The sequence below is a fragment of the Bradyrhizobium sp. LjRoot220 genome, assembly GCF_964252915.1.
Taxonomy (GTDB): domain Bacteria; phylum Pseudomonadota; class Alphaproteobacteria; order Rhizobiales; family Xanthobacteraceae; genus Bradyrhizobium.
This window is the reverse complement of record NZ_CAXUPS020000001.1, coordinates 747,006-862,348: the sequence shown is the minus strand read 5'-3', so window position 1 is coordinate 862,348 and position 115,343 is coordinate 747,006. Positions and strand designations below refer to the sequence as shown.

Sequence of the window (115,343 nt, the reverse complement as noted above, 5' to 3'; positions counted from 1 at the left end):
ATCTTGCCATGTTGTCGAGTAGATCCTCGCGCATTCGTACAAGCGCGCTCGTCGCGCCTGGTGCGGCGTTCAAACGCCTGAACAATTCCTGCCGTTTTGGCTCCGCAGCGTCATGAAGCTCCATTGCGGCCTTTTGGTCGACATTGCGCACAAAGATGTCGGCAGCCGCTCGAACCCGTTCAAGATCCGGTCCAAACTTTTCCGCAAGGAACGTTAGGAACGACAGGCGCTCCGCCAGCGACCCTCGCGTGTATGAATCGAGCAACGCTTGGGCCAACGCGACACCTGAAGCTTCCCCGCGCCGGGATATCAGCATCTCGGCCAACACTTCCGGTCTGCGCTCGGACGCGCCACGCGGGCGCCTCATCAACTTGAGCCCTCGCTCCGAGACGGTGCGCATCAGATCGGCGAAGAACTGCGAGGTTTGTACGCTTGCCGAAATCATCGTCCTTCCTCATGCCGCAGGAATTCGACCGCGCCTTGCGAACAATTCGGCTTCTAACGAAATTTGACTCATTCCGCAATACAAAATGTATTGCGCAAAGCGTAATGATGATTTAGATCGTGCTTGGACGGCTCGAGGGTCCGTTTTGACCCTGCGTTTCGCCTACAAAGTCAGCCTTCATAGGTCGGCGATGGCCGGCGGGACCTGAGACGTTTCCTCCCGAAACTTGCCGGGATCTCCAACGAGATCTCGGCCTTTTCGCTGAGGTGTGGGCGCTAACACACGACGGGTTTTGGCGTTGCGAGAAATCGTGCTTACCGCCGTACCCGTTCTAGCGGTCTACGCACGACGTCCTCTGAATTCCCGCTGCCGGGCTCGGGCTGAATTGGCGGTGAGACGTGTAATTGCTGCCGAAACAGATCGGGCATACATTCTGCCGGAACCGGTTTGCTAAAGAAGAATCCTTGGATTTCGTCGCAAGCGTGATCTCGCAAGAACGCCTCTTGTTCAGTCGTTTCTACCCCTTCCGCAACGACCGTCATTCCCAAAGCCTTCCCCATGCTAATTATCGCTTGCGCGATCGCCTGGTCTTCGGAGCCCCTTGGAATATCCCGCACAAAGGAACGATCTATTTTGATCGTGTCGATAGGAAACTGCTTCATGAGAGACATCGAAGAATAGCCGGTACCGAAATCATCGATCGCGATACGAATTCCTCGACTTTGAACTTCGTCAAGGAGTTTGACCGCCCGCGGCACGTTCTGCATCACCATGCTTTCGGTGACCTCGAGCTGCAGGAGAGTCGCTGGCATGCCGCTGGATGCGAGCGCATGGTCGATATCCCTCAGCAGGTGCTCATCGGAAAACTGTCGCGGTGAGAGATTTACCGCCATTGACACCGTTTGCAGCCCTGCGCCCTGCCACGCCATGTTTTGTGCACAGGCCTGCTCCAGGACCCATCTACCGATCGGTACGATCAGGCCGGTCTCCTCCGCGAGGGGAATAAATTGCGTCGGCTGCAGCATGCCCAAATCGGGGTGATTCCAGCGCAACAGCGCCTCCACTCCGGTAATCTGGGCCGTCGCCAGATCCACCTTTGGCTGATACTGCAACGAGAACTCGTTACGCTCCAGGGCGTGGCGCAGATTGGTTTCCAGCAGCAGGCGCTCTATCGACTGCGTCTTGATATCCTTCGTAAAGAACCGGAAATCGCTCTTGCCGCCTTCCTTGGCGAGGTACATCGCCATGTCTGCGTGTTTCGTCAACGTCTCGGCATCAGTACCATCAGCCGGAAAGATCGAAATGCCGACGCTCGCGGTTGTGTGGCATTCGTGCCCAGACAGTTGCATGGGCTGGCCGAGAGTTGACAACAAATCGCGAGCGAAGCGTTCGACTTCCTGGCGATCGCTCTGCTCCAGGATAATCATGAACTCATCGCCACCCAGCCGCGCTACAACATCGCTTGCGCGCAGGCTTTGACGCAATCTTTTGGCTATTTCGATCAACAAAGCATCGCCGGCCTCGTGACCCAATGAATCGTTGATAATTTTGAACCTATCGAGGTCGATAAACATCACCGCAAAATGCTGCTGGTACCGTTTGGCGGTCTCGATTGAGTGCTGCAGGAGCTGATTGAACATCGCTCGGTTGGGCAAATTCGTTAGCGCATCATGCGTTGCGAGATACTCGATCCTCTGGTCAGATTTCATTTTCTCTTCTGCGCGGGCAAAGTTATCGAGAGCGAACGAGACGTTATCGGCCAGACGTTTCAGCAGCTCTACGAATTCCGGATTGAACGTGTCTTTGTCGACGGAATGAAATATAAGCACGCCGATGGGTTTGCCGGCGCCCAGCAAAGGTAATGCCGCGGCCGATCTAACGCCCCAGGTCCGGGCTGCATCGTGCCAATGGCTGGTTCGCGCGTCGCTTTGGAAATCGTTACTAATACAGGCTTGTCCCGAGCGTAACGCCATCGCAGCCAAGCTGAACGCTCCGGGACCTCCGGTATTGAGCGCCACTGGAATATTGCGGATTTCGGCATTGGGGCCAGCGGCGGCAACCGTGCGGAGAAATTCACTCCCCTCCTCTACAAGGCTGATCATCGTTGAAGTGAACTTGGCGCCGTTCGCGGCTGCTTCGCAGACGAGCCTGAAAAGCTCCTCGCGTGACGTTGCCCGCATTATTGCTTCGTTGGTCGCACTCAGCGCCGCGAACATGCGTGATAAGCGGTCCTTCTGCTCGTCGGAGCGGGCTTTCTCGTCAGCGCGATCGAAGTTCGCCAAAGCGAATGAGACGTTCTCGGCAAGCCGTTGTAGCAATCTGACAAAGTCGGGCGAGAACGCATTTAATTCGACCGAGTTGAAAAGCAGCACTCCAACCGCTCGATCACCACTAAGCAACGGCAGCGATGTCGACGATCTCACGCCCATGCGACGGGCAATTGGTTGCCATGGTTTGGTACGCTCATCGGCCATGTAATCGTTGCTAATGCATGGCTGGCGCGTACGAAACGCCGACGCCGTTAAGCCCCTTCCTAGAGGCCCCGAATCAAGAGTGGTATATTCCAGTCCTCTCATTTCGTGCGAGCTAGGCCCGGACGCGGCAACGACTTTAACAGACTCACCTCCGGGCTCGGCCAGCGCTATGGTCGTCGAGTTGAACTTTGCACCATGGACGGCCGCCTCGCAGACCATCTCAAATAGTTGCTGCCGTGACTTGGCCCGCATGATGGCTTCGTTTGTTGCGCTGAGCGCCGCGAACATGCGGGTTAAGCGCTCTTCGGCGGTGTTCATCTTCTACCTCGGGCGTCGGCGACCCCTTCAGTGAGTACCCAGGCAACCTAAGTTGCCGTTATGAATCGTGGTAAATGTTGCTTGAATCTCCATGGAGCAACCAGGTTTGGGGATCACCTGCTGAGTCAGTTCCGTAAAACTACTGGAGTGCCAAGTGCGCGGTGAATGCACCGCGAGCGCCCACCCGCTTTTTTGCCAGGGGTCAGCTAGAACGCATCGAAAGACCTTTGAGCACTCCAAAGGCGACAACGCCGCATAGGTTAAGCGGTTTTGGCCGAATTCATCAACGCAAAACGAAACGGCAAGACCATCCGCGCCAGACCGCCCCGGGGGCGCGAACGTTGTCGACCTCATGGACGCGCCGCAAACCGACGCACGGGCCCAGAACCAGTGGCGTCCAATGATGAGGTGCTTCGTGGACGGGAATGTTGCAGTTCGAACTTATTCTGGCTGGTGCCACCTAAGTATTCTTGCCACGCCACTGGGCGACACGTGATCTGAAGACGCCTAACAGCAATGACCAGATACCTATTGGCTTGATTGATGGTTCGTTGATGACCTCGCCTTTGAGCGTTGACTCAAGATTCGAGACGAAGATCGAAGCAAGGCGCTGGATCACGTCTTGAACGAGGCCCGCGCGATTGAATTGGGCGAGGCGTCCGCTAAGGCGCCACGAGAGATTCACCCGGATCAAGCTTCCGGCCCCCTCTCCCGAAAGGACGCGCCATTCCACTTCACCCTCGGCGGTCGATCCGGAGCCGGCGTCTCGACCGCCGCCGCTCAGGCGGCCAACCCGGTTCTCGGCATCGAGCACTACATTGCCATCCCCATTGAAGGCAATTTTCATTGGCCCAAGAGCGACATTCATCCGACCCCGAACGCGGTCATCCTCGAGTTCGGTGATCTCGGCTCCCGGCAAACAGGCAGCGACCTGACGGATATCGGAGAGGCGATCCCAGACGATTTCAGGCGGAAAGCCGACAGCGAGGCGCTGTTCGATCGACGACCACCCTTTGCGCGGTCCCGCCCCTGACGGCGCTGCGGAAACTGCCGAGTGGTTCGCTGGTACGGGTGCTCTCGTGGAGGCATCGACCGGTCGAACAACGACGCCTTCGATCGCTACGATGGGAGCCCGAAGGTCATGCGCGACCCTTCCTCTGCTGACCTCCTCGATCGCGTCCACTATTCCGACATAGCCTGTACAGCGGCATAGATTACCCGACAGCTCTTCACGGATCCGCGCGGCGCCGGTCTCTCCAAGCCTGAGAATGATATCGCGTGCCGTGACCAACATTCCGGGTGTGCAAAAGCCGCATTGCAGCGCGTGATGGCGCGAAAACGCGTCGCGCAGCTGCTCCATCAACGCATCGTCATCGAACCCTTCGATGGTCGTGACGGAACAGCCGTCAGAGTCGCCTGCATAGCTGATGCAGGAGCGCTGAGGTTTCCCGTCAACGACGACGGTGCAGGCACCGCAAACGCCCTGCTCGCACCCCAGGTGAGTGCCAGTCAGGTTGAGTTCTTCGCGCAGCAAATCACACAGTTGCGTGCGCGGCTCGACCGTTGCTGTCACGGGCCGCCCGTTGACGGTTAAACTGATACTAAGCATCGACATTTCAGGCGGCTTCCGCGAGCAATAACTGCTGCAAGCTGCGATGTACGGCGACGGCGAGCTGCTGTCTGTGGCTGGACGCAAGGTGTGGAAGGGCTTCTTCGATTTCCTCGCGTGCATCGCGAGCCGCATACTCAGGGCCCCGGCTGGCTAACGTTTCTGCGCTGCGCGTGAGCAACACCGGACGACCTTCGGTCGAGCCGGCAAGAATTCGGAACAACCCGATTTGGGGATCCTGGATGGCCACTCCAATGGCTTTGGCAAATTCGCCCGTCTTGCGACATACCTTGTAGTAACCCCACCGCGCAGCCACCGACAGGCGCGGCAATTCGACCGCAGCCAGAAGCTCCGTGGTGCCGAGTTCGGAAGTGAACGCGCCAACCAGAAACTGCTCGGCCGGTACACGACGCTCACCGGCCTGTCCGTGAATAACGATCGTGGCATCGATGGCAGCCATGGTTGAGACCCAGTCGGCCGCAGGATCGGCGTGCGCCAGGCTACCTCCGACCGTACCGCGGTTTCTTACCGCCCGATATGCGATGCCACGCGCCACATATCTCAAGAGCCCGCGTGAAAAATCTTCGATCGCGCCGTCTTCGAGCTCCGCATGGGTAAGCGTCGCGCCGATCGAGCATGATCTGGAATCAGCTCGCACGGCTCGCAGTTCAGGGATATGGCGGATGTCGACCAATGTACCGGGACGAGCCAGCCGCAGGTTCAGCATCGGTCCGAGCGATTGACCGCCGGCAAAGATTTTGGCGTTTGCGGCTTCATCCGAAAGCAAGGCGACCGCTTCCGGCAGGCTCCGGGGCCGCACATATTCAAGCGGAGCCGGTTTCATGCGGCGTCGTCCAATTTTGGCCTCACCGCAGCGATGGCGCTGAGGATTCGCTCGGGAGAAGCCGGGATCTGGCTAATCGTGGCACCTAAAGGTGTCATGGCGTCATTGATGGCATTTACCAGCGCTGCTGACGGCGCTATGGCTCCGCCTTCGCCGACGCCCTTGAGGCCGTGTGCGGAATAAGGCGATGGCGTTTCCATGTGCATGATGCGGAAACGCGGCAGTTCGGTCGGTCCCGGCAAGAGATAATCAAGCAACGTCGACGCCAGCGGCTGTCCATTGTCATCGTAGGGACTTTCCTCGAAAAGCGCCGTTCCGACGCCCTGTGCCGCTCCGCCGATGGTCTGTCCGTCGACAATCATCGGGTTGACCATCGTTCCGCAGTCTTCGCAGATGGCATAATCGAGGATTTCGACAAGCCCTGTCTCGGCATCAACGGCGATGTAGGCGGCGTGACTGGCGTAAGAAAATACGCCGGTGTCGACCAGGGGCTTGTAGGCGCCGGTGGCTTCGAGCCCTCCCCTGTCGACGTTGTCGGGAAGCTGGTCCGGCCGCATGTACCAGGCCCTGCCGACGTCCTCATAGGAAACGCTGGCTTCGCCGGCGAATATGCCTCCATCGCGGAAGCCGACGTCTTCGGCACTGACCTGCAGGAGATGCGCGGCAATGCTTTTGATACGTCCGGCGACGATCTCCGCCGCAACCGACACCGCGCCCCCGCTCATCACGATACCGCGGGACGCATAGGCGCCCGTCGAGAAAGGCGTATTGGCGGTATCTCCCAGCGTGACGCGAATGTTTTTCAAGGGAACGCGGGTCTGTTCATGGGCGATCTGAGCGAGGGTGGTTTCCAACCCCTGGCCGATGGTGTGGATGCCGGCTTTGACCTCGAGCGCGCCGTCCGGCGTCAGCTTGACATGGGCCTGATCGAAGCCTGGAACGAGCGGCAGGCCCCACTGCGCAAATACCTTGGTTCCGTGTGCCGATTGCTCGGTATAGGTCGCAAAGCCCACGCCCAGGTATCGCCCCTTCGCGTCGCGTCGGGGCTCTTTGCGGATACGGTCGAAGTCGATCATCCGCTTCACTTCGAGCAGCGAGGCAGGATAGTCGCCGCTGTCATAGAACTTCCTGGTGATGTTGGTGTAAGGCATCGCGGACGCCGCAACGAGGTTCTCGAGACGAACCTCCCAGGCTTCCCGGCCGACCGCCTTCGCGATCGCGTCGATCGTCAGCTCGATCGCGAAACACACCCCCGGACGTGCGACGCCCCGATAAGGCGCAAACGGCGGCTTGTTGGTTGCCACGGAGAACGTACTACAGCGATAGGCTTGAAGATCGTATGGACCAGGCAGGTTACCTCCAGCCTGAGCCGCTTCCAGGCAGGCCGAGAAAGGCCATACGGAATATGCGCCGCAATCAATCGCGATGTCGGCGTCAAGACCAAGAAGTCTGCCGCGTTTGTCGGCATAGGCCTTGATCTTGTATTCGTGTTGGCGCGCATTCGCCCCGGCCGTGAGATGCTCTCGCCGGTCTTCGATCCAGCGAAACGCTCCCTTTTTCTTGTAAGCGAGCCACGCGACCGCAACCTCTTCGGGCATCAGCAAGCACTTGTAGCCGAAACCTCCGCCGACGTCGGGAGGATCCACCCGAATAACGGCCTGCGGAATGCCCAGACATTCAGCCAGCCCGATACGGATCAAATGGGGCACCTGGGTTGAGGTGTGCACGATCAACTGCCCGGCGCGATGGTCCCACCACGCGACGAGGCCCTTGCCTTCCATGGGGTGCATCACTTGACGCGCGGTCGAAAGCTCCAACTCGACGACAAGAGGAGCACTCGCGATGACTTCGTCCATTCCCTGATCGAACGAAGTGCGCAGAAACAAATTGTCCGCCCACTCCTTGTGCAACGGAGTGACCCCCGGCACACGGCCCGCCGCGCAAGTCACGATCGGGTCGAGTTCCTCATACTGGACCTCCACGAGTTCGCAGAGATCTTCCGCGGCAGCGCGATTAGCTGCCACGCACATGGCGATGGCCTCGCCGACGAAGCGAACGCGGTCTGTGGCGAGCGCTGGATAGGCGGAGACCTTGTAGCCGGGGATCGAAGATCGCGTCGTGATCGGCGAAACGCCATCCATATCGTCGTTGAAGAAAACGCAGCCCTCGAATCCGGCCGGCTTCTGACGGTCGCGAATGATCGCATGCGCAACCGGACTTCGGAGGAACGAAACCTCCAGCATTCCGGGTATCCGGATGTCTCCGACAAACCGACCGCGACCACGGAGATGTCGCGCATCTTCCTTGCGGAGAACGCGAGCACCGATGCCCTCACCAGGGCCGGCATTGACCATAACGGACCCTCCCCACTAGCGGCGGCTTGCCTAAAGCGAAACCTTGTTCGCTTCAGGCGCGCCAAACAGTCGCGGCGACGATCGCCGAGAAGGAGAATGCAAGCAAGGCCGCACTTCGCAGTGCCTCCCCCTGCGAACCAGACTTTCCTACCACTTACTCCCGCCGAAGCGGAATGCATCGAGGCGAAATTCCGCGACCTGGAACCACTGGTTGGAATTATTCATGAACTCCTTCCAGTGCTCGTAGACACGCTTGAAATCCGCGCTCTTGGTGGAGAGTTCGTTGAAGGTTTCAACCGATGCCTTGTAACAGGCCTCGATCACAGGCTGCGGAAAGGCGCGCAATTTCGTGCCGCCGGCGATCAGCCGCTTCAGTGCGGCCGGGTTCTTCTGATCGTATTTGGCAAGCATGAGCAGATTCTGCTCATTCGCCGCCGTCTCGTAGGCGTCCTTGTAAAGCTGCGGCAATTCCTTCCATGCCGGGGCGTTAACGAGGCTCGTGATCATCGCACTGCCCTCCCACCAACCCGGCGTATAGTAATAAGGCGCAACCTTGTGGAATCCGAGCTTTTCGTCGTCATGCGGGCCGATCCATTCGGCCGCATCGATCGTGCCGCGCTCGAGCGATGCATAGATATCGCCGGCCGGGATTTGCGTTGGAGCGCTGCCGAGCCGCTGCAACACCACACCGCCAAGGCCGCCGATGCGGATGCGAAGGCCCTTCATGTCTTCCAGCGTATTGATTTCCTTGCGGTACCAGCCGCCCATCTGAACGCCGACATTGCCGCAAGGGAAATTCACCAAATCCTGCTTGGCGAAAATTTCGCGCATCAGCTCCATGCCGCCCCCGTAATAGAGCCAGGAGGCCTGTTGGCGGGCATTTGCCCCAAAGGCCACCCCCGAATCGAAGGCGTAGACCGGGTCCTTGCCGAAATAGAACGATGACAGCGTGTGACCGCATTGGACGGTCTTGTTCGAGACCGCGTCGAACACCTGCACGGCGGGCACAAGCTCGCCGGCGGCAAAGCATTGAATCTCAAACTTGCCTTCGGTGAGCTGTCCAACGCGTTTGCACATCTCATCGGCCGAGCCGTAGATGGTATCGAGGCTTTTCGGCCAGCTCGTCGCCATGCGCCAACGCACCTTGTCGGGCGATTGGGCGATGGCTGGTGCGGCCATCGCGGTCATTGCCAGTCCTGCGGTCGCTGTTTTCAGGAATCTTCGTCGCTGCATCTGAAATCCCCTCCTCAAGTTGCGTACAAGCATCCCTCGATCCAAATTTATGATGGTATACTGATCATTATTTTTTGAACTGTCAAACGGACTCCAGCTCGGAAAGCGGGCTCGGAGACGGATTTCAGAGACCAACGGTCCGATCTGACGCGCACCGCGCCGGTGTGCGGCACAGCAATTATGCAGCGCGCCGCACTTTTGGGCGCCGCAGCGTCAGTGTCCCTGACGTTCGGTGCTGTGGTGCCATGGCATCGCTACGCGCTCGACGGCGGCAACGGCCTCGATCAGCGCCACGCCGACGACGGCAAGGATCATGATCGCGGCGAACACACGTGTCGTGTCGAACATGCCCTGCGCACTGAGGATGACGTAGCCAAGCCCGCGTTGCGACGACACGAATTCGCCGACGATGGCACCTACCAAAGCGAGCGACATCGCAACCTTGAGGCCGGCAAACAAATGCGGCATCGCGCAGAACAGCTTCACCCGCAACAACACCTTGAGGCGCGACCCGCGCATGGTCCGGGCAAGATCGACGATGTCCGGCGGGACCGAGCGTAGTCCCAGCGCGGTATCGATCACCACCGCGAACACCGCGATGAGGAAGGCAATCGCAATCTTGGGGGTGTCACCAACGCCGAACCAGATGATGAAAAGCGGCGCCAGCGCAACCTTCGGCACGCTGTTCAGGGCGACGAACAGCGGGAACAGCAGGCGTTCGAGCAGTTTCGACTCCACGATCACAATGGCGAAGAGAACGCCGAACACGACGGCCGCCGCGAAGCCTGCGAGGGTGATCCCGAGGGTATAGGCGGTCTGTTCCGCAAACCACGCCGGCGAGGCTATGATCTCGCCAAATACCGCGATCGGACCCGGCAGCAGCACCGGACGAATGGAAAGTACCCGGCAGGCGACTTCCCATACGGCAAGAAAAGCCAGCGCGCCTGCAATTGGAACGAAGCCGCGGTAAAGGGCATTTCGAACGGTGGCGGGCAGATCATTCATGAATCAGCCCCATCTGCTCGAACAGCCCGCGAATATGGCGCGCATAGCCACCGAATTCCTTGCTTTCGCGCACCGCAAGCCGCCGCTCTCGCGGCAGATCGATAGAAATATCCTCCACCACGCGTCCAGGCCGCGGACTGAACACGACGACCCTCGTCGAAAGGAAAACGGCCTCGGAAATGCTGTGCGTGACAAAGACGACGGTCATGTTCCTTTGCTGCGTCAGACGGTGCAGATCGACATTGAGTTGATCGCGGGTCAGCGCGTCGAGCGCACCGAACGGCTCGTCCATCAGCAGCAGCCGCGGATCGAGCAGCAGCGAACGGCACAGCGCAACACGTTGCCGCATTCCGCCCGACAACGCACGCGGATAGCTGTGCATGAAAGCGCTGAGACCGGCCATGGCCAGCAGTTCGCGGGCGCGCGGCTCGTAATCGCGCTTGCGCTTGCCGCCGAAGTCAGCCGGCAGCAGCACGTTTTCAAGCACGTCGAACCAATCGAGCAGCGCATCGCGCTGAAACGCCATGCCGAGACGATCGGGCGGGCCGGCAATCGGCCGACCATCGATCAGCAGGCGGCCGCTGGTCGCCGTTTCGATGCCCGCTAAGCAGCGCAGGAACGTACTTTTGCCGCAGCCGCTGGGGCCGAGCAGGCTGACGAACTCGCCCTCATTGATGCTGAGGGAGACGTCGTCCAGTGCAGTGACGCCCTTGCCGCCGTTGCCGAATTGCTTGGTGACATCGGATGCAAGGATCATGGAGCGGGCGGCTCAGAACTTGCCGGCGGCAATACTGGCGACGATGTCCTTGTCGATAAGATCGTTGGTGAACACGTCTTCCGGCTGGACCTTCTGCTCCAGAAGCCCGCCATCGGTCAGGACCTGCAGTGCGGTTTGCCAGTCCGACCCGGCCATCATTCCAAAGGGCTGTTTCTCGGTCGCCTGCGTTTTGGAAAAGGCCCGTATGCTTTCGATCTGCTTGCGCAGTACATCGGGGTCGAGCTTGGCCTGCGGACGCGCGGCAATGATGGCCTTTACGCCCTCGTCGACATGGTCGTTGAGGATATAGGCCCAGCAACCGGATACCACGCTGGCAAAGCGGCGAAGCGCATCTGCCTTGGCCTGGATGGTTTTTTCCGTGGCAAAAAGCCCGAAGCTCGGGAACTGCAGACCGTAATCGGCAAAATTCAGGCTTGTCGACGGACGCTTGCTGGAGACCACCGGCAGGAAGAACGGCACCGAGGAAAACGCGCCATCAGCTCCCCCGGAGATATATGTTCCGGCCTTGGCTGCGGCGCTGACATTGAGCAGTTCGACGTCGTTGCGGGTCAGCTTGCCGGCGGCGAGAAAGCGATCGACGAAGGGCGCTTCCAGCGAGCCTGCGGTGAAGGCGATCTTCTTGCCCTTGAGGTCCGCCGGACTGCGAATGCCGCTGTCGACCGGCACCAGCAATCCGATGTCGTTTCTCTGAACGAAGCCGGCGAACGCCTTCAGGGTTAGCCCCTTCGAGCGCGCAATGACCATCGGCGCAAGCGAGGCGTGGCCGATGTCGTATTCGCCGTTGCCGACGATCTGCACCGTCGAGACCGAGCCGTTGCCATCGTCAATCGTGACATCGAGGCCGTATTTCTTGAACAGCTCCTTCTGCGCCGCAAAGTGCATCGGCGCCTGATTGCCCCATGGGGTCCAGTCCAGGCGAACCTTCAAGGTGTCCGCGGCATAGACCGGAAAGCCGCTCAAACAGCCGGCGAGCATTGCAAATGCAAGATAAATCCAACGACGTGCGGACATCATCATCCCTCCTCAATCGAGAAGCGCATTGAAACCGGCACCTGTACGGTAACACGACAATTTAGAATTCGACAAGATATGATGTTGTACTGATGATTTTTGTTTCCGGCCCGGGCGGTGTTGCGCTATGACGCCTGGCCGGTCAGGGCAGGAAACGGTGGATGACTCGCTTGCGTCCGGTACGTTCAACTAGAAACGGTTGCAAACTACACGCACAGGGAGTCGAATTGACTCGATCCGACCCGGACGGTCCTCTTGCTAGCCGGGTGCACGACAGGAATATTTATGGCAATCAATGCAAAATCGCGCGCGGCCAAGCCGCTACCGGCGAATGCTCCGATCGAGCTTCCCGTGCCCAAGGGCAAGCCTCAGCGCTATTCGGTCGCGGGCGCCTTGATGTCGGAGATGCCTTTGTGGGCGCGCCCAGGCTACCTGCTGCGGCGATTGCACCAGATTCATTATGCACTGTTCTTCGAGGAGTGCGCGGAATTCGACATCACGCCGGTCCAGTACGGGCTTTTGACCACGCTCTCGACCAATCCCGACCTCGATCAAAACTCGATCGCGCGCGAACTCGGCATCGATCGCACCAATGTTGCCGATGTGATCAACCGGTTGAGCCGTCGCGGATTGATCGAGCGGCGGCGCGGCAAAGTCGACAAGCGAACCATGCTGGCGCGCCTGACACCTGCAGGAAAGCGCGTCACCAAGGACATGTATCTTGCGATGCAGCGCGCGCAGGAGCGCCTGCTCGAGCCGCTTCTGCCCGCCGAACGGCACGCCTTTATCTCCACCTTGATCCGGCTCATCGACGGAAACAACCACCTCGGCCGCACCATCTTCAGTCCGAAAGAGGCCTAAACTTCCGTCAGAAAGCGTCGGCTTGTGTGTTCGGCTGCGTATCCGTGAAGGCCGGCAGCTTCATGCAGTTTTCGAAGATGCCGGTGAGTTTCGCGTAGTGGCCTAGTTCGCAGCCGAAGCGCCTGGCGTTGAAGATCTGAGGCACCAGGCAAACATCCGCCATGGTAACGGCGTTTCCCAGCGCGAACTGCCCGGATCGGCCCTGCTGAAGCACGAAATCCTCGAGACCGCCGAGTCCCTCCGCGATCCAGTGCCGGTACCACTCATTGGTTGCGTCCTCGCCGGCGCCGAACTGGCTCTGCAGTCGCTTGAGCACGCGGACATTGTTGAGGGGATGAATGTCGCAGCCGATGATCTGCGAAAAAGCCCGCACATAGGCTCGCGCCTGTGGATCCTTCGGTATCAGCGCAGGCTCCGGATAGACTTCGTCGAGATACTCGATGATGGCGAGCGACTGGATCAGCGGCCGCTCGTCCTCGACCAGCATTGGCACCAGTCCCTGCGGATTGAGGTCGCGGTAAGCGGCCTCGTGGTGCTGCATTTTTGGCAGGCTGACGTAGTGCGGCTCGTAGGCGAGCCGCTTGCAGGCCAGGGCTATGCGCATCCGGTACGAGGTCGAAGACCGGAAGAACGTATAGAGTTGCCGCGACATCGGACGATCTCACCGGGCCGCTTTTTGCAGGATCTCGTCCGGGGTCGACGATACGACTTCGACGTATTTGGGAATGAATTTGCCGCCCTCGATGTACTTGATGAATTCCGGCTTGATCTCGTTCGCCAGGATCTTGCGGATCTTGGCGTGTTCCTCGATGTCGGACCATTCGGCAATCAGAAAGAAACGCTGCGGATCTTCGACGTCGCGGCAAAGCACGCCGTCCTTGACCTGCGCGGATGACTTATGCATCGGGTTTCCGTCGGAATAGTCGAACTCCTCGAATAGCCGGACGAACTCGGCTTCGTGGCCGGCCTGCACCCGGAAATCGTAAATGTGCAGGTAGTTTCCCTTGTTCGCAAGCGGTGCTTGAGTCATGGCGCACTCCTCGTGATTTGCCTTTTTGGAATTTATGATGGTATACTGACTAAGTCGTCGAGGCAACATCCGGGTCCGGCTATTGATGCTCAGGCATATCGCCTCGGACCAACTATGATGTACGCTGAGGAATGATCTCGGGATAAGTCCATGGCCTGGTTGCATGCGGCATCCTTGAATTCGATCCGGGATGGTGCCGTCGTCGGCGTCAACGTCGGTGGAACCCCGGTCGCGCTCTATCATCTGCGCGGCGAGATCTACGCCACCCACGGCATCTGTACCCATGCGCTGGCGCTGCTGTCGGAAGGTTGGGTGGAAGACGGCAAGATCGAATGTCCGCTTCACCAGGGCCAGTTCGATATCCGCACCGGCAAGGCGCTGTGCGCGCCGCTGACCACGGATTTGCGGACCTATGCGGTCAAGCTCAAGGGCGGCGACATTTTTGTCGACCTCGACGGGCACGGCGCGCATCCGGCCGCCCCGCCGGAGATGGCGGATCGCGCCATCCCCACCAATGATGCCGCCGCGACGATGTCCACCGCCGTCATTGTCGGTGCCGGGCAAACGGCGGCAGCCGCCATTCGCGCGCTGCGTGGCGCAGGATTTAACGGCGCGATCGATCTGGTCGGGGATGAGCCGCATTTGCCCTACGAACGCCCGCCTTTGTCGAAGGATATGTTGCTCGGTCGCGGCAATTTGGATGCCTGCACGCGATTGAGCAAGCTCAATGCGGACGCTTTGGGTGTGCGGCTGCACCTCGGCCAGCAGGCCGTCGCCATCGACCCCGCCCGGAAACAGGTCGTGCTCGCGCAAGGCAGAACGCTGCCCTATGACGTATTGCTGATCGCAACCGGCGGTCGCGCGCTTCGCCTCGGCATCCCCGGCTCGGATCGGCCCGGCGTCCTTCATCTGCGCACTATCGAGGACGCCGCTGCGATCGATCGCGCGCTGGGATCCGCGACCCATGTGGCCATCATCGGCGGCGGCTTTATCGGCCTGGAACTGGCCTCGGCGGCAATTACCCGAAACGTGGCCGTCACGGTGCTGGAACGCGAGCCGGAAATCATGATGCGCCTGTTGCCGGCGCCGCTCGGCCGCACCTTCCGTCGCCTCGCCGAGGCGCATGGCGTCGAGGTTCGCCGCCATGCCGACATCCAAGAAATCACGCAGCGCGGCAGTAAACTCGGCGTCGTCACCGAGCGCGACACGATCGAGGTTGACGCCGTGCTGGTCGGCATCGGCCTCGAGCCGGCCCTCGATCTAGCCGCGACGGCCGGTTGCGCCGTCGCTGGCGGCATCGAGGTGGACGCTGAAGGCCACACCAGCGTTCCCGGCATTTGGGCGGCGGGCGACTGCGCCCTGCATCACGCCACGCGTGACGGGCGACGTAGGCGATTGGAGAGTTGGCACAATGCCGAGGAGCAAGGTGCCGCCGCCGGACGTTCAATGGCCGGCGCGACGCCCGCCGCGACTGTCAAGAAGCCCTGGTTCTGGACCGACCAATTCGGCCTCAACATCCAGATGATCGGGAGCATCCGCGCCGAAGACACGGTAATTCGCCAAGGCGATATCGAAGCCGCCGCCGGCGCCGTCTATCGCACGATCGATCGGGAAACCGGCCGCCTCACCGGCGTTATTGCTTTTTCGGCGCCCGATGTGATCCGCCAGGCCCGTCACGAACTCGAGGCGGCCACGCCGTTTGCTCTCGAAGATGTCTCCGCCGTCATGCTTGCCGACGACGGGAGCGACACAAACACCTCACCCTCGGAGATCTCTGCCATGAACATTCACTCTCCCCTGGCATTGACCAAGCGTTATCTGTGGCCGCAGGAAGGACTGACGCGCATTCCCGACTGGGTCTATACCGATGAGACCATCTATCAGCACGAGGTCGAAAAGATCTTCCACGGCCGCACCTGGAACTACGTGGCGCTCGAATGCGAGATCCCCAATCCAGGCGACTATATCCGTTCCCATGTCGGCCCAACGCCTGTGGTGGTCGCGCGAGCCGACGACGGCTCCATCAATGTCTTCGAGAATCGCTGCGCCCATCGCGCCGCGGAATTTTGCCGTGAACTGAGCGGCAACGCCAAGGAGTTTGTCTGCCCTTATCATCAATGGACCTACGACCTGAAAGGCAATCTTGCCGGCGTGCCCTTCCGTCGCGGCGTCAATGGCAAGGGTGGCATGCCGGCCGATTTCAGGACCGCCGATCACGGCCTGCGCAAGCTGAGCGTGACGTCGCATCGCGGCGTCGTGTTCGCCTCCTATTGCGAAACGATGGAATCGTTCGAGGATTATCTGGGGCCCGAAGTACTGCGCGAGTTCGACGCGACCTTCGACGGCCGCAAGCTCACGCTGCTGGGCTATTACCGCCATTCGCTGCCCGGCAACTGGAAGCTTTATCACGAGAACCTCAAGGACCCCTATCACGCGACGCTGTTGCATACGTTCCTGGTGACGTTTGGGCTTCTGGTCGCGGGAAATCGCTCGTTGATGCTCGCAGATCCGAGCGGGCGACACGGCGTGATGGCATCCGCCAAATCGGACGGCAAGGCGCTGGCGAACGACACCAAGAAGGAAATGCGCGCCTATCGCGAGGGCATGACGCTGGAAGAACCCCGCTTCATGGACTTCATCGACGAGTTCGACAGCCCCTGGTCGGTGACCATGTCGACGATCTGGCCAAGTCTCATCGTGCAGCGCGAAATGAATACGCTCGGCGTCCGTCAAATCGTGCCGACAGGCCCGCACGAGTTCATCATGAAATGGACCATGTTCGGCTTCGAGGGGGACACCGAAGAAATGACGCGCCATCGCCTGCGTCAGGGCAATCTGATGGGACCCGCCGGCTTTCTCGGGCTGGAGGACAACGAGGCCATCAAATTCGTGCAGGATGGCATGCGAAACGTCCCGAACGGCGAGCATTTGGTGAAACTCGATCCCGACGTCGAGGCCGGAACTGCAGACAGCTTGATCTCCGAAGCGGCGATCCGCGCCATGTACAAGCATTGGCGCCAGGAAATGGGGCTCTGACATGCCGACCAGCGTGATAACCCGGCCGCCAGCTTCCATGTCGGACAACGATGCCCGTCTGGCTGACCTGCTGCTCCACCACGAGATCTCGACTTTCAACAACAAGTACGCCGCGGCGCTCGACGAGTTGCGCTTGACCGATTGGACGGAGATGTTCACCGACGACGCGATGTACGTGATCCTGTCGCGCGAGAACTTTGACCGCAAGCTGCCGGTCGGCCTGATCTATTGCGAAAACAAGGGAATGATTCGAGACCGCGCCTTTGCCCTGAAAGAGACGGCCATGTTCGCGCCGCGCTATTTGCGTCACATCATCGCCAACCAGGCGATATTGTCCGAAGCACCTGATGGCACCATCACGGCACGGGCAAACTATGTCGTACTCCAGGTCTTGTACGATCGGCCCGATGCGACGCTGCATCAGGTCGGCGTCTACTACGACAGGTTTCGCCGCGTCGACGGCGTACTGAAACTCGCCGAGCGCCGCTGCGTCTACGACAATCTGCTGGTCGACAACGCGCTTTGCCTGCCCATCTGACCCGCTCTGCCATCCGCAACCCGAGGAGCGTTCGGCTTGGAGACAACAGCCTATCTTTCGGCCATTGAGCTGGCGAAACGCATTCGTTCGCGCCAGCTTTCGGCCGTCGAGCTGACCGAAACGCTACTCGCGCGAATCGAAGCCAGCCAGCCGTCGCTCAACGCGTTCATCACCGTCTGCCGCGATGGAGCATTAGCTGCCGCCCAGAAGGCCGACGCCGCACTCGCAGCAGGCGAGGACGTGGGGCCGCTGCACGGCGTGCCTGTTTCGGTCAAGGATATCATCAACACTGCCGGCATCCGCACGACATGGGGATCCAGCACCATGGCGGACAATGTGCCGAACGCCGATGCCATCGCGGTGCAACGTCTCAAACAGGCTGGCGCCATTATCATCGGCAAGACGACGACATCCGAATTTGCGCACAAGCTTATGACGGATGCTCCGCTATTCGGAATCACACGCAACCCGTGGGATCTGCGATACACGCCTGGCGGATCGAGCGGCGGCTCCGCGGTCGCGGTCGCTGCCGGGTTAAGCCCGCTCTCGCTGGCAACCGATGCCGGGGCCAGCACGCGGCTGCCGGCCGCCTGTACCGGCATCGTCGGCCTGAAGCCGACGCTCGGCCTGATCCCGCATAGCCAGGTGCCCGACGGCTTCAACAACTTCATTCACCTTGGACTGATGGCCCGCACGGTCGCCGACACGGCGTTGATGCTGGACGTCCTTTCCGGTGCCGACAGCAGTGACCCGCATTCTCTTGGCGTCGCCCGCACACAAGCGCTCGCGGCCGTTTCCGATATGCATTCCGGGTCACTGAGGGGCCTTCGCGTGGCCTGGCGTCCGCTGGTCGGAAATACGATGCTTGACAATGAGGTCCGTCACGCCTGCGAAGAAGCCGTCGACGGCTTTCGCGCGTTCGGATGCCACGTCGATGTGGTCGATACGCCGGTCGAGAACGCCGAACCGGCCTGGCGCGTACTTCAGCAGTCGAACTGGGCGGCGCGTTTCTTCGATCGAATTGAAGAATTAGCACCGCTGCTCGATCCGAGCTTCGTCGATGGAATTCGCGCAGGTGGCGCGTATAGCGGCCAACAAATCACGCGCGCGACGTATAAACGTACAGAACATTTTCGGACCGTGCAGAGCTGGTTCAACAGCTATGATCTTGTGCTGACCCCAACGATGAGCCGGCCGCCGCTTGCTGCGGATCACGCCGCGCTCGAACCAATTACCATCAGCGGCCTGAATGCCGGCGATATGCGCCAAAGCTGGGTACCCTATCTCAATCTCTTCGATTTAACTGGGCATCCCGCCATCAGCGTTCCATGCGGCTGGACCAGCGAAGACCTCCCGGTCGGCCTGCAAATCGTCGGCCCTTGGTACGGAGACGCCGCAGTGCTTCAGGCCGCGGCCGCGTTCGAACAAGCACGTCCGTGGGTCCACAGGATGCCAACCCATGTGCCGGAGTCAGTTCACTGACATCGTTAGTGCATTGCCAGCATGGAACGTCCGCCCTGACCGCTGACACCGCAGCGCGTTCAGTTCAGCCTGCTGACGCTGGTTGTCGCTGGATTTTATTCGATCTCTCGGTGCACACATCGTGCACACGCCGACTTCTAACTATTTGAAAAACTTGAACTCTCGCTCCAGTCCACGATCGGGGCGACGGAAAATCTCCATCGTAAGTCGTTCATTTCGTTGATCTATGCTGTCTCAACCCAATCCCAAACGGATTGGATCCGAGTGGGAACCTAGCCCGAACGAGTTCTGGTATATTTTGCCTCTTTCCGGAATCATATCCCCCAGTTGGAAGAAGGCCAAATCTGAGTTGTTTTCCGAAAATTAGAGCTTTGTCGCTGAAGCCGTTCAATGAGTATAACTCCGCGGTTCGCGCACCGCCAGCGGCGGTCTTGCTGCCTGGGTCGTAGGTTCAAATCGCGGAACATCGCGGGCTCATTCGCGCACTCACGCACCAACGGGCCGTTCCTGCGGCAACGGAGATTTGTTTTCAACGGCCAGCGGTCTGCCCTTTGCTAGTTCCTGACCTCCGTTGAGCGACGACGCTGCTGCGAAACGCGCAAGCCGAACTTTCGAGTCAGCGCCTTGACGTCGAAGTTTTTGGAGCCACCGCGCACCAGTTGGCGCATGCCGAAACCCCTAAGCGTGTTGAGGAACATTTCGACGTCGGGATCGCCGGCCTTTCTGCCGAAATAATCCGCGATAAGCTCGTCGAACTTCGTGATGTGCCTGTCGACGAGCTTTCGCAAATTCGGGTCCTGTTCGGCCTCAATGATAAGACCGAGAAAAAAACGCATGCGCCGGCGATCGGAGGTCAATGTATCCAACGCGTGACCGATATCATTGCGGGTGGGCTTCTCCGGGTTACCGGGCCGACGCGACGCTTGATCAAGATGGCCCTGCAGCAACGCGACAACAAGATCGATCTTCCTTGGATAGTAATAAGTCAGATGGGACTGGCGAATGCCTGCTGCCTGAGCAACCTTCGGTTGTGTCAGTTTCTTGATGCCGGATTCCTGCATGATTTGCAGGGCAGCACCGAGGATCTTGTCCCGGATCGAAGCATCTTTAGTCACGCAAATTCCTCTCCGAGCCCCAATCCAGCGGCGCAGTTGACGCACCGTATCAGCGTGGTGGGGCCTCAAACAAGAGAGATTGACGCATAGTTTGGCCGTGAACTGCTGCCTTGAGCAAACTTGACGGCCAAATCTTGGTTGGTATACTTACCAAAGACTGGATGATGAGGTAGGTACGGAAATGGAAATTGGTGCTTCCACATCCTTTGGCGGCTTATGCGGGGAGCAACGGGATGGCGTGAACCGCTTTCTGGGTGTTCCCTACGCCGAACCGCCCATCGGCAAAAACAGGCTTCGTTCGCCCCAACCGCTGCGGCCGTGGAACGGAACGAGGTCGGCAACGCGGCTCGCTCCAGCAGCCCCGCAGCGCCTCGTGGGCATGCAGACTTGGCTTAACGATCCCGTGGGTTCGTTTGACGAGGATTGTCTTTATCTCAATATCTGGACACCGGCAGACACTTCCGGCAGTCCGGTTTTGGTCTGGTTTCATGGCGGGGCAACACGAAGCGGTCATGGCGGTGCAGCCGCACTTAACGGCGAGTATCTTGCACGACGTCACGGCCTCATGGTCGTTACCGTCAACTATCGCCTTGGCGCGCTGGGTGGATTAGCGCACCGGAAGCTCATCGATGATACGACGGGGACCTGCACCAACTGGGGCATGCAGGACAAGATCGCGTCGCTGCGCTGGGTGAAGGCGTGCGCTTCGGCATTCGGCGGCGATTCGGACAACATGACGATCGCCGGCCAATCGTCTGGCGGTACGAACGCGATCCTGATCGCGCAGAATCCGGATTATCGCGACCTGTTTTCACGAGTGATCGCGCAGAGTCCACCGCTCTTTCAGTCTCCGATGTTTGCGGAATTCGAAGACGCCGCCGAGTACACCGAAGCAGTCGCAGAGAAGCTGGGTTGCTCGGTTGAAGGACTGCGCGATCTGGACGGCCGGGTGCTGGTCGAGCATGAGATCGAATTCTTGTTGAATTCCGATTTCAGCCGCCGTTTCGGCCGGCCGCGCACAGCTCCGATCCGCGAAGGCAGGTTAGTGCGGAACTGGCCCTATACCGGTCATCTGGCCGACGTGCCGCTATTGATTGGATCGACCCGCGGAGAAGCGAGATTTTGGTACGACCTAAAATTACCGGACGGGAAACTCCTGACTTCAATGACCGCGCCGGCGACGACCGAGCAGTTGAGCATCGAAATCTCGCGTCTCATCAAGCTCTATTATCCATTTCCCAATGCGCCCACGGCCGATGCCGTCATTACTGTCTACAACAATTCGACGCCTACGGAGGCTAGTCCGCAGGAGCTCTGGTTCGAGATCTACACCGACCTCGTGTTCAGGGCGCCGATCATCCACTACGCGACGCGGCACGCAAACCGCAGCCAGCCGACATTTCTGTACGAATTCTCGTGGCCGCTCGCCGCTCCGGCGGAGGGCTCGCCGCACGCAGTAGACGTGCCGTTCGTGTTCGGAACGACGTCTCATCCTCATCTCGCAAGAAAGCTCGGACATGGCCCGGAAGCTACCGCCCTTTGCGAACAGGTTATGGACATGTGGGCGAGCTTCATCAAGACGGGATCACCTATAAGCGCCGGCACCGTTTGGCGTCCATTCACCGACGAGGAGCGTGGAATTATGACATTCGGCGAAGAACGGCATCTTGGGCGATACCGGCCAATGGGCCGTCAGAAGCAGTTGCAGATCTGGCCTGCATTCGGATCGGCAACGTCGTCATCAACTTGAACAATCCGATCAGGAGGCTCACATGATGCGCTCGCATATGATTGTACTCTTCGCCACTCTGTTGTTGGGCGGGCCAGTGATCGCCGCTGACGACTTCCCGAACCGACCGATCAAAATCATCATTCCGTTCGCGCCGGGCGGCACCGCGGAACCGCTCGCGCGATTGTTGGCCGACGTCATTCAGAAGAAGACCGGCGCGCTTATCGTCATCGAGTCTCGTCCGGGTGCCGGCGGCAATATCGGCGGCGCCGAGGTCGCGCAATCGGAAAAGGACGGATACACACTGTTGCTCGGCGCCAACAATAATTTCGTGGTCAATCAATTCCTGTTCGCCAAGGCGTCTGTCAAACCCGAGCTGCATTTCAAGCTGATCACGATCCTGGCCGATCAATTCCAGGTGGTCTATGTCAACGCGGCTTTCCCACCAAAGACATTCACTGAATTGCTGGACTACGTCAAAGCGCGCCCCGGGGAAGTCAATTTCGCGTCGCCAGGCGTGGGCTCGGCCCCGCATTTGTCGGGGGAGCTTGTATCCGAACTTTACGGGCTAAAGATGGTTCATGTGCCATACCGGGGCGGCGCCCCTGCGATCACGGCGTTGTTGGCGGGCGATGTCCAGCTCTATTTGGCGTCGCTGTCGGTCGGCAAGGGTCAGATCGATTCCGGCAAGCTCCGGGGTTTGGCTGTTACTTCGCCGGCACGCATGAAATCGTTGCCTGAGGTTCCGACTACAAGGGAGGCTGGCGCGCCGCAATACGCTGTCAGCAATTGGTGGGCTCTGGCGGCGCCGAAGGGTGTTCCCGACAAGAACATCGAGTGGATCCGCCGCGAGTTCACGCAGGCTCTTCAGGATCCCACCGTAAAAACGAAGCTGGAAGACCTCGGGTTCATCATCATTGGCAGCACGTCGGCGGAGTTCGAGGACCGGGTGCGCCAGGAGTCGATCGTCTACCAACGCCTGATCGAACAGCGCAAACTTGTCGTAGAGTAGAAGCTGGTTCGGACTCGTTGCTAAGGAGGCACCGATGCGGCGACCGACGTCGACACCAGGATTTGCAGGCGTAACGCAGCGTTCAGCATGCGGGAACGGATCGTTTGGTCCGCTATTTTTTGATGTCGGCCTGGACCAGGACGCGATGGTTTTCTGGCTCTAGCATTTCCTGCAGCGCCTTGAGGGCCGCGAGTCCGCATTGGGTGTCCTGTTCCCCATTGCCACCGCTCAAACCAACGCCTCCCACGACCTCGTCATTCACAACAATGGGAAATCCGCCGACGAACGCCGCGAACCTGCCCTCAAAGCTCCATTGAATACCGAACGCTTCATTGCCCGGCAGCGCAGGCCCATCCGGCGATTGATTGAACAAATGCGTGGAGCGCTTGTGCCCCGCTGCCGTGAACGCCTTGTTCCAGGCGATTTGGGGTCCGGTCACACGCGCCGCGTCCATGCGCTCGAGCGCGAGCGGATATCCTCCCTCGTCGACAACGCAGATCGTCTCCAGCACGCCGATTTCTTCGGACTTGCGAATGGCGGCAGCGACCATATGACGGGCTTCCTTGAGTTCCAGCTTGAACGAACTTCTCATCGGCATTTCCTGAAATCCAGCGAGGGACGAATATCTGCACGAAGCCGGGGAGCGCGCGATGGCCCCCCTTGCCTCAGCAGCCGCGATAGACGGTCTTGGTCTGCGTGTAGAATTCGAGGCCCGTCCTTCCGGACTCGCGAAACGTGGATGTGCTCGATTGCTTCAGGCCGCCAAAGGGTGCATTGATCAGATTGCCCGTGGTCGTTCTGTTGATCTTCACGGTACCCGACTGGATGTCCTGCGCGAAATCATTGATGTAGCGAGGGTTGCTGGTCACGATCGCAGCCGACAACCCGTATTCGGTGTCGTTGGCCTTGGATATCGCATCGGCATAGCCGCTCACCTCGATGATGGCGATGACCGGCCCGAAAATCTCCTCACGCGCAATTCGCATTTCCTGCGTGACGTCCGCGAAGATTGCCGGAGAGACGTAGTAGCCGCGATCGTAAATTCCTCCGGAAAGATGTTCGCCGCCGCACAGGAGCGTGGCTTCGCGCTTTCCGTATTCGATATAGCGCTTGACGGTTTCGAGCTGTTTCGCGGTCGCCAGCGGACCCATATCCATTCCGCTCGTTAGTCCGGCGCCAATCTTGAGCGCCTTTACTTTCGTCACCAGCTTCGCCGTGAATTCGGCTTTTATCGAAGCCATCACAAGGACACGACTGGTGCCGGTGCAGGCCTGGCCGGCGAGCGACAGGCCGCCCTTGATCGCAAGATCGACCGCCTTGTCGAGATCCGCGTCTTCCATGACGATCAAAGGGTTCTTGCCGCCGAGTTCCATCTGTGTACGCGTGGTAAAAGCCACCGAGCGATGAATATGCTCACCCGCAGCCGTGGACCCGGTAAACGACACCGCTCGAATAACCGCCGGCTCCGTGATCGCCGCCCCGACATCGGCCGCGCTACCGGTGATGAAGTTGAGGACGCCCTTGGGAAGACCCGCTTCGACAAGAGCTTCCGCGAGCCGGTATCCACTGAGCGGCGCATCCGACGACGGTTTGAAAACCACGGTATTTCCAGTGATCAGCGCCGGGGCAATCTTTCTCGCGGGGATTGAAACCGGGAAATTCCAGGGCGTGATTATTGACACCACACCCAGAGGCTCGCGTTGGGTGTAGACAGTCATATCGGGATCGTCGTTCGGAAACGTTTCGCCCGTCAGTGATTGCCCTTCGACAGCATAGAAGCGGAGCGTCTGTGCTGAGCGCAGGAATTCATCCTTGCTCAAATTGAGGGACTTGCCCTGTTCCCTGGTCAATTCCTCGGCGAAACGTGAGGCATGATCTTCGAGATATTCAGCAGCATGATGAAGGATTCTTGCCCGCGCTGAGATCGGGGTTCGCTTCCACGTCTCGAACGCCGCCGACGCCGCCCGCACAGCCTCATGAGCGTCTTCCGCCGACGATGCCTGAAACCGGCCGACGACGTCAGAGGTGTCGGCCGGATTGATGTTGTCGAAGCACGCGCCCGTCTTGCTCTCGATCCATTCGCCGTTGACGAGATTCTTGAATTCTCCGTTCCGCTGACCGGCGGAAACGGGAGAGCGTGGCGGCTGTGCCCTTGGATGGGTGTGCACCATTGTCATTCGTTCTAACTCCAGATCAGGATTATGAAAATTCACCGTTATGTGTGTAATTGTATACTGTGTTTGAGCACTGAACGAGAATCGTTCTCGGTAATTTGTAGGTATTTTCCTCGTTCTGGGACCATTGACAACTTAATTTTTTACATACAGTATACAATTCGGATTCACAAGCGATGAAAGCAGCTCCCCATGGTCAAGTTGATGAATCATGTAGAATTCCGCACCGCTCTTGAGAATGCGATCAAGGGCAAAAGCGCCAACAAGGCTCCCTTCAGCATCGCCTGGGCAAGCGGCAAGCTCGGCCGTGCTCACCTGGCGCGCTGGGCGGAAAATCATTACCACTATGTCGGGCCGTTCGCGGATTACCTGGGTTACATCTATGCCCGGATGCCGCATCGCTATTTGGAAGCGAAGGATTTCCTGCTCGCCAACATGTACGAGGAGGAGATCGGTGGCGATCGTCATACCGATCTGCTTGTCCGCTTCGCTAAAGCCTGCGGCACCACCGAGGAGCGGGTCAAGGACCCCGAGAACATGTCGGCGACGACACGCGGCCTGCAAAGCTGGTGCTATGCGGTGTCCATGCGCGAAGATCCCATCGTTGCCGTTGCTGGATTGGTCGTGGGTCTCGAGTCGCAGGTCCCCTCGATCTATCGCAAGCAAACCCCGACGCTTCGCGAAAAATACAAATTCACCGACGAGGAAGTCGAGTTCTTTGACCTGCATATCGTTTCCGACGAAATCCACGGCGAGCGCGGTTATCAGATCGTGCTCGAGCACGCCGATACAGTCGAACTTCAGCAGCGGTGCTTGAAGATCTGCGAAATCGGCGCGCAGATGCGGCTTCTTTACACGACGGCGCTCTATCACGATTACGTCGCCGCAGAGATCCCGCTCGCCGAACTCGATCTCGTCGAAAACACAATGCCGCGGTCCGAGAGTGAATTGCTGCAGGCATGATCGCCAAGTACGGACACGCAATATGCCAACGGTTGTTTTTCACTGGAACGGGCACACCTATCGCGATGAAGTGAAGGAAAACACCAATCTCGTCGTAAGAGCCGGCATCCGGCAATTCCCTTATCCCAACTTTCGTTACGGTTGCGGCATGGGCAAGTGCGGCAAATGTGCCAGCCTGATCATAAACGGCGGCGAACATCTTCCTCCGCCCAACTGGAAAGAAAAGAAGCAACTGGGCGTCAGGATTGAACAGGGTTATCGCCTGGCATGCCAGCTTTGGCTGACGCATGACATCGAGTTGTCACAAGAGGCAGCGCCGTTGCCTGCAATTCCGAGCACGGAGAACGATGCCTGAACCGACGCCTGCTTTCCAGGCTCGCCAGGACGAGCCGTCGCGTTGCGATACAGTTAATGACGATCGAGGGACAGTCTATGTACGTGATTCTGACGAGCAAGCCGGGACAATTCCGAACCGAGGTCGTCGACGGCCTGCGGCCTCTGGAAAGCTACGACTACCTGTTCTACGGAGCCAAGATAGCAAATTTCGTAATCGCGGAACTGCTCAATGACACCAAGGTCAAAGTGGTTGACGAAACATGGTCACCGCCGATCGTGAATAACATTCCTTCGAAATTGTTTGAACAATTTGAGACGGCCGAGGACGCGTTCAGCGAACTCCGGCAACTGACAACCTTTGGAACGATGGATACCGCTTTGCGGAAGTGCTGAGGAGCGAAGCATCGCGGACACATTGAGCGGAGCGGCTATGATCGAGGTTACATTCGTGACCAATAACAACAAGACGGTCACCGCTCCGGAACACAGCAATCTGCTCCGCGTCTCCTTGCGTGAACAAGGGGGAATACCATTCAAGTGCGGCGGCGGTCTATGCGGCACATGCAAGTGCAAAATCGAAAAGGGCCTGGAAAATACCGATGCCATCAAGGCAAAGGAGCGAAAGCATCTTACCGATGCTCAATTCAAGGACGGCTATCGGATGGCATGTCAGACGTTTCTCAATGGAAATGTCAGCGTGAGCTGGGAGCCGCGAAATCCTGCTAACCTCAAATCGAGGCCGGACAGCAATCTCGCAACTTCATAAACATTTTTTGCCCCTGGCAGACGATGACTTACACACTGCGGACTGGATAGAATATATCGTCATTGACGGGCAGATTCGGCATAGGGTTCGGTCACTCATTCGCAACTTCGCGTCTGTGGGACTATCGGAAGGATGCTATGGTGCTCAGACAGGGAACAAAGGGTCGGCTCGGCGACGATGACGCTCCGCTGCATGGCCAGGTCATTGCAGAACTTCGCGAAGCGATTCTAACCCGCCGCCTGAAACCTGGCGAACGTCTTGTCGAAGGCCGGCTAGCCGACAAGATGGGGGTTTCCCGGAATCCAATCCGGGAGGCCATTCGCGCGCTCGCGTCCGAAGGACTGATCGAGGTGACCGCGCGCCGCGGTGCATCGGTGGTCGTGATATCGGATCGGGAGGCCCGCGAAACCATAGAGGTCCGCGCCCTTTTGGAGGGACAGAATGCGAGACTTGCCGCCCGCCGACAGGATACCGAAACCATCAAGCGGATCAAGGTGGTTCTGAAAAAGGGCGCTCACGCCGTTTCTTCCGGGCAGTTTGACCGGCTACTAGATCTCAATCAGGAGTTTCACCAGGAGCTCGCCACAGCAGGACAGAACGCGGTGCTCGGAGACCTGCTGAAGCGATTGCGCGAACGAACCGCGATGCTCTTTTCACCGACCGACCCCGTGCGCCAGGCACGCACCTGGCAGGAACACGCGGCAATCCTGGAAGCAATCATTCGTGGCGACGAGCGCGCCGCTGCAACATTGGCAGCCGAACACGTTATCCGCGCGGGAACAGATTTCCTCGTAGAACTCGTTACAGTGGAAGAATCGATCGCGAGCGTGAAAGTTCGGACGCCAAGCAAACGGCGGCAGTGAACACCAATGCTGGCGAGATCGTCCGCCGAGGCTCCCTAACAAGCCCCGGCAGCGTTTCGATCTGTCGGAGTATCCCGAGCCTTCGGATAGCCGCTCAGTCGCCGGCATTGTCCGACATCATGGCGCTGTCAGGCTGCCCTGATGCTGGCCACGAAGCGATCCCACCTCTCCATGAAGCGCCTCCAACTACCTCGCGGGCGACGACCCCGAACTTTGGATATTTTTTGCGCGAACGCTCCCATCATCGCATGTGACGGCGCATAGGAAGACCGCTGAATTCCATAATGGCTCATTCCGCGAATTTGAACCCTCGGCAATTGATTTGTGCAAATGCGCGGCTTACCGAAAGATCACACCCCTTCCGACACATCGGCCAGCGACTGACACCACATCGATCAGGTCAGCCTGCTGATGCTGGCTGAAGTTAGATTTTCTTTGATCTCCCGGTGCACACATCGTGCACACGCCGCCTTCTAACTATTTGAAAAACCTAATCTCTCGCTCCAATCCATCATGGGAAGTTTGAGCTAGGTCCAGCCAGCGAGAGCCAGTTAGATCAAGTTTCACACATCTCAGCGGCCGCTTTGCGCGAGGAGTCGCCATTCCCGGTATGATTGCTGTTGATCCGTCTCAAGACCGCGGAAAAGAGGCCCGGTTCACGGCCATGCCGTTCGCCGACCCTACTTTCGTGCGTGCGAACCTCCGCCAGCCGGGTTTTCACCCGGGGCCAATGCGGGCGGATAAACCCGCATCAGCTCCGAAGCAGCTTTCGTTGTTCCGCCGCGGCTTCGGCGCAGCAGGTGGCGGTGTAGAAACTCGATCTCATCGGCGACCACGGCCTCATGGGCCGGCCCATCGTAGATGTCGAAATGGTCGACGCCCGGATAGCGGCGGTGAGCGTACGGAGTGTCACTGCTTTCGACCCCGTGATGCGAACGTCCTTTGGCGTCCACGTCCGTCGGTCGCGAAAGCGCGCGGAGGTGGTTGTGGCGATAGCCGTCGCCGTTCGTCCGTATTCAAGGGCGGGCCAGTGACCGGTGCATACGGCGGAGGCCGGCTAAGCCGGGAGTAAGGTGGCAACGATCAGCGCTGCAGCATACAACCCTAAACCGAACGAAACGTGAGTTGCGAGGCTTCGGAAACGCGAGATGTTCGGCTGCGGTGTCTTCCTCGCCGCGATTCCAAGGCCCATTCCCGGCTGCAGGATAAGAAATGGCGCCGCGACAGTCGCGATGCCGACGAAAAGAGCCGGACCAGGCGTTGGATTGCGCGCCCAATCGATGCCCCAGATCGCGAGCAGCAGTGCGGTGAAGATGACGCCGATCGCATAATGTGCAAACCAGCCAAGCGCAGCTTCTCCTCGTATAGCTGGCGCGGCTGCAATGCTTTCGTGCGAGAACCGGCCGAGCCAAGCATGGCCGATCCAACGACCGACGAATGCGTAGTTCAGCGGCTGCACCCCTAGAAGGCGCTTCAGGAGCGCGGCCCACAAATCCATGAAGAGGGTGGCGCCGACTCCGATCAGAAGCGCAGCCATGACGAACACCAGGTCGATACTCACTATCTATCTCCGTTTATCTCTCGCGCTCGATGGAAGGTCCCGATGCGGGAAGCGAACGTGGGCGCAGTCACATCACGCTGTTTCGGCGCCGCCCGATCGTAACCAGCAATGTCGCCACGACGGCCGCACCGTAGAATGCTGCCGCCGTTCCGAACGCCCTTGCATAGCCCTCGACGATGTCTGCGCTGGTAGCCGCCACTGCCATCAGAAGCGCAAATCCCACGGTCGGACCGAGCTCCATCGCCGTGTTCATCGCGCCGCCCGCGAGGCCCATCTGTTCCTGCGGCACATTTGCGGTCGCCAATACAGCGGCGCCCGAGAAGATCAGCGCGATGCCGATCGCAAGCAGGCACTGTGCGGGTAGAAGAATCGTGAGATATGCAGTCCTCGGCTCCAAAATGGTGAGCCAAGCGAGACCGATGCCTGCGACCAAGAATCCCGTGACCGTCGTAGCTTCCGCTCCAAACTTCCCCACGGCCGGCGCTGCGAGAAAATTGGTCCCGATCAGCGCAAGGCCAAAGGGCAGGAACGACGCCGCTGTCTCGAAGGGTGTCCAACCGCGTATCTGTTGAAGATAGGTGAGAAGCACGAATTCGATCAGTAGCGATGCAGCCGCAGCGAGGAACATTCCGGAAAGGCCCACGATGCGCAGGGCATTGAGCAGGAAAGCGGGCGGGAGAAGGGGATCGTGCGCCCTGCGCTCCACGATCATGAACAGGACCACCAGCGCGATTCCCGCGGTCAGCGGCCCGGCCACGAGCTGCGAACTCCATCTCGCGTCGTGGCTGGCGATCAACCCGAAACTCGCCAACACAATCCCGCCGGTGGCAAGCATGGCTCCGAGGGGATCGAGTCTTGGGCGCGCTGCCGTCTCAAGCGGGCGACCAGCGGGCAGCAGGCCAACACTTGCGCCGAGCCCGAGCGCAGACACTGCGATCGGAACCGTAAACATCCAGCGCCAACTAAGAAAGCCCGCGGCCATGCCGGACGAGATGAAGCCCAACACGGCACCCAGTACGGACACTCCGCCCCAGATCGCCATGGCGCGAGCGAAGTCCGTCATGTCAGGGAACAGGGCGCGGACCAAACCGAGCGCGGCTGGAGCGATGATCGCGCCCCCAACGCCCTGGAGAAAGCGCATGGCGATTAGGGCGTTGTAGCTGGGAGTCAACGCAGCCACCACCGATGCAGCGCCGAACACCGTTAGGCCGACCACGAACATGCGCCGCGCACCGTAGCGGTCAGTCAGCCGACCGCCGAAGAGCAGGAGGCCGCTGAAAGGCAGGCCGTAAGCGACCTGCAGCAGCAAGACCTGGGCAGCGGAGAGTGCAAACTCCTCTGCGATTGTCGGCAGGGGGATCATGATCAGCGCGATTGTGAAGATCAGCGTCGATTGGACGATGGCGAGTATCGCAAAGGCCGCCCAGCCATTCGTGGCCCGTACGACAGCGGTGAATGCGGTTGCTTTTTGGTTGGACACAGCGTTCTCCCAAACAGGACCAAGTCCCGGCTAACGGTCCGACGCGACCCCGCTGCAGCGATCATCGCGCCTTGCTTTGGCCGGCGATGAGCGCGATACTGCCAGTTCAAGTGAACTTGAGGTCAAGCATGAAATTGATTGATATCGCCGAGGTTGCGCGGAGGTCTGGCGTTCCCGCTTCGACTCTGCGGTTTTATGACGAGAAGGGGCTGATCCAATCAGTCGGACGGCACGGGATCCGCCGGTTGTTCGACCTCGGTGTGCTTGAGAGGCTGTCTCTGATCGCGCTTGGAAGGAACGCAGGTTTCTCGCTTGAGGAGATCGGCACCATGTTTGGGCCGGACGGCCGTCCTCGGATTGATCGCACGAAACTGGCTGCCAAGGCGACTGAACTCGATCTAACGATCCGGAAGCTCATCGCCCTCCGGGACGGGCTGCTCCATACGGCTGAGTGCCCAGCCCGAAGCCACATGGAATGTCCGACGTTCCAGCGGATGCTCCGCATTGCAAGTGCTGACCAAACTCGGAGGCGCCGAGATCAGATACGCTCGCCAGGGAGGACCATTGCGGTAAGCCGGCGGGCCCGAAAGGTGATCGCCAATTGATCTCATTAGGCCTCAGGGCGCCCCCTTCGATACTCCAAGGACCGGTGAGGTAACGCCACCCCAACGGCGGCACATCAGATGCGGTCTTGCCGGTTATCCTCGCGGGCAGCGGGCTCATGCAGGCATGCGAAATGCGGAGGCGTAGGCGGGGTCGCCCGCGCCGGTGAGGATGCGCCGCGCCATATCGTGACCGATGGCGGGGCCATGCTTGAAGGCATGGCCACTGTCGCCGCCGATTAGCCAGACCTTCTCTAACTCCGGATGCCGGTCGATGATGAAGTCATTGCTCTTGGTGTAAGCGACCTGACAGACGCGGGCGTTCAGCAGCGGTTGATCGCCGAGCGCCGGGAAGCGGCGGCGCAGAAAGGCACGGGCCCGTTCCACCATATAGTCGTTCGGGCGTCGATCATCGCTGTCCGGATCGATGGAATTGGTATCCGGGAATGGCGCGATCTTGAACCCGCCTCCCTCGAAATCAGGAAAACCATAAAAGTTGTCGCCCAGCGCGTCCCATGCGGGAAACTGGGGATAGGAAAAACGCGCGTCGCCCGGAGGCGTCCCGAAATAGAAGACATCCCGCCTTTCGACGCGGACATGGCGACCGATGACATCGGGAAAAAGCTTGGCCATCCATGCCCCGCAGGCATAGACCGCAAAGTCGCCACTAAGTTTTTCGCCCGATGCAAGCGCAACCGTGACACTGCTGCCTGCCTGCACCGGCTTCAATGCTTGTCCCAAAACCACTTGGCCGCCGGTGTCGCGGAATGCTTGCGCCACCCGCCTTGTCAGCCGCTCCGCAAACAGCGTGCTTGCGCCGGTGCCACCCGATGTGATCAAGCCGATGTCGATTCCATCGAAGTTGATTTGCGGCCAGCGGCGGCGGAGGTCTCGCGCGGAAAGGCGCTCCACGCCCGCAATGCCCACGATGGATAGCGTTCGCTCCAACTGGTCAATCTCCGGCGCTCTATCTGCCTTGGAAAACGTTATCTCCCCCGTGGGAAGCATCAACGTTTCGCCCCAACGCTTCTGCCAATCCATGATCCTGGCATATGCGTCGAGCGCCATTCGCGCGTAAAGCGGGTTCTCATAGCTAGTCCGGATCAACCTGCTCTGGTCGGAAGATGCGGCCCGAAGATTACCGGGACCGTAGGCATCGATCAGCGTGACATCCGCCCCGCCCTCGGCGAGCGCCAGCGCCGTCCATCCCCCCATCGCGCCAGCGCCGACGACAATGATCTTCAATTCTGAGCCGGTTCGTGGCGCTACGGACTTCTGGGCGGCTCGTGCTCCCGATGCGAGAATTCCGGCCGCCCCCAATGCGGCGCCTGCTGCTATGAGCAACTCCCGGCGTTCCAGCGACCTGCCCGGCATTTTCTCGTTCGACATATTGTTCATGCTCGCTACACCATTGCTTGCTATCGACGGTCAAACCGAATCGGCACGGAGATGCTGACGAAGTTGCCACCTTGGCCAGATGGCGGCGCGGGTACGGGGCTGGCACGTCGCAACAACGCGACGGCTTCACGATCGAGCACAGAATCGCCAGAGGAGTGCACCAGGCGCACTGACTGCACCCGGCCCGAAGGATCGATGGTGAAAGCGATCGAGGCAACGCCCTGACTTCCACCGGCCGGGAATTGCTTATAGCGGTTGAGATGAGCCATCAGAGAGCTTTGCCAGCTTGCCAATGACGCTGAGGGGACCTGTGCTGCACTCGCGGTCGGCGATGCGATGCGGTTGGCGCGCTCTGCTTGCACAGTCGGCGCGCTTGTCTGGGGCGATGCAGGCTGTTTGGGTGTCGTTTTCTTGCGCTCTTCCTTCTTGGGTTTTGGCGGTGGCGGCGCGAGCACCGCTTCCGCCTTTGGTGATTCCGGCAGCCTGGGGACTTCGACCTGCGGCTGAGGTGCAGGAACAGGCGGCTGCTCCTCGACGGGCGCGGGCATTTTTTCAATGGGAGGTTCGGGCTTCTCGTCCTCCGGCAATTTCTCTGGGGTATCAGGCACGGGGTCCGGCTGCGCCTCGGTCACCTGCGGCCCGGGAGCGATCTCTTGCGGTACTGCATCGGGAGCCACGGCGCGCGGCGCCAGTTCGATCATCACGGCCGGCGGCGGACCGTCGGACGAGGCTTGGGTCGGCATTGAACGCAACGCCAGCCAAGCGGCTATGCCATGCGCAGCCACGACAAGCGATACGGCAAGAGCCCAGCGCAACGCGGAGAGAGCGGTGATCTTGCGGTCAGGCCTGGCATCGGGGTCACGCCAATCGATCACGGCTGCGTCGGACTCCCGGTCGGCGGCAGCGAGGCTGGGCCTGAGCCGAAAGGCGTCGCCTGCCCGATGTCTTCCAGCCCGACCAGCGCAATCTTGAGATAACCTGCCTGCCGGAGCAGGTTCATGACGTTCATAAGGTCGCGATAGGCGACGACGCCATCTGCGCGCAGGAAGATGCGCTGCTCGCGGTCACTCCCGGTCTGTTGATCCAGCGTAGTCCGCAGTGCGCTCCGTGGCACGTCTTCGTTACCGAGCGCCAATGTCAGATCCGGCTTCACTGTCAGGAACACTGGTTTATCGGGGCGTGGCTGCTGTTGTGCATAGGAGACGGGAAGGTCCACCGCGACGTCGACCGTGGAGAGCGGCGCCGCCACCATGAAGATGATGAGCAGGACCAACATCACGTCGATGAACGGCGTGACGTTGATATCGCTGACCTCGGCAAGGTCGCCGTCCTGCGAAGCCTTGAGCGTCACCGCCATGAACTCTACTCCGCCGAACGAAGGGATGCCCGCAGCCGGCGGTCAATGCTCTGCTCGTCGGCACCGCGAGACACCGCATGAGACGTCGAAGACTGATTGGCAGCGTCGGCCTTCTCGCTTCGCTCCAGGTCCCGCGATAGATGTTGGAGAATCTCGCCGGAAGCATCTGAAAGAAGCGCGCGGTAACCGGTGATCGCGCGGGCGAACACATTGTAGATAATGACGGCGGGAATCGCAGCCACGAGGCCGGTCGCGGTCGCAAGCAAGGCCTCGGCAATGCCGGGCGCAACGACCGCCAAGTTCGTGGTCTTGCTCTGGCTGATGCCGATAAACGAGTTCATGATGCCCCAGACTGTCCCGAACAGGCCGACGAAGGGTGCCGTAGCTCCGATCGTGGCGAGAAGACCGGTACCGCGCGCCATATTGCGTCCGGCGCTCGCCTCGATCCGCGACAGTGCGATCGCGAGACGCTCCTTCACGCCTTCGGCCGTGAGTCCGGGCGAGCGCTTCAGTTCGCGAGCCGCCGCGTGCACCAAATCCGCGACAGGACCGGTTCGTGTCCAGCCCGCAGCGATCTCGCGGGTCGCATCGGCCAGGCTGTCCGCACGTTGAAGCTTGCGTGTCGCACTTCGCGCCTTGCGCTTGGCGCCGGCGAGCTCGAGAGCCTTGGCAAGCCACACGGTCCAGGTCACGAACGATGCGAATGCCAGACCCACCATCACCGCCTTTACGATGATGTCGGCCTGCATGAACATGCCCCAGGGAGAGAGATCATGCGGCAATGTGGCGGGCGCGCCCATGCTTTGCACTAGCCCTGCGGCCGGTTCAACGGTCGGTTCAGCGGGGGGCGGTTGGTTTGGAATTGTCACCGCGGATGGAGGCGCTGCAGGTTCAGCCGGAGCGGCGGCCGTCGGCGGAGACGCCGTAACGGGTGATTGCTTTGGCAACTCTTGGGCGCGAGCATTGAACGAGATGTTTGCAAACGCAATGACGATTGCACACAGAATGCACACAACTCGCGCTCGGAATCCTGCAGAGGTGGTCCATGCAAACCGCATCATTGTCACGCTTCTTTCTCTGGAATTGGTCAGAATCTAGCGCGCGCTGAAATCTCGAACGTTCGGGGCTCCGCGATATAGGCTTGGGTTGGCCCAGACCACGTGGCGTAGAGTGCATCGGTGAGATTGCGGATTCGCGCAGCGAATTCGACATTCTTATTGTGCTTATAGACTGCGCTGACATCCACCGTCGTGTAGGCTGGCAGCTTTTGCGTGTTGGCGTTGTTGATGAATACAGAGTCAACGTGCCGCAACCACGCACCGAATTCCCACGACTCAAAGGGTGAGTAGCGCAGGCCGAGGTTGACGACATATTTTGGAACGAATTGCGGGACGTTTCCGGCGTAGGAGACGGGCGGATTGCCCTCAGTATAGTCATCGAGGCGTGCGCGTACGAACGCTGCGTTGGCATCGAACTTCCATTGCTCATTGATCCGATAGGCAAGTGTTGCTTCGAGACCTTTCGACGACTGCTGGCCGACGTGAATGCGATTGTTCGGATTGGCCGGATCGGGCACGAACAGGTTTTTCTTGATGATATGGTAGGCGGCGAGTGTGAACTCGCCGCGTCCGAAAATATCCTGCTTGAGGCCGACCTCCGTCTGCCGTGCCTTCGTCAGGCCGAGATCCGTTTGTTGTGGCGTCAGAAAATACAGCGAGTCACCTCCTTCGGACGCTGAGGAGTATGATCCATAGATGGTCGTAAGCGGCGTGATATCGTAAAGCAGCGCGCCCCGATAGGAGGGTTCGCGATAGGTTTGCTGCCGCCGGATTCCGCCCTGGTCGAGGTAGAGCCAATCGCCCTCGAAATGGTCAAACCGGCCGCCCCCCAACACCTTCAATTGCTTGGTCAGCGATAGCTGGTCCTCGACGAAGATCGCCCAACTATCGAGAGAGACATCGCGAGCGAGCGTGCGAAGGATTGATGTGCCTGCAGAGAACGGAACCGCCGGTGGGTTGAAGGCATCGACTACCTGCGATCCTGGAAAGCCGTTCCGTGCGCTTTTCCAACTGACCGTCGACGCCTCGGCGCCGATGACAAACCGGTTGGCAAAGCCTGCGATGTCGCCGATATGCCGGGCCTGGATGCGATCACCTAAAACGCCGTGATCATGGTCGAGGTCACCGAACCATTTGCGGGTCACCGTCGGTGGATTGCTTCCGGCATTGTAGGCAAAATTCTCGACATTGTGCCAATGGCGATACGCACTGTATCGATAGGCAATGTTTCGGATCTCCCACTCTTTCGTCGGATTCCAGACCAGGTTCGCCCGCAGCCAATCGCTGTCCGAGCCGAGGCGGGCGTCGGTCAGGTTGTTGTAGTTGATGTTGCGGAGGAACCCCGCGAGCTGCCCGTTCACGAACGGTGTGCCCCAGTAGGCGTTCTTGATATCGTCGATCTGCTTTTCGGCCGACAATGTTAGCGTCAGGTCCTGTCCGAACGGGATCAAGATCGAGCCGTTGTATTGCTCGAGTTGGCTTCTGGTGTGCTTTACGCTGCTGCCGAAATTATTGACGGTGGCATCGAACCGGACCGCCGCTTTATTGTCGAGAACAGGGCCGCCCACGCCGGCATGCACGCGGTGGGAATTGAAGCTCGAGAAGGCGTATTCGGCATCGGCCTTCGGGACCCAGGTCGGATAGCGCGGAACGAGATTGATGATAGCCCCGACCGAGCCATCGCCGTAGAGCACCGACGCAGGCCCACGCAGGAATTCAATTCGCTCGAGATTGCCGAGGTCGGTGTAGCGCGCCGCTGTCGAATTGTGCGGCAGGGCGACGCCATCGTAGAGCACATTCACGCTGTTGTTGATGAAGCCGCGCACCGACACGGTACTGGTGATGTTCGGTATCGCGCCTGCCGTAAAGCCGGTGGACTGCTCAATGGCTTCCCGAAGCACGCGGCTGCCGCGTTCGCGCAGCGCTTCCTGCGTCAGGATTTCGACGCTGGCAGGCGTTTCCCTGACGCTCAGCCCGAGCCGCGAGGATGTCGCTGCGGCGGCATTGAGCGGAACCGTCCGGGTGTCGTTCTCAGACGGCGGCCGTGGTGTTTGATCGCCGTCGACCGACGTGGCCGGCGCCGCCCGGGTTGTGGCTGGTGCCGCCCGGGTTGTGGCTGGTGCCGCCCGGGTTGTGGCCTGCTGTGTCGTCGCCGGTTTCTTGGCGCGCGGCGGCCGCTTACTTTGCACGATGATCGGCGGCAGCGACACCGTCCCAGGAGCCACCGCTTCTGACGTCGGCGTTACGGTGCTTTGATCTTGCTGCCTTGTGCCTTCCGCCTGACCGCGGGCGTCGGTGCCGGCAAAGGCGATGCAAAGACCGACAGTGATACTCCAACTCGACAGTAGCAACGAACGTACACGCAACATGCACCCCCAAAGTGAAGTTGGCGACCTCAGCCCCCGCTCAGACCGCGGACGACGTTTTCAGTCGCCAGAAACCGATGCCCGCAACGACGAGAACCAAGGCAAGAATCTGGATTGCTCTCACCGACAGATCCGACAATTGTCGGCGCAGCGTTTCTTCCTGCCATGTCCAGGTTGGCATGGCCGCGAAGTCCGCCTCCGTCATCGCCTTGCTTTCCAGAATCCTGGGCTCGAAGAACTGCTTCCACGTCGCGTGAAAGGTCGCGACCTGCCGCTGGAAGTGCAGGTAGCGTTGCGAGCCGTTGCCGGCGAGCGCCGCCAAGCCTTCGTGGACGATAATCGCCGGTGAGATGACGCCCCAGCGATCGACCAGCGATTGCTGGCCTTCCAACTGCGCATCAAAGCGATCGAGCAGCTTCTGGATGTCCGCCTCGACATCGCGTTGGAGCATGAAGGCAGCCTTGGGGCGGGACTGCACTTCGAAGCGGCCGTCCTTAGGCAGCAGCAAGTCGGGCTTGTCCGAATAGCGATAGTCGGCGCTGAACAGCTTCTGGTAACGCCGCAGCCCGTCGACAGTGATCAAGCGCGTTTGCGTCGCAAGTTCCGTTCGCGACGGCGCAGGACTGGCGACGGACACGGCGAGGTTCAGCAACACCGGCACGATCAAGACCAGCACCACCCAGCTTCCGACCAGCACGAGGGCGTTGGCGGCCGACGATCGGCTGAAGGCGTTGGCGATGACCGCCACGGCAAACCAGAACAGGCCGTAGGCGCAGACGAGCACGGCCCATGCGGCGAGTTGCACCAGCGAAACCGCGTCGCGGGTTTCCGGTCGAAAAATGAGTAACGCGGCAACCGGGATCAGGATCGCGCAGGTGAGGATGGTGCTGGCGCGGATCGAGACCTTTGCCAGCACCAGCTTAGTCAGCGTGAGCGGCTGCGACAGCAGCATCCGCAAGGTGCCCTGCTCGCGCTCCGCCGAGAGCAGGTTGTAGCTCATCGCAAAGATGAAGAGCGGCAGCAGGTAGACGATCACGAACGCGACGTCAAACCGGCCGCTCAGCAGGTTCCATGGATTCTCGATCTCGCTGTCGTACATGAAGTTCACGCGACTGCGATACGTGACCTGGTAGTAGTTCGGGATCATGTCCGACTGGCCGAACGCCATCGGCGCCAGCGCGCTGGTCGGGACATAGGCAAAGCGCCCGCCAAGGCCGCCGCCGACGTTGGCGGGGTCCGCCGCATTCGAAAACGGAGCCGGCGTCTCGGTGCCGGCGTTGATCCGCTGTAGCTGATCGATATTCCTGGCGTTGCGTTCGTTCTGCTTGGTCAGGATCGATGCAACGGCAGCGTCGCGCGCCCGGTTCTCCACGATGCCATTGGTGATTGCGTATCCGATCAGAAGCGCGAACAGCGTCAGAACGAGCGGCAGGGTCCGATCCGCGATCAGGACGCGCGCTTCGTGCGCGAAGACGAGCCAGAAGGTACGTGCTTTCATCAGAGCGTCAACCTGCGGGGAACGAACAGAAGGGCGAGAGCGACGGCCGCGGCCAGCAGGGCGGAGAGGATCGCGAAGCCGGACCAGTGGTGGCGCAGCACGACGGCGAGCGACGGCGTCTGGTAGTCAAACGGCGGGACTTTCGCCCACAGCTCCTTGTTCGCCTCGTAGGCGAAATGCCGATCGCCGAGGGGATCGGCATGGTCGATCAGGTCATGGCTCATGATGTCCTGCACGACCCGGCGCTGGCGTTCGGCCGCAACCGAGAAGTCGCGATGCTGGACGAAATCGGTGCCGGACACGCCCATCGACAACGAACGTACGGCCAGCACCGGGATCAGAAGGCCCGCCCACTCCTGCATCCGCTGCTGCTTCTCGAAGGTGTCCCACAGCGCACCGAAGTGACGATCGAGCACGCCATATCCGACGTGGTCGTTGACCTGGAGTGCCACGCCCCATTTGCTCAAGGGCAGGTCAGGGCCCCATCCGGTGCTGACACCGAACTGCTCGCGCCACGCCTTGTCGTGCTCGCTCTTGAGATCGGTCGACAAGTCCGACGCGAACTCGGTGCGCGACGGGCTCGGGTAGACATGGCGGGAGAGGTCGGACATCACGCGCGGCGCCAGCAGCACGCCGGCGATCCACAGCGCTAGCAGCGAGATTAGCGCGACGCGCGATGATGACGCCCGCGCCGAGACCGCCAGGACGACGAAGACCGCAATGGCGAGATAGACCGCATAGGCCAGCCCGAGCATGAGGAAGCGCAGCGCCGAATCGAGCAGGCGGCCGGGCTCGCTTTCGATCACCACCGCAGCCGCCGCTACGACGACGCCGGGAACAAGCAGCACGCCGATGCCCATCGCGAGCGCCAGCGCCTTGCCCCACAGCAGCGCCCGCGACGAGACGCCAAGACTCATGAGTTGCCGCAAGGTACCGAGCTCGCGCTCGCCCGCGAATGCGTTGAACCCGAAGACGATGATCAGGAGCGGCGCCAATATCTGTACGAGCCATGCAGCCGAGAAAGTGCCGAACCGCTGCAGCCCCGTCGCATCCTGGGCCGGCCGGAACTTCACTTCGCTCTGGCGGTGCGCCTGCAGCCAGATCGTCGACCCGACATAGGGGCCGATACCCGGATCGATGATCGACAACGGTGGTTCCGGCTTGAAGACGTGCATCCCCTGATGCGCGGCATCGTGGGGATGGCGCTCGTCCTGCTTCAGCCAGTCTTCATAGTCGAGGTGCTGGGCAGCATGCCTCTCGGCATGCAGATGGCTCTGGCGCTGCCATCCGACGCCGAGGGCGGTCACGATCAAAAGCAACATGATCCCGCCGGCCCATAGCAACCGGCCGTCTCGCACGAACTCGGTGAACTCCCGCTGGGCGATGAGACGGATCATGTCAGGCGGCCATGTGCTGCAGGTACAGCGTTTCGAGATCGGTGTGCGACAGGTCCTGGCTGCTCAAATCCGCGACCAGCCTGCCCTGCTTCATGATTCCGATACGGGTGCCGGTCCGCTTGGCATGGAACAGATCATGGGTCGTTGTGAGCACGGCGACGCCACGATCACGGGCCTTGGCCAGGAGCTGCGAGAACTCGCTCGCCGCCTTCGGATCGAGGCCCGAAGTTGGTTCGTCCAGCAGCAAAGCCTTGGCGTTCTTGGCCAGCGCAATTGCGATCCCGACCTTCTGGCGCATGCCTTTCGAATAGGTCGATACGCGCCCGTCGGCCGCCGCTTCGGGCAAGCCGGCTTCGGTCAGCAGCGCCAACAATTGTTCGCGCGAATGTCGCTCGCCTGTCGCGAGCGCGGCAAAATATTTTAGGTTCTCGATGCCCGAGAGGACGCCGTAGAGCATCACCTGTTCGGGAATGTACGCGATGTCCCGTTTGGTCGCGAGCGGATCATCGGCGACCTTGCGACCGTTGATGCGGACTTCGCCCGATGTCGGCTCGATGAAATCAAGGAAGACGTTGATGAGGGTCGTCTTACCCGCGCCATTAGCTCCGAGGAGACAATAGATATCTCCCGGACTGACGCGCAGCGTGACGCCATCGAGCGCACGGTTTCCGCCGAAATCTTTGCTGACGTTCAACACCTCGAGCATGTTTTTTGCACTTTCGAATAAGCGCCGGTCAGCTTGCTCGAATTGCACTCCGTGACGGACACGATGGTGTCCGCGCCGGGATGCTGCTCGAAGCGCTGCTGCTGGGATTGGAACGACGGGGGCTGATGCTGGCTTCGACCGGGGCGGGGATCGGCCGGGCCGGTCGGGCTTGCTGGCGATGCAGAACTTGCTGGGGCCGGACGGCGGCCGCGCGGGCTCGTGACGTGATGGTCTCTGGCAGTACGGCGTCGCCGATGGGCTCGGACGGTTCGCTCCGTCCGTGGGTGGTGCCGATAATCAGGACCATCGCAGCGCTCGACAGCAGCCACAACCGCCAGCAAATTCCCGCGTTTGGGCGCTTCAGGCGGCGCACCCAGCCTCAATTCCACAGCATGCTCCAACCAAGCACCGGCACCGGTCTTCTCCGTACGCATCGCGAGAATCAGCCCCTATCGATCTCTAAGCCGTCCGCTGCTATGTAATGTTATAACGTTACATGTTTAGTGTTAGAAACAGCGACCTGTCAACCGCGCACCAGTGTTCTTGGGCGAATTCCCATAGGCGTACGCGGAGCAGCGCTACCTCAAGTCTATGAGTCGCTTTGCTTTTCCGCGCTCTGGCGAAGGCCCCGATCCGTCGCCATGAACCGGTCGATCATCGGCGCAACGATTTTGGCCGGATCGGGAGCGGACTGTCCGCTCTCCCGCCCGATGGCTTCTGCGTAAGCAACCAGGTTGCGGTGAACGGCGGCCGGCAACTCGATCGTGAGCTTGACCGGCTTGTCGTCCTCGATCGTTGCGAGCTTGAGCTTGCTCATTTACCTGCCTCCTGCTGGCCGTAAGGCGCCATCACAAGATCGCGGTTGACGATCACGCGCACCGGGAAGCCCTGGCGGATGGTGCGCGTGGGTTGGATGTTGAGCTGGCGAGTTGCTGGCCGGTGTTGTTGATCGAGTCCTGCGAGCCGCGACGCAGCGCGCGGACAAGATCGCTCTCCTCGCGGTCGGAACCGACATCCGCACCGACGCTGAGCAAGGTGGAGAGCGCCGCGGCCTTGATCGGATCTCACCAGTGATAATCGACCTCGTCCTCGAGCCCGAAGCCGCGCGCGTCGGCGCCCTGCTGGCGCTCCAGCACGATCGACTTGCCGTCGGGCAGCATGATGCGATTCCAGACGAGCAACACGCGCTTCTGTCCAAATGAGATTTGGCTGTCGTACTGGCCTATGAGACGCGAGCCCTGCGGAATCAGCAGGAAATTGCCGGTCGGCGTATCGTAAACGTGTTCCGTGATTTACGCGGTGACAGAAGAAGGCCGTCACGAGGATCTTGTCGGGCGCGGGGGTGCTTTTGCGCGGTTCCTGGCGACGGCCGAGGCGGAGGTCGCCTGAGTTGTTGACGCGAAAGGTCGCGCATGAAGTTGGCGGCTCCCCAAGGCTAGTGGATCGAATCGGACGCTTGGTACCCGCCCGAGACCGTCCTCACAGATCGGGGAAGAGCGGGGCGGCCCTGCCCGTTTGCAGACGTTCGGAAGGTCGCTGGAGGGTGGCGAGCCGAAGTTTAACACGAACGCCCGGAACATCCGCTTTGTCGACATTTGCGACGTTGGCCCAACCGACACCTACGACCCTTTGCGGACCTGAGACGCGGCGTCGGCTCGGTGGTGATGACTGCATCTAAGCTTGTTCCTGAGTGGCATTCAGCCAGCCAATCTTCTGAAGAATGCGCCCTGCAAGTTCCGCCGGCCCTTTGCCGTCAGTCGGTAGAACGACCATGCCTTCGGCGTCTTCGCTCGCCATGCGCCTTGCTTGCCGAAGTGAGCGCTGCATCTGCTCGTCCGCACTGGAACCTATCTCGCGCTGCGCAAGACGAGCCAATAGTGTGGGCTCACTAGCCAACATGCGAACCGCCGTGATCCGCGCCTCGGGTATGGCAGCAAGTATCCACCGCTTATCGAAATCCAAGTGCATCATGACTCCCGACATGATCAGACGTGTGTGCCCCAAGGCCCTGTATGTTGACCAGATCGCAGCCAAGTTGATGCTGCTGACGTCAGTCGTGCCGGGCTGAATTCTATCGAGCTCTTCAACACTGGGACGCGGAAATACCCTGTCGAGCTCATCGGTCTCGATAACCGCGTGAGTAACTTGAGCGGCGGCGAGTTGCGCGCTCACTTCCCAACTCAGCGTGGATTTGCCTATGCCGGCTGGCCCGGTAATCAGCAACAGTTGCATGCTATCGTCATCTTAATTCGGTGCCGAGACGGCTCGGTGCACTAGCCGGATTTGCAAGTCCAGCACTTTGTGAAGGTCCGCTTCCCACGCAGCTATCTTTGTCTTGACGGAAACGCGAGTCTTACCGGCCATGATGTCCTTCAAGACCTTGTTGACGTCGGCCTTGACGAGATCCTTGACCCTCCGCGTGCCGATGAGCGGAGTAATGTGGCGATGGATGCGGCCTGTATCGGTGACGATCGTCGTCGGTTTCTTCGGGCGACCACCTTTTCCAAGTATGAGGCCCGCTTTCAGGTCGTTGAGGTAGAGGTCGCACACTCCTTGACCGTGATCGCCTTATGATCGAGTTGGCGTTCCTCGGCAGGATTGTCTCCTTGGGCGACCCTGCCCAACTGGATCTTCGCCTCTTTCCTTGAGCTCTGGCGTCCAGACACGATGCAATCCGATGGTGTAACGGCGCGAGCGGCCAGCGGATCGATACTGAATGACGTAGCTGCACTTGCCGGAGGCGAATAACCGTATTGGCATCGGTGCTATATCGGTCGCCTACATGGCGGACCGAAACCCCCAGTTCGACAGGCAGCCAGCCCGGGGTGGCGAAGCGATAAGACGCTCCACCGTTCACCACGACCGCGGGTATATTCGGCGGCGTGTTGCCGGAGAAAGATCCGCCGGTGAACTCGTAGTCGGCATAGCGCGCATGGACATAGGCGATGTTACCCCAGAGCTTGAGCTCCGGAATTGGCCGTGCCGCCGCGGCGAACTCCCCGCCGCCGGCCTTGTGAAATCGAGGTGATAGAATTCAATTTGAGAATCCTCAAAGATCGCACCTAGCTCCTCAAGGGCGCTGCGAACTGCATCCATCGCGTCGTAGAGATTTTCTGGGGCAGAATCTACCTCCACCCCCGATGCAGGATCCACGGTTCGTTAATATGCCAGTGAAGAGATGCAATCGCGCAATCTGCGAACCTGTCATCATTACTGCTCCGGCGGTAACAAGTCCAAGGTCGAGCTTAAGCAAGCCCAGCACGCAGAGGGCAAGCGAAGCCACACCAACGAACATCAGCCCAACGTTGATCCGCGCTAATCGGGTTGGCAGGTTCCCGGCCGGCCGCCTGCATCCTTAGAGCCCTCGAGTGGAGGCTGGAACGCATTGGAGAGCGCGCGGCTCAAGTGGCGGACGACACGGAGCGGTAGGCCATCACACCATTAGCCGCTGCGGCCCGCATGGCGCTGGCGATGATCAAAACAGGTGATCGGGAGATCATTGCAACGCCGAATTGCCGAGTCGCCAGCGACATGCTCTATTCCAGTTCCTTTGACTGTGGTTCAACCAATGAGGCCATGTGATGATAAGAGCATCCTGCCATTGCGGAGCCGTCGAACTCGAGATCGACGAAACCCCAACGGAGATCACGGAATGTAATTGCTCCATCTGTCACCGGTATGGCGTGCTTTGGGCGTACTATGAACTGCGGCAGGTCCGAATCAGCGGTCCATCAACCGATATCTACATGTGGGATGATCGCTCGATCATGTTTCATCGGTGCTCTGTCTGTGGTTGCGTATCACACTGGTCGCCGATCGATCCCCAGCGAAACCGAATGGGGGTTAACGCGCGGCTGATGAAACCCGCGATCCTCAAGCAAGCGAAGCTGCGCCATCTAGATGGCGCGGTGTCGGAGCGATATCTGGACTGATCGACTGGAACGAGAATTCAATTTTCTCAATGTGTTGGAAGGCGACGTATGCACGATGTGTGCACCGTGAGGTCAAAGAAAAGCCAGCGACAACCAACGCAGGTAGCGGTGAACACGTTTCGGTGTCGCGAAGCGACGTCATCGAGACCGAGGCTCCGTCTTCCGATGATCGCTCGGCTATCTGACGCAGTAGCAATCAACCTTGTACGCGACGCATCGTATCGTCATCGAATGACAGAAGCGGAAGCCGGGATGGGTGTTGAGGCCAAGAGAGAATCGGTCGGCAATTCACGACGTCTTCTGAACTCTCGCTGCAGAACTCGGGCTGAGTTGGCGGCGAGACGTGCAATTGCTGCCGAAAGAGGTCGGGCATACGTTCTGCCGGGACCGGTTTGCTAAAGAAGAACCCTTGCATTTCGTCACAAGCGTGATCTCGCAAGAACGCCTCCTGTTCGGTCGTCTCCACGCCCTCCGCTACGACCGTCATCCCCAGGGCCTTCCCCATGCTGATGATCGCCTGCGCGATCGCCTGGTCTTCGGAATCCCTTGGGATATCCCGAACAAAGGAACGGTCTATCTTAATCGTATCGATCGGAAACTGCTTCATAAGAGACATCGAAGAATAGCCGGTGCCGAAATCGTCGAAGGCGATACGAATTCCTCGACAGCCCTGGCGGCTTCGCTTGCCACCACCGTCTATCTCCTTAGCGATCGTTGGTTGCGCGAACGCAGGCTGAGGGTGAGCTAGTCTAGTGACGCCCCGTATTTTGGTAGACCATCGGGCTGAACAGTTTTGAAACGATGTGACCATTTCATATTGCTTCAAGACAATTTCGACGACGCACTTGTAGCGGGGGTGTGGAGGACCGCTTCGAGCCTTTGTTCGACCGTCGGAGATTTCTGGAAGCACCTGTGGCGGTCGGCGCTTCCTCGCGGTAGGGACGCGTGCTGCAGCTCCATGCTGCGGTGCGAGCGCCATGACCTCGTTCCTTCCTCAGACCAGATCACTACGTCGATCATCGCGGGCACGCCGGCCCGGGCAGCCGTTGAGGTTCAGGACCAGTGGAAGGGCGGTTGACGACGGAGAGGCAGGTCAACGCAGTCTCCATCATGACGCGCAATCAAATGCTGGTAAGAGCATTCGAACTTTTCGGTCTCGGCCGCAGATGGCAGGGCATAATGACCGCCGAGATGCGATCTGATGTCGGGCGGGACCGCACTCCAGTCTGGTGTGAAGCACAGAATGATGACGTCACGATCGTCGAATGCCCGGTTCGGTGATGCGCCGTGCAGCACGCGATAATCCAGGACAACGGCGTCACCAGGCGCTACCGCGACCATCTGCGAGTCCGGATGATCCGACACGGCTGGATGATCGGACGACAAACCGAAGCATTCCTCGGGAAGCGGGAGGGCGGCGTGAAGGGCGGTTTGTCGTAGATGGCTGCCGGGGATGACGCGCAGCGCGCCGTTGTCGCGTCCGACATGCGTAAGATAGCAGAGTAGCGCGACCTGCGTCGATTGCGGTGAATAGGAGACTGGGTGATCCCAACACCACCAGTCTTGGTGCCACGGAACCGCCAGGCTTCCGCCTCGCATTGTCGAGATGTAGGCGGAAATCCATTTCAGTTCGCCCCCGTGCAGGGCCGCCTGAAGATCCGACATCGCGGTTCTATTTCCTAGAATTGTTGCGACAATCGGATTGGACCAACGCAAACTCACAAGGTCGTTCCCGGGCCTGATCGCGCAGCCTTGGGCCGGATTTTTCTTCGTCTCTTCAACGAGTCTGCGCAGCTGGGCGACGTCGGACCCGGCCAGCCAGCCGCGAAGCGTCACATAGCCGTCGATAGGCAGGACAGGTCGTTTGCCGGCCAAGGGAGGCGAATTGTCCATCATCGTTCGTTCCAACTAGCCGTAGAAGGACGCATTTGAATCTCCAGTGCTTTCAAAATATCTGTAGCGCGGGCCCTAAGCATAGTCGATGCTGTATCTACGTTCGTGATCGATAGTTGCCGTATGGCAGATTACCCCGGGATATCTCACCACCTCGTGGTAACACATTTGAAATCCGACGGGCGCGCGAACGACCTTTTGAAACATGGCCGGATAGCGGAGGCGATAAGAGTCGTCGACGCCTGCAGGATCAGAAGGTCCGTCACGTCCTTGGCGACATTTCCGGCATCGCCAATTGCTGGTCCGCGTAGTTCAACGTCGCCTTCATGACGACCAGATAGGAATTTCTGATCATCTTCGGGTTACTTTGCGCCGAAAGGTGCTAGTGGGCGCTATCGTGGCGCATCCAATGCAATCTGAGGCATGGGCGCGTCCCTCCGCAATCGGTCATATCAATACTGCCCAGTACGATCTCGGTCGCGCGCCATTGGATCTCATCGCCAACCCTTGCTGAAAGGTTGCGGCCTAACGTCGGCTTCGCGCGGGGCCAATAGCGGTCGTTCCACAATCGCTCTTTCCGTAAATTGAGCCACTGCACGAGCCGCTTCGACAATCGCCGGCTTACCAATAGGTCGCGCCCTGTCTCGCAACCCATCTGCTGACGCCGAGCACTCGGTTCGCTGTGCTTACATAGCTTGTCGCTAGATTTTCTTTGATCTCTCGGTGCACACATCGTGCACACGCCGCCTTCTAACCGTTTGATAAAATTTAACTCTCGCTCCAATCCATCATGGGCGCGACGGAGAAGCGGTGGTCTAACATATTGTTTCATTCAACTTAACTATCTCTGTCGGTTCAATCGACTTTGGTTCGACGGACAATCCGAAGCGTTAGACCTAAAGCATTTTCCTTTCTTTTCAACGGCTTGATCGCACACTCGATTATTTTCGCTTATTTCGACTATGTCCGGTACTGCACGGCAGTACCAAAATGCCCGTGCAGTACCGCGCCTCGGCGGAATGCTTTGACCGCGCTCAACTACGCCAGATCGTCGAATTTGAAATCGGAATGGGAGGAATGGCACTGCCGTGATGCAGACGCTTGATCGGTTAGCGGTGCGCTCGAAACCTATGCGGACTCGTTCGGCGTAACCGCCCATTAGAAAACAGATCGCGCGTACCCAAAACCTTGTAGCCTATCGCCTGATAGCCAACACGGCGCTTCGCAGCCATGCGGGCCAGGACCGGCACACTCACGTCGACATAATCATATATGATCACCTCTCGCTTAGCGTCGTTGAGACGATGCAACCAGCCGGCATACTGAGCGAGGGTGCCTTTCCAGGCAATCGGCATGGGGTGTCGAGACGAGAATCATCGAAACCCTCGCCGAGGTAACGTCCGGTCGCGATAATGACGCGTTCCTCGGCTTGAGGTATAGCTGCAAGTCGCGTGGCGATGTCGCGGCGCTGCTTCTCGCTTTGCCGACCGCGCAATACTACGACATGCCTTGCGAAACGCTCGAGACGCTTCGCGATGATCTCCAAATGGGCGGTACGCTCGGTTATCACGACGGGTGAACGGCCCGCTTTCAGCGCGCTCAAGACGTCTTCAAATATGAGATCATTGCGGGCTTCATCGGCAATCATTTCCCTGAAAACATCCTGGATGGAAGGGACAGAACTGTCCAATGTCGCTTGAAGTTGGAAGCTGGTATCCCTGATCTGCACCACGTGATCGAATGGGCGCTTGGCTGCCTCGGATCGTGCATCTACGCGATGGCGGACCGGACCACATTGCATGACGATGATCGGGTGATGTCCGTCTTTTCGCGTAACCGTTGCTGACAGCCCGAGGATGTAGCGGGCCTTGCTGCGGCGCGCGACCAGTTCGAAGCTTACAGCCGACAGATGGTGACATTCGTCCACGACGAGATGTCCATAATTTCCGACAATATCATCGACCTCTCCCTTGCGAACGAGGCTCTGAATCAGGGCCACGTCATCCTGGCCTTTCGGTTTGCGGCGGCCGCCGCCGATCATGCCGATCGCGTCACGCGGCATACTTGAGAACGCTATGAGCCTCTCGATTCATTGATCCATCAGCTGACGGCGGTGAACAAGGACCAATGTATTCCGTCCGCGTTCGGCCATCATCCGGATGGCTACGATCGTTTTGCCGAACGCCGTCGTTGCCGCGAGTACGCCGGTATCATGCGGCAAAAGAGCTGCGATCGCGGTTTCCTGATCGGAGCGTAATGCGCCATCGAAGACAAGTGGGATCGCCGCACCGGAAAAGCGGCGATCTTCGATCGTTACTGCAATTCCGAGTGACGCAAGTAGATCGAGAGCGGCGTCGAAGCACCCGCGAGGTAGTGCAATGTGATGGCTGGTCAACTCCGCACAAGAGATGATCCGAGGATCGGCGCATTGCTTGTGCGGCATAAAATTCGGAATTCTGGAATGCAGCCAGGCGAATGAGGCGTGCGATCAACGACGGTGGCAGCGCGTGACGCGGGAGGTAGATTTGGTCCGCCTGTACGAGTGTGATTGCACTTGGCAATGGCTCGCGGATTGCTGGCGGCGTCTGTCGCCGCGACGGCGGGGCAAGCCGCGGTTCTTCGTCTTCGTCGACGAGAGGAATACGCACGCCGAGAATTTTTCCAGGTGCACTCGCTTCCTCGACTAGATGTTCCACCTTCGCACGCGGCATAAGTCCAATCGTAGACAGGAAGGCCCACTGATCCGGATACGGCGAACAAGATTCGTCGATGAAACTCGCTGTTGCCAGAACTTCGCGCGAGCCCTTGAAGAGGCAAGGCAATCAGGTTGCCGAAGCCACCCGCTGGCATCAAATCCTGACTCGGAAAAAACCGATCGTAGGATCCGAATCCGATATCGGGGACGCGTTCCATCGTGTCGGTAATCAGGAGGGCTCCGGCGCGCCAATACCGCTGGAATCGGCTCAGCAAAGAAAATCCAGGCGTGCGCACCGTTTCCGGATCGGGACCGCTCAATCGCGGCAGGTATTGCATGACGCTCGCAAGAGTCTCCAAAAGCAAAAGCATCTCTTCGCCATTCCCCTTCGTCGAAATCCGCTGCCAGAAATGAACAGGTATTGTCGGCAAGCATCGGATAGACGCCCATTACGAACGGAGCACCGTTCACGTCGGTCCCGCGCAGATGGCGTTCGATTAGCGCCTCATCGATCCCAGGCTGCCATTCATTTGCACAGGCTGGTGCGTAGCCGCTCCTCCCCGTCGTGCGATTCTCCCAACGGATAGGGAAGACATCTGAGCGGCCGCGGAAAAGCCGGCGAAAAAGAGCAATCTTCTTTTCGATTGGCGAGTTCCGGTCCGTGGGATCGTTAGCTCTTCCCGAAGGAACTACTACCTTGACAGCCGCAGTCCTTGCATCATGCGCCGATCGCAACGCGTCGATCTCGGCTACGATCTCCCCGCGCTCGCGCTCCAGCGCGGTAAGCCGGGCCACGAGTTCAGAAATTCTGGCATCCATTTCCGTCATCGAGAAGATTGGCATGCATCAGAACAACAATCCTGAATGTAGCGATTCAAGTCACAGATCGCTATTCGCGCAACCGCGGAAAAGAGTTGCCAGCCTATACAAAATTTTGTATACTAAATTCGATGGTCGAATCTAAGCCCGTTGAATTCCGAGGCAGTGCGCTCGACGATTTGCGTGCATTTCCGGCAGCGGCCCGGCGTGAGGCGGGATATCAGCTCGACCAAGTCCAGCGTGGGCGCGAGCCGGACGACTGGAAGCCCATGAATGCAGTTGGCCGAGGAGTGCGGGAAATTCGGATTCGAGATGCCGCGGGAGCATTCAGGGTGCTGTATGTGGCGAAATTCGACGACGCCGTCTATGTGCTGCATTGTTTCCAAAAGAAGACGCAGAAAACAAGCAAAGCGGATCTGAGCCTAGCCACGCAGCGTTACCGGGATTTGCTAAAGGAGCTGGATCAATGAGCAAGAAGCGCTTCGCTAATGTGTGGGATGCAATTGAGGATACACCTGCGCAGGCTGAGAACATGAAGCTCCGTTCGGCGTTGATAATGGCTTTGAAGGATCATATCGCCCGGACTGGGCTAAGCCAGTCCGAAGCCGCCAAGCTGCTTGGTGTTACCCAGCCGCGTATCTCTGATCTCATGCGCGGCAAGATCGAATTGTTTGGCCTCGATACCTTGGTCAATATGATCGGAGCAGCCGGCCTGCATGTTGAAATGCGCATCTCGGACGCAGCCTAATCCAAAGCCGGCTCGCCGATGGCGTAGTACAGCATTTGGTACTGCACGGCTGAGCGCGATCCCGTTAAGTGTTGATCGCGCTTCGCTTTTCCCGCTCAGTCCGTTCAATCCATCATGGGCGCGATGGAGAAGCGGTGGTCTAAGTCATTCATCTCATTAATCTTTTATGCCTCAAGCCGATCCTATAAGGGATTGGGCCGACTGGCAAATTAGCCCGAGCGATCCTGTTTAGGCCGGCTTTTTAGGATCATATCGGCGTCCATTGGAAGCCAAATCATCGCGTCTGCATTCTCAATGCACACATGGTGCACACCAAAGCCCGAGTGCACACGACCTTCACTCAACCGCATTCCGATTCGCCCATCGAAGATTTTCGTTGGAAACACCCCGCTTCACACTTCATATCACAACGTGATCCAGGCGATGAAACGCCGAGAATGACTCACATTCAACCGAAATATAAATCGACTTCGGCAATGAAGTCCGCGTTGATCAAACGTACCGACGATTGGTCATACGCGGTGCAACGTGGGCGTAATTCGGGAAACATCTCAACAAAACGTGAGGGACTTGATGAAATTGGATCACGCCGCTTCACCGATCCGAAGCGCTTCAGATTAAACCTGCGTCCGGCGCAAGCACCTTCATGATTTGCTTTCCTTACCGAGACCGGACTTCAGCGAAAAGGCCGCATAGACGGTCGTACGACTAAAGCTGTCCTGACGCTTTGAAGAACCTGTCTCTCCCTGTTGCACGCCAAGCGATTCTGATCGCAGCTTCCGCTACCTCGTCATGCATCGATGACGAGATCGGAAAGCGGGACGGCCTGGCATGTCAAGCAATGCCCCTCATCCAACTCCGAGCAATCGACGAGATGGCGAACCTCGCCAGTCTTTATCTGCACGGCGCAGCTCTCGCACTGTCCGACACGGCAGCCGCTCGGAATCGCTATGCCGGCGCTTTCCGCTGCCGCAAGAATGCTGGCAAGCGGCGCTTGTGGCGACCATGTCAATGTGCGGCGGGAGCGGGCGAAATGGATCTGGCGCGACATCAGGCCATCGAGCGCGGGCGGCGCGGGCGAGCGAAAGCGCTCCTTGAAAATCTCGAAGACCGGTACGCCCCGCGCCCGCAGAGCCACGCCAACTTCCTCCATCATCGCATCCGACGCGCACATGTAGATGCGCGCACGCTTGCGCAGCAATTCTGCGTCGATGTCCGACACGGTAAACCGGCCCAGCCGATCAAAACGGTCGCCGCTCCGTGGGCGGCTCAGATGCGTGACGAGCGTCAGGTTCGGCAGCCTCTGCCGCAACGCTTCAAGCCGATGGTGGAACGGCCGGCTTTCGTCATCCCGGCAGGCGTAATGCAGCGTGACGCGCGGTTCGTCGGCGCCACCCTCGAGCGTTTCGAGATAGGACAGGAACGGTGTGATGCCGATGCCACCGGCAATCAGGACGACCGGAAACTCGTTGCGCAACGGCAGCACGAAGCCACCCTTCGGTGACTGCAATTCGACGGTGTCGCCCGGCCCGAGATCGTGCCTGACCGCCGTTGACACCTGCCCGCCTTCGATGTGCCTGACGCCGATGCGATAGGCATCGGGTGTTGGGATTGCGGCTCCGGTGAGCGAATACGAGCGGATCGCCCCGCCGATCCGGACGCCGACATATTGGCCTGGCCGGAATGCCGGAAGTGACCCACCGTCGACCGGCCTTAGTGTCAGCCCCACCACATCGGCGCATTCCTCGCGGCGCTCCGCGACCACGAAGGATCGCCAGCCTTGCCAGGTGGTGCTCTCGTCACGTTCGACATCGCCGGCAAAGGAGCGCAGCGCCAGCGATCCGCTGAGGGGATCGCGCCCGCGTTCCGAGACGATGGCGTTGAAGCTGGCGCCGACGGGCCGGGTCTCGTCCGGCAGATAGCCCGGCAGGCCGAGATCCGGCGCAGGCTGCCACCACCCATAATCGCTCGCCACCACATCCTGCGCGAGCGCATCGTTGAAGCTCGCGCGCATCCGGATCGTGCCGATGCGGCTACGCACCAACATCCAGTCGCCCTCCAGGATACTCTTGCGGCGGGCGAGTTCGGGATGGATCTCGGCGGTCGGCTCCGCGCGCTTGCGGCGCAGTGTGTTGATGCCGCGATGCTGGCTGTGGCAGAAATAGCCGCTATTGGCAGAAAACAGCGTCAGCGGAAACGCATCACTGCGTGGCTCGGCCGGCTCGACGAAACGCGGCACCGCTGGATAACCATGGCGATGCAGCAATTCCGAATAGAGTTCGGCCTTGCCGGTCTGCGTGGCGAAGCCGGTCGTCTGGTATTTGCGATTGCCATGCTTGAGCGGCACGCGAATGCCTTCGGGCTTCGCCCGCAGCGCCTGGAGATCGAGGCCGAGCGGGGCGAGCAGATGCTCAAATCCCTTCTCGATATCGCCCTCAAAGAACAGTTCGCCCATGCCGAGCCGTTTGGCGAGCTGGAATACGATCCACATATCGGAACGGGCCTCGCCCTGACGCGGAATCATTTGCGGGCGCAGCTGCACCAGTTCCTGCGCCTCGGGCGAGATCTCGAAGCCAAGGCGCAGTGCCTCGTGCTCCCAGGGGCTCGACACCGGCAGCACGATATCGGCCATCTCGGCGGTGGGGTTCAGGAACAGATCGCAATGGACCTGGAAGTCGAGCGCCTTCAGCGCTTCGCGTCCGCGCTCCGGCGCCGGATGCGAGACCAGTAAATTGGAGCCGAACGCGAACAGCGCCCGCACGCGATAGGGTTTTCCGGTCAGCGCCGCGTCGTAGAAATCGCTGGAGGTGATCCAGCCGTCGGCCGGCGGTCCGAGTGGGCGATCCGACAGCCCGAGCGTCCGCGCGCGCGTCTCCGCCGGGATCATCGCCATCGAATGCAGCGACGGCACCGGAAGGCTCGGCATCCTGACATTGCCGCCCGGAGCATCGAAATGGCCGGTCAATGCATAGAGCGTGGCGACCGCGCGTTCGGTCTGCGAGGCATTGCTGTGCTGTCCGAGCCCGGTCCAGCCGTGATAGCAGATTGATGATGCCTTCGAGATCTCGGCCGCGAGTTCCTCAACTTGCGCCCCGGGGATGCCGGTGATGCGCTCGACGGTCGCGGGATCGTAAGGTTCGGCAGCCGCGACATAGTGATCGAAACCGGTGCGGCAGGCGATCGGGCCTGCGGCGCCGACGACCTCGAAGATTCCTTCGAGCGCGGCTGTCGCGAGCCCGCCCCCGGCCGGCACTGCCTTGCCCGCGATCGCGTCCCACACCAGAAAACCGTCGCCTTCAAGCCCGATATCGGCAGCGCGCAGGAAGCACCCGTCGCTGTCGCGGATCAGGAAGGCAGCGTTGGTCCAGTGCCGCACGAAGTCGGTGTCATAGGCGCGGTTGACGATGAGCCAGCGCGCGACGCCGAGCGCCAGCGCCGCATCGGTGCCGGGGCGGATCCGCAGCCAGATGTCAGCGTCGCGTGCCGAGCCGGTCCGGCGCGGATCGATCACGGCGAGTCTGGCGCCCCTCGCCCGCGCAGCGCTGATCGCCTCCGCCTGGGCAAGCCATACATTGGCGGGGTTGTGGCCCCAGAGCAGGATGAGTTCGGAATTCCGATAGTCTGCCGTCGGCAGCGCACAGCCAAAGGTGAAGGCGTGGGCGTGGTCCTTGTGCCAATTGCAGATCTCGGTGGAGAAGCAGTTGTTCGGGCTGCCGAAGCCGCGGATGAAGCGCTGGATCCAGTCCAGGCTGTCGGATGTCGAGGACGACGAGCCGGAAGTCACCGCGAAGGCGACCGATTCCGGTCCGGTCTCCTCACGGTAGCGCCCCAGCCGATCGGCGATCTCGGTCAGCGCCTCTTCCCAGGATATCGGAACGAAGCCCGGATCGGCAGCGCCCTTCGGCGCGGTGCGTCGCAATGGCGTCTTCAGGCGGCGGGCCGAATGCGCAATCTCCGGCGCGGCCCGGCCTTTTGGGCAGATCGCCTTGCCGGTTGGGTGGGCCGGGTTCGGCCGCACCGCGACGAGCCTGTCATTCTCGACGACGTTGATCGTGCCGCAGCGGGAGCGGCAGAGCGTGCAGAAGCCAGGTTTTTCCTGCGTCGACATTGTCAGGCCTCGTTGCCGTACGCCCTCACTCGGGAGACCGCGCGCGTGAGTTCGGATTGGCCTCGTTCACCAGCAGGCTCGCGGCCGCAAGATCCTCGATCGCCGCGCCCACCGACTTGAACAGGGTGATGTCGTCACGGTCAAGGCGGCCCGGCCTGGCGCCCCTTGTCAGTTCATGGAGATCGCCGCAGATGCTGTCGGCGCTCCAGTTTCCGGCGGCAATGGCTTGCAGCAGGTCTCCCGCTTCGGCGAGCGCGCCAGGATAGGTATCGACGAAGACCCGGCTGCGCGAAATAGCCGCGTCGTCGCTTTCGCGCATCTGCGGCGTAAAAGCGCCGACCAGATCGAGATGGGTTCCCGGTCGCAACCATGCGCCTTTGACCAGTGGCTCGGTCGAGGTCGTGGCGCAGCTCACGATGTCGGCCTGCGGCAAGGCCAGGTCAAGGTCGGTCACCGGAACTGCGTTCGCGCCCTGCCGGACAAGCGTGTCAGCCAGAGCCCGCGCGCGCTCCGGATTGCGTCCCCAGACCAGCACCTTCTCGATCGGACGCACGGCGCGGTGAGCGGCGGCGAGATGACGCGCGACATGGCCGGTTCCAACGACAAGCAGCGTGCGGCTGTCGGCACGCGACAGATAGCCGGAGGCGAGTGCCGACGCGGCGGCCGTGCGGCGGTTGGTCAGCGCCTCGCCATCGATCATCGCGCGCGGCTGGCCGGTCGCACCGTCGAGCAGGAAGTAAAGCGACGACACCGCACCGAGACCGCGCACGGCATTCTGTGGAAACACCGTGACGAGCTTGACGCCGAGGGCTTCGCCGCGGATCCAAGCCGGCATCGTCAGGAGACGCGCCGGCGCTCCATCGACGCCGACCTCGTAGGCCTGTCGCAACGGCATCGGCTCGCCGTCGCGCTTGAAAGCCTCGCGCAATGCCTCGATCAGTTCGGGATAGCCAAGCGCGGCATGGACTTCGGCAGCGGAGTAGCTGCGCAGCATCGGTACTATTCCTGTTCTACAAACTCATGAGAGTGCGGTGATGCCCGTGCATATCCAGATGACCTCGGCATCTTCCTTGCTCAACGATACGATCGCGTGGCCCATCTTGCTGTCGAAATAGGTGCTGTCACCGACCTTGAGCGTGACGGGAGCGTAGAATTCCGTGAAGACCTGGACGGTGCCGGACAAAACGCACAGGAATTCCTCGCCGTCGTGACGCACCCAGCCGGGAAATTCGTCGAGGCGGCGCGCCCTGATCCGCGCCTTGAACGGCAGGATATGCTTTTGCGAGAGATCGGTCGCCAACACCTCGTATTCATAGGTACCGGTGCGGTGCGGCTTGCCCTCGCCGTTGCGCGTGACACTGCGGCGGCCGAACGGCGCGTTCTGACGGCGCTGATCGAACAGTTCGACGATGTCGAGATCGGCACCGCGCGTGATCTTCTGCAGCACGTCGTAGGTCGGCGACATCTGGCCGTTCTCGATCTTGGACAGGGTCGAGCGCGCGACCCCGGTGCGCTCGCTCACCTCTTTCAGCGTCCAGCCCTTATCGATCCGCACGCGCTTCAACCTGTGACCGAGGCCGTCGCCTCCCTCGGCCGGCACGGCGTCGGCCGAGAAGCGGGCCGGCACGACTTCCGCTGCCGCAGCCTCCCTCGGCGACGATCGCGTCGCAGCCTTCTTCATCGCGTTTCTCTCCCTTTTATCGCGGAGTTACGGTCCCGGCGGCGGGCAGCGCCGGGACCTTGCCTCACTTCTTGACGTGCTGGCATTCACTCTGGGCGAGAGACTGGAAGGCCTGCTCGCCGGGAACGGTTGCCAGGATATTATAGTAGTCCCATGGCTGCTTCGATTCGGAAGGTTTCTTGACCTGGACGAGCAGCATGTTGTGGACCATGCGGCCGTCCTCGCGCACCTTGCCGTCCTTGGCGAAGAAGTCGTTGACCGGCAGTTCGCGCATCTTGGCAGCCACGGCCTTGGCCTCATCGGTACCCGCGGCCTGGATAGCCTTGAGATAGTGCGTGATCGAGGAATAGACACCGGCATGCACTGACGTCGGCATCGCCTTGCGGGTCGCGAAGAAACGCTTGGCGAAGGCACGCGTCTCGTCGTTCTGGTCCCAGTAGAACCCCTCGACAAACGAGATGCCCTGCGCGGTCGGCAGGCCGAGGGAGTTGACGTCCGTAATGAACACGACCGGCGCGGCGATGCTCTGGCCGCCTGCGATGATGCCGAACTCATTGGCCTGCTTGATCGCCGTCGTCATATCCTTGCCGGCGGTGGCGAGCAGGATGACCTTCGCCTTCGATGCCTGCGCCGGCAGCAGGAAAGGCGAGAGATCGGCCGCGCCGAAGGGATGGCGGATGGAGCCCAGGACCTTGCCGCCATTGGCCTTGATCGCCTCGCTCGCGATCTTCTCGAGCGAATGTCCGAAGGCGAAGTCCGCGGTAATGATGTAGTAGGTGTCGTTGCCCTTGTCGATCAGCGCCTTCAGCGGTCCGACCGCGTTCGAATAATTGTCGTAGACCCAGTGAAAGCCGGTAGGCGAGCACTGCTTGCCAGTCAGGTCCGTCGTGGCCGGCGACGCGAACAGCGCCACGCGGTTGGTCTCGCGCGTCAATTGCTGGATCGCGAGCGCGATGGCGCTGTTGGTGACATCAGAGATCGCATCCACCTTCTCGTTCTCGATCCAGCGCCGGGCGATGCCGACGCCGACGTCGGCCTTCTGAAGGTGGTCGGCTCCGATGATCTCGATCGGCTTGCCGAGCACCTTGCCGCCGAAATCCGCTGCCGCCATTTGCGCCGCCAGCAGCGAGCCTGGCCCGTTCAGATCGGAATACTGGCCGGACATGTCGGTCAACACACCGATCTTGACGACATCGTCGCTGACCTGGGCCGTGGCCTGGCCGGCGACCACGAGCGAGCCGAGGCAGAGCGCGGCCGCGACCCGGCGGAGAAGTTTGGAAGGCATCTGTTGCATGGTCTATCCCCCTGTTGTCAGCCCGCTCTTCCGAGCAGGATCTGGTTCATACCTGTTCCACTTCCCCGGATGGCGAAGTATTCGTTCGAGACGTCCTGGCTCGCTCCTGCGGCGCGACCGTCACGTTGCGAAGCACCGCTGGTGTCGTCACGGGCGCTCGGCGCGGGCGGTGCCAGAACTCGATCAGTTCGCCGACGATGCCGCGCCGGAAGGCGAGCACGCAGACGACGAAGATCAGGCCGTGAATGACGGTGACCCATTGTCCGAAGGCCGCCAGATAGTTCTGCATGGCGACGACGATGAAGGCGCCGACGAGCGGGCCGTAGAGCGTGCCGACGCCGCCGAGAAACGTCATCAGCAGCACCTCGCCCGACATCGACCAGTGGACGTCGGTCAGGCTGGCGATCTGGCTGACGATTGCCTTGGTCGAACCCGCGAGCCCCGCGAGCGCAGCCGAGAGCGTGAAGGCCACGAGCTTGTAGCGGCCGGTATCAAAGCCGAGCGACTGCGCGCGTGCGTCGTGATCGCTGATCGCCTTCAACACGCGTCCGAACGGCGAGCCGACCAGGCGCATGATCAGGAAGAAGCCGCCCAGGAATATCGCCAGCACGAACGTGTAGAGGTTAGCGGGCCGCGACAGGTCGATCAGGCCGAAAAGCATGCCACGCGGAACCGCCTGCAGCCCGTCCTCGCCACCGGTAAACGGCGCCTGCAGTGCAACGAAATAGATCATCTGCGCAAAGGCCAGCGTCACCATGGCGAAGTAGATGCCGCTGCGGCGGATGGCGAGCCAGCCCGAGACAAAGCCAAGTATCGCCGCTGTTGCGGTTCCGGCCAGAATGGCGAGTTCAGGGGGCAGCCCCCAGATCTTCGCGGCATGGCCGCAGACATAGCCGGCTGAACCCAGGAACATGGCATGGCCGAACGAGACCAGCCGGCCGTAGCCGGCGATCAGGTTGAAGGCGCAGGCGAACAGGGCGAAGATCATCGCCTTCATCATGAAGCCGGGATAAATGACGATCGGCGCGGCTGCGAGGCAGGCGGCGACCGTCAGGAAGATCATGCTTTGCGTACGCGCCGAAGGCGAAGGCGCCGACAGGCTGGAGTGCGGCTGCCCCTGCGCGGCCTCGGGCTTCGATCCGAACAGGCCCGCCGGGCGGATCAGCAGCACCACCGCCATCACCGCGAAGACAACCGTTGTCGAGGCTTCCGGATAGAAGGCCTTGGTCAGGCCCTCGATGATGCCGACAAGGAAGCCGGTCAGGATCGAGCCCATGATCGAACCCATGCCGCCGATCACCACCACCGCGAAGACGACGATCAACAGATCCGCGCCCATCGCCGGGCTGACCTGGTAGATCGGCGCGGCCAGAACGCCCGCCAGCGCGGCAAGCGCGACGCCGGCGCCGTAGGTCAGCGTGATCATGCGCGGGACGCGGATACCGAAGGCCTGAACCAGCATCGGGTTTTCGGTCGCGGCGCGCAGATAGGCGCCGAGCCTGGTCCGCTCGACAACGTACCAGGTGCCGAGGCAGACCACGATCGAGGCTGCGATCACCCAGGCCCGGTAGTTCGGCAGGAACATGAAGCCGAGATGGCGGCCCCCCATCAGTGCCTGCGGAATCGAATAGGGCTGGCCCGAAGAGCCGAACCAGTCGCTGAACATCCCCTGCACCATCAGCGAGAGGCCGAAGGTGAGCAGCATGCCGTAGAGATGATCGAGCTTGTAAAGGCGTCGCAGCAGCAGCATCTCGATCACGATGCCGATCGCGCCGACGGCGAGCGGCGCCAGGATCAGCGCCCACCAGTAGCCGATACCGAGATAGTTGAGCAGAAACCACGCGCCCATCGCGCCCATCATGTACTGCGCCCCATGGGCGAAATTCACGATGTTCATCATGCCGAAGATCACCGCGAGACCGAGGCTCAACATGGCGTAGAAGGCGCCATTGATCAGCCCGAGCAGGAGCTGGCCATAGAGGACCGCCGAAGGGACGCCAAGGATCGTGGTCATGATGCCCCTTTCGGTCAAAGTCCGAGATAATTTTTGAGCGAGCCGAGCCTGCCTTCGAACGCAGCGCCCGGAATTTCCTCGACGACGCGGCCGAGTTCGACGATGTAGTGCCGGTCGGCGAGGCCGGCGGCGAAGCCGACATTCTGCTCGACCAAGAGGATGGTGAAGCCGAGCGCCTTCAGTTCGGTGATGGTCCGGCCGATCTGGCGGATGATGACGGGAGCCAGGCCCTCGGTCGGCTCATCGAGCAACAGGATGCGCGCGCCGGTATGCAGGATGCGTCCGAGCGCCAGCATCTGCTGCTCGCCGCCGGAGAGCTTGGTTCCCTGGCTGTCGAGGCGTTCCTTCAGGTTCGGAAACAGCTCCAGGATCTGCGCGACCGTCATGCCGCCGGCGGCCACCTTCGGCGGCAGCAGCAGGTTTTCGCGTACGCTGAGGCTCGCAAAGATGCCGCGCTCCTCCGGGCAGAAAGCAATGCCCTTACGCGCGATATCATAGGGCGCGGCAGCGATGATCTCACGGCCGTTGAGCGCGATCGAACCCGAGCGCTTGTCGAGCAGGCCCATGATCGCCTTCAGCGTCGTGGTCTTGCCGGCGCCATTGCGGCCGAGCAGCGTCACCACCTCCCCGGAGCGGACGTCGAAATCCATTCCATGCAAGACCTTGGACTCGCCGTACCAGGCTTGAAGGTTGCCGACTTGGAGATTGCCGACCGCGAGAGTTTCATGCATGCGCCTGCCCCGTATAGGCAGCCATCACGTCGGCGCGCGACGAGACCTCCGCATAGCTTCCTTCCGCCAGCACTTCGCCACGCACCATCACGGTGATGGTGTCGGCGAGCTCGGCCACCACATTCATGTTGTGCTCGACCAGCAACACCGTGCGGCCCCGGCCGGCCTCGCGGATTAATTGCGTTACGCGCCCGATATCTTCGTGGCCGAGCCCCGCCATCGGCTCGTCGAGCAGCAGCACCTTGGGTTCAAGCGCGAGCGTCGTCGCCAGTTCGAGCACGCGCTTGCGGCCATAGGAAAGGCTGCCGGCCATCGTCTCGGCATATTCCGACAGGTCAAAGCGCGCGAGCAGCGCGTCCGCGCGATCCAGCACGGCGCGATGACGTGAAATCCGGCCGAGCAGATTCCAGGCGAGGCCGCTCTCGGGCAGCAAGGCCAGTTCGATGTTCTCGCGCACGGTCAGTCCGGCGAACACCGCGGAAATCTGGAACGAACGCACCACGCTGCGCTTGGCCATTGCCGGCATGCTGAGGCGGGTGACGTCATGGCCATCGTGCAGGATGGTGCCGGCCGACGGCGGAAGATATTTCGTCAGAAGGTTGAATAGGGTGGTCTTGCCGGCCCCGTTGGGGCCGATGATGGCGTGCATGCTGTTACGGACAAGCCGGAAGTTGACGCCATTGACGGCGAAGAAGCCGCCGAACTCACGGCTGAGACCGCGGGTCTCCAGAGCGTAAACGGCGCCATCTGTCATGCCTTTGCCCTGCTCACTTCTGGATCCTGGATTGGAAAATCAGGCCTGCATCAGACGGCGGCCCATTCTTGAGCAAAAGTTTCCTATCATCAACTAATTTCCTATATGGTCTTTTTGTCGTATTTTTGAAATCCTGTGACATTGGATCTACGGCCGCGCCTGGATCAGATGAAGGAGTTGCGCCCCGACCTCGTAATAGGCCGCTTTGGCGCTGCGGAAGCTGGGCGTCGTCGGCGCCGAGACCGGAAGCGGCAAATCTTTCTCGTCGAGTTGACCGAGCGCGAGGAGCGCCAGCAGACGTCCGAAGGTCGTGCCGGGCGCAATGCCGCGCCCGTTGTAGCCGCTGAAACCGACCACGTTTTCAGCGAGCTTGTGGAATCGCGGCAGATGGTCGTCGGTCATTCCGATCAGGCCGTACCATTCGGCTTCAAATCTGACGTCGCCGATTTGCGGGAACAACTTCTTGAGCGCCCGCTCTGCCCAGGATCGGTGCACCGCCGCACCGGTGCCCCGGAGCGCGCCGCAGCTTCCGAACACCAGGCGGCCAGCGCGGTCAAAGCGAAACGAACTCAACACCTCGTTGGTGTCCCAGGCGCCCTGCCGTTCGGGAAGAATGGACGCGCGGATGTTGTCCGACAGCGGCTGGGTGGCGAAGTTGAAATAGGGCAGATGGATTTGCTCCGTCTTGACCTCGGACCAGGGGCCCGTCGCATAGGCATCAGTGGCCACAATCACGCGATCGGCGATGACGTGACCACCAGCGGTTTGCAGCTTCCATGTGCCGCCAATTCGCTCGCCTGAGATGACCGCGCTGCGGGTGAATATCTTCGCGCCGGCGTTCAGGGCGCTGCGGGCAAGACCTCGCGCATAGGCCAGCGGCTGGATCGTGCCCGCGCGGCGATCCCACAGCGATCCAGCGTAAGCCGACGAACCGACCTTCGCCTCGGTTTCCCTCGCGTTCAATAACTCTACCGGCGCACCGCGGCGGCTCCACTGCGCGGCGCGCTGCTCGAGTTCCTTCAGTCCCTTGGGTCCGACGGCGCAATGCAGCGTGCCGGCACGCTCGACCTCGCATTCGATGCGAAGACGTTCGATCAGATCGAACACCAGTTTCGGGGCGTCGCCCAGCAGTGCGAGCAGGCGCTCGCCGTAATCGTTCCCGAGCAGGTCGGGAAGCACATCCGGCATCACCCACATGCCGGCATTGACCAGGCCGACGTTCCGGCCGGCCCCGCCAAAACCGATCTCCACCGCTTCAAGCAACGCGACGTCGGCCCCTGCTTCTGCGAGATGGAGCGCCGCCGAGAGGCCGGTATATCCGCCGCCGATGATGGCGGTATCGACCTTGACCGATCCACGCAGCCCGGCGGTTTCAGGCGGCGGCGGTGCAGTCAATTCCCACAGACCGTGCGATCTGGCGTTGTCTAGCATCGTCTCCGACGTCCTTGTCTGTTGCCGCCCGCCAGGTCGCGTTTGCCGAGGCGCGTTGACGGGTTCATTCCAATTCGGCAAGTTGAATGCCTACCGCTGAAGGGATGCCGAAGACCTGACGGCGATGCCAGGCCGAAATCTAGCGTTGCCGGCAGCGGCGGACCAAGCGATGTTTGGTCAAGACCTTATTCGGCTGGAGAATGATGTGCAGGGCCCCCGCCGCTTTTTGCCTTCGCTGCCTCTGCTGTCCGCCTTTGAAGCGGCGGCGCGGACCGGAAGCATTACGGCCGCGGCCAAAGAGCTGTCGCTGACGCAAGGCGCGGTGAGCCGTCAGGTCAAGGCGCTTGAAGAGCAGCTCGAGGTCGAGCTGTTTCATCGCGAGCGGCAGACCATCCGCCTGACCGTGGGTGGCGACGCCTATGCCCGAGAGATACGCGACGCGCTGCGCAAGATCAGCACCGCCTCGCTCAACCTGCGCGCCAATCCGTTCGGCGGCACGCTGACGCTCGCCATCCTGCCGACCTTCGGCACCCGGTGGCTGGCGCCGCGGCTTCCCAAATTCCTCGCGGGCAACCCCGGCATCACCATCAACCTGGTCACGCGGTTATCGAATTTCGACTTCAGGCTGGAGCCCGTCGACGCCGCGATCCATTTCGGGCGTCCGGAATGGCAAGGGGGTGAACTGGCGTTGCTGCGGCCGGAGACCGTGATCCCCGCCTGCAGCGCCGAGCTGCGAGAGCGCTATGGTTTCAAGCGCGCAAGCGACCTGCGGAAGGCCCCGTTGCTGCATCTGACGACGCGGCCAGACGCGTGGGAACAATGGCTGACACTGCACGGCGTGGACGCCCATGCCGTCCATGGCATGTTGCTGGACCAGTTCGCCACCGCATCGCAGGCGGCGATTTCCGGGCTCGGCATCGCCCTGCTTCCCGAATTTCTCATCGAGGAGGAACTGAGCACCGGCAAGCTGGTGCGCGCCCTCGATCTGCCGATGAAAAGCGCCGAGGCCTACTATCTGGTGTGGCCGAGCGATCGGGCGTCACATCCGCCACTTGTTGCCTTCCGGGAATGGCTTCTTTCGGAAACGGCACCAGACCGCTGAAGGGTCGTACCTGAACGCGGTCGGGTTTGCGAGATTGCCCTCAACGCCCGGCCATTTTGGCCTTGGTCATCTGTCATTCATCATTGGAATGACTTGTTGAACTTCTATCGTTTGAAAAAGCCGGATTATTGTCCTTTCTACGGGGGGCATTGCCTTCAAGGCGCCGTCCCTGACGAAGAGCGATCCTGACGTTTCAAGGCCAGTCGCTGACAGCAGTCCTTCTGAAATCAACTCGAGCCTCGGAAAGAGTTTCTCATGTCAGACAATCAATCCGGCAAAGCCAAAATCATCTCGCTCAAGGCGGAGGTCGACGCGCTTCTGGTTGAGCTCGGTGTCGAACCCGTCAGCTACACCGGTGGCACGCTGGTCGCGAAAACGCCGATCACCGGCGAAACCGTGGCGCATGTCAGGGAGCACGACGCCGCCGGCGCGATCGCGGCCATCGAAAGGGCTCATGCGGCTTTCCTCCAATGGCGTCTTGTCCCCGCTCCGAAGCGCGGCGAACTGGTGCGGCTGCTTGGTGAAGAGCTGCGTACCAACAAGCGCGCGCTCGGCCGGCTGGTTTCCATCGAGGCCGGCAAGATCGAGTCCGAAGGTCTCGGCGAAGTCCAGGAGATGATCGATATTTGCGACTACGCCGTGGGGCTTTCCCGGCAGCTCTACGGCTTAACGATCGCGACCGAGCGCCACGAGCACCGGATGGCGGAGACCTGGCATCCGCTCGGCGTCACCGGCATCATCTCGGCGTTCAATTTTCCGGTCGCGGTATGGTCATGGAATGCCGCGCTGGCACTGGTCTGCGGCAACAGCATCGTCTGGAAGCCGTCGGAAAAGACGCCCCTCACCGCCCTGGCGACCGAGGCGCTGTTCGGACGCGCCCTCAGGCGTTTCAAGGCCGAAGGCGGTGCAGCACCCGACGGGCTATCCGCTGTGCTGGTCGGAGGACGCGAGATCGGCGAGGCCCTCGTCAACAACGCCAGGGTTCCCCTGGTCTCGGCAACCGGTTCGACCGCGATGGGGCGCGCCGTCGCTCCGAAGCTCGCGCAGCGCTTCGCCCGCGCGATTCTGGAACTCGGCGGCAACAACGCAGCGATCGTTACGCCGACCGCCGATCTCGACCTGACGCTGCGCGGCGTTGCCTTTGCCGCCATGGGCACGGCAGGCCAGCGCTGCACCACGCTGCGCCGCCTCTTCGTTCACGACAGCGTCTATGAAAGCTTCGTGCCGCGCCTGAAGAAGGTCTATCAGTCCGTCTCCGTCGGCAATCCCCTCACCGGCAATCTGGTCGGCCCGCTCATTGACAGCCTCGCTTACGAATCGATGCAGCGCGCCCTCGGCGAAGCCAAGGCCGCCGGTGCCGCCATTGTCGGCGGAGAGCGCGTCGCCATCGCAGGGGCCGACGAGGCATTCTACGTCCGGCCGGCATTGATCGAGATCGACGGGCAGACCGCAACGGTCGAGCGCGAGACTTTTGCGCCGATCCTCTATGTCATCAAATACAGCGACTTCGATGCCGTGATCGCATTGCATAATACGGTCCCACAAGGACTGTCGTCCTCGATCTTCACCAACGATTTGCGCGAGGCTGAAGCCTTCCTGTCGGCGCGCGGCTCCGATTGCGGGATCGCCAATGTCAACATCGGCCCTTCGGGCGCCGAGATCGGCGGCGCCTTCGGCGGCGAGAAGGAAACCGGCGGCGGGCGTGAATCCGGCTCGGATGCCTGGAAGGCCTACATGCGGCGCGCCACCAACACGATCAATTATGGCCGCACGCTGCCGCTCGCCCAAGGCGTCAGGTTCGACCTGGATTGAATGGATATCGCCGTGAACGCGCCGCTGCAGACATCATCGCATTTCCGGTCGGCCTCCCGGCTTTCCTCGATCGGGGTGTCGGAGATCCTCAAGATCACCGGCCTCGCCACGGATCTGAAGCGCGAGGGCAAGGATATCATCATCCTCGGCACCGGGGAGCCTGACTTCGACACGCCCGCTCACATCAAGGACGCGGCTGCGCGTGCCATGCACGCAGGCGCGACCAAGTACACCGCACTCGATGGAACGCCCGAACTCAAATCCGCAATCCGCGCCAAGTTCCGGCGCGACAACGGTCTTGAATTCGCGCAGGACGAGATCACGGTTTCAAGCGGTGCGAAGCAGGTGCTCTACAATGCGATGATGGCCAGCCTCGATCCGGGCGACGAGGTCATCATCCCGATGCCATTTTGGGTAAGCTACGCCGACATCGTTCTCATTGCAGGCGGCAAGCCGGTTCTGGTGCCGTGTTCGGAAGCCAACGGCTTCCGGCTCACCGCTGGCGACCTCGAAGCGGCGATCACGCCACGCACGCGCTGGGTGATATTGAATTCACCATCGAATCCTACCGGAGCGGCCTATTCCGAAGCTGACTATCGGCCGCTGCTCGACGTGCTATCGCGACACCAGCATGTCTGGCTGATCGTCGACGACATCTACGAGCACATCGTCTACGACGATTTCCGCTTTGTCACACCGGCCGCGATCGAACCGCGGCTTCGCAACCGCATCCTGACGGTCAACGGTGTTTCCAAGGCCTATGCGATGACCGGCTGGCGCATTGGCTACGCCGGCGGGCCCCGCGCGATGATCCGCGCCATGGCCGTCGTCCAGAGCCAATCGACGTCCTGCCCGTCGTCGATCAGCCAGGCCGCGGCTGTCGAGGCCCTCGACGGTCCGCAGGAGATCGTGCGCGACCACTGCCGGTCGTTTCAAGCGCGCCGCGATCTCGTCGTTTCCGCGTTGAACGGGATCGAGGGCATCAGCTGCCGCGTGCCCGAAGGCGCGTTCTACACCTTCGCCAGTTGCGCAGGCCTGATCGGCAAGAAGGCTCCTGACGGCGACATCGTCGCGAGCGATACGGCCTTCGCGGAGTATCTGCTCCATTCCGTCGGCGTCGCGGTCGTCCCCGGCTCTGCATTTGGCCTCGCGCCGTATTTCCGGATCTCCTACGCAACGTCGGCTGCGGAACTTTTTGAGGCCTGCCAGCGCATCGCGGCGGCGTCCGCACGACTACGCTAGGACAACGCACCGACGCCGGGGTGCCCGGCGGCGCCATGCGGCATCATGCTGTCGCGACAGTTCACGGGCCTGCTCGCCAGCACTGCTCCGACAATGGGCAACCTCTCCGGACAGACCGGGAGGCTGTTGTCGATCGCGGCCTCCATCCTTCGGTTGCCTTGATCGAAATTGAGCAGGCACGGCCTAAAATATCGGCTTCCCCTTCCATTGGACTTGACGTCATCCTGCCGTCTTCGCCAAGCTGACGTCGATGACGGCAGCGGGAGTGCAGTATGCAGTGCGGCCATCAGCGGTTGAGATGACGATACCGATCTCGCTCGCCGCCACATCGGCACGATGGATGGTCCACACCAGGAGAGACGATAAGACCCCAGCAATCGACCGCAGTGACGGAGCGCAGGGATGCAGACCACTTTCGCGACCAACGACATTTCCGCCCAGCATCGCCGCCAGTTCTGGCAGAAGGTCGTCTCCGACATCTACTACTCGCTGGATCTTCGTTTTCTCGGAGGTCATGACTTCCACGGCAGGTTGGGCGCTTGGTCGCTCGGGCCCGTTTCGATCTCCCGCAACGTCTGCGACGGCCTGCTTTACAAGCGGCACGAACGCCACCTCGTGAATGAACGCGAGGAATGCTTCCTGATCACCGTGCCGGAGCTCGCCGAAATCCGCTTCGAGCAGGACGGCAAGGACATCCGTTGCCGACCGGGCGCCTTCCTGATCGAGCGCAGCCATTTGCCCTACGAGTTCAGCCACCACGATCCCGCCGCGCTCTGGGTGTTGAAAATCCCAAGCGCCGTGCTGCGCGGACGGATCTCCCGCCCCGAACGCCTCGCAACCTTGCAATTCGACGCCAGCCGCAGCGTCGGCGCGCTCTTCGTCGATACGCTCCGTCTCTCCGGCGAGCGCATCGAGGAAATGGACGAGACTGCACGAACCATGATGGGCAAGCATCTCATCGATTTGCTGGCGATGGCCGTCGAATCCGACGAACGCGTGCTGGCGGGGCACTCGTCCACGATCCGCAATGCGCATCTTCATCGCTGCGAGCACTTTATCCGGACCCACCTCGACGACATGCGGCTGACGCCGCAGACGGTGGCGGATGGTTGCGGCATTTCGCTCAGATATCTCCACCAGATCTTCGAAGGCGAAGGCGTCACCGTGAGCACCTATATCCGCGCCCAGCGCCTGCTGATGTGCGATGCCATGCTGCGCGATCCGCACTGTCGTAAGAGCATCGCCGAAATTGCCTATCATTGGGGCTTCGGCGACCAGGCGCAGTTTAGCCGCAACTACCGTGGGCGGTTTGGCTGCACGCCGAGTGAAGCGCGGGCGGTGTCGCGCGCAGCCAACCCGTGACGCAATGACGGCTCTTGTCGTCCTCCTGATCCGACCGTTGATCACTTCTCGGGCAGGCTAGACACCGAACCGGCGCGACACGGCCGAGCCGGTCGTGCTCTCTGGCACAAATCTTCCTGCGCTCAGCGTCAAGAGCGCCGCCGACGGCCTGCCTATAATCCTCGCGACATTATTCGAAATCCGCCGGTCGAACGCGCCGTCTGCGGCCAGCTGGATCATCGATCCGGCGAGCCTGAACCGTCGTTCCAAACTCGCCCGGCACGCGTTGGAAAGGAAGCCGTATCGTGCAAAATCTACGCGTGGCCGTCGACGTCGGCGGCACCTTTACCGACATCTGCATCATGGACGAGGCCACCGGTCTCATCCGCATCGAGAAAACGTCCACGACCCAGGATCCCATTGAGGGGATCATGGGCGGTGTCTCCAAGGCCGGCATCGATCTGTCCAAGGTGGCGCTGTTCTCGCACGGTACCACGGTTGCGACCAACGCACTGATCACACGCCGCCTTCCGCGCACGGCCGTGGTGACGACCGACGGCTTCCGCGACGTCATCGAGATCCGGCGCGCCAACAAGGAAGACCTTTGGGACACCTACAAGGACGTCGTCAAACCCTACGTGCCACGACGCGACCGACTGACCGTACCCGAACGCGTCGATGCGGCCGGCAAGGTGATCCAGCCGCTCGACACTGACGCCGCGCGCCAGGTCGCGCGCACTCTAAAGCGCCGGGGCGTGGCCGCGATCGCGGTCTGCTTCATGAATGCCTACCTGAATGGCGAGAATGAGCGCGCGATGCGCGACATCCTGCTGGCGGAGATGCCGGACACTCCAGTGTCGATCTCCTCGCAGGTGCTTCCGGAAATCTTCGAGCACGAGCGATTCTCGACAACGGTCGTCAACGCCGTCGTCAGCCCGGTCGTCGTCAGTTACACGAGCCGCCTCGGCGAGCGCCTTGCCGATGAAGGCTACAGCCGCGATCTCCTGCTGCTGCACACCGGCGGCGGCGTCATGACGCCGGCAAGCGTCAAGGATTTCGCCGCGCGCCTCGCAGGTTCCGGCATCGCCGCCGGCGCCATTGCCAGCCGCTACATTGCGGGCCTTTGCGGCTTTCCCAATTCAATCGGCCTCGACATGGGCGGTACCTCGACCGACGTTTCGCTTGCCTATGAGGGGCAGTCACGCATCACCAAGGACTGGTACATCGAATACGGCTACCCGATCCGCTTTGCGTCCATCGAGGTGCTCACCATCGGCGCGGGCGGAGGATCGCTCGCCTGGAGCGATTCGGCCGGCTCCCTGCGCAACGGCCCGCAATCGGCCGGCGCCCATCCAGGCCCGGCCTGTTACGGCAATGGCAATGCGCAACCGACCAATACCGACGCCAATGTGACAATGGGTCGGCTCGGCACCAGTCTGGCCGGCGGCAAGGTGATGCTCGATCCCGAACTTGCGCGCAAGGCCGTCGAGGACGGCGTCGCAAAGCCGTTCGGTTTCGGCCTGCACGAGGCCGCGGACGCGATCCTGAAAGTCGCTAACGCCAACATGTCGGATGCGGTACGGCTGATCTCGATCAGCCGTGGCTACGATCCGCGCGACTTCGCGCTGGTCGCCTTTGGCGGCGCCGGCGCCTTGCATGGCGTCGACGTCGCCCGCGAACTCGCGATCCCTGTCGTGATCGTGCCGCCCAATCCCGGCGTGACCTCGGCGCTCGGATGTCTCCTGGTCGACATGCAGCACGACTTCTCGCAAAGCTGTATGGTCGGCGCCGACGAGGCCGATGCCGCCGACATCGAGGCGCAGTTCGTCGCGCTGGAGAAGGAAGCACTGGCGCGGCTGACGCACGAAGGCGTCGCTCAGCAGGACATCGTGCTGCAGAGGTCGATCGATATGATGTATCGCGGCCAGTGGCGGTCGCTCGCCGTCAGCGCGCCGCGCCCGATCGGCGCGATCGCCGACCTCGTCAAGAGCTTCCACGACGAGCATCGGCGCGAATACAATTACCGCCGCGACGATTCTCCCGTCAGCTTCTTCCGTCTCAACCTGAAGGCTGTCGGCATCGTTCCCAAGGCCGAGTTCGCCGTGCACAAGCCCACCGGAACAATCCCGGAGCCGATCGACCGGCGCCGGGTGTGGTTCGATGGCAACGGGCTCGACACGCCGGTGTTCCAGCGCGACGACCTGCCCTGCGGCTTCAGCTTCCAAGGTCCCGCGATCATCGAACAAGTCGACGCGACCACCGTGGTGCCGCCCGGTGCCAGCGCCGAAGTCGACAAATACCTCAACATCATCATCCGCGTGAAGGAGTGAGCTGATGGCCGGCAATCTCGCGCTAGACCCCGTAACCTTCGAAGTCCTGAAGAACTCCTTCATCACCAGCGTCGACCAGATGGGCGAACAGGTGCTGCGGACCTGCTATTCCTTCGTCATCTACAACCGCGATTTCTCGAGCGCTCTGCACGATGCCAAGGGTGAATGTGCAGCCCAGGGCAATCAGGACATCGCCGTCCATGTCGGAACCCTGCACTTCACCTGCCAGGATGTCATGCGCCACTTCGAGGGCGATATGCATGAAGGTGACGTCTTTGCGATCAACGACCCTTATGCAGGCGGCACGCACTTTTCCGACGTACGCCTGATTCGGCCGATCTTTGCCGACGGCAAGATCATCGCCTTCAGCCAGTCGAACGGACATTGGTCCGATGTCGGCGGCAGCGTGCCCGGGTCGTTCGACGTCGCCGCCCGCGAGATGTTCCGCGAGGGGCTGCGCATCACCCCGATACGCCTGTTTGACAAGGCTGGTCTGCGCAGGGACGTCGCGCACTTGATCGCCTCGAACACGCGCGATCCGGCTTCGATCATTGGCGACATCCAGGCGCAGGCCCAGGCGACGCAGGTCTGCGAGCGCGAAATCCTTCGCCTCGTCAACAAATACGGTCGCGACACCGTCGAGACGGGACTTGCCGCGGTCCAGGACTATGTCGAGCGCTCGGCGCGCCAGCGCATCGCCGCGCTCCCGGACGGTGAATGGGAGACAGTCGACTTCATCGATCGCGATCCCGCCGGCGGCGAAGGGATGATTCCGATCCGAATCAAGATGACGATCAAGGGCGACCGCGCGATCTATGATTTCACCGGCAGCCATCCGACCATTGGCTCGATTTACAATTCGGCCTTCGGCGCCACCTTCTCGGCCGTCGCGGCGGGCATGAAGACCTTCTTTCCCGACCTGCCCCTCAACTCCGGCTTCTACCGCTGCTTCGACATCATCGCGCCCGAGGGCTCGATCGTCGATGCCAAATGGCCGATCGCAGTCACCGGCTTCCTGATGCCGTTCGAGAAGATCATGAACTCGATCTACGAGATGTGGTCGAAGCTGATGCCGGAGCGCGCGCTGGCCTGCGCCTTCAACCTCGAATACCTGCTCACCGGCGGTCTCGACGCCCGCAGCTCCGACAAGCCGATCTTCATGTTCTACGACTGGCTGCCGGGGGGCTGGGGCGGACGCAACGGCAAGGACGGCAGCAACGTCACGACCGCCTGCTTCGGCACCGGTCTGATGTCGCAGCCTGTCGAGGGCCAGGAGCGCGCCAATCCGATCCTGACCACCAAGTGCGAAATCCTCACCGACTCGCCCGGGCCTGGCAAATGGCGCGGCGGTGCAGGGATGGTGAAGACCTCGCGGATGTTGCAGGCGGAGAAGACGGTGATCTCCTATATCTGCGACCGCGAGCGCGCCGTGGTCTGGGGTATTGAAGGCGGCCTGCCCTCGATGCCGCATGGCCTGACCTTGCATCGCGCAGGGGCCGCCGCCGAAGAACGGCTGGGCTCGATCTTCTCCGACGTGCCGATCGGCGAAGGCGACGTGTTCTCGCGCCCCACAGCCGGTGGCGGCGGGTTCGGCGATCCGCTTTTGCGCGACCCGCGTCTCGTGGTCGAGGACATCAAGGACGACTACGTCTCGGTCGAACGCGCCGCCAAGGACTACGGCGTGGTGGTGCAGACCATCGACGCCGAGCTCTGCGAATTTGAGATCGACAGGGCCGCGACCGATGCACTCCGCGTCAAGATCAGGGCCGAGCGCGTCGCCAAGGCGCGGCTCGACCCGGAAGTGGTGGCGCAAAATTATCGCAGCGGCGCGATCGATACGCTCGACGTGATCCGCCAGCACGCCGTGATTCTCGACTGGGGCACCGGCACTCTCCTTCCTGAATCCACGCGTCAGTTCCGCGAGGTATTCGAGCGACGATCGGTCGCGATGTGGGCCGCGGACTAATCCCCGTCGGCAACCGCGTCGCCCACGGGCGGCGCGGCGCGCGCATGCAAAACGAGGATCCGAACTCGTCGGCCCTCGCCTTTCATTCGAACCATGAGGATAGAGCTATGATCAGTACGACGCGCCTTCCCGTCAACCGGCTTCGGCCGGTCCGCTCCACGCTCTGCGTCGCCGCGGGCCTCGCACTTGCGGCGACCTCGCCCGCCGCCGCCGAGACACCCTGGTTTCCGATGAAGGTCTACGACGCCTCGTCCGGCACACCGAAGCCGGCGGAGTACACACCGCTGCCGAAAGCCGAGAAGCCCTACAGGCTTTGCGTCCTGTTCCCGCATATGAAGGACAGCTTCTGGGTGGCGGTCGCCTACGGCATCGTCAAGCAGGCCGAGACGATGAACGTCAACATGACCCTCTACGAGGCCGGTGGCTACGAGAACCTGCCGAAGCAGCTCTCGCAATTCGACGATTGCATGGCCAGCGGCGCCGACGCGATCATTGTCGGCGCCATCTCCGGTGCGGGCCTCAGCAAGAAATTCGAGGAAGCCAAAGCCAAGGGCGTGCCGGTGGTCGGTGTCGCAAATCCGATACCGCCCAACGCCCTGCCCGCCGCGATCTATGTCGACTTCGTCGCGATGGGCGGGGTGACCGGCGAAGGCCTGCTGGCGCAGGCCAAGCCCGACGCCAAGCTCAACATCGTGACCTTCCCGGGTCCCGCCGGCTCGGGCTGGGCGGAATCCTTCAACGAAGGTTTCAAGAAGGCGGTGGCGAAGAATCCGAACGCCAAGGTCCTTGCCGAGAAGTTCGGCGACTCCGGCGTTGCGGTCCAACTCCAGTTGATCCAGGACGCGCTGCAGGCCTATCCGGGCATGAACGTGGTCTGGGGCACCGCACCCACCGCTGAAGCCGCGATCGGCGCGGTTGCGGAAGCCGGCCGCAGCGACATGAAGATCATGTCCTCCTACGAGAACCAGGCCATGCTCGATGCACTGAACCGTGGCGACATCCTCGCCTTTGCGACCCAGTACCCGGTCGGCGAAGGCGCCGTCTCGGTCGATCAGGCCGTCCGTCTGATCGAGAAGAAACCCGTAATGAGCTTGGCCCAGCCGCTGGCCTCGGCAGTCGACAAGACCACCGTGCCAAAGCTGCAGATGGGCCTCGTGCTGGCGCCCGGAAGCTGGAAGCCGGTCTACTCGGTCAAGGCCAAGTAGATCAACGCCTCAAGTGAGCCCCGGCAACACGCCGGCGGGAGAAGACAAGTGCTCCCGCCTGCTTGCCGGCCGCCTGCGGAGATGGGGATGGATGTCGAGATCGACTTGAAGCAGACCGGGCCCCTGCTCGCATTGCGGGGGATCTCAAAACGATTCACCGGCGTCCGCGCGCTCGATCGGGTCGATCTCGATGTCCGTGCCGGCGAACTGCATGTGCTGTTCGGCGAGAACGGCGCCGGCAAATCAACCCTGATCAACGTGGTGTCGGGGACGTTTCCGCCCGACGAAGGCACATTCCATTTCGGCGGCGAGGAACTCCGCCACCTCACGCCGCAGCGGGCGCGCGCGATCGGCATCAGCCCGGTGTTCCAGGAATTTTCGCTGGTTCCGAGCCTCACGGTGGAAGAGAACCTGTTCCTCGGCCGTGAAGTCACCAGCAGCGGCGTGTTGCGGGCGCGCGAGATGCGCAAGCGGGCCAGGGCGCTGATCGACGAACTTGGCTTCGACCTTGATCCATCGCAACGGGTCGACGATCTCTCGCGCGCGCACCAGCAGATGACGGAGATCGCCAAAGCGCTGCTCGGCCGCGTGCGTCTGCTTATCCTCGACGAGCCGACCGCCTCGCTGACAGAGCGCGAGACCGGACGGCTGTTCGAGTTGATTGCCCGCCTGAAGAGCCAGAATGTCGGGCTGATCTACGTCTCGCACCGCATGCGAGAGATCAGAGCGCTCGCTGACCGCGTCACCGTGCTGCGCGACGGCCGCCATATCCGCACCCTCGATGCCACCACGTCGACCGACGGCGAACTGGTCGAACTGATGACCGGCCGCAAGATCGACCTGCTGTTTCCGACGATCGCGCACAAACCGGACAAGGTCATGGTCGACGTCGAAAACCTCACCTTGACCGACGGCAGCGTTCGTGACGTGAACTTCTACGCCCAGGCGGGCGAGATCACCGGCATTGCAGGCCTCGTCGGCTGCGGCAAATCGGAGCTGATCCGCGCCATCTACGGGCTGGAGCCGATGGCTTCGGGCGTGGTCCGGATCGACGGCTTGCCTTACGAATTCCCCGCGCCGCGGCGCAGCCTGAAGCATGGCATCGCCTATTTCCCCGCCAACCGGATCGCCGAAGGGCTCGCGCTGTCGCGTCCGATCCGCGAGAACGCCTCGATGACCGGGCTCGACCTGCCCGCGTTCACCCGCTTCGGCGTGCTGCGGCAGGCTGCGGAGCGAATAACGATCGCCGGCATCATGGAGCAGTTGCAGCTCAGGCCGCCCAACATCGAGCGGGCCGCAGGCGCGCTGTCCGGCGGCAACCGTCAGAAAGTGATGCTTTCTCGGGCGCTGACGCGGGAGCTCACCGTCTTCCTGTTCGACGAGCCGAGCGTTGGTATCGACGTCGGCGCCAAGCTCGAGGTCTACGAATTCATGAAGCGTCTCGTCGAAGCCGGCGCCGCGGTCATCGTGGTGTCGTCCGAATTGCCGGAGGTGCTGGCGCTGTCGAACCGGCTCTACGTCATGCACCACGGCCGGGTCGCCGTCGAGCTGAGGGGCGCCGAGAAGACCGAGCAAAATGTGCTTGCGAGCTTCTTCCGCGATCATCTTGTGGCGGATGTCGCATGAGCACGACCCTCACCGCGACCCAACCTCGGATTTCCATCGGCTCTGGTCGATCGATCGCCGGACGAATCGGATTGTTGCCGGCGTTGCTGGTCGCGCTTATCGCCGGCATGTCGGCGATCGACCCCCAGTTCTACGGCATCATCAATATCCTCAACATCCTGCGCAACGCGTCGTTTCTCGCGATCGTCGCTTGCGGCCAGGCGCTGGTGATCATCGCGGGCGGTTTTGACCTCTCGGTCGGCGCCGTTGTCGCGCTCGCCAGCGTGGTGACCGCAAAGACCATGGCGGCCGCGGCGGTCGCGTTTCCCGGCAACAACGCCCTCATCATTGCAAGCGGGGTAGCTGCGGGACTCGGCTGCGGACTGCTGGTCGGGCTCGTCAACGGCTTCTGCGTGGCGAAGCTCAAGGTCTCGGGCTTCGTGGTGACGCTCGGCACGATGTCGGCGACCGCCGGCGTCGGCCTGATGATCACGAGCGGCATCCCGGTCTACGGCATGCCGGAGCCTTTCGTAAAAGGCTTTGGGCGTGCCCAGGTGTTCGGGCTCCCCACCGCTGTCTACCTCGCACTCGCCGTCATCCTCGTGACAATGTTCGCGCAGCGGCGAACGTTGTTCGGCCGCTACATCTATGCGATCGGCGGCAACGTCGATGCGGCCGTGGTGTCCGGTGTGTCGATCCAGCGTCACATCGTCGGCACCTACGTCCTCTCCAGCGTGCTCGCCGCGCTCGCCGGCATCCTGCTTACCGCGCAGGTCGGTTCCGGCCAGGCCAGCTTTGGCGGCGACCGCATGATGTTGCAGTCGATCGCCGCCGCCGTGATCGGCGGGATCAGCCTGCGCGGCGGCGTAGGCCGGGTCGAGATCGTCGCCATCAGCGCGCTGTTTTTGACCATCCTCGGCAACGCGCTCAACCTCCTGCACATCGACTCCCGCCTGCAGCCGGTTTTCCTTGGCGTCATCATGGTAGCGGCCGTGGCGCTGGACGAACTCAGCCGACGGAGGAAGTCCCGTGTCTGACCTCGAATTGTCGGTCGCCGCCAAGGACACGGGTCACACGAGATGGCTTCCGGCCGAGTGGCTTTGGCACGCGATTCTGCCGATCGCGCTGGTCGTGCTGCTGCTCGGCTTTGCCGCCGTCGACGGCCGCGTACTCTCCCCGGCCAATCTGCTCAACATCGCCCAGCAGACCAGCTATCTCGCACTCTTTGCCATGGCGCAGACCGTGGTTATCCTGACGCGCGGCTTCGATCTTGCCCTTGGTCCGACGGTATCGATGGTCAGCGTCGGCACCGCGCTGGCGATGGCCGGCGCCACCGCATCGGGCCATGACACAACCACCGTCCTGCTCGCCGGACTTGGCGCCGGATTCGGCCTTGGCATCGCGTGCGGCCTGTTCAATGGCGTCGTGATCGCGCTGCTCGGCGTGAACCCCTTTGTCGCAACCCTCGGCAGCTACAATATCGCGATCGGCGTCGCGACGACGCTGTCGGCCGGACGGCCCGTGCAGGGCGTGCCGGGCACGTTCTCGCAGATCTTCTACGGCGGCAACATATTCGGCGTCCCGGCCGCCATCGCGATCACTGTCGCGATCGGTATCGGGCTGCAACTGATGCTGGCGCGTACCGTCTTCGGTCGCTCGCTCTACATCATCGGCACCAACCCGCGCGCTGCAGCGGTGGCGGGCTTGCCGGTGAAGCGCATCCTGGTTCTCACCTATGTGCTGTGCTCAGCGCTCGCCGCCCTCGGCGCCATCATGATGACGGCGCGCACCGGCTCGGGCGAACCTAATCTCGGCGGCTCGCTGTCGCTGCAGGCGATCGCAGGCGCTGTCGTCGGCGGCACGAGTCTGGCCGGCGGACGCGGCGGGGTCGGCACCGCGGTGCTCGGCGCCTTGTTCGTGACCATCCTGTCCAACGGCATGAATCTCACCCGCATCGACGGCTACGTCCAGATGATCGTACTGGGCGCGATCGTCATCATCGGCGTGCTGCTCGATCGCCTGCGACTGGAGCGCCGCCAATGACGATCAATTCTCTCGTGCAAAACACACCGGCGGGATCCTTCTACGTCGCTCCCTCGCTGCCGGCGGCACTCGATGCGCTGAGCGACTATGGCGCCGCCGGCGCTCCCTTTGCCGGCGGCACCTGGATCATGCGGTCTCCGATCCGGCACGAATCGCTCAAGGCCCATTATGTCGCGATCGGAAAGATTCCCGAACTGAATGCGGTCCGGATCGGCGCCGACACGATCGAAATTGGGGCTGCGGTCACACACGCAGCGCTCGCCGCGGCTCTGGCCGACCTCCCCGAGTTCGGCGTCCTCGCCGCGGCGGCCGGCCACTCCGCCAATCCGGCGATCCGCTCGATGGCGACGATCGGGGGCAACCTCTCGGCGTCGGCGTTCGCCGCGGCGGATTGCGTACCGGCGCTGCTCTGCCTCGATGCAGAAGTCGAAATTGCCAGCCGAAGCGATCGTGAGCGGATCAGTCTGGAGCACTTCCTCGAGATGCGATCGAGACTCGCGCCCGGTCGGCTGCTCACGCGGATCGTCGTGCCCCGGAACGCGCGCAAGACCGCGCATGCGCGCCTGCCGCTGCGCCAGTCGGGCGACTACCCGGTCGCCATCGTCAGCCTCGCGGTGGATGTCGATCCGGCAAACCGTATGCAGGCCGTTCGGATCGCCATCGGTTCGGTCGAACCGGTGGCGCGCCGTTGGGTCCGGCTCGAAGCGGCGTTGCTCGGCCATGTGCTGGATCCGACGCAGGCGACCAACGTCGCCACCGAACTGGCCGATGAATTCGCCGGCCGCGACAGCGTGGAGGTGCCGGCCTGGTATCGCGTGAGTGTGTTGCCGAACCTTGTGCGGCGCGCGGCAGTCGCCGCGCTCGGCACCTGAACACCAGTGATGATGGAGGTGAACGTGGCCCCAAGCCTGAACGTCAACGGCGATCGTCGCGCCTTCGCCGCCGATCCCGTCACGCCGCTCGTCGACGTCCTGCGCGAGGAGTTTCATCTCACCGGCGCCAAGCCGGTATGCCGTGAAGGCTTTTGCGGCGCTTGCATGGTGCTGGTCGACGACCAACCCACTTTGTCGTGCCTGATGCCCGCGGCGCTCGCACAGGATTGCGAGGTCCGCACCGTCGAAGGCCTCGGCGCAAATGGCACATTGAATCCGATCCAGCAGGCGCTCGAGGCCTGCGACGCCGTGCAATGCGGCATGTGTTTTCCCGGCATGGTGGTGACCTTGACGCATCTCCTGAAGACGACGCCCGGTGCAACGCACGACGACGTCCGAGCGGCGTTGAGCGGCAACATCTGCCGTTGCACCGGATATGAGGGCATCGTCGAAGCGGCTGTGCGGGCGCTCGCCGCGACATGATAGGAGGCCCAGCGATGGCCGACGTTTCTGCAACCATGGACTTCCGACGCCGCGATGCCCGCGACAAGCTGCGCGGACACACGCGCTACACCATCGATCGCTATTTGCCCGGCATGCTGCACGCAGCGGTGTTGCGCGCTGGCGTGCCCTCTGGACGCATCCTGCGTCTCAACACCACCATGGCCGCGCGCATGCCCGGCGTGCGTGCGATCGTCACGGCGGCCGACGCACCCGGCACGATCGGAATCGGCATCGCCGATCACCCGCTGTTTGCCCGCGACGTGATCCGCTACGATGGCGAGCCCTTGGCAGCGATCGCCGCCGACACGTTTGCGCAAGCCCAGGCTGCCCTCGCCGCGATCGAAGTCGAGATCGCGCCGTTGCCGGCCGTGCTCACCATGGCCGGGGCGCTTGCACCTGAAGCGCCGCTCGTTCATCCTGACTGGCGCGCGTACGAGGTCCTGTTCGAGGGCGGGGCACGCGAAGGCAACGTCGCCTGGGAGGCGACCGTGGTCCGCGGCGATGTCGATGGCGCCTTCGCACGGACTGACGTCGAGATCATCGAAAGCACGTTCCGCGTCGGCCGCCAGAACCATGTCGCTTTCGAACCACGCGCGGTGGTCGCAAGCTACGAAGACGGCCGCTTCCACATCGAGACGTCGACCCAGGTGCCCTGGGGCGTCCGCAACGCAACCGCACGCCTGCTGGGCGTCGCCGCATCGCAGGTGCGCGTCACGGTGCCACCGGTCGGTGGCGGCTTCGGCCTAAAATTCGATCTGGCTGTCGAACCCTTCGCCGCCCTGCTCGCCCGCGCCAGCGGACGGCCGGTACGGCTGGTCAACTCGCGTGAGGAGGAGATGCTGACCTGCCTGTTCCGCGAGAATGCCGAGATCCGCATTCGCTCGGCGGTGACAGGCGAAGGCGAGATCGTCGGGCGCGAAGCGGTCGTCCTGATGGACTGCGGGGCGTATGGCGGAGAACAGATCTTCCTGACCACCATGACCGCGCACACGCTCGGCGGTAACTACCGGCTCGGCGCCGTAAGGCTGGTCTCGCGCGCGGTCTACACCAACACCGCTCCGAACGGGGCGTTCCGCTGTTGCAACGGGGTCTACAACACCTTCGCGTTGGAGCGGCACACCGACGAGATCGCTGCCCGGATCGGCATGGATCCCCTCACCTTCCGCCGCCGCAACGTGCTCGGCGATGGCGATATCGGCGCGACCGGCCAGGTGTTCGAGGGCGACGTGCTCGGCCCGATGCTCGCGCGGATGGACACGCTACGCGACGCGGCCGCCCCGCCCCGCAAGCTGGCCGACGGCCGGCTGTTTGGCCGCGCCACCACGGTCGGCACCTGGTTCGTCTTTGTCGGTCCTTCGGCGGCAACCGTGAACATGAATGCCGATGGCACGGCCACGCTCGTGACGTCGGGCGTCGAGATCGGTTCCGGCTCGATGATGCAGAGCCTTCCGCAGATCGTCGCCAGTACGCTCGGCATCGACCCTGAAAATGTGATCGTGCGCGCGGCCGACACCGATGCGGCCGGCTACGATGTCGGCGTCGGCGGCGGCCGCACCACGGTCGCGCTCGGGGCAGCGAGCCTGTCGGCTGCGCAGGAGGTGCGCACAAAACTGCTCAAGGTCGCCTCTGACATGATCGAGGCAGCACCCGAGGACCTCGTTATGCGCCAGGGACGAATCGAGATCGTGGGCGCACCCGGCTCCGGCCGCACGGTCGCCGAGGTCGCAACCCGCGCCCAGGCCCAGATCGGACCGATCTCCGGCACCGGCGCCTTCACGGGAGCCGGCGTGCCGGCGATGCCGGGATGCGTCGCCGGCCACTTCATCGACGCGATCGACATCCCCGTATTCGCTGTCCATGACTGCGAGGTCGCCGTGGACAGAGAGACCGGACATGTCGAAGTGCTGTGCTATCGCGTCGTCCAGGATGTCGGCCGCGCCCTGAACCCGCGCGCGATCCAGGGCCAGATCCAGGGGGGCGTCGTGCAGGGACTGGGCTATGCCTTGCACGAAGAGGTGACGATCGGCGCTAACGGTCGCGTCAACCAGAGCGGATTCGAAACCTATCGCGTGCCGCTGGCGCTCGATGTCGTGCCGGTCGAGACCAGTCTCTACGAAGGCGCTCCATCGATCGGACCGCTCGGCACCAAGGGAGCCGGCGAGGTACCGATCCTCAATGTCGGCGCAGCAGTCGCATGTGCGGTCGCGAATGCGACAGGAAAGCGCGTCCAGGAACTGCCACTGACGCCACCGCGCGTGCTCGAACTCCTGCTCGACCGGAAGCCAGACCTCTCGCTGTCCCACATTGCCGAAGAATGGATGGACAATCTGGTATGCCCGCACGGTACTACCGGATAGAGTTGAACGAATTTTCCAGCAATGGTGGTCATCACGTTCGTGATAGTGGAGCACCGGGGCTCAAACCTGCGTGCTGCCGTACGTTGGGGTGAGCCAAATTGGTTCTCATGCCAAAATCGAGAAGCGCTCCCAATCAGCGGCAGATCCGGATCGATCATTTGACGCACTGCCCGTTGAGCAAATCCGCGCTGCTCAGACCCACTCATATGGCTCTCTTGCGGTCTGTTTTGATCTCCCGGCGCACACATCGTGCACACGCCGCTTCCTAATCGATAGAAAAACTTGAACTCTCGGTCCAATCCATCATCGGGGCGACGATGAAGCGACGGTCTAGGTCATTCATCTCTTAGATCTTTTATGCCTCAGGCCGATGAAGCGCGCTTTCGACTACGGTGGTTGCGCCGGGCCCGATGTGGTTAGACACGCTACGCAGTCAATGACTGAGCCGTCGTTTCTCACTCCCGACTGAAATATCGAAAACAACCCCATGCAAAGAAAGGAACCCCTTGCAAACAAAGGGCTCTCTGGCATGGCTGCTTTGCCCACGAAAAACATTTTGACTCGTCGGGCAAATCAGCAGCACAAATTGCATCATCGCGAAATTTGTAAGGCAGCAGCGGCGCTGCCCATCGCCCTAACCGACTGCCCTCACACCGACTAATGCAGGATCTGGTCGAGGAATGTCCTCGCCCGCTCGGACGCCGGATGATTGAAGAAATTTTCCGGAGCTGACTGCTCGACGATTTTTCCTTCGTTCATGAAGACGATCCGGTCCGCGACCTCGCGCGCGAAGCCCATCTCGTGGGTGACGCAGAGCATCGTCATGCCCTCTTCCGCCAGCTTCTTCATGGTTTCCAGTACTTCCTTGACCATTTCCGGATCGAGCGCCGACGTCGGCTCGTCGAACAGCATGATCTTCGGCCGCATGCAGAGCGCGCGCGCGATCGCGACGCGCTGCTGCTGTCCGCCCGACAACTGCCCCGGAAACTTTTCGGCCTGCTCCGGGATCCGAACCTTGGTCAGGAAGTGCATGGCGACATCCTTCGCCTCCTCCTTCGTCATGCCGTTCACCGTCATCGGCGCCAGGATGCAGTTCTCCAGGGTCGTCATGTGCGGGAACAGGTTGAAGCTCTGGAACACCATGCCGGTGTCCCGCCGGATGGCATCGATGTTCTTACGCTGATCATCGAGCTCAGTGCCGTTGACGTAGATCAGCCCCTGGTCGTGCTTTTCGATATGATTGATGCAGCGGATCAGGGTCGATTTCCCCGAACCGGACGGCCCGCAGATAACAATCTTCTCGCCACTGGCCACCTTGAGATCGATCTCGTCCAAGGCGGTGAAATCGCCGTAGTACTTGTAGACCGCCTCCATCCGAACCGCCGGCACTTCGCCTTTGCGGGGCTGTCCCTGTCCATCGTCAATATCAGTTGCCATCGGTGCGTTTCCTTGAGTGGCGCGCGAACCCGAGCCCCTCCTCGCGATCGGAGCTTCGTTCCTCGCAACAACAATCTCCCCTTGACACTTTCATGCTCTGGCCTCGAGGCCGGCTTGCGGCGACGGCGCTGTTGCGTTGGCTCTTCGCGATCTTGTCGCGCTCGATCGGCCAAAGTGTTTTTCGAGGCGGCGTTGAACCACATCCCAGAGCGAGGTGAGGATCAGGTAATAGGCGGTGGCGGCCGCGTAGACCTCGAGAATCTGAAAATGCTCCTGCATCAGCATGTCGCTTCGGCGCATGATCTCCTCGACCGAGATGACCGAGGCGAGCGACGTCGCCTTCAGGAGCGAATTGATGGAGTTGCCGAGCGGCGGAATCATCAGGCGAAAGGCCTGCGGCAGCGTGATGCGCCGGAACGTCACCCATCTCGACAGACTTAAAGCCCAGGCGGCCTCCCGTTGCCCGGCGGACACCGCCATGAAACCGCTGCGAACGATTTCAGCAAGGTATGCGGCTTCATTGAGGATCAATCCGACCAGGGCGCAGGTGATCACGTCGAACTTGATGCCGAGTTGCGGCAGACCGCTGTAGATCACCACCAGCTGGATCAGGAGCGGCGTGCCGCGAAAGAACCAGATGTAGAATCGGGCGAAGCCGCTGAGTACAGGATTGGATGACATGCGCATCAGCGCAATGCCCATCCCCAGAATGAGCCCGCCAACGACTCCGGCAACCGTCAAGCCGATGGTGACGAGCACGCCCTTCATCAGGAAGAAATTGAAAAAGTAGTCGACGCTGGCCGTCAGATTGAAATGGGGCATCGGCTCGTCTCCGTGTGGTGTTCGGCAGCAATTTTCGTGCCGCCGTCGCGAACCACGATATCGATAAAGGCCTCTTCAGACATGACCGCGCCCTCAAGCCAGACGAATGTCGCCGGCGCGGCGCGCCGCGCCGAGCGCCGTTGCGATGGCGTCGTAAAGTTCGGGCAGGACTGGCAGCAGCGGTGGCCGCGGATCTGCGTTACGGATCAGGCCGAGTTCTTTAAGGCCCACTTTCATGCGCGTATGCATATCAACGATCGGTGCTGGACCGTAAATCGCCTTGACGATCGGATAGAGGCGCTCGTTCACGGCGCGCATCGCCTTGAGGTCGTCGGCGACCGACGCCTGCCAAAGTTCGACAAACAGATGCGGCGCCAGGCTGACGAGCCCGGACAGGATGCCGTCACCACCGACGGCGAGCTGCGGCAAAAACCAGTTGTAGTTCGACGGCAGCACCGCAACCTTCGGATCGGCTTTTTTCACCGCCCGCCGGTTCTCGTCATAGGCGAGCATCGTATCGCTGCCTTCCTTGACGGCGATGACGCGGTCGATGGCCGCCATTTCCGCAAGCGTCTGCGGCGAATAGCCAAAGCCGGACGCCAACGGATACTGGAAGATAGACACCGGGATTCCGATCGCCGAGCTGACCGCCCGCACGAAGGCCACCGGCGCGCGCGGCGTGGCCGATGCACCGCCGCCAATGGGAGCGGGTGGAAACAGGACCGCGCAATCCGCACCGGCGGCCTCGGCGAGCCGAGCCTGGCTGATGGCGTCGGCGGTCGAGTGCGCAATGATGCCGGCAAGCAGCGGCTTTGCGCCGATATGGGCCCGCGTCCGGGCGATCACCGCCTGGCGCTCGGCGTCCGACAGCGAGCCGCCCTCGCCCGCATGACCGTTGACGAAAACCGCCGCGATGCCATCCGGGCAGGCGCAATAGTCGAGCAGCCGGGCGTAGCCTTCCCAGTCGATCGTCAGGTCGTCCTTGAATGGCAGCACGATGGCGACGGTGACGCCGCGCAGGTCGAGTTTCTTCATCCGATCACTCATGATCGCTCGCCCCGTGGAACCGCGCTGTGCCTGTGACGAGCTACTGCGATCATATGCGCGCCCTTTCCTCAGCCGGCGACCTGCCTTGATGAAACCATCGCACCCGGCCAGACCAGACCGAACTTCGCCACCAATGCGCGCGCGGCCGCGTCCTGCGGGCCCGGCAAGGGCAGACGCGGCGGACGCGGCACGCCGGCAGAAAAGCCCATGTGGCTGAGCAGCGCTTTGGTGCCGGCGACGTAAGCCTGGCCACCGACGAATTCGATCAGCGGCAAATAGTCGAGATAGAGCTTGCGCGCCGCATTGATGTCGCCTTCATTGGCGACGAGGCTGAAGATGCGTGCCATGGCCTGGGGTACGACATTGGAAGCAACCGCTACCCAGCCCTGCGCACCCTCCACGAAAGATTCAAACCCGAGGATACCGCCGAACACGGTCATCCGGTCACCGCACAGCCGGATGATGTCGCGCACGCGCGTCACCTCGAGCGTCGACTCCTTGATGTAAAGACAATTGTCGATCTGGGCGAGGCGCGCCACCAGCGCCGGCTTGAGATCGACGTTGGCGGTCGCCGGATTATTGTAGACCATGATGGGCAGCGAGATCGCATCGGCCACTGTCTTGTAGTGATGGACGAGTTCGTCGTCGGTCGGCGTCGAATAGAACGGTGGAATGATCATCACGCCGTCGGCGCCCAATTTTTCGGCACGACGGCTGAGGCGCACCACCTCCCGCGTATCCTCCGCACCGGTCCCGATCAGCACCGGCACCCGCCCCGCGGCCTGGGCAATTACCGTCTCGGCCACCAGAACCTTCTCGTCATCGTCGAGCGACAGGAACTCTCCAGTCGAGCCGAGGGGAATCAGCCCGTGGATCCCCTGCTCGATCTGCCAATCGACGAAGTCTCGCAACGCCTCGGCATCGACGTCGCCGGCCGGCGTGAACGGCGTGATCATGACTGTGTAGGTACCGCGAAATGTCTTCATCGAGGAACTTCCAGTTGCTCAGGTAAACCCGCGCAGCGGCCCTTATCGCGAGCCCCCGCAATGCTGCAAACGATTGCAGTATTGGCGCCGATTTGGGCAAACCACATCTTTAATTTAGGCTTGCACACGGGACATCTCGCCAATAGTTTCTTGCAATCGTTTCCATTTTAACGGCGGGATTGATGAGCGTCACGCTCAAAGATGTGGCACTGGCGGCCCGCGTTTCGGTCAGCACGGCCTCGCGCGCGCTGGGCGGCAGCGGCTTGACGAGCGAGCGTACGCAGCAGCGCTTGACGCGCATTGCGCGCGAGCTCGGTTACCGTGCCAACCCGATCGCGCGTGGGCTCAAGACCGGGCAGTCGCGACTGGTGGGATTTGTCGTCCACAACCTCACCAATGCGTCGTTCCAGGTGATGGCCGAGGTGGTGCAGGCGCGATTGAAGGCGCTCGGCTACCAGATGCTGCTGTGCATCGCCGGCGACGATCCGCAGCAGGAGAGCGACACCCTGACGACGCTTGCCGACCATCGCGTCGACGGACTGATCGTGGTGCCCACGGGCAAGAACGGCGCCCGCCTGACGGCTCTGGCCAGCGATATCCCGATCGTCTGCCTGGTGCGCCGCGACGACGCGACAGACCTCGAAACCGTGCTCGCCGACGATCCGCAAGGCGCATATGTGGGCACGCGCTACCTCATCGATCTCGGACATCGCCGGATCGGCATCATTGTCGGCCGTCCGGATACAACATCGGGACGGGAGCGACTGTCAGGCTATGTGCGGGCACTGCGCGAAGCATCGATACAAGTGGACGACACCTTGATCCATGCCGGCCATTTCGAGCCGGAAACCGGCGCCGCCTCCTGTCGCAAGCTGCTGGATCTCGCCGAGCCCCCCAGTGCGATCTTCGTCGCCAACCATGAGGCGACGCTCGGTGCACTGCGCGTGATCTCGGAACGTGGCCTGGCGATTCCCGATGATCTCTCGCTGCTCTGTTACGAGGATACACCCTGGTTCGAATGGCACCGCCCGGCCATCAGCATCGTCGATAACGGCGCGCGCGACCTTGCCAATCTCGCTGTCGACCGCCTGCTGCAGCGCATCGACGCCAAGGGCAACGGCTCCGACGGCGTGCGCGAATATCGCGTCGGTGCCCGGCTGGTCAAGCGCGATTCCTGCCGCCCGTTCGATCCGTCCACGCCTAGATATTCCGCGTCCAGATCTTCCGCATCCACATCTTCCGCGTCAAAGGCTTGATCGATGCCCTATGTCGAAATTCTCGCGCCGCCTGCTCCGCCTCACAGCAAGGCTGCGTTGGCAAAATCCATTACCGACGGCCTAATGTCGAGCTTCGGCGTCGACGCGCAGACGATCACGCTGTTTTTCCTGCCGATCGCGCCAGACGACTACGCCCATGCCGGGGAGATGGGATCACAAGGCACGGGCCAGCGTATCCTGCTCAAGGTGCACGCGTTCCGCCGCAGCGAGGCCGAGCGCCGCGCCGCAGCAGCCGCGCTGACGCGCAGCGTCTGCAACGCCTATGGCGTGCCGGGGGCCGATGTCGCCGCGTACTTCTTCGACCGCGAGAAGGACGAGGTCGCCCACGATTCCAAGCTCGCCAGCGACTGAGGGAAGCGCCATGGACCGTTTCTACACCGAGGACCAGAAGGCGCTGCGCGACACCGCGCGGCGCTTCGCGCAAGCCGAGATCCTGCCGCGCGCGGCTGCCATCGATCGCGACGACCGCTTCGACCGTTCGCTCTACAAGGGCATGGCCGACCTCGGCCTGTTCGGCATCTGCCTGCGCGAAGGCGCAGGCGGCGCGGGGCTCGACGCGATCGCGGCCTGCATCGCCATGGAAGAGCTGGCACGCTGTTCGGGCGCGGTGGCCAATGCCTTCGCCATTCCGGTCGAGGCGGTGCTGTTTTTCGACCAGCACGGCACCGAGACGCACAAGGCGCTGATTCCGCAAATCCTGAGCGGCGAGATCATCCCCGCCACTGCCGTCTCCGAACCCGACCACGGCTCCGATGTCGCCGGCATCAGGACGACCGCGGTGCGCAACGGCAACGGCTGGCTGCTCGACGGCACCAAGGCCTGGGTGACACTCGGCGGCGTCGCCGACCGCATCATGGTGTTCGCCCGTACCGGCGCGGAGTCCGGACACCGCGCCATCTCCTGCCTGCTCGTCGACGGCAAATTGCCGGGCATCGCGCGCGGCAAGAACGAAGAGCTGCTGGGCATGCACGGCCTGGAGGATTGCCAGATCACCTTCTCCGGCGTGCGCCTGCCGGCCGACAGCGTGATGGGGCCGGAGAACCAGGCCTTCAAGATGGCCATGAGCAACTTCAATTTCAGCCGGCTGATGATGGCGTCGATGGCGCTCGGCATGGCACAGGCCGCGTTCGAGGATGCCACCGCCTACGCCAAGGACCGCAAGCAGTTCGGCCAGCCGATCATCGGTTTCCAGGCGATTCAGTTCATGCTGGCCGACATGGCGACCGACATCGCGGCCGCCCGCCTGCTGATCCACCACGCCGCTCGCCTGCACGACGCCGGCGAGCCGATCGCCAAGGAAGCCGCGCAAGCAAAATTGTTCACCACCGACATGGCGATGAAGCACGTCTCCAACGCGCTGCAGATCCATGGCGGCAATGGCTATTCACGCGACTACCGCATCGAGCGGCTGTTCCGCGACGTGCGCCTCGCGCAGATTTACGAGGGCACCAACCAGATCCAGCGCCTCATCATCGCCCGCCAGGTCGAAAAGGAAGCCGCATGAATTGGAGCGTGCAACCGTGCTGAGCATCCTCACCGCGGCAGCAGCCGCCAGCCTGGTCCGCGACGCCGATACGCTGATTGTCGGCGGCAATGGCGGTACCGGCGTGGCGGAAGCCATTCTCGATGCGCTGGAGCAGCGTTTCCTCGGCGGCGGTGGGCCGCACGGGCTGACGCTGATCAATATCACAGGCGTCGGCGCGGTGACCGAGAAGGGTCTATGCCATCTTGCGCATGAGAGCCTGATCGCGCGGGTGGTCGGCGGCAATTTCGGCCTGCAGGTGCCGTTCATGCGCCTGGTGCGCGACGAATTGATCGACGCCTACAACTTCCCCCAAGGCGTGATGAGCCAGCTCTGCCGTGCCATGGCCGCGAAGCATCCCGGCGTGCTCACCCATGTCGGCCTCAACACCTATATGGACCCACGCCAGGACGGCGGGCGCATGAACGCGCGCACCACCCTGCCGCTGGTCGACCTCGTCGAGCTGCACGGGCAATCATGGCTGCTCTACCGCGCGCCTTCGCCGCCTGATGTCGCGATCATCCGCGGCACCTCGGCGGATGAAGACGGCTATATCAGCATGGAGCACGAAGGCACCACGCGCGAGGATCTCTCGATCGCGCAGGCGGTGCACAATGCCGGCGGCACCGTGATCTGCCAGGTGAAAAGGATCGTCAAGCGCGGCTCGATCCATCCGCAGATGGTCAAGATCCCCGGCTTCCTGATCGATCATGTGGTGCTCGAACCCGATCAGATGCAGACCTACGGCACCGTCCACGATCCCGCCCGCTGCGGCGAGACCCATGTACCGGTCGCGATGATCACACCAGACCCGCTCAGCGAACGGCGGGTGATCGCCCGCCGCGCCACCTTCGAGCTGCGTCCGCGCGATGTGGTCAATCTCGGCGTCGGCATCTCCGCCATGATCCCCAATGTCGCTGCCGAGGAAGGCATCGCCGATCTGATCACGCTAACCGTGGAATCTGGCGTGGTTGGCGGCGTACCGGGTCACGCGCGGGAGTTCGGCACCGCCATCAATCCCCGCGCCATCCTCGATCAGGCCTACCAGTTCGATTTCTACGACGGCGGCGGGCTCTCTTGCGCCTTCCTCTCGTTCGCGGAAGTGGACGAAACCGGCAATGTCAATGTCACCCGTTTCGGCGACCGCCGCGACGGCTCGGGCGGCTTTATCGACATCACCCAGAACGCCAAGCGGCTGATCTTCAGCGGTACCATGACCGGCGGCAAGTTCGACATCGCCGTGGAAAACGGACGGCTGGCGATCCGCCGCGACGGCGCCTTCCGTAAATTCGTGCCGCAGGTTGGCCAGATCAGCTTCAGTGCCGAGCTGGCCGCGCAGCGCGGCCAGGAAGTGTCCTACGTCACCGAACGCGCCGTGTTCCAGCTCGAGAATGGCGGCCTCACTTTGACCGAGATCGCCCCGGGCGTACGCCTGGAGCAGGACGTGCTGGCGCATATGGGCTTCCGGCCGCGCATCAGCCCCGACCTCAGGGATATGGACCCCCGTATCTTCCGGCCCGGGCCGATGGGAATCGGTCAGAGCTTCGTGGAACTGCCGGCTCGCCCGCGCAAGGTCGCCTGAGGACACGCCATGGAAACCACAGTCACCGCAGCGATCAATCTCCGCTTTGAGGATATCGAACCCGGCACGCAGTTCGAGAGCGCCGTGCACACCGTTACGCCGGCCGATATCGCGGCCTTCGCCGACGTCACGCGCGATCATCATCCGCTGCATGTCAACGCTGCTTACGCGAAATCCCGCGGCTTCCTGGCGGTGATCGCGCACGGGCTGTATGGCCTGTCCCTGATGGAAGGGTTGAAATCGGAGTTGAAGCTCTACGAAGAGACTTCGGTCGCCTCGCTCGGCTGGGACGGTGTGCGCTTCAAAGCGCCTGTGGTCGCTGGTGACCGACTGCGCGTGCGATTCCGCTTCGTCGAGAAGCGGCTGACCAAAAATCCCGCGCGCGGCATCGTCATTGAGGCGCTCGATCTGGTCAACCAGCGCGACGAAGTGGTGACGGAGGCCCGCCATACCTCGCTGATCCTGACCCGCCAAGCCGATTGCGCATCCAGTACGCCGAACGCGACATAACGAGACAACGAAAAGACGACCAGACCCGGAGAACGCCTCCTCATCTATTCACTTTGCACAGGAGTTCACGCATGCGACTTCTCAAGACCTTCTCCGCCCTCATCGTGCTCATCAGCCTCGTCCCAACAGCTCACGCCCAGAACTGCACACCTAAAGTGCCGGCATCGAGCCTGATCGAAGCCGGCAAATGGCAGATGTCGATCAACCCGACCCTGCCACCGCAGCAATTCATCGACGACAAGGGCGAACTGCAGGGGCTCAACGTCGAACTGGCCCGCGAAATCGCCAAGCGCATCTGCATCGAACCCGTCTTCCTGCGGATGGATTTCCCGCCGATGATCCCGGGTCTGCGCTCCGGCCGCTTCGACGCCATCAACACCGGTCTGTTCTGGACCGAGGAGCGCTCGAAGATGCTGTACCTCGTGCCCTACGCGCAGCAGGCGATCAGCATTTATACCGATCCTGCATCCAGTCTGAAGCTGGAGAAGTTCGAGGATCTCGCCGGCCGCGTCGTCGGCGTCGAGTCGGCGACCTATACCGAGCGCAAGGCGCGCGAGTTCAGCGCCGCGATGGTGGCCAAAGGCCTCAAGGAAGTCGAATTGCGCACGTTCACGACCGTCACCGCGACTTCGGCGGCCCTGCGCGCCGGACAACTCGAGGCAGCGCTCAACATCAACGAAACCGCCAACTCGCTCGAGCAGCGCGGCATCGCAAAAATCTGGGTCAGGGACATTGCCGGCACCGACATCACCTTCGCCTTCCGCGACAAGCTGCTGGCGCAGGCGGCGGCGGATGCGCTGACGGCCATCCGCACCGACGGCACCTATGACAGACTGTTCGACAAGTTCGGCATGACCAAGCTGAAAGCCACGACTTTCGTTATCCGTGGCGACGGTCCCACCAACTAATAGCAAGCGCTGCCGCATGGCGCGGCAGCGCTGCCCGGCGAGCAAACCGCAAACCGATCCCGACGGGAGCGCGACATGACATTCGACACCATCATCCGCGGCGGCACAGTGGCAACTGCTTCCGACACGTACGCTTGCGATATCGGGATCGCCAACGGCCAAATTGCGGCGCTCGGGCATGATCTCGGCGACACAGCACGGACCATCGATGCCACCGGGCTGCTCGTCCTGCCCGGCGGTATCGACAGCCATGTCCATCTGTCGCAGCCGAGCGGGCCCGGCATCGTCATGGCCGATGATTTCGAAAGCGGCACCCGCGCCGCCGCCTTCGGAGGCAACACCACGGTGTTGCCGTTCTGCCTGCAGGAACGCGGACACAGCCTGCGTCAGGCGGTGCGGGACTATCACGCCAAGGCCGATGGCAACTGCTACATTGACGTCAGTTTCCATCTGATCATCTCCGATCCGACCGAGCAGGTTCTCGGCCAGGAGCTCCCGGCCCTGATCAAGGACGGCTACACCTCGTTCAAGGTTTTCATGACCTATGAAGATCTGGCGCTCAGCGATCGCCAGATCCTCGAGGTGATGTCAGTTGCTCGCGAGACCGGCGCGCTGGTCATGGTCCACGCCGAGAATTTCGATGCCATCCGTTTCCTCACCGATCGCCTCGAGCGAGGTGGCCAGACCGCGCCGCATTTCCACGGCGCATCCCGCCCGATTGTTGTCGAACGCGAAGCCACCCATCGCGCCATTGCCCTTGCCGAGCTGATCGACGTTCCCGTGATGATCGTCCACGTCTCCAATCGCGAGGCGATGGAGGAAATCCGCCGCGCCCAGCAGCGCGGTCTCAAGGTATTTGGTGAAACCTGCCCGCAATATCTCGTCCTGACCGAAAAGGACATGGAAGGGCTCAACATGGAGGGCGCCAAATACGTTTGCAGCCCGCCGCCACGCGATGTCCCAAGCCAGATCGCGTGCTGGGAGGGATTGCAGCAAGGGACTTTCAGCGTTTTCTCCTCCGACCACTGCGCATTCCGCTACGACACGACCGGAAAGCTCGCGCCGAAAGGCCGCACCAGCTTTCGCTGGGTGCCGAACGGGATTCCCGGTGTCGAGACGCGACTGCCGATCCTGTTTTCGGAAGGCGTGGTCAAAGGACGAATCGATCTGAACCGGTTCGTTGCGCTCTCGGCGACCAACCATGCCAAGACCTACGGCCTCTACCCGCGAAAGGGCACGATCGCGATCGGCTCGGATGCAGACATCGCGATCTGGGACCCGGCACGCGAGGTGACGATCAGCCAGGACATTCTGCATCACGGACCCGACTACACGCCCTATGAGGGCTTCCGCGTCACCGGTTGGCCCGTGACCACGCTGGTGCGTGGTGAGGTCGTCGTCGCGGATGGCACCCTGGTCGGCCGCAAGGGGGCCGGCCAGCATCTGGCACGCGACCCTTCGCCGTTCGCCTCAGCCCGCCACTTGCGCTAATTGCCCTATTGTCCGTTACGCTCTCCGTTTTCGCTCGAAACCTTACAACTCAACGGACGCCCCGAAGCGCCGAGCCGGTTCACATTCAACCGAAATCGAAATCAGCTTTGGCAATGCAGTTCGCATTGATCAAGCGCACCGATGATGGATCATGCCTGCCGCAACGTCGGTTTGTTTGAGGTTGTCGGGATAGGCCGCGCGAGTATACTGGCTGCAAGAGAACGTCGATACTGCAAACGGGAACAACTTGCGTGAATGATGCGATGGCGACGAACGACGGCTCTCTAGATCCCCGGCTGAACTGGGCCACGCTTTCCCAGGCGGAGCGCGACGCCGCCTATGACAACAATTCGGCGGTAAAGAACAGCGCGGCACTGATCGCGGAGAGAAACCAGGCGTCCGAAGCGTTGCGCGCCAGCCGTAACTCCTTTCTTGACATACCCTATGGCGACCGCGAACGGACGAAGATCGATCTCTATCCGGCCGCCGACAGGACAGCGCCCTGCCTCGTCTTCCTGCACGGCGGTTACTGGCAGCGCAACTCACGCGACGTATTTGCCATGCTGGTCGAAGGCGTTGCGGCGCACGGCTGGTCGGTCGCCATCCCCGGATACTCGCTGGCTCCCGACGCATCTTTGACCCGGATTGTGGCGGAGGTACCCCAGTCGCTCGATTGGCTGGCGCAAAACGGAGCGGCATACGGCATTTCCGGGCCGCTCATCCTCTCGGGCTGGTCGGCCGGCGCTCAGCTCGTTGCCATGGTGCTCGACCACCCGCACGTTGCCGCAGGATTGGCGATTTCGGGCGTCTACGATCTGGCGCCGATCCGCGATACCGGGCTGAACAACGCACTGAAGCTGACCGACCGGGAAGTCGCAGCATTGTCGCCGCTTCGCCTGCCCGCCGTCCACAAGCGGCTCGATATCGCCTATGGCACGGCCGAACTGCCGACGCTGGTTTTCGATTCAATCCGGCTTCATGAGGCGCGCATGGCCGCGGGCGCACCAGGCAGGCTTGTTCCGATCGAAGGCGCAGACCATTTCAGCATCCTTGGTGAGCTGCGGCGCCCTGACGGCGCGCTTGTCGATCTCGCCCGAAAGCTTGTTGATCAGGTCTCCGGCGATCTGATCGCCCCGGCGTCGATCCAGACCTGATCGTCGCGGATCCGGGCCGGGTACAGCCGCAACGGCCGGCTGGCCCAGCCGTAGGAAATCTGGCCATTACGAAGATCGAACGAGGCCGCGTGACGGGGACAGACCAAGCGTCCTCCCGACAGGTGTCCGAAACTGAGGTCAGCCTGTTCGTGCGGGCACATCCGTTCGCAGGCCACCGCGCGACCTTCGTTCCAGACCAGGATCAGATCGACGCCGGTCACGCGGGCACAGACGATCGTTTGTGAAATCAACCGGCTGAGGCCGCAGACCGGCATCCATTTTCGGTCGCCGGGCAAGGCCGTCGGTTGGTTCTGCTCATCCGCCAAGATAAGCCTTCCGCACATGCTCGTTCTCGATCAACTCGGCGCCGGGCCCGGACAGAACGATGCGGCCGCCTTCCAGCAGATAGGCGTGGTCGCACATTTCGAGCGCTGCAAACGCGTTCTGCTCGACCAGCAGCACCGTCGTGCCGGCATCGCGGATGCCGCGGATGATCGCAAAGGTCCGCTCGACGATGTTGGGTGCAAGCCCCAACGACGGCTCGTCGAACATGATCAGTCGTGGCCGTGACATCAGCGCCCGGCCGATCGCCAGCATTTGCTGCTCACCGCCCGACAAGGTGCCGGCAGCCTGCCGCTTGCGGTCGGCAAGGCGCGGAAACTCGGCATAGATCCGATCGCGATCCGCCGCGATCTCGGCAGAGCCGGTGCGCAGATAAGCGCCCATGTCGAGGTTTTCCTCGACCGTCATATGTGGAAAAACCTTGCGTCCTTCCGGGCAATGCGCGATGCCCGCCGCCACCACGCGCGGCGGCTTGGCGCCGGCGATGTCCTTGCCCTCGAACAGCATCGATCCCGAACGCGGCGCAACCAGTCCGGAGATCGCACGCAGCGTGGTGCTCTTGCCGGCGCCGTTGGCGCCGATCAGGGCGACGAGTTGTCCGGCCTTGACCTCCAGCGAAATACCGCGCAGCGCCGTGACGCCGCCATAGCCACACACCATGTCGCGGATCTCAAGCACGTTTGGCTCCCTGCCCGAGATAGGCTTCGATGACGGCGGGATTGTTCCGAATCACGTCCGGTGAGCCTTCGGCGATGATCCGGCCGTAGTTCAGCACCACAATCCGATCCGAAACACTCATCACCATCGGCATGTCGTGCTCGACAAGCAGGATGGTTACGCCACGATCCCGGATGCTGCGGATCAGTTGCACGAAGGTGTGGGTTTCCGAAGCGTTCATGCCGGAGACCGGCTCGTCGAGCAGCAGCATCGACGGCTCGGCCGCCAGCGCCAGCGCCACGCCGACAAGCCGCTGCTCGCCGTAGGACAACGAGCCCGCAAGATCGTGGGCGCGGCGTTCGAGGCCGACCCATTCGACCAGTTCGCCGGCGCGTTCCCGCAAGCGTCGCTGCGAAGACCGCGCGCGCGGCAGGCCCAGAATGGCTTCGAGAAGACTGACCCTGCCCTGGCGATGCAGCCCGATCAGCAAATTATTGTAGACGGTGTCGTTCGGAAAAACACTGGTGCGCTGGAAGGTGCGGATCAGTCCGAGATCGGCGATCTGGTGCGGCTTCAATCCGTTGAGCGCCGTTCCACGGTAGCTCACGGCGCCATGGGTCGGATCCAGAAAGCCGGTGACGACGTTGAAGGCGGTGGTCTTGCCGGCCCCGTTGGGCCCGATCAGGCTGACGATCTCGCCCTCGCTGACCGTGAAGTTCATGTCCGAAAGCGCAACAAGCCCGCCGAAGTGCACGGCCACCTTTTCCACCATCAATGCCGCCGCAGGAGCCGCCATCACGCATGCTCCTTGGCATCGCGTTCGGAAAACGCGACCGGCACAACTTTTCCAGCCGGGCTTCGCGGCCTGGCAAATCGCTGCGCCAGCGACGGCACGATGCCGCGCGGCAACACGAACAGGATCACGATCAGCACGCCGCCATAGGCGATCCATTGCGCCTCCGGCGCCATGATCGGGCGCAGGAACACAGGCAACAATCCGAAGATCATTCCGCCGACGACAGGACCCGCCAGCGAACCCTTGCCGCCGGTGATCACCATGATCACCATCGTCACGGTATTGATGAAGGCAAACACCTCGGGATCGATAATGCGGATGTAGTGGGCATAGAGGCTGCCCGCCGCTCCGGCGATCCCGGCCGAGATCACCGCAGCCAGCGTGAGCGTTTTCGTCACGTCGATGCCGACTGACACCGCCAGCGTTTCGTTTTCCATCAGCCCGCGCATGGAGCGGCCGAAATGCGAATGCACCAGGCGCGAGATCAGCACGTAGGCCGCTACCGCCACCGCAAGCACGAGGTAGTAATTCTGCAGCTTGGTGCGCAGCGTCAGATCCCCCAGACCCGGCAATCCGATCGTGATCGAGGGAATATTGGTCAGCGCCAGCGGCCCCTGCGTCAGCTCGACCCAATTCAGCGCCACCAGCCGGACTACTTCGGCAAAGGAAATCGTCACGATGACGAAATAGGCGCCGCGCACGCGAAACGACAGCAGCCCCACCAGATATCCGCAAAATCCGGCGATGATGATCGCCAGCACGAACCCGACAATCGGCGGCCAGGGCTCGTGAACCACGCGGAGGCCGAACGGCAAACCGGCGTCGAAGCCGAGCGACGTCAGGGCGCTGACGTAGGCGCCGATGCCGAAGAACGCGATGTGGCCGAGGCTGAGCTGGCCGGTAAACCCAAGCAGCAGATTGAGGCTCATCGCGCCGATGATGAAGATGCCGGTCGTGATCAGCGCGTTCATAAGATAGGGGTCGCGCAGCCACAGCGGCACGGAGGTGAACGCGACGACCGTCAGAATGGCGACCACAGTCCTCATCCGACGCGCTCCGAACGCGCGAAAAGTCCGGTCGGCTTGAAGATCAGGACCGCAATGATGATCAGAAAGCCCATCGCATCGCGGTATCCGGACGAAACGTAGCCGGCGCCGAGTTCTTCGGCCAACGCCAGGATGAAACCGCCGATGACAGCCCCGGTGATGTTGCCGAGCCCGCCGAGGATCACGATCGCAAACGCCTTGACGGCGGCGAGGTCCCCCATTTGCGGGAAGATCACGTAGACCGGCCCAAGCAACGCACCGGCCGCGGCGGCAAGGCTCGAACCGATTGCGAAGGTCGAGGTGTAGATCATGTCGACATTGACGCCCATCAGCGAGGCGGTGTCATGGTCCTGAAACGTCGCCCGCATCGCGCAACCAAGTCTTGTCCTGTTGATCAGGAGAAAGGTCACGACGATCAGCATAGCTGCCGCGGCGAGCACGAACAGCCGCAGCCAGGACACCGAGACCGGTCCGAGTACGAGCGGCGCCTCGGGAAACGGCGTCGCGACCGATTTCGCCACGCCGCCCCATATCCACAAGGCGCCGGACTGCATCGCGATCCAGGCACCGATCATGACAAGCATGGTGGTGTCGATGTCGGAGCCGCGCAGCGGCCGCAGCAATACCAGCTCGATCGCCGCGCCAAGCAGCCAGCCGGCCAGGACGGCCAGCGGCAGCGCAAGGAAGAAATTCACCCCGAGTTGATGCACTACGATGAACATGATGTAGGCGCCGAATGTATAGAGCACTCCATGCGTGAAGTTCACGACGTTCATGATGCCGAAGATCAATGTCAGCCCAATCCCCAGCAGCGCATAGGTGCCGCCGAGGACCAGCATGTTGATCAGGTGTTGCAGAAACTCGTTCAAGGTGGCTCCCGAATATCCCGAAACAGGCGAGGCCCGCGTTCACCGCGGCCCTCGCCGGTCAGCAACGTGACGTCAAAGCGTCTTCATGCCGATCTTGCCGTCGGTGATTTCGATCAGATAGACGTTGGGCTGGCTCTGGCCGCTTTCCTTGCCTGCGGGACCGGATTTCTTGAACACGATGTCGCCATTCAGTCCCTTGATCTTGATGTCCCACAGCGCCGCCTTGATCGCCGCAGGCTCCGCCTTGCCCGCTTTCTCGATCGCGGCTGCCGCGGTGCGAATGCCGTCATAGCCGCGGAAGCTCTCGGTGCAGCCGGCGAAGTCGAAGCCGCGCTTCTTCCATTCGGCGATGAAGTAGTTGGTCGCTTCCGGATTCGGCGTTTTCTCCGGGAACCAGGGCAGGAACGTCGTCAGGTGCATGGTGCCGTTGGCGGCAGCACCTGCCTGCGCGATGATCTGATCCGGATTTTGCGAACCGCCGGTCGTGATAATGCGCTTCTTGAGGCCGAGCGCCGCCGCCTGCTTGAAGATAAGCGTGAGCTGGTCGACCGCCGTCGTCACGATGATGGTCTCGGAATCGGTACCCTTGAGCTTGGAAAGCTGTGCGCTCATGTCCTGCGCGCCCTGGTCCATCGTCTCGACGGCACCGACCGTGATCCCCTTCTCCTTCATCATCTTGCTGAAGTCCTCGGCGGTACCGCGACCCCAGTCGTTGTTGATGATGAGAAAATCGACCTTCTTCAGTTCGAGCTTGTCGACAATCCCCTTGAAGGCTGCAGCCTCGATCGCCGACGGCGGCGAGATACGGAAGATAAACGGATTCCCCGTCGTGGTGATCTTGCCCGACGAGGAGGTCTCGACCACCATCGGCACTTCGTATTCCATCAGTTTGGGCATCACGGCCAGCGTCAGGCTCGAGCCCCATGCGCCCATCAGGATCGGCACCTTGTCGCTGGTGATCAATTTCTCGGCGACGGCGGCCGCTTCCGTCGGATTGCTCTTGTTGTCTTCGATGACGAGTTCGATTTTTTTGCCGAGAATTCCGCCCTTCGCGTTGATCTCGTCGGCGGCGATCTTGGCGCCGTTGACGACATAGGTGCCGGAAGCGGCGAAAGCGCCGGTGAGCGGTTCATTGACGCCGATCTTGATGGTTTGAGCATGGGCGGCGCCGCCCAGGAAAGCAGCCGCCAGCGCTATCGCCGGCACAATTCTGAAGGTCCGTGTCATATGGTTCTCCAATCTCACGCTGTTAATCTATCCGCAGTCCAAACCTCGTTGTTCCCGGTTGCGCGGAAACGTCGATCCATCATGGCGCTCCGCCCTTGTCGGACGAGAAACGACCAAACCAGCGCGCGACCCGCGCGCGCAGCAGACCGAAAACCAGCGCCATCCCGTTCAGCTCGGCCGGAGTGGTATCGCGCGGTGACGTACCCGACAGGCGGCGGTCGAGATTGCCGGCGAATTCCGCGATCAGTCGTGCCGCGAGATCGCGCACCAGCCCCGGTCTTCCGACCTGCGCCAGCATTCCAGTCAGGGTGTACCCGATGGAGAGATCAACGCGCGTCCCCTGCGCGATCGGCACCAGCGAATAGCGAATTTCGCCCTGCGTCGAAGACCGGCTGCGCCGGTCATTGCCGATACCGACGATGCGGCCGGACATATCGGCCGGACTGCGTTCGACCCGCGCGGCACCGGAGAAGGTCACGCCTATCGGTCCCATCCTGACGCGGAGTTCACCTTCGACGCGCTCCGGTTTCGGCGCCGCCGTCAAGGATGCGCCGGGAACGCAAGCTGCGACCGCGGCGATGTCGTCGAACATCGCAAACACCCGCTCGGGCGAATGAGCGATATCGAACTGCTGATCGAGGACGGTGGCGGGGATAAAATCCGGAATCGCGACAACCGAGCTGACCGCTTCCGGCGGCACTGGTTCGCTTGTTGCCGGCCGGATGCGCTCGACCCGGTCGGCGCCGTCATAACCACTTCGACCTGAGCCAACCGGACCCAGGATCTTTCGTCCGCCGTCCGGTTCGGGCGCGATATTGCGTGCGCGCCGGGCTTCGATCACGGATTGGACCGCCCGCACGATACCGACATAGCCGGTGCACCGACACAGATTGCCGCTCAATCCGACCCGGATGAGCCGCTCGTCGGCCTGCGGCAGCCGCAGCACCAGATCGCGCGCGGAGACCAGCATTCCCGGCGTGCAGTAACCGCATTGCAACGCGTGTTCGCGGGTGAAGGCCGCGCGCAGCTCTGTCGTAACGTTGTCCTCGTCAAGGCCTTCGATCGTGGTGACCTCCGCCCCTTCGCAGGCCACCGCATAGGTGATGCACGAACGCGCCGGCACGCCGTCGAGCAAAACCGTGCACGCGCCGCAGACGCCGTGTTCGCAGCCGAGATGCGTACCGGTCAAATCGAGTTTGTCGCGAACGAAATCCGCGAGGTTGGTGCGGGGCTCCGCTGATACCCGCACCGCCCGTTGGTTCACGCTGAGTTCGATCATGCTCATGCGGCAGCCTCGCTGACCGCGCGCTTCAGCACGCTGACATGAATATGACGATGGGCCGCGCTCGATACGCCGGCTTTCGCCAGAAGTGCATCTGCCACCCGCGAGTCGAAACGATCCTTGTAGTCGCCGGCAATGCGTCCGCCGAACAATTCCGCCGCATCGGTGATGACGATCGGTGCGGCATCGATCGCCCCGATTACGATTCGGGCCGTTGCGGCGCTCGGATCGATCAGGACCGCGGCGATCGCATGCGCGAACTCGCCTGTTTTGCGGCAGCTCTTGACATACCCCCAATGCGCCGATGCCGGCCTCACTGGAACATGGATCGTCTCCACGATCTCGCCGGCACGCAGCGCAGATTCCAGCGCACCGACGATGAAATCCTGCATCGTGACTGTGCGCGCGCCCAACAGACTACGCAGCGTCAATTTCGCCCCCAGCGCCGAAAGCGCCGAAACCCAGTCTGCCGCGGGATCGGCATGGCTGAGGGATCCGCCAACCGTGCCGCGATTGCGAACGGCGCGATAGGCGATGTTGCCGGCAACGCCCTGCATGGCGCCGCGTGTGGCGTCCGGAATGCGTCCGTCCTCGATGTCGGCGTGGGTGACACAGGCCCCGAGAACGAGCTCGTCGCCGCGACGCTCGACCTGCTTGAGCTCGGCAAGCCCGGAGATATCGACGATCAGCTCCGGCTCCACCAGTCGCAGATTGAGCATCGGCCCAAGCGATTGACCGCCAGCGATGATTTTGGAGGCGTCAGCCTCGCTCAGCACGGCAAGTGCCGCCTGCAGATCGCGTGGACGTTCGTAGCCGAACGGCGCCGGTTTCATGCCGCAGGCCTCTCTGCGTCGCGCGCGGCCAGGATCGCCTCGACGACACGGTAAGGCGTAACGGGTGACTGCATCAGTTCCACGCCAAGCGGCCGCAGCGCATCGTTAATCGCGTTGACGATCGCAGCCGGCGGAGCAATCGCACCGCCCTCACCGATGCCCTTCACACCGAACTGGGTATAGGGCGACGGCGTCTCCATGTGATCGAGACGCGCCGCGGGCACCTCGGTCGGACCGGGCAGCAGATAGTCGGCTAGCGTCGTCGCCAGCGGCTGCCCGGACGCGTCGAACAGCATCTCCTCGTACAGCGCGGTGCCGATGCCTTGCGCCAGGCCGCCATAGATCTGACCGTCCACCACCATCGGATTGACGAGAACGCCGCCGTCCTCGACGATGACGTAATCAAGGATTTCGACCTCGCCCAGGTCGGGATCGACCGCGACAACCGCAGCGTGGGCGGCATAACTGAAGGTCCCGGAATCGCGCTGCGGCTTGTAGCCGGACGTGACTTCGAGACCGCTCGGATCGACATCGGGCGGCAGATCCTGCGGACGGCGATACCAGGTGTGCGCGATCTCCTTCAACGTGACGCTGCCGTTGACGCCTTGAACCTCGCCGTTCTGCAGCACCACTGCCGCCGGATCATGCTGCAACAGCTTGGCGCCGATCCGCCTGGCGCGTTCGCCCAATTCGCGGCACGCGGTTGCAACCGCGCCGCCGGCCATCACCATCGAACGCGACCCCCAGGTTCCCGTGGAGTAAGGCGTCATCGCCGTGTCGCCGAGGACAATACGCACCTTGCCGACATCGACGCCGAGCATCTCATGCGCGACCTGGGCCAGCGTCGTCTCCATGCCCTGGCCATGCGAATGCACGCCGACGCGGAGTTCGAGGCCACCGTCCGGCGTCAGCCGCGCGGACGCCTGTTCGTGGCCGGGCACCATCGGGATGCCCCAGCCGGCATAGACCGACGTCCCGTGCGCGGCCTGCTCGCAATAGATGGAGACGCCGACGCCGATCCGGCGGCCGTCGGCTTCGCCCTTGCGCTGACGTGCGCGCACGCCCTCGACGTCGATGGACGCCAAGGCGCGGCGCATCGCCTCGGGATAATCCCCGCTGTCGAAGTGCTTCCTGGTGATGTTGTCGAACGGCATCTGCTCGGGCCGCACCAAGTTGCGCAGGCGCACTTCGCCCGGCTCCAGCCCCGCTTCCGCTGCGACCAGATCGAGCATCAGTTCCAGCGCGAAGCAGACGCCGGTGCGGGCGACGCCGCGATAAGGCAGGATCGGGCACTTGTTGGTGGCGACGGAAAACGTCCGGCAGCGATAGGCCGGCATCAAATAAGGTCCTGGCAGGATACTGGCGACCTGCGCCGCCTCGAGGCACGCCGAGAACGGATAGGAAGAGTACGCGCCGGAATCGACGGTCGCCTCGCAGTCGATACCGCGCAGCCGGCCGTCCCGATCGGCATAGACCGTGATCTTGTAATGATGCTCGCGGCAGTTGGAGCTTGCGGTGAGATGCTCGCGGCGATCCTCGGTCCAGCGCACCGGATGACCGCGGCGCATCGTCAGCCACGACAGACAAACTTCTTCCGGTAGCAAAATCCCCTTATGCCCGAATCCGCCGCCAACGTCGGGCGAAATGACACGGATCTGGCCCTGCTCCATGCCGAGGCATTCGGCAAGGCCGCTGCGCGTGATATGCGGCATCTGCGCGGCGGAATGGAGCGTGAGCTGGTCAAGCCTGACATCGAAGGTCGCGACGACGCCACGGCCCTCGAGCGGCGACATGCACTGCCGCGCCGTCGATATCTCGCGCGACACCTTGATCGGCGCGTCGAGCGCCGACGAGATATCCACTTCGAAATTGGTTTCGAGGAATACGTTATCGCCCCAATGCTCGTGCACCAGAGCCGAACCCGGCTCCCGCGCCTTTCGCATGTCGTAGACAGCCGGAAGTTCTTCCAGATCGAGCGTCACTGCCGCCGCAATGTCTTCCGCTTCGGCACGTGTCGGGGCGACGCACATCGCGATGAGTTCGCCGACCTGACGCACCTTGCCGGTAGCGAGCACCGGTTGTTCGGAGATCTTGAAGCCCGGCAGCGCAGACACGGCACGGATCGGATTGACGCCGACCAGATCGGCCGCGGTGAAGACGCAGCCGCGATACTGCTCCGGCACCTGTATTCCGCGGATCCGTGCATGCGCCAAGGGACTGCGCACGAACGCAACGTCCTGCAGTCCGGCAAGACGAATGTCGGCCACGAACTGGCCACGGCCACGCATCAGGCGGTCGTCTTCCTTTCGCGGCAGCCGGACACCGACGCCTTGTCCGGCGCCCGCGCCACCCGCGTAGGGAAAATCGCGCTCATTGCGCACTGTGGCATTCTCCTCGATCGGACTGACGCCGCCCGTTACGCCGCAACCGCCTGCGGGAGTATTGGTGCCACCGCGTCATATCGCGTGCCCGCACGGAGACAGAACGCCGGCTGCAGCAGACGTTCGGCGATGACTTCGTTGTTCTCGTTGTCGCGAAGGGCGAATCGTCCGGCTTGCTCTCCGATCACCGAGACGTCGGCTTCCATACCCACCTTGAGGGCGCCGATTTCGTTGGAACGGCCGAGCATTCTGGCCGGATTGGATGTGACCATCGGCACGACCTGTTCAAGCGCAAGGCCGAGCGCCATCATCGAGCTCATCGCCTGGACCAGGCTGAATTTTGCCTGCCCGGCGAACGGATGGTTCTCGTCATCTTCATGCTGGTCGGGCGTGCCGGCAGGCGCAGGCACGTGGGTGTTGTAACCGTGAATGTCCGCGCCGAGCGTGGTGGGAATGATGCCCGCGGCTATGGCTTTCCTGGCGAGGCGATAGGAGAAATGGCTGCCGTGACCGACGTCCACCTTCAAGCCGCGAGCGAGCGCCGCCTGAATCACGGGATGCACGTCACCCTCACGGTTGACGAAACCGCCGGGATGGCGCGTGAACGGATGCGCCAGCACGTCGCCCTCGCGCAGCAACGGGATCACGCGCTCCAGAATCGTATCGACGTCTTCGCCGTTGGTGCCGCTTTCGGGCAGGCCCCAGAGCTGGCCGAAGTGCACATAGACCGGAAGGTCCGCGCGGCGTCCGATCTCGGCCGCCATTTCGATGACACGAATGCCCCAGCGCGCAAAACCGCCGATCTCCGCATGGGCCTTGATGCCTCTGACGATGTCGAGATTGGCCGTGGCCGACTTCACGGTGGCGTCGATGTCGACGCCATCAGGGCTGTAGAGCTTGGGATAATAGTGCCCCTCGAGACCACCGACCAGATAGGCTGACAGGAACGCGTAAACGCGCGACTTCGCAGGCTCGGCGACGAAGTGCCGAAAACCCGGCAACGTCATGCATGACGGACCGCCCTGATCAACCAGCGTCGTGACGCCAGACTGAACGCCCACCATGTCGGCATTCATTCCGAAGCGGCCCGTTACATACTGATAGACATGAGCGTGCGTATCGATGAGGCCGGGCAATACCAGCTTGCCGGTCACGTCGACTACCTCCTTGGCGCTGGTCGGCAAAATGTCAGGCTGCACGGCTGCAATCTTGCCGTTGCGAATGGCGACGTCCCTGACGCCATCGATGCCTGAGGCCGGGCAAATCACCCGGCCGCCGCGCAGAAGCTGGTCAAAGCTGGCGCTGATGGACATGGCGGTCTCCTCTACGTTCAGCCGGCGGGCTGATCCCCCGCTTCCGAGATACGAAGCATACTTCGTATTTTACAAAAGCAAAGCTCGTGCCATGATCAGCGTGAGGTGCCGGCGTTCGAATCGAGCTACATGCCCCGTGCTCCAAGGCTGGGAGAGTGCATTGCGGAAGACAAAAAATCGTCGCGGCGAGAGCAAGCATCGCCCCTGGCCGCTGTCACAACGGCCGGGATTTCTGATCCGGCGGCTGCATCAGATCCATGTAGCGTTGTTCCAGGAAGCATGCGGCAAATTCGAGATCACGCCGCTGCAATACAGCTTGCTTTCCGCGCTTGCGGCCCGGGAAACTGCCGATCAGACCACATTGGCGGCCGATATTGCCCTGGATCGGACGACGACCACGGGAGCATTGAAGCGCCTGGCCGCCCGAAAGTTTGTCGAAAGAGCCATCAACGACAAGGACCGTCGCGCCCGACTCTGCAAGCTGACGCCGGCCGGCGCTGCACTTCTCGCCAAAATCGAGACCTCGGCCCGGGCTGCGCATCGTGCGACGCTCGGCAATTTGACCGAACGGGAACGGACTTCCTTCATCGACATGATGCAGCGCATTGTCGCGGGCAACGCCAATCGCGACAGTCCTCCTGCCCTATTTGGCTAAGGCGACGCCGCACCACGCTGCCGACTTTTTAGCTGACCTGCATAATTTATAAGCGCCGATCGGCTTTCTCCATTCGCGTGCTCGGACACCTGCGGATCGCCATGGCAACCAGTCTTCATGATTCAATCTTGCTTGAGTTGGTCTTCCGCTGCCTTCGGCTCGCCACCGCCCATGGCATGATTGTTGCTGACAAAATACGAAGTGTACTTCGTATTGGATGTGTCCGATGTCATCCATCGCCTTTGCCGCGGTTTCCAAGCGTTATGACGATGTCGATGCGGTGAAGTCTCTCGATCTTTCCTGCGAGAGCGGAGAGATGCTTGCGTTGCTGGGCCCGTCGGGCTGCGGCAAGAGCACGACGCTCAAGATGGCCGCCGGCATCGAGCGCATTACATCCGGCGAGATCTACTTTGGCGAACGAGCGGTATCCCGGCTGACGCCTGGTGAGCGCAACATCGCCATGGTGTTCGAGGATTATGCGCTCTATCCGCACATGACGGTCTGGGAGAATGTTGCATTTCCCTTGAGGCTTCGTGGCATCTCGGGACAGAAGGCGGCCGGGCGGATCGGCGAAGTCCTTCAGCTTCTCGGGCTGCGGCAACAAGCCGACCATGACGTCAAGGGACTGTCCGGCGGCGCGCAGCAGCGTGTTGCGATCGGGCGTGCCCTGGTGCGCGATCCCGAAGTGATTCTGTTTGATGAACCGCTGTCGCATCTGGATGCCGATCAGAAGGTGCAACTCCGCGCCGAGATCAAGCGGCTGCAGAAGCTACGGCGGATCACATCCATCCTGGTCACCCACGATCAAACCGAAGCCACCGCGATGGCGGACCGCATCGCGGTGATGAACCTCGGCGAATTGCAGCAGGTGGGCTCGCCGCAGGATCTCTATGAGCGGCCGTCCAATCTATTCGTGGCCAACTTTATCGGCGAACCGCCGATGAACCTTCTTGTCGCGCAGTTGAACGATGGCAAACTGGTCGGTCGGGGTTGGACGGCAGCACTCGGCGACCGCCGCGGAATTCAGCTGGCCCGACACAATGGTGCTGCCGTCACGGCCGGAATCCATCCTGAGCATATTGGCGTCAGTCCGGTAACGGAGGATGGCGGCGCGAAAGGCGTCGTGGTCTATCGTGAGCCGCGGGGGGACGCCGACGTCCTGACGATCAGACTGGAAGGCGTCGATGGTACCGCGGAGAGCCTCGTCGCGGAGATTGGCGGACCTTCGTCCTGGCGCACCGGCGATGCTGTCCGGCTGCAGATCGATGCCGAGCGCGTCCTGGTGTTCGACACACGCAGTGGCCGCAATCTCGCGGTGGCGGCATGAACGCGCGCGTCAAGCCAGCGCCCTCCGCGATTGCGACGGCAGATGCCGTCGGCGCGGGCCTGACCGTGCGCGGCGTCTCGAAGAGCTTTCATGCGCGAGTGCTCACGGATATCGGCATCGACGTCGCACCAGGCGAGTTGGTGGCGCTGACAGGCCCATCCGGTGCCGGCAAGACGACCTTCTGCCGAATTTTGGCGGGACTGGAGCGGCCTGACGCGGGAACGCTGCTGTTGCGCGGGCAAGACCTCGCTGCGAAACCGGCAGGACTGCGCAACATCGCATTCCTGTTTGAATCCTACGCCCTCTATCCGCATCTCACGGTACGGCAGAATGCGCTTTCGCCGTTGCAGGCGCCGAACCGGTCAACCGGTCGGATGGATCTAACGTCGGCCAATCGCCGCGTTGACGAGATACTCGAACTGCTCGAAATCTCTCAGCTCGATGGCCGGTTGCCGGGAGCACTTTCGGGCGGACAGAAGCAGCGGGCAGCATTGGCGCGGGCGCTGGTGCAGACGCCGGCGGTCTTCCTGCTGGATGAACCGATCTCTCACCTCGACGCCAAGCTACGCCACAAATTGCGTGGCGAAATACGTCGCCGGCTGACTGCGCAGCCGGCGCCTGTCATCTGGTCGACTCCAGACGGCAGCGAGGCTCTCTCCGTGGGCGACCGCGTCGTCGTGATCGACGGCGGACGAGTCGAGCAGGTCGGAGTACCGGAAGACATTTGGTTGCGACCGGCGAGCGTCCGCGTCGCGCGCCTGTTCGGCGATCCCCCGATGAACCTCATTCCCGGCCTTCTCAAGCGGGAGAGCGGTGCGCTGAGCTTTCAACGCCGCGGCATGAATCTTCCCTTGCCTCCTCCGCTCGCCGCTGCCGCCGTGCTCACGGGCAGCGAGAATGTAACGCTGGGCGTGCGGCCGGACCGCCTGCGGCTCGAGGCCATCGAGACGACAGGCGCCATACCGGGGGAGATTTATTCGAACGAGCCGTTCGGAAAGTACGCGATCGTCACGGTCGATCTTGGCAGCCTGCTCGTCAAGGTGAAAGCGACTATGGCGGCAGCGGATGGTGCCGGTAGCGTCGGAAAGCCCGTCGGCATTCTGTTTCCAGATGACGAAATGACCCTATTCGACGGTGTCACCGGCGCGACGCTGGCGCACTCATCTAACCAAAGTGAACTGTAACCGAGAGGAACGAGCGATGAAAGGCATGACCTGGTATCTCACCGCCGGCTTTGTGGCCGCTGCCACGTGGAGTGCGGTGACCACGTTCTCTGGCTCTCCTGGCTATGCCCAGCCCGCAAGCTTCTATGCGGAAGCGGCGAAGCCGTACAAAGGCACCACCATTCGCGTGCTCGATGAGATTACGCCACTGCAGGAGACATTATCGAAGATCGTCCCCGAGTTCGAGAAGGAGACCGGCATCAAGGTCGAATGGGAGTTGCTCAATCATTTCGAAGTCATCAACAAAGGCCAGGCCGACATGCTGTCGGGCCGTGGCTACTATGACGCCGTGATGATGCACGGCTTTCAGCTTGGACCGATGATCTCGGCCGGCGTGATCCGCCCGATCGATGATCTCGTGAAGAATCCCAAACTGGCCGATCCCAATCTGGCCACCGCCGACTTCATCCAGCGGCCGTACAAGACCGCGGCCTTCGCCAGGGACAAGCAGTACGCTTTCATCAACTGGAACTACAACCAGGTCTATTGGGCCCGCGGCGACCTCCTGAGCGATCCGGAGGAACAAACGGCGTTCAAGGCCAAGTACGGCTACGACCTCGCGCCCGCCAGGACGATCGAGCAGATGCGGGACATTGCCGAGTTCTTCACCCGCAAAAAGGGTGAGAAGCTCGCGGGCAAGCCGCTCGAAAGCGATTTCTACGGCATCGTGCTCGAAGGTATCAAGGGCGGCTCGACCTTTGGCGTGTTGTGGAACAACTTCATGAAGAACTACGGAGGCGACATCGTCGACGCCGCCGGCAAGCCGAACTTCGACACGCCGGAGAACGTCGCAGCGCTGGGTATGTGGGCTCAGCTCTGGAAGTTCGCACCGCCCGGCATCGCCGAATACTCGCTGGTCGACGTACCAACCGTGATGGGCAACGGCATCGCCGCTCAGACCATCGCCTGGTCCGATTTTGTGCTCGGTGTCGACAGGCCCGGCGTTTCGCCCTTCGCCGGCAAGTTCGTCTATGCGCCGGTGCCGACAAAGGCGGGCAGCACGGCGCGCAGCGCCGAGGCCGAGCCTTCGGTGACCGTGATAAGCGCGGCCAGCAAGAATGCGGAGCCCACCTTCCTGTTTCTGGAATGGCTGGCCGACAAGAAGCAGCAGGACAAGCTGATCGCGCTCGGCCAGGGCGGCGTGCCGATCCGGTCAAGCTCGTGGGCGCTGCCAGCCATCAAGGACAACCCAAACAAGACGCTGTTCGCGGCGATGCAGTCCACGCTGGAAATCTCATCCGCCAAGCCGAAGATGCCGAAATATTACGAACTCTACGACATGCTGAGCAGCATCGCCCAGGAGGTCGGACTTGGCAAAATCAGCCCCGCGGATGCCGCCAAGAAGGGACAGGCGGAGATGCTCAAGCTTTGCACGAGCTGCCTGCTGTAGTTCTGCTGTTCCCGTACTTTTAGCTCGAACTTGCAAGTTCGATGATCGAGCCGGAGGCACCAAGGGTGGTCTCCGGCCGATGACTTCGCAGCCGGAGACACGCGTTGACGAGTATTACTGAAGCCATGCCGGCAAATGCTGCCAAAGCGCCCCGCGAGCGCTTCTGGTATCCGTATCTGCTGATTGCGCCGACCATGATCACGCTGACCCTGGTGTCGCTCGTCCCGTTCATCTACACGGTCTATCTCAGCTTCCATGCGGCCAAGTTCGGGCGCGTCACCGATTTCATCGGCTTTGACAATTATCTTCATTTGCTGGCCGACACCCGCTTCTGGAACTCGATCGGCGTGGCGCTTGTCTTCGTCTGCATTGCGGTCCCTATCGAATTCATGCTCGGGCTCATCGGCGCTTTGGTACTCAACCAGCATGTGAAAGGCCGGTCGATCCTGATCCCCCTGCTCTTCATGCCCACCATGATGGCGCCGATTGTCGTCGGGCTGCTGTGGAAGATCATGCTGGCGGGATCCTGGGGCCTTATCTCCTACAATGTGCTGGAGCGGTTTCATCTGATCGGCCAGACCTCGGCCTTCGCCTCGCCCGGTCTCGCGCTTTATGCGCTGATCTTTGTTGATATCTGGCAATGGACGCCGTTCATGATGCTGGCATTCTTCGCCGGGCTGCAGGCATTGCCGCTTGGACCCTATCGCGCCGCCGCGGTGGATGGCGCGAATGCCGTTCAGGTCTTCTTCCACATAACCGCCCCCATGCTCGCGCCGCTTCTGGTGGTCATCGGATTGTTGCGCCTGATCGACGCCTTCAAGGTGTTCGATACTGTCTACATCCTGACCGGAGGTGGACCTGGCATTTCAACCGAGACACCAAGCATTCTCGCCAACAAGATGACTTTCGAGTTCTGGAATATCGGGGAAGCATCGGCGCTTGCGGTGCTGGTATGGATTGCCTTCTTCGTGTTCTGCAACATTTTCTATCAGGTCGCGAAAAAGCGACTGAATGCCTTCTGAGGAGCACAATGGCCAAAATTGCGGGCAGCGCCGAAAGCTCCAGAGCCATCTTCTGGACCTCGATCGCGGTCACATACGCCGTCGTGATGCTGTTCCCGATCTTCTGGATGGCGTCGATGATGGTGAAGCCGAACGACGCGATGTTCGCGCGGCCCACGGTATGGCTGTTTGCACCGACGTTCGAGCATTTCAACTACGTATTGGCGCAAGGCTTCCACTGGAGCTTGCTGACTTCTTTCGTTCTCTGCCTAGTCTCGACCGCACTCGTCGTGATCATTGGCACGCCTGCGGCTTACGCGTTCGCGCGCTTCGAGATGAAATTGAAGGACGATCTCTTCCTGTTCACTCTGGCAACCCGGATGGCGCCCCCGGTCTGCCTCGTGATTCCGTTTTATCTGATCTTCGCCAAACTCGGACTGCTGGATACCTTCATCGGGCTTACGCTCGCCTATATGACATTCAATCTGTCGTTCTATGTCTGGGTGTTGCGCAGCTTCTGTCGCGACCTCCCTGTTGAACTGGAGGAAGCAGCCACCCTCGAAGGATGGTCGCGTGTTCAGGTCTTTCGGCGGATCGTTTTTCCCTTGCTACGCAGCGGCATTGTGGCGACCGCCGTGCTTTGCTTCATTTTCGCATGGAATGAGTTCCTGTTCGCCTTCATGCTGGGCGGCAAAGCGGTGCAAACGCTGCCGGTGTCGATCCCCAAATTGATCACAAGTCAGGGCGTGCGCTGGGGTGAAATGGCGGTGGTCGGCATGACAGCGCTATTGCCCGTACTTGCCGTGGTGTTCGTGCTGCAACGGCACATCGTGCGCGGCTTGACACTCGGCGCCGTCAAGGGTTGAGGAGCGATGACAGATCATTACTTGCCTTCGGAGCCCGGCAATGTGCAGTGGGGGCTTTGGGACGGGACATTAAAGCCGGTTCTCCGGATTGCTTCCGGGGATCGTGTCACCATCGAGACCCTATCCGGCGAGCCCGATGATATTCCCGACCCTTCGCTCGGCTTCGGCGTCGTTCCCGGACACAGAGAAGTCCTGGAGAGCGCATTTCGGGGACCGGGTCCACATCTTCTGACCGGACCCATTCACATAGAGGGTGCTGAACCCGGTGACGTGCTCGAGGTGCGCGTTCTGGATATCCAGTTGCGTGCAGATTGGGGCTGGAATTTACAGGTCCCGATGCTCGGCACCTTGCCGGAGGACTTTCCTGAATTTCGGCGCATCCACATCCCACTCGACCGCGAGCGCAACATCGCCAGGTTGCCGTGGGGACAGGAATTACCGCTCAACCCCTTCTTCGGCAATTTTGGCGTGGCACCGCCGGCGAGTTGGGGAAGGCTCTCGTCCAGGGAGCCGAGGGCGTTCGGCGGAAACATGGACAACAAGGAACTCGGCGTCGGCAGTACGGTCTACTTTCCGGTCTTCGTACCCGGCGCGCTGTTTGCCGCGGGCGACGGTCATGCTCTTCAAGGCGATGGAGAGGTCTGTCTCACCGCGATCGAGGCTGCCTTGACCGGGACGTTCGAATTCCACATCCGCCGTGATCTCCAGCTGAAGTCGCCCCGAGCCGAAACGCCTGCGGATTGGATCACAATGGGGTTCGACGAGGATCTCGACGACGCTGCGAAAGCAGCTTTGCGCGACATGATCGTGTTGATCAGGGACCATACGGGACTCAGCGCCCAGGATGCCTACACGCTCTGCTCGATTGCAGCCGACCTAAGAGTTACTCAAATGGTCGACGGCAACAAGGGAATCCACTGCGTCATCGCGAAATCGCGCCTACCCCGCGAACTTAACACCCCCAATCCATAAACCTCGCCTCTTTCCCTAGCGGCCAGGGAAAGTACAGGTCCGCTCTGGCAACCCCTTCCCGCCGCTGACACCTCAGCGCGTTCGGTTTAGCTTGCCCACTCTGGTTGTCGCTGGATTTTCCTGGATCTCCCGGTGCACACATCGTGCACACGCCGCCCTTTAACTCATGGGAGAACTTGAACTCTCGCCCCAATCCATCATGGGCGCGGCGGAGAAGCGATGGTCGATGCTGCCCAAGGTTCCTTGCGCAACGCCATCCAGCGAGTCTCGACCTAGACGATCATCCATAAGCGGGAAGATCATCTGCTGGCCTGCGTATGATCGAACGAAGCCAGCCCGACTAGAATTTGAAACCGTCTCCTGCGACAACCGAGTTCTACTCGGCAGCCATTGCTGTTCGCAATTCCAATTCCTCCGTTGAGTCCACATGGAGTTCGTCTGCAGTTGGCTTGATCCGAAACCACGCAGCATAGAGCGCAGGAAGGAACAGCAGGATCAGCACCGTGCCGATCGCGGTGCCGCCGATCAGCGTATAGGCCATCGATCCCCAGAAGACGGAATGCGTGAGAGGGACGAAGGCCAGCACGGCAGCAAGCGCGGTCAGGATCACGGGCCTCGTGCGTTGCACCGTGGCCTCGATGACGGCGTGATAGTCATCAAGGCCGGCAGCACGGTTCTCCTTGATTTGTTCGGTCAGGATCAGCGTGTTGCGCATCAGGATGCCGGCCAGTCCTATCAGGCCCAGAATAGCGTTGAATCCGAAGGGCTGGTTAAAGGCGAGCAACATCGGCACGACGCCGACGAGGCCAAGCGGTGCCGTCAGCATGACCATGGCCATCGTCGAGAAGGATCGCACCTGCAGCATGATGACGATCAGCATGGCGGCGATCATGGCGGGAAAGACCGTCGCCAACGCGTCATTGGCCTTGGTTGCCTCCTCGATCGATCCGCCCAAATCGATGCGGTACCCGGCCGGCAGCGATGCGATCAGCGGCTGAAGGGCCGTCTTGATCTCCTTGGAGACCTCTGGAGGCTGTGTCGCCTCGTTGATGTCCGAGCGAATCGTGACGACGGGTGTGCGATCGCGGCGCTTCATAATCGGCTCTTCCAGGCGGATTTCCGAATGGCCGATCTGGTCGAGCGGAATCGAGCGGCCGTCCCGGCTCATCAGTGAGAAATCCGCCAGACGCGCCGGATCCAGCCGCTCGCCGCCGGCGCTGCGTGCCACGATGGGGACATTGCGAATGTCCTCGCGGACCTGGGTCACGGCGACGCCGGTGAGAAGGAACTGCAGCTGCCGGCCCACCTCCGCTGGTGAGAGGCCGATGAGGTTCAGTCGATCCTGATCCGGGATGAAGCGGAGCACGGGTGTGCGATTGCCCCAATCGCGGTTCGCTTGCCGCACATCGGAAACGCCGCGCATGATATCGAGGGCTTTTTCAGAGATCGCGTACAACTGCGTGGGATCAGGTCCCATGACGCGAAACTCGACCGGGAACGGCGTGTAGGGTCCGAACACAAGCTGAGTGACGCGCACATGGGCCTCAGGTGCAAGCCCATCTGACACCGCCTGTCGGAGCCGGTGCTTTAACGCTTCGCGCGCCCCCTCATCCGGCGTGAGCACGACGATCTTGGCGAAGGCCGGATCAGGCAGTTCCGGCGCCATCGCGAAGAAGAATCGGGGAGCGCCCTGACCGACATAGCTCGTGACGATCTTGGCCTCCGACTGCTGGTCCAGCCAGTGTTCAAGCTTCTCGACTGTGGCGGTCGTGGTCCCAATGCTGGTGCCTTCCGGCAGACGAACCTCCACCAGCACTTCGGGGCGGTCGGACGTCGGGAAGAACTGCTGTTTGACCGCGCCCATGCTGACGACGGAAAGCGCGAAGGCGATGGCGACGATGGCGCTGGTTACGAACTTGTGGCGTACAGCGAAGGTGATGAGGCTTCGCAGGCGCCGATAGTTCGGTGTGCCGTAGATCGCATGGTGACCGCCTTCGACCGGTTTGATCGCGGGCAGCATCTTGACGCCAAGATAGGGCGTGAAGATCACCGCGACGATCCAGGAGACGATGAGGGCGAACCCGACGACCCAGAAGATGTTGCCGGCGTATTCGCCGGCTGTCGAGCGCGCGAAGCCCACCGGCAGGAAGCCGGCGACCGTCACGAGCGTGCCCGACAACATCGGTGCCGCCGTGTGGCTCCACGCGTAGGCCGCCGCCTTGATGCGGTCCATGCCCTCTTCCATTTTCACCACCATCACCTCGATGGCGATAATGGCGTCGTCCACGAGAAGACCAAGCGCCAGGATGAGGGCGCCGAGCGTGATGCGGTCGAAGAACCGGCCGGTTTCCAGCATGATCAGGAACACGACGGCAAGGGTCAGGGGGACGGCAGCCGCCACGACGATGCCGACGCGCCAGCCGAGGCTGAGCAGGCTCACCAGCAGCACGACGCCGAGCGCCATCGCAAACTTCATCATGAATTCGTCAACCGCCGAGGTGATGTTGACCGCCTGGTCGCTGACCTTGGCCAGGGTCATCCCGAGCGAC

Annotated in this window: 93 protein-coding genes and 8 pseudogenes (2 of these 101 cut by a window edge); 44 read left to right on the top strand and 57 right to left on the bottom strand. The window is 61.7% G+C overall.

Annotated elements, in window-relative coordinates:
• The 9 genes and pseudogenes from ACSQ84_RS03495 to ACSQ84_RS03455 all read right to left on the bottom strand — a co-directional run.
• Window positions 1-445, bottom strand: partial view of a malonyl-CoA decarboxylase gene (locus ACSQ84_RS03495; RefSeq protein WP_436210238.1) — the start only. 914 nt of this gene lie to the left of the window's left edge; 445 of the gene's 1,359 nt are visible here — the first part of the coding sequence; its start codon is at window positions 443-445; the stop codon falls past the left edge of the window.
• A 314-nt stretch (window positions 446-759) separates the two neighbouring features.
• A pseudogene (locus tag ACSQ84_RS03490) lies at window positions 760-3,240 on the bottom strand (bifunctional diguanylate cyclase/phosphodiesterase); the annotation flags it as partial.
• A gap of 457 nt (window positions 3,241-3,697) precedes the next feature.
• Window positions 3,698-4,852 (bottom strand): xanthine dehydrogenase family Fe-S subunit, encoded by a 1,155-nt coding sequence (locus tag ACSQ84_RS03485; protein ID WP_436210237.1) that lies wholly within the window; start codon window positions 4,850-4,852, stop codon window positions 3,698-3,700.
• A 1-nt stretch (window position 4,853) separates the two neighbouring features.
• Window positions 4,854-5,690 carry an FAD binding domain-containing protein gene (locus ACSQ84_RS03480; protein ID WP_436210236.1) on the bottom strand — a complete coding sequence of 279 codons (837 nt, stop codon included), beginning with the start codon at window positions 5,688-5,690 and terminating at the stop codon, window positions 4,854-4,856.
• A complete protein-coding gene (locus ACSQ84_RS03475) occupies window positions 5,687-8,044 on the bottom strand; it encodes a xanthine dehydrogenase family protein molybdopterin-binding subunit (RefSeq protein ID WP_436210235.1) in 2,358 nt (785 codons plus the stop codon). The genes ACSQ84_RS03480 and ACSQ84_RS03475 overlap by 4 nt, the downstream gene beginning before the upstream one ends.
• 147 nt (window positions 8,045-8,191) lie before the next feature.
• Window positions 8,192-9,277: a TRAP transporter substrate-binding protein gene (locus tag ACSQ84_RS03470; RefSeq protein WP_436210234.1), complete on the bottom strand. Its 1,086-nt coding sequence runs from the start codon at window positions 9,275-9,277 to the stop codon at window positions 8,192-8,194.
• Between the two features lie 213 nt (window positions 9,278-9,490).
• Complete coding sequence (locus ACSQ84_RS03465; RefSeq protein WP_436210233.1) at window positions 9,491-10,282, bottom strand: ABC transporter permease; 792 nt, start codon at window positions 10,280-10,282, stop codon at window positions 9,491-9,493.
• Window positions 10,275-11,039 (bottom strand): ABC transporter ATP-binding protein, encoded by a 765-nt coding sequence (locus ACSQ84_RS03460; protein WP_436210232.1) that lies wholly within the window; start codon window positions 11,037-11,039, stop codon window positions 10,275-10,277. The genes ACSQ84_RS03465 and ACSQ84_RS03460 overlap by 8 nt, the downstream gene beginning before the upstream one ends.
• A gap of 12 nt (window positions 11,040-11,051) precedes the next feature.
• Window positions 11,052-12,071: an ABC transporter substrate-binding protein gene (locus ACSQ84_RS03455; RefSeq protein ID WP_436210231.1), complete on the bottom strand. Its 1,020-nt coding sequence runs from the start codon at window positions 12,069-12,071 to the stop codon at window positions 11,052-11,054.
• A 285-nt stretch (window positions 12,072-12,356) separates the two neighbouring features.
• Here ACSQ84_RS03455 and ACSQ84_RS03450 point away from each other — a divergent pair, with 285 nt between their 5' ends.
• Complete coding sequence (locus ACSQ84_RS03450; RefSeq protein WP_436210230.1) at window positions 12,357-12,932, top strand: MarR family winged helix-turn-helix transcriptional regulator; 576 nt, start codon at window positions 12,357-12,359, stop codon at window positions 12,930-12,932.
• A gap of 7 nt (window positions 12,933-12,939) precedes the next feature.
• Here the strand turns inward: ACSQ84_RS03450 and maiA are convergent, their stop codons facing one another.
• Window positions 12,940-13,584: a maleylacetoacetate isomerase gene (maiA, locus tag ACSQ84_RS03445; protein ID WP_436210229.1), complete on the bottom strand. Its 645-nt coding sequence runs from the start codon at window positions 13,582-13,584 to the stop codon at window positions 12,940-12,942.
• 9 nt (window positions 13,585-13,593) lie between these two features.
• Window positions 13,594-13,962 (bottom strand): hypothetical protein, encoded by a 369-nt coding sequence (locus tag ACSQ84_RS03440; RefSeq protein WP_436210228.1) that lies wholly within the window; start codon window positions 13,960-13,962, stop codon window positions 13,594-13,596.
• 150 nt (window positions 13,963-14,112) lie between these two features.
• Between ACSQ84_RS03440 and ACSQ84_RS03435 the strand changes: the two genes are divergently transcribed.
• Genes ACSQ84_RS03435 through ACSQ84_RS03425 form a run of 3 tightly spaced genes read left to right on the top strand, consistent with a single transcriptional unit; the run spans window position 14,113 to window position 19,018 of the window.
• Complete coding sequence (locus ACSQ84_RS03435; RefSeq protein ID WP_436210227.1) at window positions 14,113-16,998, top strand: FAD-dependent oxidoreductase; 2,886 nt, start codon at window positions 14,113-14,115, stop codon at window positions 16,996-16,998.
• Between the two features lie 37 nt (window positions 16,999-17,035).
• Window positions 17,036-17,536, top strand: a complete 501-nt coding sequence (locus ACSQ84_RS03430; RefSeq protein ID WP_436210226.1) for an aromatic-ring-hydroxylating dioxygenase subunit beta — start codon at window positions 17,036-17,038, stop codon at window positions 17,534-17,536.
• A gap of 36 nt (window positions 17,537-17,572) precedes the next feature.
• A complete protein-coding gene (locus ACSQ84_RS03425; RefSeq protein ID WP_436210225.1) occupies window positions 17,573-19,018 on the top strand; it encodes an amidase in 1,446 nt (481 codons plus the stop codon).
• Window positions 19,019-19,572: 554 nt separating this feature from the next.
• Here ACSQ84_RS03425 and ACSQ84_RS03420 read toward each other — a convergent pair.
• Complete coding sequence (locus ACSQ84_RS03420; RefSeq protein ID WP_436210224.1) at window positions 19,573-20,133, bottom strand: TetR/AcrR family transcriptional regulator; 561 nt, start codon at window positions 20,131-20,133, stop codon at window positions 19,573-19,575.
• Between the two features lie 238 nt (window positions 20,134-20,371).
• On the opposite strand from ACSQ84_RS03420, the gene ACSQ84_RS03415 reads away from it, so the two are divergent.
• Together ACSQ84_RS03415 and ACSQ84_RS03410 are read left to right on the top strand one after the other, a co-directional pair.
• Window positions 20,372-21,883: a carboxylesterase/lipase family protein gene (locus tag ACSQ84_RS03415; protein ID WP_436210223.1), complete on the top strand. Its 1,512-nt coding sequence runs from the start codon at window positions 20,372-20,374 to the stop codon at window positions 21,881-21,883.
• Window positions 21,801-22,874: a Bug family tripartite tricarboxylate transporter substrate binding protein gene (locus ACSQ84_RS03410; RefSeq protein ID WP_436210222.1), complete on the top strand. Its 1,074-nt coding sequence runs from the start codon at window positions 21,801-21,803 to the stop codon at window positions 22,872-22,874. The genes ACSQ84_RS03415 and ACSQ84_RS03410 overlap by 83 nt, the downstream gene beginning before the upstream one ends.
• A 112-nt stretch (window positions 22,875-22,986) precedes the next feature.
• Here the strand turns inward: ACSQ84_RS03410 and ACSQ84_RS03405 are convergent, their stop codons facing one another.
• Together ACSQ84_RS03405 and ACSQ84_RS03400 are read right to left on the bottom strand one after the other, a co-directional pair.
• Window positions 22,987-23,466, bottom strand: a complete 480-nt coding sequence (locus ACSQ84_RS03405) for a GlcG/HbpS family heme-binding protein (RefSeq protein WP_436210221.1) — start codon at window positions 23,464-23,466, stop codon at window positions 22,987-22,989.
• A 73-nt stretch (window positions 23,467-23,539) separates the two neighbouring features.
• Window positions 23,540-25,045, bottom strand: a complete 1,506-nt coding sequence (locus tag ACSQ84_RS03400) for an aldehyde dehydrogenase family protein (protein WP_436210220.1) — start codon at window positions 25,043-25,045, stop codon at window positions 23,540-23,542.
• Window positions 25,046-25,252: 207 nt separating this feature from the next.
• Here ACSQ84_RS03400 and ACSQ84_RS03395 point away from each other — a divergent pair, with 207 nt between their 5' ends.
• The 5 genes from ACSQ84_RS03395 to ACSQ84_RS03375 all read left to right on the top strand — a co-directional run bounded on the left by ACSQ84_RS03395 (window position 25,253) and on the right by ACSQ84_RS03375 (window position 27,976).
• Complete coding sequence (locus tag ACSQ84_RS03395; RefSeq protein WP_436210219.1) at window positions 25,253-26,011, top strand: TenA family transcriptional regulator; 759 nt, start codon at window positions 25,253-25,255, stop codon at window positions 26,009-26,011.
• Between the two features lie 22 nt (window positions 26,012-26,033).
• Window positions 26,034-26,366 carry a 2Fe-2S iron-sulfur cluster-binding protein gene (locus ACSQ84_RS03390; RefSeq protein ID WP_436210218.1) on the top strand — a complete coding sequence of 111 codons (333 nt, stop codon included), beginning with the start codon at window positions 26,034-26,036 and terminating at the stop codon, window positions 26,364-26,366.
• A 77-nt stretch (window positions 26,367-26,443) separates the two neighbouring features.
• Window positions 26,444-26,740 (top strand): ferredoxin, encoded by a 297-nt coding sequence (locus ACSQ84_RS03385; RefSeq protein ID WP_436210217.1) that lies wholly within the window; start codon window positions 26,444-26,446, stop codon window positions 26,738-26,740.
• A 37-nt stretch (window positions 26,741-26,777) separates the two neighbouring features.
• Window positions 26,778-27,113: a 2Fe-2S iron-sulfur cluster-binding protein gene (locus ACSQ84_RS03380; protein ID WP_436210216.1), complete on the top strand. Its 336-nt coding sequence runs from the start codon at window positions 26,778-26,780 to the stop codon at window positions 27,111-27,113.
• A gap of 137 nt (window positions 27,114-27,250) precedes the next feature.
• Window positions 27,251-27,976 (top strand): GntR family transcriptional regulator, encoded by a 726-nt coding sequence (locus ACSQ84_RS03375; protein ID WP_436210215.1) that lies wholly within the window; start codon window positions 27,251-27,253, stop codon window positions 27,974-27,976.
• Between the two features lie 1,057 nt (window positions 27,977-29,033).
• Here ACSQ84_RS03375 and ACSQ84_RS03370 read toward each other — a convergent pair.
• Complete coding sequence (locus ACSQ84_RS03370; RefSeq protein ID WP_436210214.1) at window positions 29,034-29,537, bottom strand: DUF2938 domain-containing protein; 504 nt, start codon at window positions 29,535-29,537, stop codon at window positions 29,034-29,036.
• Window positions 29,538-29,604: 67 nt separating this feature from the next.
• Window positions 29,605-31,017, bottom strand: coding sequence for an MFS transporter (locus ACSQ84_RS03365; RefSeq protein WP_436210213.1), 1,413 nt, complete (start codon window positions 31,015-31,017; stop codon window positions 29,605-29,607).
• Here ACSQ84_RS03365 and ACSQ84_RS03360 point away from each other — a divergent pair.
• Window positions 30,993-31,622 carry a helix-turn-helix domain-containing protein gene (locus ACSQ84_RS03360; RefSeq protein ID WP_436210212.1) on the top strand — a complete coding sequence of 210 codons (630 nt, stop codon included), beginning with the start codon at window positions 30,993-30,995 and terminating at the stop codon, window positions 31,620-31,622. The two genes, ACSQ84_RS03365 and ACSQ84_RS03360, sit on opposite strands and share 25 nt — an antisense overlap.
• A gap of 114 nt (window positions 31,623-31,736) precedes the next feature.
• Here the strand turns inward: ACSQ84_RS03360 and ACSQ84_RS03355 are convergent, their stop codons facing one another.
• The 13 genes and pseudogenes from ACSQ84_RS03355 to ACSQ84_RS03295 form a co-directional block, all read right to left on the bottom strand.
• Window positions 31,737-33,017, bottom strand: a complete 1,281-nt coding sequence (locus ACSQ84_RS03355) for an FAD-dependent oxidoreductase (protein ID WP_436210211.1) — start codon at window positions 33,015-33,017, stop codon at window positions 31,737-31,739.
• A gap of 20 nt (window positions 33,018-33,037) precedes the next feature.
• Complete coding sequence (locus tag ACSQ84_RS03350; protein WP_436210210.1) at window positions 33,038-33,892, bottom strand: TonB family protein; 855 nt, start codon at window positions 33,890-33,892, stop codon at window positions 33,038-33,040.
• Window positions 33,889-34,374, bottom strand: a complete 486-nt coding sequence (gene exbD, locus ACSQ84_RS03345; RefSeq protein ID WP_436210209.1) for a TonB system transport protein ExbD — start codon at window positions 34,372-34,374, stop codon at window positions 33,889-33,891. Before exbD ends, ACSQ84_RS03350 begins: the two co-directional genes overlap by 4 nt.
• Window positions 34,375-34,379: 5 nt before the next feature.
• Entirely contained in the window at window positions 34,380-35,435 is a 1,056-nt protein-coding gene (gene exbB / locus ACSQ84_RS03340) for a tonB-system energizer ExbB (RefSeq protein WP_436210208.1), read from the bottom strand.
• Between the two features lie 26 nt (window positions 35,436-35,461).
• Complete coding sequence (locus tag ACSQ84_RS03335; RefSeq protein WP_436210207.1) at window positions 35,462-37,642, bottom strand: TonB-dependent receptor; 2,181 nt, start codon at window positions 37,640-37,642, stop codon at window positions 35,462-35,464.
• 196 nt (window positions 37,643-37,838) lie between these two features.
• Window positions 37,839-39,296 (bottom strand): DUF3526 domain-containing protein, encoded by a 1,458-nt coding sequence (locus ACSQ84_RS03330; protein WP_436210206.1) that lies wholly within the window; start codon window positions 39,294-39,296, stop codon window positions 37,839-37,841.
• Window positions 39,296-40,693 carry an ABC transporter permease subunit gene (locus ACSQ84_RS03325; protein ID WP_436210205.1) on the bottom strand — a complete coding sequence of 466 codons (1,398 nt, stop codon included), beginning with the start codon at window positions 40,691-40,693 and terminating at the stop codon, window positions 39,296-39,298. The genes ACSQ84_RS03330 and ACSQ84_RS03325 overlap by 1 nt, the downstream gene beginning before the upstream one ends.
• Window position 40,694: 1 nt before the next feature.
• Window positions 40,695-41,399, bottom strand: coding sequence for an ABC transporter ATP-binding protein (locus ACSQ84_RS03320; RefSeq protein ID WP_436210204.1), 705 nt, complete (start codon window positions 41,397-41,399; stop codon window positions 40,695-40,697).
• Between the two features lie 589 nt (window positions 41,400-41,988).
• Complete coding sequence (locus ACSQ84_RS03315) at window positions 41,989-42,216, bottom strand: DUF2274 domain-containing protein (RefSeq protein ID WP_436210203.1); 228 nt, start codon at window positions 42,214-42,216, stop codon at window positions 41,989-41,991.
• Window positions 42,213-42,691: pseudogene (locus tag ACSQ84_RS03310) on the bottom strand (TrbI/VirB10 family protein); the annotation flags it as partial. The pseudogene ACSQ84_RS03310 and the gene ACSQ84_RS03315, both read right to left, overlap by 4 nt.
• A gap of 382 nt (window positions 42,692-43,073) precedes the next feature.
• Window positions 43,074-43,631 carry an AAA family ATPase gene (locus tag ACSQ84_RS03305; protein ID WP_436210202.1) on the bottom strand — a complete coding sequence of 186 codons (558 nt, stop codon included), beginning with the start codon at window positions 43,629-43,631 and terminating at the stop codon, window positions 43,074-43,076.
• A gap of 96 nt (window positions 43,632-43,727) precedes the next feature.
• A pseudogene (locus ACSQ84_RS03300) lies at window positions 43,728-44,153 on the bottom strand (Arm DNA-binding domain-containing protein); the annotation flags it as partial.
• A pseudogene (locus ACSQ84_RS03295) lies at window positions 44,146-44,403 on the bottom strand (TonB-dependent receptor domain-containing protein); the annotation flags it as partial. The pseudogenes ACSQ84_RS03295 and ACSQ84_RS03300, both read right to left, overlap by 8 nt.
• 577 nt (window positions 44,404-44,980) lie before the next feature.
• Between ACSQ84_RS03295 and ACSQ84_RS03290 the strand changes: the two are divergent.
• Window positions 44,981-45,331 carry a GFA family protein gene (locus ACSQ84_RS03290; RefSeq protein WP_436210201.1) on the top strand — a complete coding sequence of 117 codons (351 nt, stop codon included), beginning with the start codon at window positions 44,981-44,983 and terminating at the stop codon, window positions 45,329-45,331.
• Window positions 45,332-45,650: 319 nt separating this feature from the next.
• Here ACSQ84_RS03290 and ACSQ84_RS03285 read toward each other — a convergent pair.
• The 4 genes and pseudogenes from ACSQ84_RS03285 to ACSQ84_RS03270 form a co-directional block, all read right to left on the bottom strand.
• Window positions 45,651-45,995: pseudogene (locus ACSQ84_RS03285) on the bottom strand (EAL domain-containing protein); the annotation flags it as partial.
• Window positions 45,996-46,384: 389 nt separating this feature from the next.
• The gene (locus ACSQ84_RS03280) at window positions 46,385-47,227 is read right to left on the bottom strand and encodes a phytanoyl-CoA dioxygenase family protein (protein ID WP_436210200.1); all 843 of its coding nucleotides are present in this window, start codon (window positions 47,225-47,227) and stop codon (window positions 46,385-46,387) included.
• A gap of 1,273 nt (window positions 47,228-48,500) precedes the next feature.
• Window positions 48,501-49,667 (bottom strand): annotated as a pseudogene (locus ACSQ84_RS03275) (DEAD/DEAH box helicase family protein).
• Window positions 49,616-50,738, bottom strand: a pseudogene (locus tag ACSQ84_RS03270) (TOTE conflict system archaeo-eukaryotic primase domain-containing protein). Before ACSQ84_RS03270 ends, ACSQ84_RS03275 begins: the two co-directional pseudogenes overlap by 52 nt.
• Before the next feature lie 131 nt (window positions 50,739-50,869).
• Between ACSQ84_RS03270 and ACSQ84_RS03265 the strand changes: the two are divergent.
• The 3 genes from ACSQ84_RS03265 (at window position 50,870) to ACSQ84_RS03255 (ending at window position 52,136) form a co-directional block, all read left to right on the top strand.
• A complete protein-coding gene (locus ACSQ84_RS03265) occupies window positions 50,870-51,208 on the top strand; it encodes a type II toxin-antitoxin system RelE/ParE family toxin (RefSeq protein ID WP_436211164.1) in 339 nt (112 codons plus the stop codon).
• Window positions 51,205-51,486, top strand: coding sequence for a helix-turn-helix domain-containing protein (locus tag ACSQ84_RS03260; protein ID WP_050421784.1), 282 nt, complete (start codon window positions 51,205-51,207; stop codon window positions 51,484-51,486). Before ACSQ84_RS03265 ends, ACSQ84_RS03260 begins: the two co-directional genes overlap by 4 nt.
• Window positions 51,487-51,788: 302 nt before the next feature.
• A complete protein-coding gene (locus ACSQ84_RS03255; protein WP_436210199.1) occupies window positions 51,789-52,136 on the top strand; it encodes a hypothetical protein in 348 nt (115 codons plus the stop codon).
• Between the two features lie 140 nt (window positions 52,137-52,276).
• Here the strand turns inward: ACSQ84_RS03255 and ACSQ84_RS03250 are convergent, their stop codons facing one another.
• From ACSQ84_RS03250 to ACSQ84_RS03210, 9 genes and pseudogenes are all read right to left on the bottom strand, one after another.
• Entirely contained in the window at window positions 52,277-55,594 is a 3,318-nt protein-coding gene (locus ACSQ84_RS03250) for a molybdopterin-dependent oxidoreductase (protein WP_436210198.1), read from the bottom strand.
• Between the two features lie 25 nt (window positions 55,595-55,619).
• The gene (locus tag ACSQ84_RS03245; RefSeq protein ID WP_436210197.1) at window positions 55,620-56,588 is read right to left on the bottom strand and encodes an ornithine cyclodeaminase family protein; all 969 of its coding nucleotides are present in this window, start codon (window positions 56,586-56,588) and stop codon (window positions 55,620-55,622) included.
• Window positions 56,589-56,612: 24 nt separating this feature from the next.
• Window positions 56,613-57,275: a helix-turn-helix domain-containing protein gene (locus ACSQ84_RS03240; RefSeq protein WP_436210196.1), complete on the bottom strand. Its 663-nt coding sequence runs from the start codon at window positions 57,273-57,275 to the stop codon at window positions 56,613-56,615.
• Window positions 57,276-57,339: 64 nt separating this feature from the next.
• Window positions 57,340-58,560, bottom strand: coding sequence for an ABC transporter substrate-binding protein (locus tag ACSQ84_RS03235; RefSeq protein ID WP_436211163.1), 1,221 nt, complete (start codon window positions 58,558-58,560; stop codon window positions 57,340-57,342).
• Window positions 58,561-58,615: 55 nt separating this feature from the next.
• Window positions 58,616-59,566: a branched-chain amino acid ABC transporter permease gene (locus ACSQ84_RS03230; protein ID WP_436211162.1), complete on the bottom strand. Its 951-nt coding sequence runs from the start codon at window positions 59,564-59,566 to the stop codon at window positions 58,616-58,618.
• Between the two features lie 141 nt (window positions 59,567-59,707).
• A pseudogene (locus ACSQ84_RS03225) lies at window positions 59,708-60,583 on the bottom strand (branched-chain amino acid ABC transporter permease); the annotation flags it as partial.
• Window positions 60,584-60,597: 14 nt separating this feature from the next.
• Window positions 60,598-61,314 carry an ABC transporter ATP-binding protein gene (locus tag ACSQ84_RS03220; protein ID WP_436210195.1) on the bottom strand — a complete coding sequence of 239 codons (717 nt, stop codon included), beginning with the start codon at window positions 61,312-61,314 and terminating at the stop codon, window positions 60,598-60,600.
• Window positions 61,307-62,068 carry an ABC transporter ATP-binding protein gene (locus ACSQ84_RS03215; RefSeq protein WP_436210194.1) on the bottom strand — a complete coding sequence of 254 codons (762 nt, stop codon included), beginning with the start codon at window positions 62,066-62,068 and terminating at the stop codon, window positions 61,307-61,309. The genes ACSQ84_RS03220 and ACSQ84_RS03215 overlap by 8 nt, the downstream gene beginning before the upstream one ends.
• A 147-nt stretch (window positions 62,069-62,215) precedes the next feature.
• Window positions 62,216-63,499, bottom strand: coding sequence for an NAD(P)/FAD-dependent oxidoreductase (locus ACSQ84_RS03210; RefSeq protein WP_436210193.1), 1,284 nt, complete (start codon window positions 63,497-63,499; stop codon window positions 62,216-62,218).
• A 169-nt stretch (window positions 63,500-63,668) separates the two neighbouring features.
• Here ACSQ84_RS03210 and ACSQ84_RS03205 point away from each other — a divergent pair, with 169 nt between their 5' ends.
• The 13 genes from ACSQ84_RS03205 (at window position 63,669) to ACSQ84_RS03145 (ending at window position 81,878) form a co-directional block, all read left to right on the top strand.
• The gene (locus tag ACSQ84_RS03205) at window positions 63,669-64,601 is read left to right on the top strand and encodes a LysR family transcriptional regulator (protein ID WP_436210192.1); all 933 of its coding nucleotides are present in this window, start codon (window positions 63,669-63,671) and stop codon (window positions 64,599-64,601) included.
• 255 nt (window positions 64,602-64,856) lie between these two features.
• Window positions 64,857-66,413: an L-piperidine-6-carboxylate dehydrogenase gene (gene amaB, locus ACSQ84_RS03200; protein ID WP_436210191.1), complete on the top strand. Its 1,557-nt coding sequence runs from the start codon at window positions 64,857-64,859 to the stop codon at window positions 66,411-66,413.
• 12 nt (window positions 66,414-66,425) lie between these two features.
• A complete protein-coding gene (locus ACSQ84_RS03195; protein WP_436210190.1) occupies window positions 66,426-67,655 on the top strand; it encodes a pyridoxal phosphate-dependent aminotransferase in 1,230 nt (409 codons plus the stop codon).
• 402 nt (window positions 67,656-68,057) lie between these two features.
• A complete protein-coding gene (locus ACSQ84_RS03190) occupies window positions 68,058-69,017 on the top strand; it encodes a helix-turn-helix domain-containing protein (RefSeq protein ID WP_436210189.1) in 960 nt (319 codons plus the stop codon).
• A 284-nt stretch (window positions 69,018-69,301) separates the two neighbouring features.
• Window positions 69,302-71,326, top strand: a complete 2,025-nt coding sequence (locus ACSQ84_RS03185; protein ID WP_436210188.1) for a hydantoinase/oxoprolinase family protein — start codon at window positions 69,302-69,304, stop codon at window positions 71,324-71,326.
• Between the two features lie 4 nt (window positions 71,327-71,330).
• A complete protein-coding gene (locus ACSQ84_RS03180) occupies window positions 71,331-73,292 on the top strand; it encodes a hydantoinase B/oxoprolinase family protein (protein ID WP_436210187.1) in 1,962 nt (653 codons plus the stop codon).
• A 107-nt stretch (window positions 73,293-73,399) separates the two neighbouring features.
• Window positions 73,400-74,497, top strand: a complete 1,098-nt coding sequence (torT, locus tag ACSQ84_RS03175) for a TMAO reductase system periplasmic protein TorT (protein ID WP_436210186.1) — start codon at window positions 73,400-73,402, stop codon at window positions 74,495-74,497.
• Window positions 74,498-74,584: 87 nt separating this feature from the next.
• Window positions 74,585-76,123: a sugar ABC transporter ATP-binding protein gene (locus ACSQ84_RS03170; RefSeq protein ID WP_436210185.1), complete on the top strand. Its 1,539-nt coding sequence runs from the start codon at window positions 74,585-74,587 to the stop codon at window positions 76,121-76,123.
• Window positions 76,120-77,139 carry an ABC transporter permease gene (locus tag ACSQ84_RS03165; RefSeq protein WP_436210184.1) on the top strand — a complete coding sequence of 340 codons (1,020 nt, stop codon included), beginning with the start codon at window positions 76,120-76,122 and terminating at the stop codon, window positions 77,137-77,139. Before ACSQ84_RS03170 ends, ACSQ84_RS03165 begins: the two co-directional genes overlap by 4 nt.
• Complete coding sequence (locus ACSQ84_RS03160; RefSeq protein ID WP_436210183.1) at window positions 77,132-78,145, top strand: ABC transporter permease; 1,014 nt, start codon at window positions 77,132-77,134, stop codon at window positions 78,143-78,145. The genes ACSQ84_RS03165 and ACSQ84_RS03160 overlap by 8 nt, the downstream gene beginning before the upstream one ends.
• Window positions 78,142-79,017: an FAD binding domain-containing protein gene (locus ACSQ84_RS03155; protein ID WP_436210182.1), complete on the top strand. Its 876-nt coding sequence runs from the start codon at window positions 78,142-78,144 to the stop codon at window positions 79,015-79,017. Before ACSQ84_RS03160 ends, ACSQ84_RS03155 begins: the two co-directional genes overlap by 4 nt.
• Before the next feature lie 24 nt (window positions 79,018-79,041).
• Window positions 79,042-79,500: a (2Fe-2S)-binding protein gene (locus ACSQ84_RS03150; protein ID WP_436210181.1), complete on the top strand. Its 459-nt coding sequence runs from the start codon at window positions 79,042-79,044 to the stop codon at window positions 79,498-79,500.
• 14 nt (window positions 79,501-79,514) lie between these two features.
• Window positions 79,515-81,878 carry a xanthine dehydrogenase family protein molybdopterin-binding subunit gene (locus ACSQ84_RS03145; protein ID WP_436210180.1) on the top strand — a complete coding sequence of 788 codons (2,364 nt, stop codon included), beginning with the start codon at window positions 79,515-79,517 and terminating at the stop codon, window positions 81,876-81,878.
• 657 nt (window positions 81,879-82,535) lie between these two features.
• Here the strand turns inward: ACSQ84_RS03145 and ACSQ84_RS03140 are convergent.
• The 4 genes from ACSQ84_RS03140 to dapA all read right to left on the bottom strand — a co-directional run bounded on the left by ACSQ84_RS03140 (window position 82,536) and on the right by dapA (window position 86,170).
• Window positions 82,536-83,315, bottom strand: coding sequence for an amino acid ABC transporter ATP-binding protein (locus tag ACSQ84_RS03140; protein ID WP_436210179.1), 780 nt, complete (start codon window positions 83,313-83,315; stop codon window positions 82,536-82,538).
• Window positions 83,316-83,405: 90 nt separating this feature from the next.
• Window positions 83,406-84,137 carry an amino acid ABC transporter permease gene (locus ACSQ84_RS03135; RefSeq protein WP_436210178.1) on the bottom strand — a complete coding sequence of 244 codons (732 nt, stop codon included), beginning with the start codon at window positions 84,135-84,137 and terminating at the stop codon, window positions 83,406-83,408.
• A 93-nt stretch (window positions 84,138-84,230) separates the two neighbouring features.
• Window positions 84,231-85,184, bottom strand: a complete 954-nt coding sequence (locus ACSQ84_RS03130; protein WP_436210177.1) for a dihydrodipicolinate synthase family protein — start codon at window positions 85,182-85,184, stop codon at window positions 84,231-84,233.
• Between the two features lie 68 nt (window positions 85,185-85,252).
• Complete coding sequence (gene dapA / locus ACSQ84_RS03125) at window positions 85,253-86,170, bottom strand: 4-hydroxy-tetrahydrodipicolinate synthase (protein WP_436210176.1); 918 nt, start codon at window positions 86,168-86,170, stop codon at window positions 85,253-85,255.
• Between the two features lie 182 nt (window positions 86,171-86,352).
• Between dapA and ACSQ84_RS03120 the strand changes: the two genes are divergently transcribed.
• From ACSQ84_RS03120 to ACSQ84_RS03085, 8 genes are all read left to right on the top strand, one after another.
• Window positions 86,353-87,426, top strand: coding sequence for a LacI family DNA-binding transcriptional regulator (locus ACSQ84_RS03120; RefSeq protein WP_436210175.1), 1,074 nt, complete (start codon window positions 86,353-86,355; stop codon window positions 87,424-87,426).
• Between the two features lie 3 nt (window positions 87,427-87,429).
• On the top strand, window positions 87,430-87,798 hold the full coding sequence (locus tag ACSQ84_RS03115; protein ID WP_436210174.1) for a tautomerase family protein: 369 nt from the start codon (window positions 87,430-87,432) through the stop codon (window positions 87,796-87,798).
• Window positions 87,799-87,808: 10 nt separating this feature from the next.
• Window positions 87,809-88,951, top strand: coding sequence for an acyl-CoA dehydrogenase family protein (locus ACSQ84_RS03110; RefSeq protein ID WP_436210173.1), 1,143 nt, complete (start codon window positions 87,809-87,811; stop codon window positions 88,949-88,951).
• A 16-nt stretch (window positions 88,952-88,967) separates the two neighbouring features.
• Window positions 88,968-90,551: an acyl CoA:acetate/3-ketoacid CoA transferase gene (locus tag ACSQ84_RS03105; RefSeq protein ID WP_436210172.1), complete on the top strand. Its 1,584-nt coding sequence runs from the start codon at window positions 88,968-88,970 to the stop codon at window positions 90,549-90,551.
• Window positions 90,552-90,560: 9 nt separating this feature from the next.
• The gene (locus tag ACSQ84_RS03100; protein ID WP_436210171.1) at window positions 90,561-91,061 is read left to right on the top strand and encodes a MaoC family dehydratase; all 501 of its coding nucleotides are present in this window, start codon (window positions 90,561-90,563) and stop codon (window positions 91,059-91,061) included.
• A gap of 71 nt (window positions 91,062-91,132) precedes the next feature.
• On the top strand, window positions 91,133-91,969 hold the full coding sequence (locus ACSQ84_RS03095; RefSeq protein WP_436210170.1) for a transporter substrate-binding domain-containing protein: 837 nt from the start codon (window positions 91,133-91,135) through the stop codon (window positions 91,967-91,969).
• A 75-nt stretch (window positions 91,970-92,044) separates the two neighbouring features.
• On the top strand, window positions 92,045-93,460 hold the full coding sequence (gene hydA / locus ACSQ84_RS03090; protein ID WP_436210169.1) for a dihydropyrimidinase: 1,416 nt from the start codon (window positions 92,045-92,047) through the stop codon (window positions 93,458-93,460).
• Between the two features lie 263 nt (window positions 93,461-93,723).
• The gene (locus ACSQ84_RS03085) at window positions 93,724-94,614 is read left to right on the top strand and encodes an alpha/beta hydrolase (RefSeq protein ID WP_436210168.1); all 891 of its coding nucleotides are present in this window, start codon (window positions 93,724-93,726) and stop codon (window positions 94,612-94,614) included.
• Here ACSQ84_RS03085 and ACSQ84_RS03080 read toward each other — a convergent pair.
• The 10 genes from ACSQ84_RS03080 to ACSQ84_RS03035 form a co-directional block, all read right to left on the bottom strand.
• Window positions 94,569-94,940 carry a Rieske (2Fe-2S) protein gene (locus ACSQ84_RS03080; RefSeq protein WP_436210167.1) on the bottom strand — a complete coding sequence of 124 codons (372 nt, stop codon included), beginning with the start codon at window positions 94,938-94,940 and terminating at the stop codon, window positions 94,569-94,571. The genes ACSQ84_RS03085 and ACSQ84_RS03080 overlap by 46 nt on opposite strands.
• Window positions 94,930-95,634 carry an ABC transporter ATP-binding protein gene (locus tag ACSQ84_RS03075; protein WP_436210166.1) on the bottom strand — a complete coding sequence of 235 codons (705 nt, stop codon included), beginning with the start codon at window positions 95,632-95,634 and terminating at the stop codon, window positions 94,930-94,932. The genes ACSQ84_RS03080 and ACSQ84_RS03075 overlap by 11 nt, the downstream gene beginning before the upstream one ends.
• Window positions 95,627-96,409: an ABC transporter ATP-binding protein gene (locus ACSQ84_RS03070; protein WP_436210165.1), complete on the bottom strand. Its 783-nt coding sequence runs from the start codon at window positions 96,407-96,409 to the stop codon at window positions 95,627-95,629. Before ACSQ84_RS03070 ends, ACSQ84_RS03075 begins: the two co-directional genes overlap by 8 nt.
• Window positions 96,409-97,455, bottom strand: a complete 1,047-nt coding sequence (locus ACSQ84_RS03065) for a branched-chain amino acid ABC transporter permease (RefSeq protein WP_436210164.1) — start codon at window positions 97,453-97,455, stop codon at window positions 96,409-96,411. Before ACSQ84_RS03065 ends, ACSQ84_RS03070 begins: the two co-directional genes overlap by 1 nt.
• The gene (locus ACSQ84_RS03060) at window positions 97,452-98,324 is read right to left on the bottom strand and encodes a branched-chain amino acid ABC transporter permease (RefSeq protein WP_436210163.1); all 873 of its coding nucleotides are present in this window, start codon (window positions 98,322-98,324) and stop codon (window positions 97,452-97,454) included. The genes ACSQ84_RS03065 and ACSQ84_RS03060 overlap by 4 nt, the downstream gene beginning before the upstream one ends.
• A 72-nt stretch (window positions 98,325-98,396) precedes the next feature.
• Window positions 98,397-99,551, bottom strand: a complete 1,155-nt coding sequence (locus ACSQ84_RS03055) for an ABC transporter substrate-binding protein (RefSeq protein ID WP_436210162.1) — start codon at window positions 99,549-99,551, stop codon at window positions 98,397-98,399.
• Between the two features lie 79 nt (window positions 99,552-99,630).
• Window positions 99,631-100,836 carry a xanthine dehydrogenase family Fe-S subunit gene (locus ACSQ84_RS03050; protein ID WP_436210161.1) on the bottom strand — a complete coding sequence of 402 codons (1,206 nt, stop codon included), beginning with the start codon at window positions 100,834-100,836 and terminating at the stop codon, window positions 99,631-99,633.
• On the bottom strand, window positions 100,833-101,666 hold the full coding sequence (locus tag ACSQ84_RS03045) for an FAD binding domain-containing protein (RefSeq protein WP_436210160.1): 834 nt from the start codon (window positions 101,664-101,666) through the stop codon (window positions 100,833-100,835). Before ACSQ84_RS03045 ends, ACSQ84_RS03050 begins: the two co-directional genes overlap by 4 nt.
• A complete protein-coding gene (locus ACSQ84_RS03040) occupies window positions 101,663-104,065 on the bottom strand; it encodes a xanthine dehydrogenase family protein molybdopterin-binding subunit (protein WP_436211161.1) in 2,403 nt (800 codons plus the stop codon). The genes ACSQ84_RS03045 and ACSQ84_RS03040 overlap by 4 nt, the downstream gene beginning before the upstream one ends.
• Window positions 104,066-104,082: 17 nt before the next feature.
• Window positions 104,083-105,360, bottom strand: coding sequence for an amidohydrolase/deacetylase family metallohydrolase (locus ACSQ84_RS03035; RefSeq protein ID WP_436210159.1), 1,278 nt, complete (start codon window positions 105,358-105,360; stop codon window positions 104,083-104,085).
• Between ACSQ84_RS03035 and ACSQ84_RS03030 the strand changes: the two genes are divergently transcribed.
• From ACSQ84_RS03030 to ACSQ84_RS03000, 7 genes are all read left to right on the top strand, one after another.
• Complete coding sequence (locus ACSQ84_RS03030; protein ID WP_436210158.1) at window positions 105,353-106,015, top strand: MarR family winged helix-turn-helix transcriptional regulator; 663 nt, start codon at window positions 105,353-105,355, stop codon at window positions 106,013-106,015. The genes ACSQ84_RS03035 and ACSQ84_RS03030 overlap by 8 nt on opposite strands.
• 226 nt (window positions 106,016-106,241) lie before the next feature.
• On the top strand, window positions 106,242-107,342 hold the full coding sequence (locus tag ACSQ84_RS03025; protein WP_436210157.1) for an ABC transporter ATP-binding protein: 1,101 nt from the start codon (window positions 106,242-106,244) through the stop codon (window positions 107,340-107,342).
• Window positions 107,343-107,407: 65 nt separating this feature from the next.
• Window positions 107,408-108,526: an ABC transporter ATP-binding protein gene (locus tag ACSQ84_RS03020; protein ID WP_436210156.1), complete on the top strand. Its 1,119-nt coding sequence runs from the start codon at window positions 107,408-107,410 to the stop codon at window positions 108,524-108,526.
• A 16-nt stretch (window positions 108,527-108,542) separates the two neighbouring features.
• Complete coding sequence (locus ACSQ84_RS03015; protein WP_436210155.1) at window positions 108,543-109,955, top strand: extracellular solute-binding protein; 1,413 nt, start codon at window positions 108,543-108,545, stop codon at window positions 109,953-109,955.
• A 104-nt stretch (window positions 109,956-110,059) separates the two neighbouring features.
• Window positions 110,060-110,977 carry a carbohydrate ABC transporter permease gene (locus tag ACSQ84_RS03010; protein WP_436210154.1) on the top strand — a complete coding sequence of 306 codons (918 nt, stop codon included), beginning with the start codon at window positions 110,060-110,062 and terminating at the stop codon, window positions 110,975-110,977.
• Window positions 110,978-110,985: 8 nt separating this feature from the next.
• Window positions 110,986-111,822: a carbohydrate ABC transporter permease gene (locus ACSQ84_RS03005; protein WP_436210153.1), complete on the top strand. Its 837-nt coding sequence runs from the start codon at window positions 110,986-110,988 to the stop codon at window positions 111,820-111,822.
• A 6-nt stretch (window positions 111,823-111,828) separates the two neighbouring features.
• Entirely contained in the window at window positions 111,829-112,794 is a 966-nt protein-coding gene (locus tag ACSQ84_RS03000; protein ID WP_436210152.1) for an acetamidase/formamidase family protein, read from the top strand.
• A gap of 376 nt (window positions 112,795-113,170) precedes the next feature.
• Here the strand turns inward: ACSQ84_RS03000 and ACSQ84_RS02995 are convergent, their stop codons facing one another.
• Window positions 113,171-115,343: the 3' portion of an efflux RND transporter permease subunit gene (locus ACSQ84_RS02995; protein ID WP_436211160.1), read on the bottom strand. Its footprint extends 938 nt past the window's final position; the window shows 2,173 of its 3,111 coding nt (coding positions 939-3,111); the start codon falls outside the window, past its right edge; the stop codon is at window positions 113,171-113,173.

Bases quoted from the DNA above. Each gene is read 5' to 3' on its own strand.
- ACSQ84_RS03120 (WP_436210175.1), top strand. From the start codon at position 86,353: ATGAGCGTCACGCTCAAAGATGTGGCACTGGCGGCCCGCGTTTCGGTC.
- ACSQ84_RS03170 (WP_436210185.1), top strand. From the start codon at position 74,585: ATGGATGTCGAGATCGACTTGAAGCAGACCGGGCCCCTGCTCGCATTG.
- ACSQ84_RS03140 (WP_436210179.1), bottom strand. From the start codon at position 83,315: ATGGCAACTGATATTGACGATGGACAGGGACAGCCCCGCAAAGGCGAA.
- ACSQ84_RS03325 (WP_436210205.1), bottom strand. From the start codon at position 40,693: ATGATCCGTCTCATCGCCCAGCGGGAGTTCACCGAGTTCGTGCGAGAC.
- ACSQ84_RS03005 (WP_436210153.1), top strand. From the start codon at position 110,986: ATGGCCAAAATTGCGGGCAGCGCCGAAAGCTCCAGAGCCATCTTCTGG.
- ACSQ84_RS03315 (WP_436210203.1), bottom strand. From the start codon at position 42,216: ATGAGCAAGCTCAAGCTCGCAACGATCGAGGACGACAAGCCGGTCAAG.
- ACSQ84_RS03405 (WP_436210221.1), bottom strand. From the start codon at position 23,466: ATGAGAAGTTCGTTCAAGCTGGAACTCAAGGAAGCCCGTCATATGGTC.
- ACSQ84_RS03480 (WP_436210236.1), bottom strand. From the start codon at position 5,690: ATGAAACCGGCTCCGCTTGAATATGTGCGGCCCCGGAGCCTGCCGGAA.
- maiA (WP_436210229.1), bottom strand. From the start codon at position 13,584: ATGTCGCGGCAACTCTATACGTTCTTCCGGTCTTCGACCTCGTACCGG.
- ACSQ84_RS03035 (WP_436210159.1), bottom strand. From the start codon at position 105,360: ATGTCCATCAGCGCCAGCTTTGACCAGCTTCTGCGCGGCGGCCGGGTG.
- amaB (WP_436210191.1), top strand. From the start codon at position 64,857: ATGTCAGACAATCAATCCGGCAAAGCCAAAATCATCTCGCTCAAGGCG.
- ACSQ84_RS03455 (WP_436210231.1), bottom strand. From the start codon at position 12,071: ATGTCCGCACGTCGTTGGATTTATCTTGCATTTGCAATGCTCGCCGGC.
- ACSQ84_RS03475 (WP_436210235.1), bottom strand. From the start codon at position 8,044: ATGGTCAATGCCGGCCCTGGTGAGGGCATCGGTGCTCGCGTTCTCCGC.
- ACSQ84_RS03055 (WP_436210162.1), bottom strand. From the start codon at position 99,551: ATGACACGGACCTTCAGAATTGTGCCGGCGATAGCGCTGGCGGCTGCT.
- exbB (WP_436210208.1), bottom strand. From the start codon at position 35,435: ATGATGCGGTTTGCATGGACCACCTCTGCAGGATTCCGAGCGCGAGTT.
- ACSQ84_RS03215 (WP_436210194.1), bottom strand. From the start codon at position 62,068: ATGACAGATGGCGCCGTTTACGCTCTGGAGACCCGCGGTCTCAGCCGT.
- ACSQ84_RS03465 (WP_436210233.1), bottom strand. From the start codon at position 10,282: ATGAATGATCTGCCCGCCACCGTTCGAAATGCCCTTTACCGCGGCTTC.
- ACSQ84_RS03210 (WP_436210193.1), bottom strand. From the start codon at position 63,499: ATGCTAGACAACGCCAGATCGCACGGTCTGTGGGAATTGACTGCACCG.
- ACSQ84_RS03180 (WP_436210187.1), top strand. From the start codon at position 71,331: ATGGCCGGCAATCTCGCGCTAGACCCCGTAACCTTCGAAGTCCTGAAG.
- ACSQ84_RS03385 (WP_436210217.1), top strand. From the start codon at position 26,444: ATGTACGTGATTCTGACGAGCAAGCCGGGACAATTCCGAACCGAGGTC.
- ACSQ84_RS03030 (WP_436210158.1), top strand. From the start codon at position 105,353: ATGGACATGGCGGTCTCCTCTACGTTCAGCCGGCGGGCTGATCCCCCG.
- ACSQ84_RS03320 (WP_436210204.1), bottom strand. From the start codon at position 41,399: ATGCTCGAGGTGTTGAACGTCAGCAAAGATTTCGGCGGAAACCGTGCG.
- ACSQ84_RS03435 (WP_436210227.1), top strand. From the start codon at position 14,113: ATGGCCTGGTTGCATGCGGCATCCTTGAATTCGATCCGGGATGGTGCC.
- ACSQ84_RS03130 (WP_436210177.1), bottom strand. From the start codon at position 85,184: ATGAGTGATCGGATGAAGAAACTCGACCTGCGCGGCGTCACCGTCGCC.
- ACSQ84_RS03255 (WP_436210199.1), top strand. From the start codon at position 51,789: ATGGTGCACACCAAAGCCCGAGTGCACACGACCTTCACTCAACCGCAT.
- ACSQ84_RS03280 (WP_436210200.1), bottom strand. From the start codon at position 47,227: ATGATGGACAATTCGCCTCCCTTGGCCGGCAAACGACCTGTCCTGCCT.
- ACSQ84_RS03145 (WP_436210180.1), top strand. From the start codon at position 79,515: ATGGCCGACGTTTCTGCAACCATGGACTTCCGACGCCGCGATGCCCGC.
- ACSQ84_RS03095 (WP_436210170.1), top strand. From the start codon at position 91,133: ATGCGACTTCTCAAGACCTTCTCCGCCCTCATCGTGCTCATCAGCCTC.
- ACSQ84_RS03330 (WP_436210206.1), bottom strand. From the start codon at position 39,296: ATGAAAGCACGTACCTTCTGGCTCGTCTTCGCGCACGAAGCGCGCGTC.
- ACSQ84_RS03070 (WP_436210165.1), bottom strand. From the start codon at position 96,409: ATGGCGGCTCCTGCGGCGGCATTGATGGTGGAAAAGGTGGCCGTGCAC.
- ACSQ84_RS03240 (WP_436210196.1), bottom strand. From the start codon at position 57,275: ATGAAGAAGGCTGCGACGCGATCGTCGCCGAGGGAGGCTGCGGCAGCG.
- ACSQ84_RS03025 (WP_436210157.1), top strand. From the start codon at position 106,242: ATGTCATCCATCGCCTTTGCCGCGGTTTCCAAGCGTTATGACGATGTC.
- ACSQ84_RS03400 (WP_436210220.1), bottom strand. From the start codon at position 25,045: ATGGTGCACACCCATCCAAGGGCACAGCCGCCACGCTCTCCCGTTTCC.
- ACSQ84_RS03165 (WP_436210184.1), top strand. From the start codon at position 76,120: ATGAGCACGACCCTCACCGCGACCCAACCTCGGATTTCCATCGGCTCT.
- ACSQ84_RS03110 (WP_436210173.1), top strand. From the start codon at position 87,809: ATGGACCGTTTCTACACCGAGGACCAGAAGGCGCTGCGCGACACCGCG.
- ACSQ84_RS03450 (WP_436210230.1), top strand. From the start codon at position 12,357: ATGGCAATCAATGCAAAATCGCGCGCGGCCAAGCCGCTACCGGCGAAT.
- ACSQ84_RS03360 (WP_436210212.1), top strand. From the start codon at position 30,993: ATGCGGTTGCTTTTTGGTTGGACACAGCGTTCTCCCAAACAGGACCAA.
- ACSQ84_RS03220 (WP_436210195.1), bottom strand. From the start codon at position 61,314: ATGCATGAAACTCTCGCGGTCGGCAATCTCCAAGTCGGCAACCTTCAA.
- ACSQ84_RS03085 (WP_436210168.1), top strand. From the start codon at position 93,724: ATGGCGACGAACGACGGCTCTCTAGATCCCCGGCTGAACTGGGCCACG.
- ACSQ84_RS03065 (WP_436210164.1), bottom strand. From the start codon at position 97,455: ATGAGGACTGTGGTCGCCATTCTGACGGTCGTCGCGTTCACCTCCGTG.
- ACSQ84_RS03260 (WP_050421784.1), top strand. From the start codon at position 51,205: ATGAGCAAGAAGCGCTTCGCTAATGTGTGGGATGCAATTGAGGATACA.
- ACSQ84_RS03430 (WP_436210226.1), top strand. From the start codon at position 17,036: ATGTCGGACAACGATGCCCGTCTGGCTGACCTGCTGCTCCACCACGAG.
- ACSQ84_RS03135 (WP_436210178.1), bottom strand. From the start codon at position 84,137: ATGCCCCATTTCAATCTGACGGCCAGCGTCGACTACTTTTTCAATTTC.
- ACSQ84_RS03050 (WP_436210161.1), bottom strand. From the start codon at position 100,836: ATGAGCATGATCGAACTCAGCGTGAACCAACGGGCGGTGCGGGTATCA.
- ACSQ84_RS03045 (WP_436210160.1), bottom strand. From the start codon at position 101,666: ATGAAACCGGCGCCGTTCGGCTACGAACGTCCACGCGATCTGCAGGCG.
- ACSQ84_RS03290 (WP_436210201.1), top strand. From the start codon at position 44,981: ATGATAAGAGCATCCTGCCATTGCGGAGCCGTCGAACTCGAGATCGAC.
- ACSQ84_RS03230 (WP_436211162.1), bottom strand. From the start codon at position 59,566: ATGAAGGCGATGATCTTCGCCCTGTTCGCCTGCGCCTTCAACCTGATC.
- torT (WP_436210186.1), top strand. From the start codon at position 73,400: ATGATCAGTACGACGCGCCTTCCCGTCAACCGGCTTCGGCCGGTCCGC.
- ACSQ84_RS03460 (WP_436210232.1), bottom strand. From the start codon at position 11,039: ATGATCCTTGCATCCGATGTCACCAAGCAATTCGGCAACGGCGGCAAG.
- ACSQ84_RS03100 (WP_436210171.1), top strand. From the start codon at position 90,561: ATGGAAACCACAGTCACCGCAGCGATCAATCTCCGCTTTGAGGATATC.
- hydA (WP_436210169.1), top strand. From the start codon at position 92,045: ATGACATTCGACACCATCATCCGCGGCGGCACAGTGGCAACTGCTTCC.
- ACSQ84_RS03395 (WP_436210219.1), top strand. From the start codon at position 25,253: ATGAATCATGTAGAATTCCGCACCGCTCTTGAGAATGCGATCAAGGGC.
- exbD (WP_436210209.1), bottom strand. From the start codon at position 34,374: ATGGCGGTGACGCTCAAGGCTTCGCAGGACGGCGACCTTGCCGAGGTC.
- ACSQ84_RS03235 (WP_436211163.1), bottom strand. From the start codon at position 58,560: ATGCCTTCCAAACTTCTCCGCCGGGTCGCGGCCGCGCTCTGCCTCGGC.
- ACSQ84_RS03440 (WP_436210228.1), bottom strand. From the start codon at position 13,962: ATGACTCAAGCACCGCTTGCGAACAAGGGAAACTACCTGCACATTTAC.
- ACSQ84_RS03470 (WP_436210234.1), bottom strand. From the start codon at position 9,277: ATGCAGCGACGAAGATTCCTGAAAACAGCGACCGCAGGACTGGCAATG.
- ACSQ84_RS03485 (WP_436210237.1), bottom strand. From the start codon at position 4,852: ATGTCGATGCTTAGTATCAGTTTAACCGTCAACGGGCGGCCCGTGACA.
- ACSQ84_RS03155 (WP_436210182.1), top strand. From the start codon at position 78,142: ATGACGATCAATTCTCTCGTGCAAAACACACCGGCGGGATCCTTCTAC.
- ACSQ84_RS03250 (WP_436210198.1), bottom strand. From the start codon at position 55,594: ATGTCGACGCAGGAAAAACCTGGCTTCTGCACGCTCTGCCGCTCCCGC.
- ACSQ84_RS03380 (WP_436210216.1), top strand. From the start codon at position 26,778: ATGATCGAGGTTACATTCGTGACCAATAACAACAAGACGGTCACCGCT.
- dapA (WP_436210176.1), bottom strand. From the start codon at position 86,170: ATGAAGACATTTCGCGGTACCTACACAGTCATGATCACGCCGTTCACG.
- ACSQ84_RS03015 (WP_436210155.1), top strand. From the start codon at position 108,543: ATGAAAGGCATGACCTGGTATCTCACCGCCGGCTTTGTGGCCGCTGCC.
- ACSQ84_RS03190 (WP_436210189.1), top strand. From the start codon at position 68,058: ATGCAGACCACTTTCGCGACCAACGACATTTCCGCCCAGCATCGCCGC.
- ACSQ84_RS03390 (WP_436210218.1), top strand. From the start codon at position 26,034: ATGCCAACGGTTGTTTTTCACTGGAACGGGCACACCTATCGCGATGAA.
- ACSQ84_RS03265 (WP_436211164.1), top strand. From the start codon at position 50,870: ATGGTCGAATCTAAGCCCGTTGAATTCCGAGGCAGTGCGCTCGACGAT.
- ACSQ84_RS03305 (WP_436210202.1), bottom strand. From the start codon at position 43,631: ATGCAACTGTTGCTGATTACCGGGCCAGCCGGCATAGGCAAATCCACG.
- ACSQ84_RS03355 (WP_436210211.1), bottom strand. From the start codon at position 33,017: ATGAACAATATGTCGAACGAGAAAATGCCGGGCAGGTCGCTGGAACGC.
- ACSQ84_RS03245 (WP_436210197.1), bottom strand. From the start codon at position 56,588: ATGCTGCGCAGCTACTCCGCTGCCGAAGTCCATGCCGCGCTTGGCTAT.
- ACSQ84_RS03000 (WP_436210152.1), top strand. From the start codon at position 111,829: ATGACAGATCATTACTTGCCTTCGGAGCCCGGCAATGTGCAGTGGGGG.
- ACSQ84_RS03115 (WP_436210174.1), top strand. From the start codon at position 87,430: ATGCCCTATGTCGAAATTCTCGCGCCGCCTGCTCCGCCTCACAGCAAG.
- ACSQ84_RS03205 (WP_436210192.1), top strand. From the start codon at position 63,669: ATGTTTGGTCAAGACCTTATTCGGCTGGAGAATGATGTGCAGGGCCCC.
- ACSQ84_RS03375 (WP_436210215.1), top strand. From the start codon at position 27,251: ATGGTGCTCAGACAGGGAACAAAGGGTCGGCTCGGCGACGATGACGCT.